Source organism: Halomonas sp. hl-4, from assembly GCF_900215475.1.
In the GTDB taxonomy this organism is placed as follows: Bacteria; Pseudomonadota; Gammaproteobacteria; order Pseudomonadales; family Halomonadaceae; genus Vreelandella.
In genome coordinates, this window is record NZ_LT907845.1 from 2,753,011 (window position 1) to 2,866,790 (window position 113,780).

115 protein-coding genes and 4 tRNA genes (2 of these 119 only partly in view) are annotated in these 113,780 nt (G+C 56.1%); 80 read left to right on the forward strand and 39 right to left on the reverse strand.

The features are described from left to right. The 4 genes from CPH17_RS13005 to flgA all read right to left on the reverse strand — a co-directional run. Window positions 1–266: the 5' portion of an SDR family NAD(P)-dependent oxidoreductase gene (locus tag CPH17_RS13005; protein WP_074398005.1), read on the reverse strand. The gene continues 475 nt to the left of window position 1, outside the view; the window shows 266 of its 741 coding nt (coding positions 1–266); it begins with the start codon at window positions 264–266; the stop codon falls past the left edge of the window. 91 nt (window positions 267–357) lie between these two features. Beyond that, window positions 358–807, reverse strand: a complete 450-nt coding sequence (locus CPH17_RS13010; protein WP_074398004.1) for a flagella synthesis protein FlgN — start codon at window positions 805–807, stop codon at window positions 358–360. 3 nt (window positions 808–810) lie between these two features. After that, window positions 811–1,086 (reverse strand): flagellar biosynthesis anti-sigma factor FlgM, encoded by a 276-nt coding sequence (gene flgM / locus CPH17_RS13015; protein WP_074398003.1) that lies wholly within the window; start codon window positions 1,084–1,086, stop codon window positions 811–813. An 87-nt stretch (window positions 1,087–1,173) separates the two neighbouring features. Beyond that, window positions 1,174–1,764, reverse strand: coding sequence for a flagellar basal body P-ring formation chaperone FlgA (gene flgA, locus CPH17_RS13020; protein WP_269449418.1), 591 nt, complete (start codon window positions 1,762–1,764; stop codon window positions 1,174–1,176). A gap of 326 nt (window positions 1,765–2,090) precedes the next feature. Between flgA and flgB the strand changes: the two genes are divergently transcribed. The 11 genes from flgB (at window position 2,091) to flgL (ending at window position 12,734) form a co-directional block, all read left to right on the forward strand. Further along, window positions 2,091–2,525, forward strand: coding sequence for a flagellar basal body rod protein FlgB (gene flgB, locus CPH17_RS13025; RefSeq protein ID WP_074397999.1), 435 nt, complete (start codon window positions 2,091–2,093; stop codon window positions 2,523–2,525). A gap of 30 nt (window positions 2,526–2,555) precedes the next feature. Next, window positions 2,556–2,966 (forward strand): flagellar basal body rod protein FlgC, encoded by a 411-nt coding sequence (gene flgC, locus CPH17_RS13030; RefSeq protein ID WP_074397997.1) that lies wholly within the window; start codon window positions 2,556–2,558, stop codon window positions 2,964–2,966. A gap of 3 nt (window positions 2,967–2,969) precedes the next feature. Then, window positions 2,970–3,659, forward strand: a complete 690-nt coding sequence (locus CPH17_RS13035; protein ID WP_074397996.1) for a flagellar hook assembly protein FlgD — start codon at window positions 2,970–2,972, stop codon at window positions 3,657–3,659. A 32-nt stretch (window positions 3,660–3,691) separates the two neighbouring features. After that, a complete protein-coding gene (flgE, locus tag CPH17_RS13040; RefSeq protein WP_074397994.1) occupies window positions 3,692–4,996 on the forward strand; it encodes a flagellar hook protein FlgE in 1,305 nt (434 codons plus the stop codon). 29 nt (window positions 4,997–5,025) lie between these two features. Beyond that, the gene (gene flgF / locus CPH17_RS13045) at window positions 5,026–5,784 is read left to right on the forward strand and encodes a flagellar basal-body rod protein FlgF (protein ID WP_096299803.1); all 759 of its coding nucleotides are present in this window, start codon (window positions 5,026–5,028) and stop codon (window positions 5,782–5,784) included. 30 nt (window positions 5,785–5,814) lie between these two features. Beyond that, window positions 5,815–6,597 carry a flagellar basal-body rod protein FlgG gene (flgG, locus tag CPH17_RS13050; protein WP_074397991.1) on the forward strand — a complete coding sequence of 261 codons (783 nt, stop codon included), beginning with the start codon at window positions 5,815–5,817 and terminating at the stop codon, window positions 6,595–6,597. Window positions 6,598–6,621: 24 nt separating this feature from the next. Continuing rightward, a complete protein-coding gene (locus CPH17_RS13055; RefSeq protein WP_074397989.1) occupies window positions 6,622–7,311 on the forward strand; it encodes a flagellar basal body L-ring protein FlgH in 690 nt (229 codons plus the stop codon). A gap of 35 nt (window positions 7,312–7,346) precedes the next feature. After that, window positions 7,347–8,468, forward strand: a complete 1,122-nt coding sequence (locus tag CPH17_RS13060; RefSeq protein ID WP_269449439.1) for a flagellar basal body P-ring protein FlgI — start codon at window positions 7,347–7,349, stop codon at window positions 8,466–8,468. After that, on the forward strand, window positions 8,468–9,499 hold the full coding sequence (gene flgJ / locus CPH17_RS13065) for a flagellar assembly peptidoglycan hydrolase FlgJ (RefSeq protein ID WP_096299805.1): 1,032 nt from the start codon (window positions 8,468–8,470) through the stop codon (window positions 9,497–9,499). Before CPH17_RS13060 ends, flgJ begins: the two co-directional genes overlap by 1 nt. Window positions 9,500–9,561: 62 nt before the next feature. Then, on the forward strand, window positions 9,562–11,460 hold the full coding sequence (gene flgK / locus CPH17_RS13070) for a flagellar hook-associated protein FlgK (protein ID WP_096299807.1): 1,899 nt from the start codon (window positions 9,562–9,564) through the stop codon (window positions 11,458–11,460). A 17-nt stretch (window positions 11,461–11,477) separates the two neighbouring features. Continuing rightward, on the forward strand, window positions 11,478–12,734 hold the full coding sequence (flgL, locus tag CPH17_RS13075) for a flagellar hook-associated protein FlgL (RefSeq protein ID WP_096299809.1): 1,257 nt from the start codon (window positions 11,478–11,480) through the stop codon (window positions 12,732–12,734). A 70-nt stretch (window positions 12,735–12,804) separates the two neighbouring features. On the opposite strand, the gene fliR is transcribed toward flgL, so the two are convergent. From fliR to fliF, 13 genes are all read right to left on the reverse strand, one after another. Further along, window positions 12,805–13,596 carry a flagellar biosynthetic protein FliR gene (fliR, locus tag CPH17_RS13080; protein ID WP_074397981.1) on the reverse strand — a complete coding sequence of 264 codons (792 nt, stop codon included), beginning with the start codon at window positions 13,594–13,596 and terminating at the stop codon, window positions 12,805–12,807. A gap of 4 nt (window positions 13,597–13,600) precedes the next feature. Then, window positions 13,601–13,870: a flagellar biosynthesis protein FliQ gene (gene fliQ / locus CPH17_RS13085; RefSeq protein ID WP_074397979.1), complete on the reverse strand. Its 270-nt coding sequence runs from the start codon at window positions 13,868–13,870 to the stop codon at window positions 13,601–13,603. A gap of 27 nt (window positions 13,871–13,897) precedes the next feature. Beyond that, window positions 13,898–14,674, reverse strand: coding sequence for a flagellar type III secretion system pore protein FliP (gene fliP / locus CPH17_RS13090; RefSeq protein WP_096299811.1), 777 nt, complete (start codon window positions 14,672–14,674; stop codon window positions 13,898–13,900). Next, complete coding sequence (fliO, locus tag CPH17_RS13095; RefSeq protein ID WP_096299813.1) at window positions 14,671–15,126, reverse strand: flagellar biosynthetic protein FliO; 456 nt, start codon at window positions 15,124–15,126, stop codon at window positions 14,671–14,673. Before fliO ends, fliP begins: the two co-directional genes overlap by 4 nt. After that, window positions 15,123–15,662, reverse strand: a complete 540-nt coding sequence (gene fliN, locus CPH17_RS13100; RefSeq protein WP_074397975.1) for a flagellar motor switch protein FliN — start codon at window positions 15,660–15,662, stop codon at window positions 15,123–15,125. The genes fliO and fliN overlap by 4 nt, the downstream gene beginning before the upstream one ends. Then, the gene (gene fliM, locus CPH17_RS13105; RefSeq protein ID WP_074397973.1) at window positions 15,659–16,714 is read right to left on the reverse strand and encodes a flagellar motor switch protein FliM; all 1,056 of its coding nucleotides are present in this window, start codon (window positions 16,712–16,714) and stop codon (window positions 15,659–15,661) included. The genes fliN and fliM overlap by 4 nt, the downstream gene beginning before the upstream one ends. 21 nt (window positions 16,715–16,735) lie before the next feature. Continuing rightward, a complete protein-coding gene (gene fliL / locus CPH17_RS13110) occupies window positions 16,736–17,209 on the reverse strand; it encodes a flagellar basal body-associated protein FliL (protein WP_096299815.1) in 474 nt (157 codons plus the stop codon). A 172-nt stretch (window positions 17,210–17,381) separates the two neighbouring features. Next, window positions 17,382–18,761, reverse strand: a complete 1,380-nt coding sequence (locus CPH17_RS13115; RefSeq protein ID WP_157742961.1) for a flagellar hook-length control protein FliK — start codon at window positions 18,759–18,761, stop codon at window positions 17,382–17,384. Between the two features lie 19 nt (window positions 18,762–18,780). Then, window positions 18,781–19,233: a flagellar export protein FliJ gene (gene fliJ / locus CPH17_RS13120; RefSeq protein WP_096299819.1), complete on the reverse strand. Its 453-nt coding sequence runs from the start codon at window positions 19,231–19,233 to the stop codon at window positions 18,781–18,783. Beyond that, window positions 19,230–20,621, reverse strand: coding sequence for a flagellar protein export ATPase FliI (gene fliI / locus CPH17_RS13125; RefSeq protein WP_096299821.1), 1,392 nt, complete (start codon window positions 20,619–20,621; stop codon window positions 19,230–19,232). The genes fliJ and fliI overlap by 4 nt, the downstream gene beginning before the upstream one ends. Window positions 20,622–20,629: 8 nt before the next feature. After that, window positions 20,630–21,397 carry a flagellar assembly protein FliH gene (locus CPH17_RS13130; protein WP_074397964.1) on the reverse strand — a complete coding sequence of 256 codons (768 nt, stop codon included), beginning with the start codon at window positions 21,395–21,397 and terminating at the stop codon, window positions 20,630–20,632. Next, entirely contained in the window at window positions 21,390–22,397 is a 1,008-nt protein-coding gene (fliG, locus tag CPH17_RS13135; RefSeq protein ID WP_074397963.1) for a flagellar motor switch protein FliG, read from the reverse strand. The genes CPH17_RS13130 and fliG overlap by 8 nt, the downstream gene beginning before the upstream one ends. Continuing rightward, the gene (gene fliF, locus CPH17_RS13140; RefSeq protein ID WP_074397961.1) at window positions 22,390–24,141 is read right to left on the reverse strand and encodes a flagellar basal-body MS-ring/collar protein FliF; all 1,752 of its coding nucleotides are present in this window, start codon (window positions 24,139–24,141) and stop codon (window positions 22,390–22,392) included. The genes fliG and fliF overlap by 8 nt, the downstream gene beginning before the upstream one ends. 254 nt (window positions 24,142–24,395) lie before the next feature. Between fliF and fliE the strand changes: the two genes are divergently transcribed. Next, window positions 24,396–24,725, forward strand: coding sequence for a flagellar hook-basal body complex protein FliE (gene fliE, locus CPH17_RS13145; protein WP_074397960.1), 330 nt, complete (start codon window positions 24,396–24,398; stop codon window positions 24,723–24,725). Window positions 24,726–24,782: 57 nt separating this feature from the next. On the opposite strand, the gene CPH17_RS13150 is transcribed toward fliE, so the two are convergent. Then, the gene (locus CPH17_RS13150) at window positions 24,783–25,145 is read right to left on the reverse strand and encodes a flagellar protein FlaG (RefSeq protein WP_074397958.1); all 363 of its coding nucleotides are present in this window, start codon (window positions 25,143–25,145) and stop codon (window positions 24,783–24,785) included. Between the two features lie 324 nt (window positions 25,146–25,469). On the opposite strand from CPH17_RS13150, the gene CPH17_RS13155 reads away from it, so the two are divergent. The 25 genes from CPH17_RS13155 to CPH17_RS13275 all read left to right on the forward strand — a co-directional run bounded on the left by CPH17_RS13155 (window position 25,470) and on the right by CPH17_RS13275 (window position 50,698). Then, entirely contained in the window at window positions 25,470–27,161 is a 1,692-nt protein-coding gene (locus CPH17_RS13155) for an HD domain-containing phosphohydrolase (RefSeq protein WP_096299823.1), read from the forward strand. Window positions 27,162–27,343: 182 nt separating this feature from the next. Further along, on the forward strand, window positions 27,344–27,760 hold the full coding sequence (fliS, locus tag CPH17_RS13160; protein ID WP_096299825.1) for a flagellar export chaperone FliS: 417 nt from the start codon (window positions 27,344–27,346) through the stop codon (window positions 27,758–27,760). Between the two features lie 7 nt (window positions 27,761–27,767). Further along, the gene (fliT, locus tag CPH17_RS13165; RefSeq protein ID WP_096299827.1) at window positions 27,768–28,172 is read left to right on the forward strand and encodes a flagellar protein FliT; all 405 of its coding nucleotides are present in this window, start codon (window positions 27,768–27,770) and stop codon (window positions 28,170–28,172) included. Beyond that, window positions 28,169–29,476, forward strand: a complete 1,308-nt coding sequence (fliK, locus tag CPH17_RS13170; RefSeq protein ID WP_096299829.1) for a flagellar hook-length control protein FliK — start codon at window positions 28,169–28,171, stop codon at window positions 29,474–29,476. The genes fliT and fliK overlap by 4 nt, the downstream gene beginning before the upstream one ends. Further along, window positions 29,463–29,753: an EscU/YscU/HrcU family type III secretion system export apparatus switch protein gene (locus tag CPH17_RS13175; protein WP_074397950.1), complete on the forward strand. Its 291-nt coding sequence runs from the start codon at window positions 29,463–29,465 to the stop codon at window positions 29,751–29,753. The genes fliK and CPH17_RS13175 overlap by 14 nt, the downstream gene beginning before the upstream one ends. A 104-nt stretch (window positions 29,754–29,857) precedes the next feature. Continuing rightward, window positions 29,858–30,190: a flagellar transcriptional regulator FlhD gene (gene flhD / locus CPH17_RS13180; RefSeq protein WP_074397948.1), complete on the forward strand. Its 333-nt coding sequence runs from the start codon at window positions 29,858–29,860 to the stop codon at window positions 30,188–30,190. Beyond that, window positions 30,187–30,729, forward strand: coding sequence for a flagellar transcriptional regulator FlhC (gene flhC, locus CPH17_RS13185; protein WP_074397946.1), 543 nt, complete (start codon window positions 30,187–30,189; stop codon window positions 30,727–30,729). Before flhD ends, flhC begins: the two co-directional genes overlap by 4 nt. Before the next feature lie 66 nt (window positions 30,730–30,795). Then, window positions 30,796–31,665 carry a flagellar motor stator protein MotA gene (gene motA, locus CPH17_RS13190; RefSeq protein ID WP_074397944.1) on the forward strand — a complete coding sequence of 290 codons (870 nt, stop codon included), beginning with the start codon at window positions 30,796–30,798 and terminating at the stop codon, window positions 31,663–31,665. Next, complete coding sequence (motB, locus tag CPH17_RS13195; RefSeq protein WP_096299832.1) at window positions 31,662–32,660, forward strand: flagellar motor protein MotB; 999 nt, start codon at window positions 31,662–31,664, stop codon at window positions 32,658–32,660. The genes motA and motB overlap by 4 nt, the downstream gene beginning before the upstream one ends. A 46-nt stretch (window positions 32,661–32,706) precedes the next feature. Beyond that, the gene (gene cheA, locus CPH17_RS13200; RefSeq protein WP_096299834.1) at window positions 32,707–34,800 is read left to right on the forward strand and encodes a chemotaxis protein CheA; all 2,094 of its coding nucleotides are present in this window, start codon (window positions 32,707–32,709) and stop codon (window positions 34,798–34,800) included. After that, the gene (gene cheW / locus CPH17_RS13205; protein ID WP_074397941.1) at window positions 34,797–35,294 is read left to right on the forward strand and encodes a chemotaxis protein CheW; all 498 of its coding nucleotides are present in this window, start codon (window positions 34,797–34,799) and stop codon (window positions 35,292–35,294) included. Before cheA ends, cheW begins: the two co-directional genes overlap by 4 nt. 124 nt (window positions 35,295–35,418) lie before the next feature. Then, window positions 35,419–36,687 (forward strand): methyl-accepting chemotaxis protein, encoded by a 1,269-nt coding sequence (locus CPH17_RS13210; RefSeq protein ID WP_074397939.1) that lies wholly within the window; start codon window positions 35,419–35,421, stop codon window positions 36,685–36,687. Between the two features lie 221 nt (window positions 36,688–36,908). Beyond that, on the forward strand, window positions 36,909–37,778 hold the full coding sequence (locus CPH17_RS13215; RefSeq protein WP_074397938.1) for a CheR family methyltransferase: 870 nt from the start codon (window positions 36,909–36,911) through the stop codon (window positions 37,776–37,778). Window positions 37,779–37,831: 53 nt separating this feature from the next. Then, complete coding sequence (locus CPH17_RS13220) at window positions 37,832–38,893, forward strand: protein-glutamate methylesterase/protein-glutamine glutaminase (protein ID WP_074397936.1); 1,062 nt, start codon at window positions 37,832–37,834, stop codon at window positions 38,891–38,893. Window positions 38,894–38,932: 39 nt separating this feature from the next. Then, window positions 38,933–40,630, forward strand: coding sequence for a methyl-accepting chemotaxis protein (locus CPH17_RS13225; RefSeq protein ID WP_096299836.1), 1,698 nt, complete (start codon window positions 38,933–38,935; stop codon window positions 40,628–40,630). A gap of 28 nt (window positions 40,631–40,658) precedes the next feature. Further along, window positions 40,659–41,048 carry a chemotaxis response regulator CheY gene (gene cheY, locus CPH17_RS13230; RefSeq protein WP_074397932.1) on the forward strand — a complete coding sequence of 130 codons (390 nt, stop codon included), beginning with the start codon at window positions 40,659–40,661 and terminating at the stop codon, window positions 41,046–41,048. A gap of 42 nt (window positions 41,049–41,090) precedes the next feature. Next, entirely contained in the window at window positions 41,091–41,786 is a 696-nt protein-coding gene (gene cheZ / locus CPH17_RS13235; protein ID WP_074397930.1) for a protein phosphatase CheZ, read from the forward strand. Window positions 41,787–41,891: 105 nt separating this feature from the next. Beyond that, window positions 41,892–43,058, forward strand: coding sequence for a flagellar biosynthesis protein FlhB (flhB, locus tag CPH17_RS13240; RefSeq protein ID WP_074397929.1), 1,167 nt, complete (start codon window positions 41,892–41,894; stop codon window positions 43,056–43,058). Then, the gene (gene flhA, locus CPH17_RS13245) at window positions 43,055–45,136 is read left to right on the forward strand and encodes a flagellar biosynthesis protein FlhA (RefSeq protein WP_074397927.1); all 2,082 of its coding nucleotides are present in this window, start codon (window positions 43,055–43,057) and stop codon (window positions 45,134–45,136) included. The genes flhB and flhA overlap by 4 nt, the downstream gene beginning before the upstream one ends. Window positions 45,137–45,177: 41 nt before the next feature. Further along, window positions 45,178–47,346 (forward strand): flagellar biosynthesis protein FlhF, encoded by a 2,169-nt coding sequence (gene flhF, locus CPH17_RS13250; protein WP_074397926.1) that lies wholly within the window; start codon window positions 45,178–45,180, stop codon window positions 47,344–47,346. After that, window positions 47,343–47,900 (forward strand): hypothetical protein, encoded by a 558-nt coding sequence (locus CPH17_RS13255; protein WP_074397924.1) that lies wholly within the window; start codon window positions 47,343–47,345, stop codon window positions 47,898–47,900. Before flhF ends, CPH17_RS13255 begins: the two co-directional genes overlap by 4 nt. Window positions 47,901–47,965: 65 nt before the next feature. Next, the gene (locus CPH17_RS13260) at window positions 47,966–48,373 is read left to right on the forward strand and encodes a flagellar protein FlhE (RefSeq protein ID WP_074397923.1); all 408 of its coding nucleotides are present in this window, start codon (window positions 47,966–47,968) and stop codon (window positions 48,371–48,373) included. A 30-nt stretch (window positions 48,374–48,403) separates the two neighbouring features. Beyond that, on the forward strand, window positions 48,404–49,105 hold the full coding sequence (locus CPH17_RS13265) for an RNA polymerase sigma factor FliA (RefSeq protein ID WP_074397921.1): 702 nt from the start codon (window positions 48,404–48,406) through the stop codon (window positions 49,103–49,105). A gap of 88 nt (window positions 49,106–49,193) precedes the next feature. After that, window positions 49,194–50,012, forward strand: coding sequence for a motility protein A (locus tag CPH17_RS13270; RefSeq protein WP_074397920.1), 819 nt, complete (start codon window positions 49,194–49,196; stop codon window positions 50,010–50,012). A gap of 5 nt (window positions 50,013–50,017) precedes the next feature. Next, window positions 50,018–50,698 carry an OmpA/MotB family protein gene (locus CPH17_RS13275; RefSeq protein WP_074397918.1) on the forward strand — a complete coding sequence of 227 codons (681 nt, stop codon included), beginning with the start codon at window positions 50,018–50,020 and terminating at the stop codon, window positions 50,696–50,698. A gap of 17 nt (window positions 50,699–50,715) precedes the next feature. On the opposite strand, the gene CPH17_RS13280 is transcribed toward CPH17_RS13275, so the two are convergent. After that, the gene (locus CPH17_RS13280; protein WP_096300952.1) at window positions 50,716–51,279 is read right to left on the reverse strand and encodes a hypothetical protein; all 564 of its coding nucleotides are present in this window, start codon (window positions 51,277–51,279) and stop codon (window positions 50,716–50,718) included. 207 nt (window positions 51,280–51,486) lie between these two features. Between CPH17_RS13280 and CPH17_RS13285 the strand changes: the two genes are divergently transcribed. Further along, a complete protein-coding gene (locus tag CPH17_RS13285; RefSeq protein ID WP_074397917.1) occupies window positions 51,487–53,598 on the forward strand; it encodes an adenosylcobalamin-dependent ribonucleoside-diphosphate reductase in 2,112 nt (703 codons plus the stop codon). A 59-nt stretch (window positions 53,599–53,657) separates the two neighbouring features. Then, window positions 53,658–54,440, forward strand: a complete 783-nt coding sequence (locus CPH17_RS13290) for a ribonucleoside-diphosphate reductase (protein ID WP_074397915.1) — start codon at window positions 53,658–53,660, stop codon at window positions 54,438–54,440. 76 nt (window positions 54,441–54,516) lie between these two features. On the opposite strand, the gene CPH17_RS13295 is transcribed toward CPH17_RS13290, so the two are convergent. Both CPH17_RS13295 and uvrA read right to left on the reverse strand, forming a co-directional pair. Beyond that, window positions 54,517–55,260 carry a Crp/Fnr family transcriptional regulator gene (locus tag CPH17_RS13295; RefSeq protein WP_074397913.1) on the reverse strand — a complete coding sequence of 248 codons (744 nt, stop codon included), beginning with the start codon at window positions 55,258–55,260 and terminating at the stop codon, window positions 54,517–54,519. 172 nt (window positions 55,261–55,432) lie between these two features. Next, complete coding sequence (gene uvrA, locus CPH17_RS13300; RefSeq protein WP_074397911.1) at window positions 55,433–58,276, reverse strand: excinuclease ABC subunit UvrA; 2,844 nt, start codon at window positions 58,274–58,276, stop codon at window positions 55,433–55,435. Window positions 58,277–58,469: 193 nt separating this feature from the next. On the opposite strand from uvrA, the gene CPH17_RS13305 reads away from it, so the two are divergent. From CPH17_RS13305 to CPH17_RS13320, 4 genes are all read left to right on the forward strand, one after another. After that, window positions 58,470–59,849, forward strand: a complete 1,380-nt coding sequence (locus CPH17_RS13305; protein WP_074398586.1) for an MFS transporter — start codon at window positions 58,470–58,472, stop codon at window positions 59,847–59,849. A 71-nt stretch (window positions 59,850–59,920) separates the two neighbouring features. Next, the gene (gene ssb / locus CPH17_RS13310; RefSeq protein ID WP_074397910.1) at window positions 59,921–60,502 is read left to right on the forward strand and encodes a single-stranded DNA-binding protein; all 582 of its coding nucleotides are present in this window, start codon (window positions 59,921–59,923) and stop codon (window positions 60,500–60,502) included. Window positions 60,503–60,546: 44 nt separating this feature from the next. Next, complete coding sequence (locus CPH17_RS13315; protein ID WP_074397908.1) at window positions 60,547–61,437, forward strand: sugar nucleotide-binding protein; 891 nt, start codon at window positions 60,547–60,549, stop codon at window positions 61,435–61,437. Continuing rightward, a complete protein-coding gene (locus tag CPH17_RS13320; RefSeq protein ID WP_096299838.1) occupies window positions 61,434–62,162 on the forward strand; it encodes a lysophospholipid acyltransferase family protein in 729 nt (242 codons plus the stop codon). The genes CPH17_RS13315 and CPH17_RS13320 overlap by 4 nt, the downstream gene beginning before the upstream one ends. Before the next feature lie 97 nt (window positions 62,163–62,259). Here CPH17_RS13320 and fabB read toward each other — a convergent pair whose 3' ends face one another. Beyond that, complete coding sequence (gene fabB, locus CPH17_RS13325) at window positions 62,260–63,477, reverse strand: beta-ketoacyl-ACP synthase I (protein ID WP_074397904.1); 1,218 nt, start codon at window positions 63,475–63,477, stop codon at window positions 62,260–62,262. Window positions 63,478–63,489: 12 nt separating this feature from the next. Continuing rightward, window positions 63,490–64,005 carry a 3-hydroxyacyl-[acyl-carrier-protein] dehydratase FabA gene (gene fabA / locus CPH17_RS13330; RefSeq protein ID WP_074397902.1) on the reverse strand — a complete coding sequence of 172 codons (516 nt, stop codon included), beginning with the start codon at window positions 64,003–64,005 and terminating at the stop codon, window positions 63,490–63,492. A gap of 358 nt (window positions 64,006–64,363) precedes the next feature. On the opposite strand from fabA, the gene CPH17_RS13335 reads away from it, so the two are divergent. Continuing rightward, entirely contained in the window at window positions 64,364–66,220 is a 1,857-nt protein-coding gene (locus CPH17_RS13335) for a putative bifunctional diguanylate cyclase/phosphodiesterase (protein ID WP_096299840.1), read from the forward strand. On the opposite strand, the gene CPH17_RS13340 is transcribed toward CPH17_RS13335, so the two are convergent. From CPH17_RS13340 to CPH17_RS13380, 9 genes are all read right to left on the reverse strand, one after another. Further along, window positions 66,204–66,746, reverse strand: coding sequence for a DUF2878 family protein (locus CPH17_RS13340; protein ID WP_074397900.1), 543 nt, complete (start codon window positions 66,744–66,746; stop codon window positions 66,204–66,206). The two genes, CPH17_RS13335 and CPH17_RS13340, sit on opposite strands and share 17 nt — an antisense overlap. Beyond that, entirely contained in the window at window positions 66,746–68,014 is a 1,269-nt protein-coding gene (locus CPH17_RS13345) for an SAM-dependent methyltransferase (RefSeq protein WP_096299842.1), read from the reverse strand. The genes CPH17_RS13340 and CPH17_RS13345 overlap by 1 nt, the downstream gene beginning before the upstream one ends. Beyond that, on the reverse strand, window positions 68,011–68,775 hold the full coding sequence (locus CPH17_RS13350; protein ID WP_096299844.1) for a DUF1365 domain-containing protein: 765 nt from the start codon (window positions 68,773–68,775) through the stop codon (window positions 68,011–68,013). Before CPH17_RS13350 ends, CPH17_RS13345 begins: the two co-directional genes overlap by 4 nt. Beyond that, entirely contained in the window at window positions 68,772–70,121 is a 1,350-nt protein-coding gene (locus CPH17_RS13355; RefSeq protein ID WP_096299846.1) for an NAD(P)/FAD-dependent oxidoreductase, read from the reverse strand. The genes CPH17_RS13350 and CPH17_RS13355 overlap by 4 nt, the downstream gene beginning before the upstream one ends. Continuing rightward, a complete protein-coding gene (locus tag CPH17_RS13360) occupies window positions 70,121–70,903 on the reverse strand; it encodes an SDR family NAD(P)-dependent oxidoreductase (protein ID WP_074397893.1) in 783 nt (260 codons plus the stop codon). The genes CPH17_RS13355 and CPH17_RS13360 overlap by 1 nt, the downstream gene beginning before the upstream one ends. A 59-nt stretch (window positions 70,904–70,962) precedes the next feature. Further along, complete coding sequence (locus tag CPH17_RS13365; protein WP_074397891.1) at window positions 70,963–71,394, reverse strand: nuclear transport factor 2 family protein; 432 nt, start codon at window positions 71,392–71,394, stop codon at window positions 70,963–70,965. 45 nt (window positions 71,395–71,439) lie between these two features. Continuing rightward, window positions 71,440–72,852, reverse strand: coding sequence for a deoxyribodipyrimidine photo-lyase (gene phrB, locus CPH17_RS13370; RefSeq protein ID WP_096299848.1), 1,413 nt, complete (start codon window positions 72,850–72,852; stop codon window positions 71,440–71,442). Window positions 72,853–72,920: 68 nt separating this feature from the next. Continuing rightward, on the reverse strand, window positions 72,921–73,841 hold the full coding sequence (locus CPH17_RS13375) for a MerR family transcriptional regulator (RefSeq protein WP_172898699.1): 921 nt from the start codon (window positions 73,839–73,841) through the stop codon (window positions 72,921–72,923). A 215-nt stretch (window positions 73,842–74,056) separates the two neighbouring features. Then, window positions 74,057–75,118, reverse strand: a complete 1,062-nt coding sequence (locus tag CPH17_RS13380; RefSeq protein ID WP_096299853.1) for an NAD(P)/FAD-dependent oxidoreductase — start codon at window positions 75,116–75,118, stop codon at window positions 74,057–74,059. 142 nt (window positions 75,119–75,260) lie between these two features. Here CPH17_RS13380 and CPH17_RS13385 point away from each other — a divergent pair, with 142 nt between their 5' ends. Next, window positions 75,261–76,181: a TIGR01777 family oxidoreductase gene (locus CPH17_RS13385; protein ID WP_096299855.1), complete on the forward strand. Its 921-nt coding sequence runs from the start codon at window positions 75,261–75,263 to the stop codon at window positions 76,179–76,181. Here CPH17_RS13385 and rapA read toward each other — a convergent pair. Both rapA and CPH17_RS13395 read right to left on the reverse strand, forming a co-directional pair. Then, on the reverse strand, window positions 76,178–79,123 hold the full coding sequence (gene rapA / locus CPH17_RS13390) for an RNA polymerase-associated protein RapA (RefSeq protein WP_096299857.1): 2,946 nt from the start codon (window positions 79,121–79,123) through the stop codon (window positions 76,178–76,180). The two genes, CPH17_RS13385 and rapA, sit on opposite strands and share 4 nt — an antisense overlap. 113 nt (window positions 79,124–79,236) lie before the next feature. Continuing rightward, window positions 79,237–80,040, reverse strand: coding sequence for a redoxin family protein (locus CPH17_RS13395; RefSeq protein ID WP_096300953.1), 804 nt, complete (start codon window positions 80,038–80,040; stop codon window positions 79,237–79,239). Between the two features lie 65 nt (window positions 80,041–80,105). Here CPH17_RS13395 and CPH17_RS13400 point away from each other — a divergent pair, with 65 nt between their 5' ends. Next, complete coding sequence (locus CPH17_RS13400; protein ID WP_096299859.1) at window positions 80,106–80,342, forward strand: hypothetical protein; 237 nt, start codon at window positions 80,106–80,108, stop codon at window positions 80,340–80,342. A 105-nt stretch (window positions 80,343–80,447) separates the two neighbouring features. Next, window positions 80,448–81,665: an ABC transporter substrate-binding protein gene (locus CPH17_RS13405; protein WP_074397880.1), complete on the forward strand. Its 1,218-nt coding sequence runs from the start codon at window positions 80,448–80,450 to the stop codon at window positions 81,663–81,665. Window positions 81,666–81,720: 55 nt separating this feature from the next. On the opposite strand, the gene CPH17_RS13410 is transcribed toward CPH17_RS13405, so the two are convergent. From CPH17_RS13410 to typA, 5 genes are all read right to left on the reverse strand, one after another. Next, complete coding sequence (locus tag CPH17_RS13410) at window positions 81,721–83,031, reverse strand: branched-chain amino acid ABC transporter permease (RefSeq protein WP_096299861.1); 1,311 nt, start codon at window positions 83,029–83,031, stop codon at window positions 81,721–81,723. Then, a complete protein-coding gene (locus CPH17_RS13415) occupies window positions 83,031–84,032 on the reverse strand; it encodes a branched-chain amino acid ABC transporter permease (RefSeq protein ID WP_096299863.1) in 1,002 nt (333 codons plus the stop codon). The genes CPH17_RS13410 and CPH17_RS13415 overlap by 1 nt, the downstream gene beginning before the upstream one ends. Before the next feature lie 16 nt (window positions 84,033–84,048). After that, window positions 84,049–84,753 carry an ABC transporter ATP-binding protein gene (locus CPH17_RS13420; protein ID WP_096299865.1) on the reverse strand — a complete coding sequence of 235 codons (705 nt, stop codon included), beginning with the start codon at window positions 84,751–84,753 and terminating at the stop codon, window positions 84,049–84,051. A gap of 71 nt (window positions 84,754–84,824) precedes the next feature. Beyond that, window positions 84,825–85,595, reverse strand: a complete 771-nt coding sequence (locus CPH17_RS13425) for an ABC transporter ATP-binding protein (RefSeq protein WP_096299868.1) — start codon at window positions 85,593–85,595, stop codon at window positions 84,825–84,827. 305 nt (window positions 85,596–85,900) lie between these two features. Continuing rightward, window positions 85,901–87,727 (reverse strand): translational GTPase TypA, encoded by a 1,827-nt coding sequence (gene typA / locus CPH17_RS13430; RefSeq protein ID WP_074397871.1) that lies wholly within the window; start codon window positions 87,725–87,727, stop codon window positions 85,901–85,903. A gap of 162 nt (window positions 87,728–87,889) precedes the next feature. Between typA and CPH17_RS13435 the strand changes: the two genes are divergently transcribed. From CPH17_RS13435 to rpsN, 33 genes are all read left to right on the forward strand, one after another. Then, window positions 87,890–88,876 (forward strand): biotin--[acetyl-CoA-carboxylase] ligase, encoded by a 987-nt coding sequence (locus CPH17_RS13435; RefSeq protein WP_074397869.1) that lies wholly within the window; start codon window positions 87,890–87,892, stop codon window positions 88,874–88,876. Further along, window positions 88,873–89,712, forward strand: a complete 840-nt coding sequence (locus tag CPH17_RS13440) for a type III pantothenate kinase (RefSeq protein WP_074397867.1) — start codon at window positions 88,873–88,875, stop codon at window positions 89,710–89,712. The genes CPH17_RS13435 and CPH17_RS13440 overlap by 4 nt, the downstream gene beginning before the upstream one ends. Window positions 89,713–89,859: 147 nt before the next feature. After that, window positions 89,860–89,943: transfer RNA gene (locus CPH17_RS13445), tRNA-Tyr, on the forward strand. 104 nt (window positions 89,944–90,047) lie between these two features. Then, window positions 90,048–90,121: transfer RNA gene (locus CPH17_RS13450), tRNA-Gly, on the forward strand. 12 nt (window positions 90,122–90,133) lie between these two features. Next, window positions 90,134–90,208 (forward strand) — tRNA-Thr (locus CPH17_RS13455). Window positions 90,209–90,371: 163 nt separating this feature from the next. Continuing rightward, a tRNA-Trp gene (locus tag CPH17_RS13460) sits at window positions 90,372–90,447 on the forward strand. Window positions 90,448–90,518: 71 nt separating this feature from the next. Beyond that, window positions 90,519–90,902 (forward strand): preprotein translocase subunit SecE, encoded by a 384-nt coding sequence (gene secE, locus CPH17_RS13465; RefSeq protein WP_074397866.1) that lies wholly within the window; start codon window positions 90,519–90,521, stop codon window positions 90,900–90,902. 8 nt (window positions 90,903–90,910) lie between these two features. Then, the gene (nusG, locus tag CPH17_RS13470) at window positions 90,911–91,444 is read left to right on the forward strand and encodes a transcription termination/antitermination protein NusG (RefSeq protein ID WP_074397865.1); all 534 of its coding nucleotides are present in this window, start codon (window positions 90,911–90,913) and stop codon (window positions 91,442–91,444) included. Window positions 91,445–91,563: 119 nt separating this feature from the next. Then, window positions 91,564–91,995 carry a 50S ribosomal protein L11 gene (rplK, locus tag CPH17_RS13475; protein ID WP_074397864.1) on the forward strand — a complete coding sequence of 144 codons (432 nt, stop codon included), beginning with the start codon at window positions 91,564–91,566 and terminating at the stop codon, window positions 91,993–91,995. A gap of 2 nt (window positions 91,996–91,997) precedes the next feature. Beyond that, window positions 91,998–92,690, forward strand: coding sequence for a 50S ribosomal protein L1 (gene rplA, locus CPH17_RS13480; RefSeq protein ID WP_074397863.1), 693 nt, complete (start codon window positions 91,998–92,000; stop codon window positions 92,688–92,690). A 279-nt stretch (window positions 92,691–92,969) separates the two neighbouring features. Further along, on the forward strand, window positions 92,970–93,467 hold the full coding sequence (gene rplJ, locus CPH17_RS13485; protein ID WP_074397861.1) for a 50S ribosomal protein L10: 498 nt from the start codon (window positions 92,970–92,972) through the stop codon (window positions 93,465–93,467). A 94-nt stretch (window positions 93,468–93,561) separates the two neighbouring features. Continuing rightward, window positions 93,562–93,933: a 50S ribosomal protein L7/L12 gene (gene rplL, locus CPH17_RS13490; RefSeq protein WP_074397859.1), complete on the forward strand. Its 372-nt coding sequence runs from the start codon at window positions 93,562–93,564 to the stop codon at window positions 93,931–93,933. A 252-nt stretch (window positions 93,934–94,185) separates the two neighbouring features. Beyond that, window positions 94,186–98,262 (forward strand): DNA-directed RNA polymerase subunit beta, encoded by a 4,077-nt coding sequence (gene rpoB, locus CPH17_RS13495; protein ID WP_074397857.1) that lies wholly within the window; start codon window positions 94,186–94,188, stop codon window positions 98,260–98,262. Window positions 98,263–98,272: 10 nt separating this feature from the next. Continuing rightward, on the forward strand, window positions 98,273–102,487 hold the full coding sequence (gene rpoC / locus CPH17_RS13500) for a DNA-directed RNA polymerase subunit beta' (protein ID WP_074397855.1): 4,215 nt from the start codon (window positions 98,273–98,275) through the stop codon (window positions 102,485–102,487). Window positions 102,488–102,650: 163 nt separating this feature from the next. Continuing rightward, a complete protein-coding gene (gene rpsL / locus CPH17_RS13505) occupies window positions 102,651–103,025 on the forward strand; it encodes a 30S ribosomal protein S12 (protein WP_009098973.1) in 375 nt (124 codons plus the stop codon). A gap of 154 nt (window positions 103,026–103,179) precedes the next feature. Beyond that, the gene (rpsG, locus tag CPH17_RS13510) at window positions 103,180–103,650 is read left to right on the forward strand and encodes a 30S ribosomal protein S7 (RefSeq protein WP_074397853.1); all 471 of its coding nucleotides are present in this window, start codon (window positions 103,180–103,182) and stop codon (window positions 103,648–103,650) included. A gap of 178 nt (window positions 103,651–103,828) precedes the next feature. Further along, window positions 103,829–105,952 (forward strand): elongation factor G, encoded by a 2,124-nt coding sequence (gene fusA, locus CPH17_RS13515; protein ID WP_074397852.1) that lies wholly within the window; start codon window positions 103,829–103,831, stop codon window positions 105,950–105,952. 29 nt (window positions 105,953–105,981) lie between these two features. Next, entirely contained in the window at window positions 105,982–107,175 is a 1,194-nt protein-coding gene (gene tuf, locus CPH17_RS13520) for an elongation factor Tu (protein ID WP_074397850.1), read from the forward strand. 159 nt (window positions 107,176–107,334) lie between these two features. After that, entirely contained in the window at window positions 107,335–107,646 is a 312-nt protein-coding gene (rpsJ, locus tag CPH17_RS13525; RefSeq protein WP_009098983.1) for a 30S ribosomal protein S10, read from the forward strand. Between the two features lie 151 nt (window positions 107,647–107,797). After that, a complete protein-coding gene (gene rplC / locus CPH17_RS13530; RefSeq protein ID WP_074397848.1) occupies window positions 107,798–108,436 on the forward strand; it encodes a 50S ribosomal protein L3 in 639 nt (212 codons plus the stop codon). A 15-nt stretch (window positions 108,437–108,451) separates the two neighbouring features. After that, complete coding sequence (gene rplD / locus CPH17_RS13535) at window positions 108,452–109,057, forward strand: 50S ribosomal protein L4 (RefSeq protein WP_074397847.1); 606 nt, start codon at window positions 108,452–108,454, stop codon at window positions 109,055–109,057. Continuing rightward, complete coding sequence (rplW, locus tag CPH17_RS13540) at window positions 109,054–109,350, forward strand: 50S ribosomal protein L23 (RefSeq protein ID WP_066318574.1); 297 nt, start codon at window positions 109,054–109,056, stop codon at window positions 109,348–109,350. The genes rplD and rplW overlap by 4 nt, the downstream gene beginning before the upstream one ends. A gap of 17 nt (window positions 109,351–109,367) precedes the next feature. Continuing rightward, window positions 109,368–110,198 (forward strand): 50S ribosomal protein L2, encoded by an 831-nt coding sequence (rplB, locus tag CPH17_RS13545; RefSeq protein WP_074397845.1) that lies wholly within the window; start codon window positions 109,368–109,370, stop codon window positions 110,196–110,198. Window positions 110,199–110,231: 33 nt separating this feature from the next. Next, window positions 110,232–110,507, forward strand: coding sequence for a 30S ribosomal protein S19 (rpsS, locus tag CPH17_RS13550; RefSeq protein WP_027337511.1), 276 nt, complete (start codon window positions 110,232–110,234; stop codon window positions 110,505–110,507). An 18-nt stretch (window positions 110,508–110,525) separates the two neighbouring features. Further along, window positions 110,526–110,858, forward strand: a complete 333-nt coding sequence (gene rplV, locus CPH17_RS13555; RefSeq protein WP_009098995.1) for a 50S ribosomal protein L22 — start codon at window positions 110,526–110,528, stop codon at window positions 110,856–110,858. Between the two features lie 10 nt (window positions 110,859–110,868). After that, window positions 110,869–111,573, forward strand: coding sequence for a 30S ribosomal protein S3 (gene rpsC / locus CPH17_RS13560; RefSeq protein ID WP_074397843.1), 705 nt, complete (start codon window positions 110,869–110,871; stop codon window positions 111,571–111,573). 15 nt (window positions 111,574–111,588) lie between these two features. Next, window positions 111,589–112,002: a 50S ribosomal protein L16 gene (rplP, locus tag CPH17_RS13565; RefSeq protein WP_027337513.1), complete on the forward strand. Its 414-nt coding sequence runs from the start codon at window positions 111,589–111,591 to the stop codon at window positions 112,000–112,002. Beyond that, window positions 112,002–112,193, forward strand: coding sequence for a 50S ribosomal protein L29 (rpmC, locus tag CPH17_RS13570; RefSeq protein ID WP_066318563.1), 192 nt, complete (start codon window positions 112,002–112,004; stop codon window positions 112,191–112,193). Before rplP ends, rpmC begins: the two co-directional genes overlap by 1 nt. 1 nt (window position 112,194) lies before the next feature. Next, window positions 112,195–112,455, forward strand: coding sequence for a 30S ribosomal protein S17 (gene rpsQ / locus CPH17_RS13575; protein WP_027337515.1), 261 nt, complete (start codon window positions 112,195–112,197; stop codon window positions 112,453–112,455). Between the two features lie 50 nt (window positions 112,456–112,505). Then, window positions 112,506–112,877, forward strand: a complete 372-nt coding sequence (rplN, locus tag CPH17_RS13580) for a 50S ribosomal protein L14 (RefSeq protein WP_009723896.1) — start codon at window positions 112,506–112,508, stop codon at window positions 112,875–112,877. A 14-nt stretch (window positions 112,878–112,891) separates the two neighbouring features. Continuing rightward, complete coding sequence (gene rplX / locus CPH17_RS13585; protein ID WP_007111996.1) at window positions 112,892–113,206, forward strand: 50S ribosomal protein L24; 315 nt, start codon at window positions 112,892–112,894, stop codon at window positions 113,204–113,206. A gap of 18 nt (window positions 113,207–113,224) precedes the next feature. After that, a complete protein-coding gene (gene rplE, locus CPH17_RS13590) occupies window positions 113,225–113,764 on the forward strand; it encodes a 50S ribosomal protein L5 (protein WP_074397842.1) in 540 nt (179 codons plus the stop codon). A gap of 10 nt (window positions 113,765–113,774) precedes the next feature. After that, window positions 113,775–113,780, forward strand: partial view of a 30S ribosomal protein S14 gene (rpsN, locus tag CPH17_RS13595; protein ID WP_074397840.1) — the beginning only. Its footprint extends 300 nt past the window's final position; the window shows 6 of its 306 coding nt (coding positions 1–6); its start codon is at window positions 113,775–113,777; its stop codon lies off the right edge, out of view.

The window sequence follows — 113,780 nt, forward strand, 5'->3', positions numbered from 1 at the left end:
TCGTGAAGTATCCCGGTCGCATTAAACAGAAGGTGAACGGGGCGGCCATCCAGATGTTGAGATAGCACTTCTCGTCCAAGGGATATCGAGACATCGGCAATCACGGATTCCACATTAGGACGATTTAGCCGGACAGGAGAGCGGCTAACTGCTACGATCCTGCCTACCTGGCTATTGGTGAGGAGTGCGTCAACCATAGCATTGCCAATACCGCCGTTGGCGCCGATGACGACGGCAGTAAAATTTTCGGGCAGGAATGAAAGCATGCAACTACTCCATAAGGGAACGATATGTTGCCCATTGAAGTTTTTTGCAGAGGAGTTGTCTAGCTTTTAGGTGGTTATATATAGGATTTGTTCAAGCGGAGGCGTTAATACGTCCCGGCTGGGCTGAGTTGCGCCCATTAGGGTTATAAAGCGTCTTTTCAGCTATCTGTCGAATGTAATCGAGCATTTGCTGATTATGCTGCATGCGTAAAGAAAGCATTTCACCTGTTAATGCGTTCATTCGGGCGGCGCGTTCACTTTTTTCTAGTAAGTGCTGCCAAGCATCGGTGCAGCCAGCATCTTGTGCGGCAGCCTTGGCACCTAGCGCGCCACTTTCATATCCAAGACGCCTTTGCACATTGCGCCGAAGAACCTCAATCCGTTCAAGTTCAGTTAGCAAGTGCTGCTTTTGGCTTGCCACGTCAGCGAGCGCATCGCCATCGATATTACCCTGGGTCAATAGGGATTGCTCGTTGCCTAGCAGGGTTATCAACGCATCAATGCGCTGTTGCTGGTCAGTCAACAAGCTGGCGAGGCTCATAGGTTACTCCTGTGACTCTCGAAGATTGGCGATTAAGCCATCCGCGATACGGTCAGCTCGAATTTCTAAACGACCATCGCGAATGGCGTCACGAATTTCTTCGACTTTAGTGCTGTCGATATCATGAGTGTCATCGGCACTTAGCGTGCTGAGTTGAGTTGAGTCTTTAGCCTCAGCATCTGCCGCAGCAGATGGCGAATTTTCAGCTTTCTGAGTTTCATCACGCTGCTGGGCATGATTGGAGCGAAGCAGCGGATTATTGACGTTATCAATTTTCACGTTGTATGCCTCATCGTCAACGTTTGGAGCGCGATGCGCGAGTTACGTGAATTATCGGCGCCGCTGAGTAAAACTTTAGCCATTCAATTAAAAATCGACCATGAGGGTGCCGCGTTCCACTACGCGAGCAGATAGCACTTCGCGAGAATCAAAACGCACCCTAACTTTATCGTCCATTGCACCATTTTCAAGAGCTTCTCCTTCGCGGGATACGCGAAAAGATGACCCTTCAGCTATGACCTTAACGCGCTGGCCACGTTCAACTAGGTGAGGCGCCTGGATGAAATGAGTCTGCATGGTCGTGCCGCTGGCGATGGGTCTGCGTGCTATTTTGCCAATAATGTCATCGGGTTCCGTTATGGCTCGCGAGGAAAGATCACCTAGATTGCCACCTTCTTCACGCAGCATGTCAGGCGTTATTTGACTGCCGCGCTCGATATCCTCGGCGGCGACCATGTAGCTGCCGATAACATCTACTTCTGCCTGTAAATAGCGAACTTGACGGCTATCAGTACCGCAGCGAACGCCTACGGAGACACGGCCAAGAGGGGCGTCATTTTGGTTGGTCAAAAATGGTTCGGGGTCGGCGCAGGCAGGCAGGTGAGGGGAGGGTGCACGTAAGTTAATCACCACATCATTGCCGAGTGCCTGTGTCTCTTCATAGAGAAATTGATGCACGCTCTCCAGGAGGGCGTCATGCTTCGTTTCTGACGCGTGCGCGAGAGGTGCAGCGGCACCTATTGCTATGCTGGTCAGCAATAGGTTTCGGACCCACCGCAGCAGCATGCCTGACCTATACGTAAGCGGCGATCGGTGCATGGAAGAGGATGCTCAATGATGGAAGCGGGAATTTATCACCGTTTATTTTAACGAAAATGTCTGAGTATTATCACAAGAAATACTGGGGGAAACGCGGGTTGTTCCATGCTTTAGGCTGACAGGCGTCGGCGTATTCTTCATCATCAATAAATTCTGTTTTTGCCTCTCAGTAAGCGAGGGTTGGCATGATCGACCAATTAGAGTCTTCTTTGAATTACCACCAGCAGGCGCTGGGGTTGCGTCAGGCGCGGCACGAAGTGCTTTCTGCCAATATTGCTAATGCCGATACCCCGAATTACAAAGCCAGGGACATCGACTTTGCAAGCGAATTGAAGAAAGCCGTTGACGGTGGTCAGCGTGCACAGGGAAGCGATGGTGGGGGGTTGGCGTTGTCACGTACCTCTGGGCGCCACTTGGCAGGTGAGGGGCCTGCGCGAGCGGTAGGCAATAACGCTGATCTGCTTTACCGGACCCCTAGTCAGCCCAGCTTAGATGGTAATACTGTCGAAATGGATCGTGAGCGGTCACAGTTCACAGACAACGCGGTTCGATATCAGGCGGGTCTTACGATAATGAATAGCCGGATTCAAGGGCTAAAAACTGCCATGCAGCCAGAATAAGCTGGCTTATATCGGTTAGGAGACACCAATATGTCAATGTTTTCTGCGTTTGATATCGCAGGTTCCGCCATGAGTGCTCAGTCGCAGCGTATGAATGTGACTGCCAGCAACATGGCCAATGCCGATAGCGTGGCGGGTCCTGACGGCGAAACGTATCGTGCAAAGCAGGTCATGTTTGAATCACAAGCTAATAATTCACGCTATGGCGTCGGTGGGGTTCAAGTAAATGAAGTGGTTGAAGATGATTCGCCACTTCGTCTGGAGTATATGCCCAATCACCCCGCAGCGGATGAAGACGGCTATGTGGCAAAGCCTAACGTTGAGCCGGTCCACGAGATGGTCAACATGATTTCAGCGTCGCGCTCTTATCAAGCGAACGTTGAGGTCTTTAACACCAGTAAACAGATGCTGATGCAAACACTCTCGCTGGGTGAAGGGTAAGCTATGAATATCGACACAAGTGTACTAAGCAATGTCAATGGCGGCGGGTCGAATGGGATGCCGGCTCGTCAGTCTGAAGAACTGCGTGAAAGTTTTATGACCTTGCTGATCACCCAGTTGGAAAATCAAGATCCGATGAATCCCATGGAAAATGCGGAGATGACCTCCCAACTGGCGCAGATTAATACGGTCAGTGGTATTGAGGAATTGAATGATACGATCAGCGGCATTACGAAGCAGATGGATGCTTCTCAAATGCTGCAAGCGTCGGGTCTTATTGGTAACTCCGTTCTGGTGCCGGGTGACCAAGTCAAAGTAAGCGTTGACGAAGACGGCAATAGCTACGCCACGCCTTTCGGTATTGAGTTAGAAGAACCCGCCGAAAAGCTTGAAATCAGCGTAACCAATCAGGCGGGCGAAGTCGTTTATAGCAACGAAGTTGAGGGAGTTGACGCAGGCGTTGAGTCGTTTAGCTGGAACGGTTTAAACAATGACGAAGTAGCGGTTCCAGAAGGTTCTTACAACGTCAGCTATAAAGCGACCGACGCTGAAGGCGAGAAACTGGATTCAGAAACGTTGAATTATGCCCAGGTCCAAGGGGTGACGCCCGCCGAATCGGGTGAGGAAGTCCGTCTTGACCTGGGTGCCATCTACGGTCAGGTCTCTTTGGACCAAATTAAACAAATACTCTGAACCTTAATTAATCGATTTAGCAGGGGACTACTATGAGTTTTTCACAAGCGTTAAGTGGCCTGAATGCCCAGCAAGACAAGCTAGGAGCCGTAGGCAACAATATTTCAAACTCGCAAACCGTGGGTTTTAAAAGCTCGAACGTACAGTTCGCCGATGTGTACGCTGAGTCACGAATCGGGCTAGGTACGCGCACATCCGCCACGTTACAGAACTTCAACCAGGGGAATATCGAGTCATCGAACCGTAATATGGACCTGGCAATTGCTGGCGAGGGCTTCTTCCGCTTCCAGCAGCCCAATGGTGAAATTGGCTACTCGCGTAATGGTCAACTGACCATGGACGCGAACGGCGATCTAGTGAACGCCCAGGGCGCGCAAATTATGGGCTATCCGGCGGATGAAGAAGGTAATGTCCAGGGTGGTGGTGACGTAGAAGCCTTGAGCGTTGATGCAGGAGATCTAGCGGCCAGTGCCACGGAAAACCTCGATATGTCGCTTAATCTGGATTCAGAAGAAGCGGCGCTGGTTGATGGGCAGAACGGCTACACCACCCCCACAGCTGAAGAAGTGGCCAACGGTCTAGACTCCAGTCAGTACTCATACTCCACCAACGGTACTATTTACGATTCCCAAGGTAATGCACGCAACCTAACCACATACTTTACCAAGACGGCGGCTAATGAATGGCGGGTTGATGCGCGTATGTCGGGAGGCCCAGAAGGCGCGCCTAATTATGGGTTCACTAATATTGCAGAAGATGAAAACTTTGACTTCACGTCGGATGGCCGCTTAAGCAATGATTTTACGGCTTTTGATCTCGATTTAGATAATCCCGATGATATTCGTGATGCGGATGGTAATGACATTGCGGATAGTGAATTTGGTGCTGATTTAACCTCTCAGCAAATCCAGGTCGATTTTTCTGGCTCCACTCAGTTCGCCGATAGCTCAACGGTGAATGACCTTGAACAGGACGGCTACACGTCTGGCTCACTGGTAGGCGTGACCATCGAAGATGATGGCTCTGTGATGCGCAATTACTCCAATGAAGAATCGCGTGCTGCTGGCCAGGTTGCCCTGGTAAGTTTCCGCAACCCTGAAGGGTTAAGCCCGAACGGTGACAATCTATGGACCGCCACTGGTTCATCGGGGCAGGAACTAGTAGGGGCGCCTGGTACTGGCCAGCGCGGTTTGATTGAGCCAGGTGCCGTGGAGACCTCCAACGTGGATATGGCGGGTGAACTGGTCGATATGATCGTCGCCCAACGCGCCTACCAGGCCAACTCGCAAACCATCAGTACCCAGGATGAGTTGCTGCAGACCATCATCAATCTCTAACGGCTGAAGGTACTTAGGGGAGCAAGGTCGTGGATAGAATGCTGTATACCGCTATGAGCGGCGCAAAGCATACGATGGATCAACAGTCGGTAGTAAGTAACAACCTGGCGAACGTTTCAACATCGGGCTTTCGCGCCCAGCTACAGGCGGCACGCTCTGTGCCTGTGGAAGGTGACGCCTTGCTGTCTACTCGTGCTTCTGCCGTTACGACCACGCCGGGCACCGATTATTCTCAAGGTCCAATCGAACGTACGGGCCGTACGCTTGATGTTGCCATGCAAGACGATGCCTGGATGGCGGTACAGGATGGAGAGGGCGTTGAAACCTACACTCGGCGTGGCGATTTACAGGTCGATAGCGACGGCGTATTGACGAGTGTAGGTCGCCCGGTAATGGGTGATGGCGGACCCGTTGTGGTCCCCCAGGGGTCCCAGGTATCGATTGGTGCCGACGGCACGGTCAGCGCGATTCCTCAGGGCGAAGGTCCGGAAGCGCTGGTAGATGTAGGCCGCATTAAGCTGGTCACACCCGAAGAGGGTGAGCTTACCCGCGGTGAAGATGGACTCTTCCGCGCACCGCCCAATGAAGAAGGCGAGCCAGGGGCGCTAGTGGCAGATGAAGACGCCAAGCTAGTGAGCGGTGCGCTGGAAGGCAGTAATGTCAGTGCGGTCGACACCATGGTGACAATGATTGATGCGGCGCGCCGCTACGATATGCAAATGAAAATGTTGAGTTCGGCGGACGAAAACGCGCAGCGCGCCAACAGCATGTTAACGATTCAGGGCTGATAAACACTTATCAGCCAAGGGGACTCTTTTATGATTTCATCATTGTGGACGGCCAAAACCGGCTTGGAATCCCAGCAAACCAAGCTGGACGTCATTTCCAATAACCTGGCTAACGTCAGTACTAATGGCTTTAAACGCTCACGCCCGGTGTTTGAAGACTTGCTATATCAAAATATGCGTCAGCCCGGCGCACAAAATAATATTCAGGATCGGCTGCCGTCCGGCATGCAGGTGGGTACCGGTGTGCGCGCAGTCGCCACAGAGCGCTTGCACACCCAGGGGGGGCTCGAGCAGACAGAAAACTCACGAGATCTTGCGATCAATGGCGAGGGCTTCTTTCAAGTGCTGCTGCCCGATGGCAACACTGCCTATACACGGGATGGCAGCTTTCAACTGAATGAAAATGGCCAGATGGTAACGGCGAATGGCTACCCGATAGAGCCGGCGATTTTTGTTCCCGAAAATGCCGTGTCTGTCAGTATCGGGGAAGATGGTACGGTGAGTGCGCGAGAGCCCGGCGACAATCAGGAAAACGAGATTGGCCAGATTAACGTTGCCACTTTCATCAATCCCGCTGGTCTGCAAAGCATGGGCGGCAATCTCTATCAGGAAACGGGCTCTTCAGGCGTGCCTAATCAAAATATGCCGGGTATGAATGGCGCTGGGCGTCTTTCCCAGGGCTACGTAGAGACGTCGAACGTCAATGTGGTCGAAGAAATGGTCAACATGATTCAGACCCAACGGGCTTACGAAATCAATAGTCAGGCCGTTTCGACTAGCGATGAAATGTTGGCGCGTTTAGGTCAGCTGTAACGACGTTTACTGACAGGTTGGGTCATGTTGGAACGACATTGTATTTCGCGACGTATTGCGCTGGCTGGGCTAGTTTTTTTTCTGTTGGTGGTTGCTGGCTGTGCCCAAATACCCAGAGCCTCGGTGGTCGGTGAGCAAGAGCAGATTAATATCGTTGACCGCCCGCCGCCGGAACCCAATGGGTCTATTTATCAGGCGCGTCGAGGCTATCAGCCGCTTTTTGAAGACCGGCGGCCAAGATCAGTTGGCGATATATTGACGATTGTGTTGGATGAAGAGGTCAGTGCTAGTAAAAATTCTGAATCCAATGCTGATCGCGACGGCAGCGCTGGCCTGGAGTTTGGCGCACTGCCGGATGCTCTTGAAACGCTGGCTGAATATGGTTTTGAGGTTGAAGGGCAAAGTGACTTTTCTGGCGGCGGTGGTTCGCAAGCCAATAACTCCTTTACCGGTACAATCACTGTTTCGGTTTTGGAGGTGACGAATAACGGTAACCTACGTGTGCGCGGTGAAAAACAAATTGCCATAAACCAGGGCACAGAATTTATCAGATTTTCAGGCGTCGTGAATCCGCGTGCCATTACCTCGCAAAATACCGTGCCCTCCACCCAGGTGGCAGACGCACGAATTGAATATGTAGGGGATGGGTATATAAATGAAGCGCAGCATATGGGCTGGCTACAGCGCTTCTTCCTAAACGTGTCGCCTTTCTAGTCGCACCTGACTCAATGGTCACTGACATGCAACGTATGAAGACTCACGCGATGGCAAAACGGCTTTGGCAGCTTAGTATTATCGGCTTGGCTTGCCTGCTGGCAATGCCTGTTCAGGCAGAGCGTATACGCGAGTTAGCCAGTTTTTCCGGCGTGCGGGACAATCAACTGGTGGGTTATGGGCTAGTGGTCGGGCTGGATAACAGCGGCGACCAGACGACCCAGGCACCGTTTACCAGTCAAAGTTTGACCAACATGCTATCGCAATTGGGCGTGACGGTACCCTCCGGAACAAATTTACAGCTGCGTAACGTCGCGGCGGTGATGGTAACCGCCGACTTGCCGCCGTTTTCTCGGCCTGGGCAGCGGCTTGACGTCGTCGTTTCATCGATTGCCAATGCCCGGAGCCTGCGTGGCGGCACCTTGTTAATGACGCCGATGAAAGGAGCTGATGGCGATACCTATGCCATTGCCCAAGGCAATATGCTGGTGGGCGGCGCGGGGGCAGAAGCGGGTGGTAGCAGTGTACAAGTCAACCAGCAGGCCACGGGCAGAATCCCCAATGGTGGTTTAGTAGAGGAAGAAGTGCCGCTTAACTTAGGGGGTGAAGGTGGCACGTTAGAGCTACAGCTGGATGACGCGGACTTCGGTACAGTGCAGCGCATGGTAACCGCTATTAACAATGAATTCGGCCAATCTGTCGCTTATGCACGTAATGGTCGTGTGATAGCGCTTGATGGGCCAGTGGATGATAATGAGCGCGTTAACTTTATGGCGCGGGTTGAGAATGTTGACGTTACGCCGATGGATGCACCAGCGCGAGTAGTGCTTAATGCGCGCACCGGCTCTGTGGTCATGAACAGTGCGGTTAGTTTACGTGAAGCGGCAGTCGCCCACGGTAACCTGTCGATTACGATTGATACCCAATTTGGTGTTAGCCAGCCATCACCCTTTGGTGAAGGCGAAACGGCGGTGGTACCTGATAGCGATATCGACATAGAAGAGCAAGAAGCTTATCTACAGGTAGTTGAAGGCGCCGACCTCAACGAAGTTGTTAACGCACTAAATGCCCTCGGCGCCACCCCGCAGGATTTGATGTCGATTCTTGAAGCGTTAAGGGCGTCGGGCTCGCTACGCGCAGAGCTGGAGATCATTTGATGAATGCCACTGATATGAGTAATCAGTTTGCGCTAGATATGCAAGGCTTTCAAAGGATGCAGCACACGGCAAAAACAGACCCAGACGCTGGCGCGGAGTCGGCGGCTCAACAGTTTGAAGCACTATTCGTGCAAATGATGATGAAAAGCATGCGCGATGCGATTCCTGAGTCTGGCTTGATGAACAGCAGTGCTACGGATAGCTATCAAAAAATGCTGGACCAGCAGTGGTCTCAGGTGATTGCGTCCAAAGGGGTGGGGTTAGCGGATGTACTGGTTGAACAGCTTGAGCGGGAAGGCGCGATTTCCGGTGAGAAAGAAGGGGCTTCCAGCGCTGATCAACAAATGCAGGAGTTAATCGCTGGTATTCCGCGTGGAACGCCGCGGGTATTAGATAGCCCCCTGAATCCTGGTGACGAACAGGTCCCCGAAGCACCTACCGAGAGCCGCTTCTTGGCGGAACTAGATGCTGTACGGCAAGGAAAGGTGGCAGAAACAGAGTCTACTCAGTCTGATGCTCCGCGCCAAGCAGGAGGTCAACTGCCTCATGTGGATCAGTTTATGGAAACGCTGGCACCTTCAGCCCAGGCTGCAAGCCGTACCACCGGGGTGCCCGCTGAATTGATACTGGCCCAAGCTGCATTAGAAACGGGCTGGGGGAAACATGAGATTGCCACGCAAAACGGTAAGAACAGTCACAATGTGTTTGGCATCAAAGCCGGAGAGCATTGGGAGGGTGATAGCACTGAGGTGGTGACTCACGAATACATAGACGGGCGTCGCGAGAAAGTGGTTGATAGCTTCCGCGTTTACGATTCATATGAACATGCCTTTACCGACTATGCCAATCTAATTGGTAATAACCCTCGCTACGCGGGTGTGACGCAGGCACCTTCAGCGGAGCAAGCGGCACGTGAGTTGCAACGTGGTGGCTATGCTACTGATCCGCGCTATGCCGATAAGCTGGTAGGCGTGATGGACACTTTGGGCCCGATGCCGGACGCCAGTAATTTCTTGGCCGATTCGCGTTAGTCGTCATTCAAGTTTTGTACCGCGCTGCCGATTATAGAAATATCGGCTAAAGGAATTGAACCATGAGCATGTTTTCTATTGGGCTAAGCGGCTTAAACGCGGCGCAAAACTCGCTGAATACGGCTAGCAACAATATCAGCAACGTGAACACACCCGGCTACAATCGCGAAATCACCAAACTTGGTGAGGGCAGCGCAGGAACGTCAGGTGTTCAGGTCAATGATATTGAACGCCAGTTTAATCAATACGTGGCGGATCAGCTCAATAGCGCTAAAACGCAGTCGAGCGCGTTAGAAACCTATTCCGAGCAAGTGACCCAAATTGATAATTTGCTGGCCGACCGCGATGCGGGTCTTTCACCGCTGATGCAAAACTTCTTTTCCTCGCTGGAAGATTTAGCCAGTTCGCCATCCGACCCCGCTGCTCGCCAGGGCGTGCTGGGTAATGCCGAAACGCTTAGCGCGCAGTTCCGCTCGTTCGACAGCTACCTGCAGGATATGCAAAGCAATATTAACAACCAGCTAGACGATGAAGTTACCCAGATTAACAACACCACCGAGCAAGTCGCCGGGCTCAATAAAGAGATTGCCCTCGCCCGCGCTCGTAACGGCGAAGCCCCCAATAGCCTGCTCAACCAGCGTGATAAACTCGTCTCTGACCTAAACGAGCGCATGGATCTGCGACTTAATGTCCAAGACGGCAAAACATATAACATCAGCCTGCCCAACGGCCAGCCGCTGGTGACCGGTACAGACTCGTTCGAGTTAGAGACCATGGAGGCGGAGAACGACCCGCAGCGCAAGGTAATCGGCTATCGGGATGGCGGTGGTAACCTTTCCCAGCTAGAAGAAGATGTGGTGACGGGCGGCTCGCTTGGTGGGTTAATGACCTTCCGCCAAGAGGCGCTTGATAAAACCCAAAACCAGATCGGACAGCTAGCGGTGTCGCTTTCGTCAGCAATGAATGAACAGCACAAACAAGGCGTTGATCTAAATGGTGATCAAGGCGAAGACCTGTTCAATATTCGCGCGCCGCAGACCTACGGGCATGATGACAATAGCGATGCGACAATTGAAAGCGCCGAATTTGACCCCAGCCGGATCGACGAACTGCGCGCCACCGATTACAGCGTAAGTTTTGATGACAATGACGACCCTGTTATCACTCGGAAAGATAATGGCCAAGTCGTGGAATACGATCAGGATGCCTGGGCTGAAGATGACCAGTTAAAGTTCGGTGGTGTTACGCTTGAGTTCAGTCAGCCTCCTATAGCCGGTGATGAATACGAAATCCAACCCGTTCGCCGTGCCGGAGCCGGGATGGATACCAATATTACCGACCTGGATAAGATTGCCGCAGGTAGTTTGGCTGACATGGAAGGCGATCTGGCTATTGGCGACGTTAGCATGGCCGAGGGTGCCTTGAGTGCGCTACCGGAAGATGGTGAGTATTCGCTGAGCGTGGCAGAGGACGGTACCGTCAGTGAGTTAGAAGGGGCTATGACCGTAAATGGTGAAGCCTTAGCCGATGGAGATACGCTAGAAGCTGGGGACCGCATCGCTATTGACGGCGTCGAGTTTACGCTTGACGAGTTGCCTGACGCTGATGGGGCAACATTTTCTATCAGTCTTAGCGATGCCAATAGCGGCGACAACAGTAATGCGCTGGCCATGCAAGACCTGCAAAGCGAGGATATTGTTGGCGGCAGCGCCACGGTGAGCGGCGCCTACGGCTCGATGGTTAGCGACGTGGGTAACCGGACCAACATTACCCAGGTAAATCTGGAGGCACGTCAAGGCCTCACCGACCAGCTTACCGAGGTGCAGCAGTCCGAATCCGGGGTCAATCTTGATGAAGAGGCGGCCAACCTGATTCGCTACCAGCAGTATTACCAGGCCAACGCCCGTGTGATTGATACGGCCGGCACCCTGATGGACACCATTTTGAATTTGCGCGGTTAATTCGAGGATAGATAGCCATGCGTATTAGCAGCGTTACCATGTTTGACCAAAGCACGGCGTCAATGAACCGCCAGCAGAGCGACTTTTTAAAAGTCAGCCAGCAAATTGCCAGTGGCCGCCGCGTTGTTAACCCCTCGGATGATCCCCAAGCCGCCTCGCGTGCCGTAGGTGTTGACCAAGCAAAAGCGATCACCGAGCAATACGGTGATGCCCGCACCTCAGCGCGCAATTCGCTCGCGCAAACGGAAAGTATCCTCAATAGTACGAGTGATGCGATCACCAGCGCCAAAACGCTGTTGGTCCAGGCTTCAAGCGATACGCTTAGCGATGTCGACCGCGAGTCGATAGCCAGTGAGCTGAAAGGCGTCTACGAGACCATGCTAGGCCAGGCGAATGCGACGGACGGTAACGGCCGTTATTTGTTCGGCGGTTATAACGATGGCAATCCGCCCTTCGTCAAACAGGGAGAGGCGGTAGAGTATCAGGGCGACCAAAATACTCGTGAACAGCGGGTTGACTCATCACGCTTAATGCCGGTGACCGAAAATGGCGCTTCAATCTTCCAAAGCGTGCCCAACAGTGCGGGCTATGTGGCAGAAGCCAATAGTGATAATGCTGGCAACGTGACGTTTGGGGGGCCGCACGTTGCAGATGTAAACAATGACGGCTATGGCGATAGCTATCGTATTCAGTTTGATGAGGATGGTGCTGGTGATCCCACCTACAGCATCGAGACCTTTGACGAGGACAGTGATAGCTGGGTTGCCTACGATCCGGATAATGACGGTGCTTTTACCGATGCAGCCTATACCTCTGGCGAAAGTGTTTCCTTTGGTGGCATTAATGTTGACTTAAAAGGCGAGCCTGAAGTTGGAGATCAGATTCAGGTAGCCAAATCAGGTAGTGCTCAGCGCGAACCTAATTTATTCCGCACCATGGAAGAAGCCATTCGTGTTTTAGAGAAACCCGCTGAAACCGAGTCAGACAAAGCGGATTTAAGTAATACGCTCAAGACCTCCATGCGCGATTTGGACAATAGCCTGGATAACGTCCTTACGGTACGTGCATCCGCTGGGGCGCGTCTCAATGAGCTGGATGTCATCGACGCAGTGGGCGATAACCGTAGTCTTAACTACGAGCAAACGCTGTCTGACCTGGTCGATCTTGACTACAACGAGGCGATTTCCGAATATAGCCTGCGCCAAATCGGCTTACAGGCCTCACAAAAAGCCTTTGTTGATGTGAAGGGTATGTCGCTGTTCGACTACCTGTAACCTCAACTGAACAAGCCTGCTTCGATAAAAAGCCCTTTGCCATCGGCAAAGGGCTTTTTAATTATTGATACTAAGATAGCGGGGCCAGGGTTTCGATTAGGCTTTGCATAAACTCAAGCCCTTGGCTGAACAGTCGTTGTAAAAACCGTTCGATATCGGTCATTAGCACCATCAATAATAACAGTCCCACCGTTAGCGAGGTCGGGAAGCCGATGTTAAACACCGTTAATTGTGGTGCCGAGCGGTTCAGAATACCCAGCGCTAAATTGATGATCAATAGCGACCCTACCAGCGGTAGGGCAAGTAGCATGCCAGAGGAAAATATAGTTCCGGCATAGCGCGCTAGTAGTTCAAAACCGTTCGGATTAAGAGTGCCGACACCAACTGGTAAGGTTTGGAAGCCCATTACCAGCGTTTCTAACACCATCAGGTGGCCGTTCAGGGCGAGAAACATTAGCAGCGAGATCATATATAAAATCCGCGACAAGACCATGATATTGGTGCCGCTGGACATATCGAAAAAGCTAGCAAACGCCAAGCCCATCTGTAGGCCGATAAATTCCCCGGCTGCCTGCACGGCGGCAAAGACAATATGCATGACCGAGCCAATCGCCAGGCCAATTAACACCTGCTCCACCATGATGCCAGCGCCCGCCCAGGACATCAGCGGTACATCTGGCATAGGGGGAAGAATAGGCGCGATCACCACGGCAATAACGGCGGCCAAGCTGATCTTTGCCTGATTAGGAACGCTCGAGTGCCCCCAAATGGGCGATGCCGCCATGAAAGCGGTGATGCGGGCAAACGGCCAGATAAATGCCACCAGCCATGCGTGTAGCTGGGCAAAGGTGACTTCAACCATTGGCTTACATCACCATGCTGGGGATATTGGTGAATAAGCGATGGGTAAAATCGGTGATCAAGCCAAGCAACCATGGACCTGCCAAAACCAGGACGGCAAAGACCGCCAGAATTTTGGGGATAAAGGTGAGGGTCATTTCGTTGATTTGCGTGGCCGCTTGAAACAGGCTGATAATCAAGCCGGTAAACAAAGCGGCGAGCAGCATTGGGCCAGCGAGCAATAGCGTTACTCGCATGCCTTGATATGCAATCGTCATGACCATTTCAGGGGTCATTCTGGATCTCCAACGCCGTAATGACGGCTATATCATGTAGAAGCTTTCTGCTAACGAACCAACAATCAACTGCCACCCGTCAACCAGGACAAACAGCATTAGCTTAAACGGCAAAGAAATGGTGATTGGAGGGACCATCATCATACCCAGAGCCATCAGTGTACTGGCTACAACCAAGTCAATAATCAAAAAAGGAATAAAAATCGTAAAGCCAATTTGAAAGGCTGTTTTCAGCTCGCTAGTGACGTAAGCAGGCAGCAAAACCCGCATAGGCAGTTCGTCAGGACCTTGCATCGGGCCGATATCAGCAAGGCGTACAAAGAGCGCTAAGTCGGGCTCTCGCGTTTGTGCGAGCATAAATTCACGAAATGGCACCTGCGCTAAACGCAAAAATTCTTCGAAATTAATTGTTTCTTCGCTCAACGGTACCCAGGCGGTGTCATAGACCTCGGCTAGCACGGGCGACATAATAAAAAACGTCAGAAATAATGCGATGCCTAGCAGCACCTGGTTGGGGGGTGTTGCCTGGGTACCCATGGCAGTGCGCAATAGGCTCAGCACAATGATGATGCGCGTGAAGCTCGTCATCATCAGCAGCATGGAGGGTAGAAACGCCAGTGAGCTTAGGAATAACAGCGTCTGTAGCGACACTGACCACTGTTGACCGCCGTCTTCCATCGGCTGAGAGGTAATCCCAGGGAGTTCTTGTGCGTTGCCTATGAGTGGAAAAAGACACAATAGGCCTAGAACAATTAGCCATGGCCACCGCGAGATAAGCGGCCGATACAAGGATGAAGTCCTCATGGGGTACGGTCTATATCAGAAGAAGGTGAAGGAGCACCGCTGCGTTGCTGCTTCTTGCTGGACAGATTATTGGTCAGTGCTTGGGAAAATCGCTTGGCAAAGCCAGATGGGGTCTGGGTCATGTCGGGGGGAGGCGTGGCGGGTGCCGGTCGCTCATGCAGCTTAGTAATGCGCCCATTGCCAACACCTAATACCAACCAGGTTTCCTCCACTTGCACGATCACAACGCGCTCACGGTTACCCACGGCGGTACTGCTGATCACCTGAAGCTGACCGCCAGCACGTTTGGCGTGCCCGAGGCGTTTTAGAAGCGCCGTGCACAGCAAAATAATGGCGATGACTAATGCCAACGCCGCTGCGGTTTTGCCGAGCACGGCCATGCCGATCAGTGAGTCGCTGCCGCTGCTTAGCGCGTCGAGCGAGCTACTTTGCGTTGAGGCGGAATCGCTCATCGGTTCAGTTTGTGAATGCGCTCAGAAGGCGTAATGATTTCGGTGATGCGGATACCATACTTATCTTCGATGACCACGACTTCACCTTGTGCAATCAAGTAGCCATTGATCAAGATATCCATGGGCTCGCCTGCTAGCCCCTCAAGCTCAATCACCGAGCCTTGGGCCAGTTCAAGTAGCTGTTTGATCGTCAGCTTTGTGCGGCCTAGCTCAACGGTAAGCTTGACCGGAATGTCCATGATCATTTCTAGATCGCGGGACTGCGTGTCGCCTGTTTCCTGAGTCAGTGGACGGAACACATCGTCACTGGCCGCTTTGGCTTCGCTGGCGGGCGCTTCCTCAGCTTCGCTGGCATCTTCTGCTGGCGCTTCTTCCTCGGCGGATTGCTGTTCTGCCATCGCTGCGGCCCAGGGATCTTCATCCTCGCCGTCGGCGGCCTCGGATGAGGCGGCTGTTTCTTCTTGCTCCTGTTCCGACATGGCAGACGCCCAGTCGTCGTCAGAGATGTTCTGATCGGGTTTATTAGGATCCGTCATGCTTTAGATTCCTTGGCTTTCTGTCGCGTAGACCCTTTAACGAAGTCGTTGGACGGTACATTGTTCATCGCGGCGTGATCAATCATACGCTTCACCCGCAGGGCGCGCTGCTGTCGTTGGCTACCGTATTCACACTCCATAACCGGTACGCCATCAACGTTGGCGGTAACGGTCGAGGGAATTTCCAACGGTAGTACGTCGCCTTTTTTAAGCCCCATTACGTGGGCGATACGGCTAGGTATCTGAGCAAATTCGGCTACCAGTTCGACTTCCGACTGACGCAATTCGCTGGCCATGCGTCGAGACCAAGTGCCGTCTTGGTCATGGTTACTGTCATTAATCGGGTTTGCCAGAAGGTCGCGCAGCGGCTCAATCATGGCGTAAGGCATGCAGACCTGGAAGTTGCTCGACAGGTTACCTACCTCAATATTGAACTTGGTATTCACCACGATTTCGTTAGGCGAATTGGTGATGTTGGCGAACTTGGACTGTACTTCCGAGCGTAAGAAGCTGACTTCCAGTGGATATACTACTTTCCAGGCTTCTTGATAAGCATCAATTGCCAAGCTTAACAAACGGTGGATGATGCGCTGCTCGGTGTTGGTAAATTCGCGGCCATCCGATTTCGTTACAAAGCGTCCGTCGCCACCAAACAGGTTGTCTACCACCATGAACACCAAGTTGGGCGGAAAGACGATCAAGCTAGAGCCACGCAACGGGCGCATTGAAACAATATTCAGATTGGTCGGCACGGGCACATTGCGTGAAAAATCGCTAAAGCTCTGGTAGCGAACCGACTCAACGGTGATATCGGCGCTGCGTCGTATCAAATTAAACAAGCTCGTGCGGAAGTACCGCGCGAAGCGCTCATTAATAAAGTCTAAGGCGTGCAACCGCTCGCGAATGACACGATGCTGGGTAGATGGATCGTAGGGCTTTACCCGGGATTCATCCTGCGACTGGTCCGATGATGTCGACGACTCATCATCACCACTGACGCCTTTTAGTAGGGCATCAATTTCTTCTTGGGACAGTAGATCGTCCTGCGACATGAACGGCTCCAGTTCCCGAGATTATTGCACAATGAATTCAGTAAACAGTACTTCGCGCAACTCAAGCGGTGGCTGGTTCTCATCGAAGGGCTCGCTCAGCCTCTCGTTGATAGCCGTGGCTAGTTGTTGCTTGCCTTCTGATGACGTTAGCTCACCTGCTTCCTGACCTGATAGCACTGACAGCAATCGGCTGCGAACTTGTGGCATGTGTTCTTCCAATAATTCGCGCGTCTCTTCATCCTCTACGCGAAGGGTGATGCCGGTATATAGCAAGCGGGTACCATGACGATCATCGGCCAAATTGACGGTGAAGGGCTCGATGGTCAGAAACACCGGCGGCTGTGGTTCAGCGGTCTCTTCGGTGGTTTCTTCCGGATTATCCTCACGATCATCCAACACCATATAAATGGCGGCTGCCGCACCGGCAGAGGAGAGCAGCACTAAAATGATCATTATCCAGAGCAGTTTTTTTGGTCCGCCGCTTGATTCAGCCATTGGTCGTTCCCGTTATCTCCATGCGTGGCGTTAACGTGGCATTATGCCTAAAGCGCATGCTGGTGATGAAATGAACAGGCTCGCTTGGCGAGCCTATCTTTTGGCTTAGCTTCCAATGGCCACGCGATTTGTCATAGTCATGGAAGAAAGTGTTGCCCTTATGGGTTACCGGTTAAGCGTACAGATCAACCCTGCCATCAAGCGCAATAGGCTTACTGGGCGTGTTGGAGGCTAAGTCGCCGCCTTCCTCACTAGCGTCGACATTAGGTTGGCCATTTGGCCCCGCCTGCTGTTGCGCAACGCCTTGATCGCTAGATTCGTTCTGTTCGCCAACGGATGTTTCGCCGAGTGAAATACCTTGCTCTGCCAGCGCTTCACGCAACTGCGGGATGGCTTGTTCGATCACCTGGCGAACCTGGGCGTGGCCGGATAAAAAGTGCGCTTGAGCACCCTGTTCGCCAACTTTTAACGAGATAGATAGCGGGCCAAGCTCGGCAGGATGTAATTGCATTTGCACAAGCTGGTCTCCCCCTCGCTGAGCGAACTGGACAAGTTGCTGACCCAATTGTTGAGGCCATGCTGGACTGGTCACCGGCGTGTTAACCGCAGCGGGTGTGGGGTTAGCGGCGCTACCTAAGCTCGAAGTAGGTGCTGACTGACTAATATTAGCAGACGCGAGGGCTTGGTTATTAGACTGACTGGCGTTATTCGAAGACAGCGTGTTTAGCAGCGTTTCCGAGGCGGAGCTGGGTAGCACCACGTTGGCTTTAGGCGATCCTTCTGCTGCTCGCCCTGATATATCGAGGGCATTAACCCAGGTATCCGGGCTACCGCGAGAGGATGATCGCGCATCGATCTGACTGAGCAGGCTTTCCGACCGCGAAGCTTTGCTCGTGTCGCCAGATTGAGACGCCGCGCCTAATGCTTGGGCAATATCTCCCAGGGTTCGCGAAGATCCAGAAAGCTTGGTATCACCACCGTTACTCTGGTTTTGAGTGTCGACGAAGGCGCTAAGTAGGCTTACCAGTTGCTCAGCTTCGCCTTCCTCAATGCCTAGCTGCTCGGCAAGCTCGGCCGCAGTTGGTGCAGCGTCATCACCATCGCCAGTAAGGCGGGCGGTTGACTCGCTTGAGGGGTCGCTATAGCTGGCCATCAACGACAGACGCTGGGCGATTTCATCGAGTGTGGCATTCTTTAGGTTGCCAGAGGCCTCAAGAATACTCATATCTTCGGGCATTGAGCCGCTATCGGCAGATGAAAAACGCGCCACCAATGCTTCCAGTGCCTCGGGGCTGATATCTAAGCCTAACGATTCTATCCACGCCGAAAGCGATGTGGCTTCAGGCGTTGGGCTATTCGCCGTTTGGTTGCTTCCCGTCTGGTTTGAAGGAGAAGTGACCGCTGCGCTGGCAAGGCGCTGATGGGGCGAAGCAGAGGCCTGGGAAAGCGCCTGCTGGAAGAACCCACGCGCGCCGTCAGCCGATGCGGCATTGCCCGGCTGGCTGCTGGTCGTTTGACCTTGCGTCGTTGAAAGCAACTGGTGAATATTCATACTCAGTTCCCTGGCACCGCTACTGCGGCGTCTCATTACGTTGGCGAGCCAAACGGCTAGTCACCAAATCGTCGTTGGTTTTCTGTTCATGACGCTCAAGGCGCCGATGCTCTTCCACTAACCGCCTTGAGGTCAGTGTATCGTAGGAAGACAGCTTACGCTGCTCTTGTTGCCAATGTTGTTGACGTTTTTGCACTCGCTTTTGCTGTGATGCCAGCGTATGGCGGGCGCGTTCCAGCGCGGCATCCAGTGAGGCAAGAAATTGCTGATAGTTGTACATCGTAGCGGGGTCAATGCCGTCACGCATCGCCAGCTGTAAACGCTCGGCGTATTCGGCGCGGTAGCGATTGAGCGAGTGCAATTGCGCGGTAGTCTGTTGCTCGCTTTGTCGCTCTTGGGCAAGGGCAATACCCGCTTGGTCCCGGGCCTCACGGGCTAAATCGGCAAGCATTTCTAACTGCGTCCGGCTCATGCTGACTCTCCAACCAAGGCGTTAAGGGCTTGTCGGGAAGCGTCGATGGTGGCGCTTTCGTTAATGTTTTGCTGTAAAAAATGCTCAAGCTCTGGAAACCTTCGCACGGCTTCATCAAGTTGTGGGTCATGGCCCGGTGTGTAAGCACCTACGCTAATCAGGTCGCGGTTGCGCTGATAGCGAGAGAAATACTGCTTGAATACGCGTGACTGACGCTGCTGAGCCTCGTCGGTGATAGCCGTCATTGCGCGGCTGATCGACGCTTCGATGTCGATAGCCGGGTAGTGCCCCGCTTCGGCTAGCGTTCTTGATAGGACGATATGGCCATCAAGAATCGCCCGGGCAGAATCCGCAATTGGATCCTGCTGATCGTCACCCTCGGTTAACACGGTATAAAAAGCGGTGATTGAACCGCCGCCGCGCTCTGCGTTACCCGCTCGCTCAACCAGGCCGGGTAGTTTGGCAAACACTGACGGCGGGTAGCCTTTGGTGGCAGGGGGCTCGCCGATCGCCAGGGCAATTTCACGCTGCGCCATGGCAAAGCGGGTTAACGAGTCCATGATCAGCAGCACGTTACGGCCTTCGTCGCGAAACCCCTCGGCCAGGCGCGTTGCGTACGCAGCCCCCTGAAGGCGCTGAAGAGGGGAAGTATCAGCAGGCGCTGCGACCACCACGGCGCGCCGCCGACCTTCGGGGCCAAGAATATTATCAATAAAATCCTGTACTTCTCGCCCCCGCTCGCCGATAAGGCCGACCACGATGACGTCCGCCTTGGTATAACGTGCCATCATGCCCAAGAGCACCGATTTACCCACCCCTGACCCGGCGAACAGGCCCATGCGCTGGCCTCGACCGACGCTTAGTAGCGCGTTTATCGAGCGGATCCCTACATCTATTTGGGTGTCAATCGGTGCGCGGGACAGCGGGTTTAACGGTGGTGTAGTGAGCGTGGCGCGCGGGGTGTCTTCAAGGTATTCGCGATCATCAAGCGGGTTGCCGTTGCCGTCGAGTACTCGGCCTAACAGTTCCTCCCCGATGGGGAAGCGGCGAGCGCTGTGGCCGCCTCCGTCGCTAAGTGGTGATACGCGGGCGCCAGGCATCAGCCCTGAGATCTGCTCAAGCGGCATTAGGAATAGCTTGTCGCCGGAGAAGCCGACGACTTCTGCTTCGGCGTAAGGGGCGTGTTGAGCCACCTGTGCATCACTTTTAGGCAGCTCGATTTTACAGGCACTACCGACGGCAACCCGCAGCCCGACGACTTCAACCACCATGCCGGTCGCGCGCACAACGCGGCCACTGGTGCCCACCCGTGAAAGGGTGCTGACCCGCTGTGTGGTGCGGCGGATCGCTTTTTGCCAGTGGTGTTGATGGGGGCAGGTGGTCGTCATCGTAGCACCTAAGAAGCCGACGGCTTGGATGAGCTGGATTGGCGCTTACGCGCTTGGGCTTGCACCGCTTGCCAGCGGCTTTCGAACGTCGCATCTAGTTCGCCTTGGGCGCTGGTGACTCGGCATCCACCGCGGGCCAACTGGTCATCGGGTTGCAGCTTCCAGTTGGCGGCTTCCAGTTCGGCGCCAAGGTGCTCTGCGACAAGCGCATGGTCGTCGGGGTTTAGCCATAGCCGCTGCTGGCCGACCAGCGGCGGTTCGGTATGCAGAAGCTCGCGTACCAGGGTCAGGATACGCTCTGGCGTTTCGTGTAAAGCCTCGGCGGCAAGCTGCTTGCCTGTCTCCGTCGCCAGCTCTACCAAATCATGGGCGATGGTGTCGTCAATTTGCGTGAGCGCTTCGGAAAACTGTTTGGCCAGCATGCCAAGCGGGGTCAGGGTATCTTTTGTTTGCTGGACCAGTTCCTGCTGGGCCTGCTGACGCCCTTCTTCGAGTCCCTTAGCCAAGCCTTCTTCATGGCCACGGGCAAGACCCGCCTGATAACCTTCTTCTTCGGCTTGCTGACGAAGCTTGTCGTACTCGGCTTGACGTGCCTCCGCTTCGCGTTGTTGTGCCTGCTTGGCAGCTTTTTGGGCCGCGTCAATTTTGCGCTGGTACGTCGACGTACTAGTTGGCGCCTGATTGTCGCCGGGGCCGGCCGGGCGAATGAGTTCGTCCATCTGCCAGCGCCGCCATTGGTGGTGACGATCAAATTGCGGTGATTGAGACTCAGACATACTCATCATCTCCACCCGCCAGGACGACTTCACCCGAGTCAGCTAAGCGCCGCACCACTTGCAGAATCGCCTTTTGTTCCGTTTCGACCTGAGACACGCGAATCGGCCCTCGTGCTTCCATATCTTCGCGGACCAGGTCGGCTGCACGCTGCGACATATTGCGCAGGAACTTGTCCACCAGGGCATCTTGTGCACCTTTGAGGGCCACCACCAACGAGTTGGTTTCGACTTCCTGCAGGACCATCTGAATAGCGCGGTTGTCCAGGTCGAGCAGGTTCTCGAACAAGAACATTTCGTCGATAATTTTTTGTGCCAAATCTTCGCTATGCGAACGTACAGTTTCGATGGCGGTTTCTTCTTGAGACGAATTCATCAAGTTGAGAATTTCTGCTGCTGTTCTTACACCACCCATTTTGCTGCGTTTGAGGTTTTGCCCATCCAGCATGCTGGATAGCACCTCGGTCAATTCCTGCAGGGCGGCGGGTTGAACGCCGCTGAAGGTCGCGATACGCAAGACGACGTCGTTGCGCTGTTTTTCCTCAAAGAGCTCAAGCACATCGGCCGCTTGATGGCGATCCAAATGGACCAAAATGGTGGCAATGATCTGTGGGTGCTCATCGCGAATGAGTTCGGCCACCATCGAAGCTTCCATGAGATTCAGCGTATCAATACCCGTGGATTCCCCGGTGGTTTCCAGGATATCTTCAATTAGGCTGGACGCACGTTCGCTGCCTAACGCTTTGGTGAGCACCGAGCGAATATGGTCGCTTGAGTTCAGGTTAAGGGCGACAAACTCTTCGGTTTCTTTATGGAACGCTTCGAGGACTGCCTTCATGTCTTCATGGGAGACTTGTTGAAGGCGTGTCATTTCCATGCTGATTGCTTGGACTTCCGAGGCGTTCATGTATTTAAACACTTCAGCGGCGCTATCTTCGTCCAGCGCGAGTAACAGGATGGCGCTCTTGCGAGCCCCTCCCATATTGGCCATTGCACTACTCATTGTTATTCATCCAGCTGCGCACAATCATCGCCACCATGCGGGGGTCCTCTTGGGCCATTTCACGCAGGTCGTTGAGGTTGTGCTCGTACAGTGATGTCTTGCGTCGACGTTTTGGCTTTTGATACGTCTCGTCATTGGCTGTGCTGTCGTCGTCTTCAGCTATGTCGTCATCATCATCACCGACCCGTGCCTGAAGCGCTGTGCCAGACGCGGCGGTCGCCATGACAGGTGATTCGGTGTAGCGCTTGATGAGCGGCCGTAGAATCAGCAGGTAAAGCAGCAGAGCGGCAAGCGCTACGAGTAGGTAGCGGCCGAGCTGTCCGGCGAGCTCCAGGGTGCCTTGGCGCTGCCACCACTCAGGCGCATCGCTCGTATCTTCTTCGATATCGGCAAATGGCGTATTCACTACATCGATTGCATCGCCACGCCCATCTGAGAAGCCCATCGACTGGCGCACCAAACGCTCAATCTGCTGAACTTCCTCATTCGAAAGAGGAACCTGTTCTGTCTCACCTTCGTCATTTGTGGTTTCACGGTAGTTCACTACCACCGCCGCTGTCAGGCGCTCGACGCGACCGAGGCGGTGCTGGATATGTTCAATGCTTCGATCAACCTCGTAGTTGACGACATCGTCTTGCTGAAGATTGCGGAGTGCCTCGTCAGGAGTCTCTTCGCCGTCTGCATCCTCGCCCTCTTCGTCGGGCTGATTGATGGGCGACGGCGCGACCCCCGGGGGAGTGTTACTAAGTGCGCCGGGGATGCCGGTGCCTAGCGGATCCTCCCCATCAAGAGAAAGGCTTAATTGACGGCTGCGCACGGCCGCTTCGTTGGGCGGTTGATTAGGCCCATAGCGTTCTGAGGTTTCTTCCCGCTGGGAGAAGTCCACCTGCGCGGCTACCTGGGCACGCACGTTTTCCTCGCCCAGGATCGGCGCCAGGATATGCTCAATGCGCCGTTGATAAGAACTTTCAACTTCGGCCAAGTATTCCAGTTGGCTACCGTCAAGATCGTTATTGCCTCCGCTGTCTGCCGACAGTAAGCGGCCATTCTGGTCGACCACCGACACGTCTTCGGGAGACAGTTCAGGAACACTGCTCGATACCATGTGAACAATGGCACTAACCTGGCCATCGCCAAGTACGCGGCCCGGTAGCAATGTCAGCACCACCGAGGCTTTAGCGGGCTCCCGGTCACGGATAAAAACCGATGGTTTGGCCATCGATAAGTGAACGCGCACGCCCTCGACAGGTCCCAATGATTCAATCGAGCGGCTAAGCTCACCCTCTAAGCCGCGTTGATAATTGACTTGTTCGGCAAATTGGCTAACCCCGAAGGCTTGGTTGTCCATGAGCTCAAGGCCCACGTTGCCGCCTTGCGGTAGCCCTTGTTCGGCAAGATAGAGGCGCAGGGGATGCACTTGGTCGCTCGGCACCATTAAGGCTTGGCCGTTTTCACTGAAACGGTAGGGCACGCCTCGGCCGTCGAGTTCCGTGATGATACGGCCGCCATCGGCCTCATCAAGGTTGTTATACAGGACGCGATAATCAGGGCTGCTGGCCCACATCATCAGGGCAGCCACCACCGCAATCGATGCAGCCCCGGCAATCAATAACGCGACAATAGGGTTGCCGCGCAACTGCGAAAGCACGCGTTCAGCAAATGGAGTTTTCGTATTATCACCGCCTGCGCTGCCACGCGTGGAGGTGTTCGTCTGACGGCCTGCCGTTGCACCCGCTTCGCTCATGAATCCCTCCATTGGGACAAGCAAAACAAGTTCCGGCCCAGGCGCATCACCAAAGAAGGCATAGGCTATATCCGTCGATCGCGGTTATCCGCCGAAAAGATGAGGCGAAATTATGATGAACGCTATTATCCGGTGGCTGGGCAAGCCTAAAGGAACGAAAAGCTTGGCTTTTTGTGCGTAATTGTCCGTATGAGCTTTGTCATACTAGTGCTAGGCTTCACCCATTCAGCCATTTTACTGATTGAGGCGTACACATGAGCACTCCTGCAATACAGGCAACGCTGCAGCAAATGCAGGGGTTAGCCAGCCAAGCGGCAAACCAGCCAATGCAAAGTGGCGCACTTACTCAGTCGGCAGGCCATGGCAGTTTTGGTGGTGAGTTGCAGGCGTCCATTCAGCGAATCAATCAGCTAAAGCTGGATGCAAATAACAAAGCGATGGCCTTTCAGGCGGGAGACCCTGATGTCGAATTAGGCGACGTCATGGTCGATATGCAGAAGGCGAGCGTTGCTTCTCAAATGGGGTTACAGGTGCGCAATCGGCTAGTGTCCGCTTACCGTGATGTTATGAATATGCAGGTGTAACCCTATAACGCAATCTTTGCGCAACGCCCTTTGTTTCCTGGATTCTGTGTCAGTGGTTCAAACCTCTAGAGAGACAAACTTGCCGCGCATATCCTGTAGCTGTTCGGCAATGCGGATGACTTCCTCTGCGGGAATCTGGCGAATAACATCACCTGAGTTGCGGTCAACGACACGAGTAATGACCCTTGATGAGTTCTCGCTGATTTCAAACTCTATCCCACGCTCTCGCATAACCTCGTTGATGCGTTGGACCGGTTCTACGAGCTCCCCCGCGGTGGGTGTACTCTGTTGAGCCTCACTGAGTTGGCTTCCGGGCGCGGGCAGATTCTCTAGTACTTCGTCAAGACGCTGGCGCGGCGACAGCGTGTTTAGCTGAGCTGTTTGGACGCGGTTAATGGCATCAATGTTAGATGAGTTCATCGTGCGTATTCCCCTATTTTTAATGTTTGCCTTTGACTGCTAGCGCCCCGCAAGTGAGTGCCGCTGGCAGTTGGCTTTTTTGGAACTACGTTTTTAGTGCGATTTACAGGTATCTACGCTAAAGATATCGGCGCAGAGATCGATAACTTTAGGATATTGATCGTTATGCTGTTGGGTAAGTTAACTTTGCCGCCCTGCTTAGCATAGACGATATACGCAACGTCGCACGAAAGCGTGGTGAAGCATCCTAGTTGCTCTCGGCTTCTGGTATTCTGCATCGCTTTGCGCATAACACGCTGATGCAATGGGGAAGGTGAGGAGAGCATGGTGGCCCACGAAGAAGAATACGAACGAGTCGCGAACCCTGTCGCGGTAGCATCGTTGCTGGATACGTTGGTGGAAGGCGGCGGTACGTCGCTATGCTTGGAGGGCGGTGAAGGGCGACCAGAGCCCATTGTGCTGATGGAGCAGCACCCTGACCAGGCGCTAGTGCTGGATCTTTCCTCGGTGGACTATCTGCTTGGTCAGCTTCAGGGCGGCGCGTCTTTTTACCTGACTGGCGAGGCGCAGGGTAAAATGTTGCGCACGCCGATGCTCTCGCTAACCGAAACCCGCCGCTCTGGCGGGCGTTTTTTATGCTGCAGTGGCTACCCGGCGTATCTGGATGTGCTCCAGCGACGTGAGGTCTTTCGTGCCGAGTTGCGCATAGGCATGCCGGTGGTCGCTATGGTCAGTGTGCCTGGCCAAGACGCTATCCAAGGTGAGCTGCGAGACTTGTCTCAGCGTGGCTGCCAGCTTGAGTTGCCGATGACTGCCAGTGGGGTTTTGGCCACAACGGAAGTGCCTTTGACGCTCTCCTTTGAATTTCCCGATGGCACACACTTTGAAATCCAAGCCTCTGCACGCCACCGGCGTCCCGACCCTGAGCGCAACCTGCTGCGGGTGGGCTTTCATTTTGGTGCGTGTAGCCCCGAGCAGGAGCGTCAGATCTGGTACTTCGTGTGTGAAATCGAGCGTGAGTCGTCGCGCTATGCAAAAGAGCATCAGGATGAGCGCCAGCCCTCACCGCTGTTTACCTCCCCCGCGGGTCGAGCGAATGCCAGTGAGCATATCGGGCGACGCGACCTGAAGCGCTACGCCACTCCAACGGCGCGGCGACTGGTTAAAATTGCTGCGTTTTTGGATGGACAGATGCTGGCGCTGCAACAAGGCAGCGACATTGATTCGCGCCAACTCTCCCTTTACGCCGACCGATTGATGGATCTACATGAGGAGGACCGTGAAGCGCTGCTTTTTGCTTCTCGATGCTTGTCGCCTGAGCCGTTACTGGTTCGTCACGGCATATCAGTGGCGGCCCATCTGCTGGATTTAGTGGGCGCCAGTATGCCGCGTGATCTTCGTAAGGCGGTGGTTGCCAGTGGCTTAGTACACGATTTAGGCAAAGCGTTGGTGCCGCAGGTGTTATTTAAAGCCGCGAATTTCGAGGCAACGCATCGGCAAGCGTTAAGCGAGCACGTTCCGCTTTTATTGGAGCGACTGGAGAGCTGTCAATGGCTATCTTCCAGCATCGCATCTGCCGTAGTGGGTGGCATCAATGAGCGCATGGACGGCAGCGGCTATCCAAATGGTGTTACTGGCGAATCGTTAAATGAGCTGGCCAAAGCCAGCGCGATTGTAGATGTCGTGGAAGCCTTGCGGCGTGACCGCAGCGACCGCCCCGCTAAAACCGCACAGCAAATTTATCGCCACTTGTTAAGCCATCCCCATCAGTTCGATCCGCGCTGGATCAAACGCTATATCGAGCACTTTAAAGCCTTGCCGGTGGGCGCCTTGGTGCGCTTCTCCAATGAGCAGTTGGCGTGGGTGTTGCGCGTTGATGAGCGGGGCAGCCCAACTGAGGTTTGTATGGCGATGTCAGCGAGTGCGCCAATGCGGGATAATTTAGGCAAGACAATACGCGGCAATGTCGTTGAGAAGCTGGGTCGGCCGGTGAGTGAAGTTGCGGTGTCGACCTAGTGGTCATCTCGGCTGAAAGGCTCACATAACGCGCACTTGGCGAAGAAAACGCGCTAAAGCATTAAAGTCGTTAAGGCGCTCGCCGATAACTATTACAGGCAGGCAATCGCAGTGATTTGTCTGCTGGTAACTTGCTTTGTGGCTAACCGCATTGGCTAGCCACGCGATTAGGAGTATCACGTATGACGTACTCGCGCGGTGCTGCCGCCTATGGCCGGGGAGCCAACGCTTACGCAAGGGTTGGCGTTGAAAGCGGCGTGATGTCAGCTGATCCGCATCAGCTCATCGTTATGCTATTTGATGGGGCGCAAGCGGCTATTCGAGCGGCACGTATCCATATGCAATCGGCTAATACAGCTGAAAAAGGGCGCTCTATTTCAAAAGCGCTCGATATTGTTAATAACGGTTTGGCCGCTGCTCTTGATAGAGAGCAAGGCGGTGATATTGCTGAACAGCTGTCCTCTTTATACAGCTACATCGCACGCCTGTTATTGAAAGCTAATTTGCGCAATGACGAGGCGAGTTTGGACGAAGCCGAGCGTCTGCTTGAGGATATTGCCTCTGCGTGGCGTGAAATTGGCCAACGGCAATCTGCATGAGGCACTAATGGCGGCTTCAACCACGGCACACGATAACGCTCAACAGACGCTCCTTGATACCTATGCGGCGCTGCTTGATAGCGTCATGCATATGCATCAGCTGGCTGATAAAGACCAGTGGGCAGAGCTGATTGATCAGCGCACCCACTACGTCCTTCTGGTCGAAAAGCTGCGTGAGCTGGACGCATCGGTGACGCTCGACGCTGCCGCACAACAACACAAAGCGGAGCTACTGGAAGCGATTCTGGAGCAGGACGTTGAAATCCGCCGACAGTTGATTGCACGCCGTGACGAATTAGGGCGACTAATCAATGTGTCTCAACGGCAGCGTAGCTTGCACCGCGCCTACGCCCCTCAGCAGGGCAGGGGCAGTGTGCCTGGCGATGATGACCAGATGTCGAGGTCGTCGTGAGCACCATTAATCCGTTGATCGATACCCTGCTCCATCAAGTGTTGGGGCGGCGGGGCGATGTGTCGAATCAACGGTTAATGGATCAGCCGATAAAGCCCATTGCGCCAGGAGAAGGCCCTCGTGCCTTGATGGGGGATGCACGGCTAGACGGTCGAGACCCTGCCTCTGCGGCGCTACGTGATACGGCGCTGCGTGATCTGAGGGGCCTGCCACCCCAGCTAGACGGTGGACGATTACCCCAGCGAGGCGACGCCCAAGCATTGCCTCCCGGCTCGACCCAGACGCATTTTAGCCCAGCGGCACGCAGTATTGCCGATGTATTGCTGCGCTTTCCTGCTCCTCCCACCGTCATGCGCGCAGAGGCGCCATTGATGAATGCCGCCGAGCCGGCGTCGTCAGCACAGCTGGCGAGTCGGCTTGAGGCCAGCGTGCGCGACAGCGGACTATTTTATGAGGCGCACCTCAAACGTTGGTTTCAAGGGGATACCAGTCGTCAGCAACTGCTTAGAGAGCCGCAGATGCAATCTGGTCCGCGGGCCTCGGTTCCCACGCCTTTGGTCTCCACAGCGTTGGGCATGGGCGTTACGCCTCAAGGGCCGGGCAGCGGGCTGGGAGGGCAAGGCGTAGTGCCCAGCGGTACCGCGCCACTGCTGGTGGCATCGCCGAGCAGTGCGACCATTTTACCTAATACCCCTTTAATACCCGCCGCAAGTGAGTCTGCGGCGGCGCGAGTGCCAGCGGCCAATGCGCAACCTGCGACCCCGCCACCCTCAGCAGGACCCGCGTTACTTAACGCCGCCGAGGTCGCCACGAATGCCAAAGAAGCACAGCAAGCGAGCATTGATGCGCGTCTAGCTCGCGACACGCTTGATATCATGCCCAACCGGCAGCCTCGCGAGGTGGTCCATGAAAGCTTACAAAGCCTGGTGCGTCAGCAGCTGGAAATGCTGGTAACGCCGACGATTCGTTGGGAAGGCGACGTATGGACGGGTATTTTTATGGCGCTGGTGATTAATCTGCCAGCCCGCGGGCAATCCCAGGAAGGCGAGGAAGAGCAGGAGGCCGCTGAAGATAGCTGGCAGTCCGATATGCAGCTTGATGTGCCCGGTTTCGGCGCCTTCAGCGTATCGCTACGGCTTTATCGGGGCGCATTGAGCATTGACCTAACCGCCACTGAAGCGCAGGTGCATCAGCGTTTGGAGGCGGGTTTGCCCTCACTGGAAGCGCGCTTGGAGGCGTTAGATCTCCGTAAGGTGCAGGTGCGTGCGCGTTACGTCGAGGAGGTGTCGGATGTCATCGGATGAATCTCGACGCCAGGCGGTGGCCTTGGCCTATCAAGACCATGATCGTGCGCCCCGGGTAGTTGCCAAAGGCTATGGTGAGTTGGCCGAACGGATTATGGCTGAGGCGCAGCGGCAGGGTATTTATGTGCATGATGCGCCTGAACTTGTGGGGCTGTTGATGCAGTTGGATTTAGATGCGGAAATTCCCGCTAATCTTTATCAAGTTATTGCCGAACTATTGGTATGGGTATTTGAGTTATCGGAGGCTGGGCTTACTAAGCGTGAAAGCGCTGAGTAGCCAATACAAACGTTGTATGCAACCATGACTTTGGGGTAGTACAAAGTCATCCAGGGCGCTCGTACAACAGTAATGAAAGCGCCTGTGTCGTTCGATAGGCCACTATGAGTCAAACCAGCTTTCTCGATGAAATACAGGAAATAAATTTAGCGTATTTGCTGCTTGCACAACGCTTGTTAACTGAAGACCGTGAAGCCGCTATGTTCCGCCTCAAAGTCGACGGCGAAGTGGCGGACCTGATCGTATCGCTCAATGCACGGCAGCTGACGAAGCTGGCGCGGACCAACCAGTTGATCTGCCGGTTCGGTCAGGCCAGCGTCGAGCGACTGCAACAGGTGACAGACAACCCGCGTGATCAAGGTCTCGCAAGTCTGCACACATCGCTGCTACTGGCTGGAGAGGGGTATGAGTCGATGCCGCCGGAGGACAGCACGTGAGTCAAAAAAGCTTAGTAGACGAAATGCACCAGGTGCAGCTCGCTATTGAGCTGATTGAACTGGGGGCAAGGCTGCAGGTGCTGGAGACTGAAACGGAGCTCAGTCGCACTCGCCTGATCAAACTGTACAAAGAAGTAAGAGGGATGTCGCCACCAAAAGGCATGCTGCCGTTTTCGACCGATTGGTTTATTACGTGGCTGCCTAACATTCACTCTTCGTTGTTTTACAACATGTACTTAAGCCTCGTGAAAGTGGCTGGCTGCGAGCGAATTGACGCCTTTGTGAAGGCTTATAGGTTGTACGGCGAGCAGATTGATGTTGATGGCGTCGAGCCGGTTTTAGGTTTGACCCGCGCGTGGACACTGGTGCGGTTTTTTGAGAGCGACCTGCTTCAACTGACGCCCTGTACCCGCTGCGGCGGGCATTTTGTCGCCCACGCCCACAGCCCGTTACACGATTATGTGTGCGGTATTTGCCAGCCACCTTCCCGGGCAGGCAAAACGCGGCAAATGTGTAAGCCAGCGTCGAAAGCGACGTGATTTTTTGACGCAACGGTGCGTGGTTGGTTCCGTTACAGACCATTGAAATAGTGAAGGACACTGCTTGTGCTGATCCTCTTAGGTTACATCGTTGTATTGCTTTCGGTATTCGGTGGCTATGTGCTGGCGGGCGGCAGTATGGGGCCGCTGTTTCAGCCGCTGGAGCTGTTGATGATTGGTGGTGCCGGCATAGGGGCATTTCTTGCTGCTAACAACGGTAAAGCGATCAAGGCCACCTTCAAAATCATGCCGAAGCTGAAGCGCACCAAAAAGTACAACAAAAACATGTATATGGAGTTGATGGCGCTGCAGTACAAGCTACTTTCCAAAATTCGTCGTGAGGGCATGCTGGGGATCGAACGGGATATTGATAACCCGCAGGAAAGCCCGCTATTTCAAGAGCACCCCACGGTGTTGGCTGACCCACATATCATGGACTTTTTAACCGACTACCTGCGCCTAATGGTCAGCGGTGGCATGGAGCCCATGGAAATTGACGAGTTGATGCTCCACGAAATTGAGGCGTTTGAGCAGGAAGCCCATATCCCTATTGATGCCATCGCCAAAGTCGGCGATGCGATGCCCGCCTTTGGTATCGTGGCGGCGGTGATGGGAGTGGTGAAAGCATTGACCTACGCTGATGCTGGCCCAGAGCAAATGGGGGAAATGATTGCCCACGCGCTGGTGGGGACATTTTTAGGCATTTTATTGGGTTACGGCTTTATCAACCCCGTAGCCAGCACTATTGATCGGCAGGCGAAAGAAGCTGAAAAAATGCTCCAGTGTATTCGTGTCACGCTGTTGGCAAGCCTCCACGGCTATGCACCCCAACTGGCCGTGGAGTTTGGCCGGAAGGCGCTTCATAGCACGGAGCGGCCCACCTTTAACGAGTTAGAAGACTACGTACGCGACGCGAAAAAGGCTGGTAGTGCATGAGTGCGGCGGGAGATAAGCGCCCGATAATTATTCGGCGCAAAAAAGTCGTGCATGCCCATCACGGTGGCGCATGGAAAATTGCCCTTGCCGACTTTATGACCGCGCTCATGGCGTTGTTTCTGGTGCTGTGGATACTCAGTGTTTCCAGCGACGAAGAGCGCCAGGGTGTCGCTGAGTACTTCAGTACGCCGCTGACGACCGCGATTACCGGCGGAGATCGCTCGGGCAGCACGAGTGCTATTCCTGGTGGCGGGCCTGACCCGACGCATAGCGATGGTGAGCGCGCACGTATTGATTTAATGCAGGCGACGCGCCCGAGTCAGCAAGAGCGGCGTTTTTTCATGGAGGTACAGGAACGCATTGAGCGCGCCATTGAACTCGACCCTGAGCTACGTCAGTTGCGTTCACAGCTGCGTTTCGACCTGACGCGCGAGGGTCTGCGTATCCAGGTTCTGGATACCGAACAGCGTCCAATGTTCGAGTTGGGCAGTGACCAAGTGGCCCCCTACATGCGCAACCTTTTACGGACCATTGCGCCGCTGCTCAATGAGTTGCCCAACGACCTGAGTATCGGTGGTCACACGGATAACGTGCCTTATGCCGGGGGCTATCGTGGGTATAGCAACTGGGAGCTGTCGAACGACCGAGCCAACGCCTCCCGCCGCGAGTTGGTCGCGGGAGGGCTTGATCCAGATCAACTGTTGCGCGTTTCCGGCTATGCCGATCGGGTACTGCTGCCCGACACTGAGCCCGACGATCCGATTAACCGTCGCATTGAGCTGATCGTGTTATTACCCGAAATTGCCGAGGCCATCCGTAATCCGGTGGTAATGGAGACCGATGTTTCCACGGTGCTATCAGAAACTGCGGAAGACGGCGGCGGCATACCCGATGATGCTCCACCCGCAGAAAATCCGGAACAAGTGATAGACCCGGAACAAGCGCTAGACATAGAACAACCAGACTTAGAACAAGAGGCAACGAGTGCCGAATGACGCTGCGCTCGTGCTAATACTTTGACGTGAAGGTAGGGGATGGTGCATGGATATAGCTGATTTTTTTGACACCTTTTTTGAAGAAGCTGAAGAGCTGCTGGCGGACATGGAGCAGCATCTGCTGGAGCTGGATGTTGATAATCCGGATAGCGAGCAGCTCAACGCCATTTTCCGTGCCGCACATTCGATCAAAGGGGGCGCAGGCACCTTCGGGTTCAGCGTGCTTCAGAAGACAACGCATATCCTCGAAAACCTCCTGGATTACGCGCGTAAAGGGGAGCTAGCGCTGCGGGCTGACCTCGTTGATACATTTTTAGAGGCCAAAGATATCATGCACGAGCAACTCAATGCCTACCGCAACGAGGAAGAGCCTGATCAAGAGACGTACGAGCGGATTTGTCAGACGCTTCAGCAAATCGCCCTGGAAGAGATTGGCCAGCAGTTGGATGCGCCTGCCGAAACAGCGCCGCTGACGAGCACGCCCGCGCCTGCTGAGACGGCCTCCGTCGAGGAAGAAGCGGCAGGCACTTCCTCCGAAGGCCAACTGAAGGTTGCGCTGATTAACGTCGACGAAAAAGACCGGGTTCTGCTCGTCGAAGAGCTCGAGCAGCTGGGCGATATCCAATCCCAGTCGGGAGACGACAAACGCTACGAGGTCATTCTCAACGGGAGCGTGAGCGCTGACGATATTGAAGCGGTGATGTGCTTTATTATCGAGCCCAACCAGATCGACATTCAGCCGATTACCGCCAGCGCGGCAAGCCCACAAGCGCCCGCAGCGTCAGCAACCCCGCTGGCTGAACAGAAAACCCCAGCTGCACCCGCAGAAACCAAGACACCGGCGCCTGCCAAAGCGGCTGGGGGCGATGAACCGGCTAAGGGCAAAGCCAAGAAAGCCGCTGCAGAGACGTCGTCCATTCGTGTATCGGTGGATAAGGTCGACCAGATTATCAACTTAGTCGGCGAGTTGATCATTACCCAGTCGATGCTTGACCAAACGGTGAGCGATTTGGATGACCAGTCGGTCGGCAATAGCTCGCTGCAAAACGGCATGAGCCTGCTACAGCGCAATGCCCGTGACCTGCAGGAATCGGTCATGTCGATCCGCATGATCCCCATGGAATTTGTATTTAGCCGTTTCCCCCGCGTCGTGCGGGATACTGCTGGCAAGCTGGGCAAAGAAATTGAGCTTATCACTGAAGGCAAATCCACTGAGCTGGATAAAAGCTTGGTAGAGCGGATTACCGACCCGCTAACACACTTAGTGCGCAACAGCCTCGACCACGGCATTGAAATGCCTGATGTGCGTGAGTCGATCGGCAAGCCGCGCACCGGCAAATTGACCCTGTCCGCCCGCCATCAGGGCGGCAATATCCTGATTGAAGTGCGTGATGACGGAGCAGGGTTAGACCGTGATCGCTTGCTCGCCAAGGCTAAAGAAAATGGTCTGAACGTCTCCGATACGATGTCGGACGAAGAGGTCTTTCAGCTAATCTTCGCGCCAGGTTTCTCCACCGCCAAAGAAGTCACCGACGTGTCGGGACGCGGCGTGGGCATGGACGTGGTCAAGCGTAACATCCAGGGTATGGGCGGGCGCGTTGAGATCCAGTCCAAAAAAGGTGAAGGCACCATTACCAGCATCGTGCTGCCGCTGACACTGGCGATTCTGGACGGCATGTCGATCAAGGTGGGCAGCGAAACCTTCATACTGCCGCTTTCCACCGTGCTGGAATCGCTGCAGCCCAGCAAGGATGACATGTATGCCATGGCGGGCGACGATGTGGTCCTCAAGGTGCGCGACGAGTACCTGCCGGTGATCGCGATTCACGAAGTGCTGGACGTTGAAAACGCCATTACCGATCCAACCAAAAGTATTGCGGTGATTGTGCAGGGCGAAGGTCGCCGCTACGCCATGTTGGTGGACGAACTGATTGGCCAGCAGCAGGTAGTGGTCAAAAATCTTGAAGACAACTACCGCAAGGTGCCCGGTATCTCGGCGGCGACAATTCTCGGCGACGGCAGCGTGGCACTTATTTTGGATATTTCCGGCCTGCATCGGCTAAGTCGGGCAAAAAAAGAGGCTGGCAAACCAGCCAATACTCAAACAATGTCTTTTTACAAGGAGTCTGAACCGTCATGAGCCAAGCAAACAACGGGGCAGTCCACGCGACTGAAGCAGATAATCGTGAATTTTTGGTGTTCTCGTTAGGCGACGAAGAGTACGCCATCGATATCTTGAAAGTTCAGGAAATTCGCGGCTACGAAAACGTAACACGCATCGCCAACGCGCCGGACTTTATCAAAGGGGTCACCAACTTACGTGGCGTGATTGTGCCGATCGTCGATCTGCGCATCAAATTCCACCTCGATAATGTTGAGTACGGTGGTCAAACCGTGGTGATCGTTGTCAATGTCGCGGATCGCGTCGTGGGTATCGTGGTGGACGGCGTGTCTGACGTGATGACGCTAACGCCCGATCAAATCAAACCTGCGCCTGAATTTGGTGTCACGCTATCTTCTGACTTCCTGAGCGGACTCGGCAGCCTGGAAGATCGCATGTTGGTGATCGTCGATATCGACAAGCTGCTGACGAGCGAAGAGATGGCTCTGGTAGACGGCGCGAGCCACCAGTAAGACTAACGGTTGGCGGCACAGGGAGACGTGCTTGATTATTCGGTCGGCCACTCAGCCGTAAAGGAAACAGGTGAGTAGCTGATAGCGAGGAGATCGGTGAGTGGCTCAGGTAATACGTCAAGTAATGAATAACATGACTGTCCGGCTGAGTTGGGGGCTGGTACTGGTAACATTGACAGCGATGGTGTTGTTGGCCTGCGGGATTGGCCTCTACGCCCTGCACCATGGTGCCGACATCGTCCAAAGCAACGATGCAGCCTCGCAGCAGCAGGCATTTAATGCATTTGCCGCACAGATCCGCTGGGTCTTATTGGGTGTTGTGATGGTGACCATCGCAACGGTGATCATCGTGGTATGGGGGGTGGCGACCAATGTGCTGCGCCCATTAGATAACTTAGTGGGTTATTTCGAGCGTATGGCCAAGGGAGACCTCAGCCAGCAAATTACCGCGCCGGGTAATAACGAAATTGGCCGCCTTTACGTTGCCATGGCGCACATGCAGTCGTCGCTATCGCACACGGTGGGCGTGGTGCGCACTAGCGGTACCTCAATCTTTGAGCGCTCGCAGCAGATTGCCAGTGGCAACAATGATCTGTCATCGCGTACCGAGCAACAGGCGTCCTCATTAGAGGAAACCGCTTCAAGCATGGAGCAGCTCGCCTCAACGGTAGGCCACAATGCCGATAACGCTCGACAAGCCAGCCAACTGGCGGGAGATGCTACCCATACCGCGCGGCGCTCCGGCGATGAGGTAGGCGAGATCGTTGATACCATGCGTGAGATCAGCGCCAGTTCGCATCAGGTCGCCGATATCATTACCCTGATCGACAATATCGCCTTCCAGACCAATATTCTGGCGCTCAACGCGTCGGTGGAAGCAGCACGCGCTGGTGAGCATGGCAAAGGCTTCGCTGTGGTCGCCCAAGAAGTGCGTAGTCTTGCCAGTCGAAGTGCCAGTGCGGCAAAGGATATTCGGACCCTGATCGACACCTCGCTGAACAAGGTCGATGTCGGTACCGAGCGCGTCAACCAGGCCGGTCAGACGATGCAAGACCTGGTTGCCGCCGTGCAGCGGGTCAGTGACATCATGGATGAAATCGCCGCAGCCTCCGAAGAGCAAAGTAACGGCATTGGGCAGGTTAACCAAGCCGTGGCGCAAATGGATCAAGTGGTTCAGCAAAACGCTGAGTTAGTTCAACAAGCGGCGAGCAGTGCAAATGAGCTAGAAAGTGAAGCCGGGCGACTGCGTGAAGCCGTGGAGCGCTTTCGCGTCGCTGACTCGCTAACGGCGCCAACCACCACCCCCCGCCAGGCCACCCCGTTAGCCACTCCGCCATCCCGTTCTGCTGTGCCAGCTACCGCCGAAACAGCAACTGAATGGGAAGCGTTTTAAACGTTAACGCTGTGATGCAAAAGTGCTCAAGTAAGCGGGTTTCAGGCCGATAAGTTAATAGCTGGGGTAGAGAACATCTCCGCAAAAAAGCGCGTCGTTAAATCAAGGCGGCGTGCCTTTCGTGCCAGCAATCGGTTGTTTCTCAGACTCACCGTGTCGTGCAACCACCCCCGTGGCTAAGCAGCAAGCGGGTTAGGCTTTGTAGAGGAGTGGGAAATATTTTGACCGAGCAACGTGAAAGAGTCGACATCGGCCAGTGGGCGTCAGGCAGCCAAATTGAGCGCGACCTGGAGCTGACGGATGCTGACTTTACCCGTGTCCGCGAGCTGATTTATCAGCGTGCCGGCATTGTGCTGGCCGAACACAAGCGCGAAATGGTCTACAGCCGTTTGGCGAAGCGGCTACGCCATCACGGCATGACTCGGTTTAGCGACTACCTCGCCCGCCTTGATCGTCAGCCTGATGCTAAAGAGTGGGAGGCGTTTACTAATGCGCTAACGACGAACCTTACGGCGTTTTTTCGTGAGTCCCACCACTTTCCGTTATTAGCTGAGCATATAAAGCATAAGCAAGAACCTGTCTCGGTGTGGTGCTCCGCCGCGTCGACCGGTGAAGAACCTTACTCGATTGCGATGACGCTGCTCGAAACGCTCGGCGGGCGTGCATCTCAGTCCAGCGTTATAGCGACGGATATTGACACCGATGCGTTGGATAAAGCGCGCAAAGGGATCTACCCCCAGGAGCAGGTGCGCAAGCTAGACGAAGTACGTGTGAAGCGTTTTTTTCAGAAAGGCGCTGGTAATCACACTGGCTTAGCCCGTGTAAGGCCCGAAGTGACGTCGCTGGTCGAGTTTATGCCCATGAACCTGCTAGCTCCCCAGTGGCCGGTTAAAGGCCCCTTTGACGTGATTTTTTGCCGAAATATCATGATTTATTTTGATAAAGAGACTCAGGCGAAAATCCTCAAACGCTTCGCTCCCCTGCTCAAGCCCGACGGACTGCTGTTTGCCGGTCATTCGGAGAATTTTTCCTACATCAGCGATGCATTCAAGCTGCGTGGGCAAACGGTTTATACCCTGGCAAACAGATAAATCATCAACGTGCCTTGGCGCGGCAGACGGCTTGACGGATAAGGAGGCGTGCTTTGAGTGCAGCCAAAATAAAAGTGTTATGTGTAGACGATTCAGCGCTAATCCGCGATTTATTGACGGAAATTATTAACTCTCAGCCCGATATGGAAGTGGTCGCGGTAGCGCCCGATCCAATCGCCGCACGTGACCTGATAAAACAGCATAACCCGGATGTACTGACGCTTGATGTGGAAATGCCGCGCATGGACGGGCTGGATTTCCTCGAGCGTTTAATGCGCCTGCGCCCAATGCCGGTACTGATGGTCTCCTCGCTGACCCAAAGTGGCTCAGAAATTACCCTGCGGGCCCTGGAGCTTGGGGCGTTGGATTTTGTCGCCAAGCCCAGCCTGGGCATCCGCAGCGGGATGATGGACTACGCCAATGAGATTGCTGAAAAGCTTCGGGCTGCTGCGCGTTCGCGGCCACGCCAGGCGCGGCATAAAAATACGCCGCCCCCCGTCCAGCTAAAAGCCCCCATGGTCTCGAGTGAAAAGCTGATTATTATTGGCGCCTCGACCGGTGGCACCGAGGCGATCCGTGCCGTGCTTGAGCCGCTGCCGGCTAATGCACCGGCCATTTTGATTACTCAGCATATGCCAGGAGGTTTCACCCGTTCGTTTGCCGAGCGGCTTGACCGGCTGTGCCGCATCACCGTCAAAGAAGCTGCCGATGGCGAACGGGTGCTGCCTGGCCATGCCTACATTGCGCCGGGAGATCAGCACCTTAAACTGGCGCGTAGTGGGGCCAACTATGTCGCCCGGTTAGACGATGGGCCTCCGGTCAATCGCCATCGCCCCTCGGTGGACGTGCTATTTCACTCCGCCGCCGAACAAGCCGGTAAAAACGCCATTGGCGTGATTCTCACCGGGATGGGTAAAGACGGTGCAGCCGGGCTGCTTGAGATGCGTCAGGCTGGGGCCGCAACCATCGCCCAAAATGAAGAAAGTTGCGTGGTCTTTGGTATGCCACGCGAGGCGATTGCTATGGGGGGAGCCGCCGATGTCACTGCGTTGGGCGAAATCCCTGCGCGGTTAATGTCGCTGATTGACTCGTCGGGACGAGCACAGCGCGTATAACGACAACAACGTGTCAGCTTTGGGCTGTAAGGGAATGGTATGAATCGAATGTTTCGCAACCTGAGTATTAATGTTGCCGTGATTGCAGTGTTAATTGTGTTTCTACTGGCCGTTGGGGCCAACATGCTGATCTTCGCGCTTTCCGACAAGGCGACTCAGCGCATGGTAGAGACGATTGACCAGATTAATGTGCAGCAGCTTAACGAAATTAACCGTGCCGATGCGCTTTGGAGTGGCGCGCTGGTCGACCTGGAAATCGCCTCCAATGAATTTATGCTGGGGCGTAGCCGTCAAGCGACGGCGCGTTTTGAATCTGCCCAAGACCAGCTAGGTCGTGCAGAAGACCGCTTTAATCGCTTTGCGTCGGTACCGCGTAGCGACGGTGGTGAAGCGTTAGGGCAAGAGGTTGAAGCATCCTTTGAAGCTGTTTTTGCGCTAACCCATCAGCAGGTAGAAGCGCTTGACCAAATGGATACCACGGGATTCAACAGAATTCGCGAGGAAATGGTCGCCCCTGGTAAAGAGCAAGATGCCGCCCTCACGGAGTTCGTTCAGTACGCTGGTCAGCGTGGCGTCCAAGCGCAGCAAGAGCTTGATGACACTAATAATTTTTACACTATGCTCGAATGGGTAGTGCTCGCGGTCATTCTATTTTTAGCGGTATTGATTTATTTAGGCCTGCGCAAAATCGTCATTAGGCCACTTAACCAAGCGGTCATTCAGCTCAACACCATTGCCGACGCGGATCTCACCACGCCGATTCCGACCGGCGGTAAAAACGAAGTGGGTCAGCTGTACACCGCCATGAAGCGCATGCAGAACAGCCTCAATGATATCGTGACGCGAGTACGCGAAGGCAGCCGTGAGATTCACCACGGCACGCGGGAAATCGCTAGCGGTAACGCCGACCTGTCATCGCGCACCGAGCAGCAGGCCGCCTCAATTGAAGAGACTGCCTCAAGCATGGAGGAAATGACCGCGACGGTGAAACAAAATGCCGATAACGCGCGCCAAGCCAGCACGCTCGCCGTGGATGCGTCATCCACGGCAGAGCGCGGCGGAGACGTGGTGCAGCAGGTAGTGGAAACGATGCACGGCATTTCCAGCAGTTCGCAAAAAGTGTCGGATATTACTACCGTGATCGACTCGATCGCTTTCCAAACCAATATCTTGGCACTTAATGCGTCTGTTGAAGCGGCTCGTGCGGGTGAGCAAGGCCGTGGTTTTGCGGTTGTGGCCGGGGAAGTACGCAACTTGGCGAGCCGCAGTGCCGATGCTGCCAAAGAAATTAAAAGCTTGATTGATGACTCGGTCACCCAGATTCAACAAGGCTCTTCACTGGTCGAGCAGGCCGGGACAACGATGTCGGACGTTGTCACCGCTGTGCGCCGTGTCACCGATATTATGGATGAAATTTCTGCGGCCTCTCAGGAACAGAGCGACGGCATTGAGCAAGTCAGCCAAGCGGTCGGCCAGATGGATCAGGTTACCCAGCAGAATGCCTCGTTGGTGCAGCAGGCCACTGCCGCGGCGTCTTCGTTGGAAGAGCAGGCCAACCGGCTTGAAGAAGCGGTTGCAGTATTTAAGCTGGTAGGGTTGCAAGTGGCCCATCAGCAGACCAGTGCGCCTAACTCAGCCCCTAAAGCAGTGGCCGCAACGGCCACAAAAACATCATCTACTACGCCCACTCGTACGGTGTCTTCGCCTAGCGAACACGACGATTGGGAAGAGTTTTAACCAGCCCCGACTGATGAGAGGATGACCCATGGCAGATAAGAACATGAGCTTTTTGGTGGTGGATGACTTCCCCACGATGCGCCGGATTGTGCGCAGCTTGTTGAAAGAACTTGGTTTTACCAATGTTGACGAAGCAGAAGACGGGCAAGACGCGCTCAATAAGCTACGCGCTGGCAACTTCGAGTTTGTGGTCTCCGATTGGAACATGCCCAACCTGGACGGCCTGGAGATGCTCAAGGAAATCCGTCAAGATGACGCTCTCAAAGAGTTACCGGTACTAATGGTGACGGCGGAAGCCAAGAAAGAAAACATCATCGCGGCGGCCCAGGCGGGGGCTAACGGGTACGTTGTGAAGCCGTTTACCGCCGCTACCCTGGAAGAAAAACTCAATAAAATTTTTGAGAAAATGGGTAAGTAACGCGGCAAGGCCTGCGGGCCGGGATTACGAGGAGAGAACACCATGAGCCAAAATGAGCCGTCCAGTTCGACCCAGCTGTCCGATGAGGCCGCCGAAGACCTTATTCATCGCGTCGGCAAGCTGACCCGCATGTTGAGGGAAAATATGCGCGAGCTGGGGCTGGATAAGGAAATCGAGAAAGCAGCAGAAGCCATTCCAGACGCGCGAGACCGTCTGCACTATGTGGCTACCATGACCGAGCAAGCGGCTGACCGCTCGCTGAATGCGATTGATCGTGCGCAACCGCTGCAAGACCAACTCAGTGATCAAGCAGAATCGCTGGATAAGCGCTGGGCAGAGTGGTTCGAAGCGCCCCAAGAATTGGATGATGCCAAGGCACTCGTCAAAGAGACCCGTGGCTACTTGGGGAGCGTGCCGGGTATAACGGCAGCGACCAACAAAGAGTTGATGGAAATCATGATGGCACAAGATTTCCAAGACCTAACCGGCCAGGTCATCAAAAAGATGATGGACGTCATCCGCGAGATCGAACATCAGCTGGTTCAGGTGCTAATTGACAACGTTCCGGGTGCCCAGGCACGAGAAACGATGCAACGCAAGGCCGAAGATCAGTGGAAAAACGAGAATGCACGGCGTAACGAAGACCTTTTGAATGGGCCTCAAGTGAAGGACAATGCACCTGATATCGTGACCGGGCAAGATCAGGTCGACGATCTCTTGGACGAATTGGGCTTCTAACGCACTGTGTGAACGTTTGCTCGGGCTATACGAAGTTTCGCTCAGCCGTCCTTAGGGGCGGCTTTTCGTGTTTAGCCGCGATAAATTACCTGGCCGGATGACCTTATGGCAGAAAACGACAGCGACCAGGAAAAGACCGAAGAGGCCACGCCCAGACGAAAGGAAAAGGCGCGCGAAGAAGGTCAGGTGGCCCGGTCGCGGGAGTTGACTACTTTTCTCGTACTACTGGGCGGGGTGATCGGTCTATGGACTATGGGGCGGATGCTTTACAACCAGCTTGGCATGGTGATGGAGCAGGCGTTTTTGTTTGAGCGTCGTCAAGCCATGGAAAGTATGCCAATGCTGACTAATGCGCTAGACCTTGGTCAACGTACGCTGTTTGCAATGATGCCGTTGTTTTTACTGCTGACGATAATTGCTTTGGTGTCGCCGACGTTGCTAGGCGGTTTTCTGATTTCAGGAAAATCGCTGCAGCCCAAATTTTCAAAGTTAAATCCGATCGCTGGGCTGAAGCGTATGTTTGCCATGCAGGCACTTATTGAACTGTCCAAAGCGATTGCCAAATCACTTCTCGTCGGCGGGGTTGGGGCAGCGTTTTTATATCTGAATATGGGCAAGTTCATGTCGCTCATGGACCAGCCTATTCAGCAGGCGTTGGCCAGCGCGTTGACCATGTCGGCCCAAGCAGCGGGGTTAATGGTCTTGGCCCTGATTGTGGTGATTTTAATCGACGTGCCTTTCCAGCTTTGGAGCAATGCCAAAAAGCTGCGTATGAGCCAGGAAGAGGTTAAGCGCGAGCACAAGGACTCAGAAGGCGACCCGCAGGTTAAGGGACGTATTCGTCAGCAGCAGCAGGCGATGGCGCGGGGTCGGATGATGAGTAAAGTGCCCGAAGCCGATGTTATCATCACCAACCCGACCCACTATGCTGTTGCGCTGTCGTATCAAGAGGGTCAGATGGGCGCGCCAAGGTTAGTGGCCAAAGGTACCGATGCGGTGGCTGCGCGCATCCGTGAAATTGCCAATGAGGCCGGAGTGCCACGATTAGAAGCAGCACCATTGGCACGGGCGCTGTATCATCACGTCGACCTTGACGCCGAAATTCCGGCGAATCTATACACCGCCGTGGCTGAGGTCATGGCCTGGGCATATCGTTTGAAAACTATAGCGCAACAAGGAGGCGAGGTGCCCCCTACCCCCGATAACCTGCCGGTGCCCCCGGAAATGGAAACCCCCGGGCGTGGTACCGGTGGCAATGAGGCACAAACATGAAAGGCTTTAGCCAACTGATCAGCCAGCGAAACTGGATGAGCGACATGAAGGTACAGTTGCTCGCGGGACCGCTGCTGATCTTAATGATTTTGGGCATGATGATCGTGCCCCTGCCACCGTTTGCGCTGGATTTGCTGTTTACCTTCAATATTGCCCTGGCCATTATGGTGCTGATGGTCAGCATGTTTGCGCAAAAGCCCCTCGACTTTGCTGCCTTTCCCGCCGTGCTGCTGTTTACCACGCTGTTACGGCTCTCGCTGAACGTAGCGTCCACCCGCGTGGTGTTGATGGAAGGGCACCAAGGCGGTGCATCCGCAGGTAAAGTCATCGAGGCGTTCGGGGCGTTTCTGGTAGGCGGTAATTTTGCGGTGGGCCTGGTGGTCTTTTTGATTCTGGTGATCATCAACTTTATGGTCATCACCAAAGGTGCCGGCCGGATTGCTGAGGTCGGCGCGCGCTTCACACTGGATGCCATGCCCGGCAAGCAGATGGCGATTGATGCCGACTTAAATGCTGGGCTGATCGGCGAGGAAGACGCCAAAAAGCGGCGTGCTGAAATCGCCCAGGAAGCCGATTTTTACGGGTCAATGGATGGCGCCAGCAAGTTCGTGCGCGGCGACGCCGTGGCGGGTCTGGTGATCATGGTGGTCAACATCATTGGCGGCCTGATGATTGGCATGCTGCAACACGATATGAGCTTCGCCGACGCTGGCCGCACCTATATGCTGCTGGCGATTGGCGATGGCTTGGTCGCGCAAATACCGGCGTTGGTGATTTCTACTGCCGCCGGTGTGACGGTATCACGGGTAAATACTGACCAGGATGTCGGCCAGCAGATGATCAGTCAGCTGTTCGTCAACCCCCAGGTAATGATCCTGGCGGCGCTGGTCATGGGCCTGTTAGGTATCGTGCCGGGCATGCCCAATATGGTCTTCTTGCTGTTTACCCTGATGCTTGCTGGGCTGGCTTGGTTCATCATGCGTCGACAAGAGCAGGCACTGGTGAAGGAGGAAATTTCCGCCGCGCCGCCACCTACTCAGGAATCGCCAGAGGCCAGTTGGGAAGATGTTCAACTGGTCGATACGCTTGGGCTGGAAGTGGGGCATCGCCTGATTCCGCTGGTCGATTCACGCCAGAAAGGCGAGCTGTTGGCTCGGATTAAAAGCGTACGTAAGAAATTTGCTCAGGAAGTCGGCTTTTTGCCGCCGGTTGTACATATTCGCGATAACCTCGAGCTGTCACCTAACGCTTACGTGCTATCGATGAAAGGCGCCGAAATTGGTCGTGCCGATGCCTATCCAGGCAAGTGGCTGGCCATTAACCCAGGCCAAGTATCAGGCGAGTTGCAAGGTACGCCGACTCACGACCCGGCCTTTGGTTTGCCTGCGGTATGGATTGATACCGGCCAGCGGGAGCATGCTCAGGTGTACGGCTATACGGTTGTCGACGCCAGCACGGTGATTGCTACGCATCTTAACCACTTATTGCACCGTCATTCGCCAGAGATGTTGGGGCGTCAGGAAGTACAAAAACTGCTGGATAAGCTGGGCGGTGAACAGAAAGCGCTGGTCGAAGAAGTAGTGCCCAAAGCGATTTCGCTGACCGTGCTGCAGCGTATCCTGCAGAACCTGTTGGACGAAGACGTCTCAATTCGCGATATGCGGACCATCCTCGATACGCTGGCGGAGTTCGCAGGCCAGCAGCAGGATGCTAATGAACTAACGGCGCTGGTCCGGGTGGCCCTGGGCCGCTCGATCACCCAGCAATGGTTTGCCGGTCAGGATACCTTGAACGTGATGGGCTTGGATGCACAGCTAGAGCAAGTGCTGGTGCAGGCCATGAACGGCAACGGGGCCATGGAGCCAGGGCTTGCCGAAACGTTGATGACCCAGGCCCAGCAGGCGTTGGAGCGCCACGAAAGCAGCGGCGAGCCGCCGGTACTGGTGGTTCAGCATTCCCTGCGCGCGGTGCTATCGCGGTTTTTGCGCCGTCGCTTGCGCCATATGGCGGTCCTATCACAAGCTGAAATACCTGACGATCGCACCCTGCGGGTGACCACTGTGGTAGGGGGGCGCTAATGCCCGCGCTGCTATTTTTCCTCACGGCTCAGGGGTAATACATGAGTGTTAGACGTTTCGTGGGCGCTAATAGTCGCGATGTAATGCGCCAAGTGCGAGAAGCACTGGGTGACGACGCGCTGATTGTCGCTAACCGCCGCACTGAAGGCGGCGTCGAAATTCTCGCCATGGCGGATGAAGCCGTTGATCATTTCGAACCCTCACCGCCACCGCCTAGCGAGCCGACAGCCACGCCCAAGGACCCGCTCGAAGCGATGAGCGAGCGCTTACTACGCGAGATGCAGGATATGCGCTCGCTGCTCGCCTCCCAGCAAACCGACCACCGCGCGTCGCCCGCCTCAACCGCCAGCGGGGCCGAGCGCTGGCGCCAGCTACTTTGTGGCGTAGGATTTAGTACCGAGTTAGCTGACGACCTTTTGGTAGATTTGCCTACCAGCTTGGCGACGCCAACCGCCGATAGCGAGCAGGGGTTGGCATGGCTTCGCGAGCGACTCATGGCGCGCCTAACCGTTCTCCAGGATGAGCCTGAATTCTTTGATCAAACAGGCATTGTGGCGCTGGTGGGTCCCACCGGGGTGGGTAAGACGACCACCACCGCCAAGCTGGCGGCCCGATTTGTGATGCGCCACGGTACTCGCCCGGTCGCCTTGGTAACCACCGACAGCTTCCGTATCGGCGCCCATGAGCAACTGCGCATCTACGCGCGCTTGCTTGATATCCCCATGTACGCGCTGGATGCGGAACAACCCATCGACGACCTGTTGGGTCGCCTGCAGGGAAAGCAGTGGGTGATTATCGATACCGTGGGAATGAGCCAGCGCGACCAGCGGGTGATCGAACAGATCGCCCACCTGCAGGGCGGTCGTTCCAACGTCAGGTTGGTGCTACTGCTTAATGCCGCCAGTCAGCCGGAAACCCTCGAAGAGGTGGTGCTGCGCTATCGTCAAGCCGCCCGAGCGGCGGGTGCTGAGCTGGATGATTGCATCATCACCAAGCAGGATGAAGCGGGGCGGTTGGCGCCCATCCTGGATATTGTCATGCGCCATGGCATGCGTGTGCTGTTTGGCTCCTATGGCCAGCAGGTACCCGAAGATATGGCGGTGGCTGATCCTGCTGCACTAGTCGACCAGGCGTTGAACACAGCCGCCGCGCAGGTAGGCAGCGCTCCCATGACTACCTCGCCGATTAGCATGCCGCGCTGGTCGCGGGATGTGCTGGGCCAGGGCCGCCGTCTGTCGTCACTGTTTGCCCAGTTGCGCGAGCGGCTGGCGGGCTTTGACCGGCTGGAAGGCGTCTGGGACATCGCCAACTTGCCCAGCGTGTTGCAGGATCAGCGACTGGACGAGCTTCTGGAGGGGTACCCGCCGCCCCAGCGCATGCTGGGCATGACGTGGTCGCCACGCCGCAATGAACGTGGCTGTGATTGGGCAATGCCCGATATAGGGCTCGATGCAGATGGCGCCTGGATGGCGCTGCCCTGGCTACAGCACCGTCAGCCAGCCGGTTGGCAGCCGCGCATGGCAAACTTTAGTGAGCGCGATGGTGTCGCGGTCCATTTATTACCTGCCTTACCCGACAGCGAGGCATTGTCCTGGCTGGAGCGCCAATACTTGACCTGGGTCAGCTTGGCCCCGCCAGCCCTCAGGGTACACTTGCACGGCGAACGCTATGCGCTACGCCAATTGTTTGTGGAAAGCACGCTCAACCACCGCGTTAACGTGCGTTTCCGTGGCCAGCCGATGGCCCTGTGGACGGCCTATGCCGAAGTCAGCGATCAAGACGGACGGGAGTTGCTGGCGTGGTACGGCGAAGTGCGCGATCCGGAAAGTGCTAAGGTAGTCACGCGGCGTTATTGGCTTACACCTGCGCGGTTGGGCAATGAGGTGCTGAGCCTGTTGGTGACCCAACTGCAAAGCGAAGGGCTTTCAGCAATGACCCGTCGTGCCTGGCAACAGTTAAAAGATGCCGACAGTGGTGAGGTAAGCCCAGAGGTGCGATTGCTGATGGCCAGTGGTATCGCCGCCGTGGCGGGGCATCTCGACTGCGCTGACGATGAGGCCGCCAGTGCATTGCATAGTGACGTGTTGAACTTGTTGGGCAGCCGTCGGCGGCGGCGCGATACAGCGCTGCTCGATGCTCTGGTGTATGCCTTTATGGCCCGTGATGCGATCCGCCAGCTGGGTGGCGTTCACCGTGAGGGCTTGGTATGAGCGCTCATGACCAAGCCGCCGGGCTACGCAAGTGGGCCGACCTGCAGCGTCAGCAGCGGGGCGATGAAGCGCCCCCTGAGGCAACGGAATCGCCCCGGCCGATGGCCTACCGGTCGCCTGTTGTACCCAGCGCAGCGGCCATGATGCCGCCCGTCGGGCCACCTGTACCGAAAACGCCGTTAATGGTGATTGGGTTGCCCAACGCTGGGCCGGTTCAAGTACGTAAGGTTAGCGCGCGGCTAGGCCAGTGGGCTGCATTGGGACGCGCCTGGGCCAAGGACCCAGCCGACTGGGATATTCGTATTGTGATGCCGGATGCGCCCGAACTGGCACGACTTAGCCAGGATCATCGTCGCTGGGCACTATGGATACACAGCGATGCCGATGCGTTTGGGCGCATGTACCATGTATTGAAACAGCTAAGCCAGCATAACGGCCCGCAGCGTCTACTGGCGTTGCACGAGCCTAATTTGCCCAGGCAAGGTCTGTTGGAAAACCTACAGCAGGCGGCCAAGAACTATTTAGGCATCGAGCTGCTATTGTTGGCCCGCTGAGCGCGGCGAACGCCTGTAAAGCGCCTAATAAACGGGGCTAATTCGCTCATGAAAAGGAACCAAGCATGCTAGGCTATTGGCGTTATGTAATTAGCATTTTGGTACTAGCAGTGGGGACTGGCTCGTTAGCTCAGGCGGCGTCCAGCAGTTGGGTCACGCAAGTGCCGGGGCTTACGGTGGCCATGAGCGACCGCGCCAGCCGCAGTGATACGGCGCGTCCCCCAGCGGGTGTCGCCGCACCGACGGCGGTCATTGAGCGCGTCCAATGGCAATACCAGCATCCCCCCGGGGCAGCGCTTCAGTCCTGGCTATGTCATCCTGAGCGTTGTGTTCCTTTATCAGGGATGCGTGGGGAGACCCGTGCTTTATCAGGGCTAGGTGCGACAACGCCGCTGCATTTTCAGTTTGCGCTACGGCCAGGGCAGCGGCCCGTCAGCATTAAAGGGTTGCAGATGATTATAAATTATCAGTGAGTCAAGGTGGTTTAGCCGCGAGGCAAGAGGATGTATACAGCACAAGGCAGGATCGAACAAAGTGAGCTGATGACGGAGTACATGCCACTGGTAAGACGTCAGGCCTTGACGCTTCAAGTCAGGTTGCCAGCCAGCATTGAGCTGGACGACTTAATCCAGGCGGGCATGATGGGTCTATTAGAGGCCCTAGGACGCTTCGATGCCACTCAGGGCGCTACCTTTGCGACGTTTGCTAGTCAGCGCATTCGCGGCGCCATGGTGGACGAGTTGCGCACCCGCGATTGGTTGCCCCGCAGCGTCCGGCGCTCTGCCCGGGCCGTGGATGAGGCTGTCAGGCGATTGGAGCAATCGCTGGGGCGCGCCCCTGAAGAAGCAGAAATTGCGGCCTCGTTGGATATGCCGCTCGGCGATTATCAGCAACTGCTGCATGACACTAATAGTGGGCAGTTGCTGCCCTTCGAAGAGTTGGTGGCCGATGGCAGTGAGCCGTATAGCCGTGAGGCGAGTAGTTCGCCGTTCGATCATTTGCTAGATGGCCAACAGCGGGAAACGCTAGTGGCCGCCATTGAGGCATTGCCCGAGCGTGAAAAGCTGCTTATGGCGCTGTATTACCAAGAAGAATTGAATTTAAAAGAAGTAGGTGCTGTGTTGGGCGTTACTGAATCACGCGTTTCCCAACTGCATAGCCAAGCGGTGAGTCGCCTGCGCGCAAAGTTAAACGATTCGGCGTAGTCGTGACGGCAAAAACGGCGGGGAACGCGCTGCTGTTTCAACACCCCGCGCTAACGCGTCCCGTATTTAATGCTTTAAGGAGCACGACATGAATCCATCGACGCTGATCGGTATATGTGCCAGCATCCTGCTGTTGGTAAGCGTCTTGTTTTTTACTGCTGAATCGCCGGAAAGCTTCTTCAATTTACCGGGGCTCGCTATCGTGGTCACCGGTACGCTTGCCGCCACCTTTATCAGCTATCCACTTAAAGAAGTGCTCCGTGTGGTGCGTTTGGTCGGGCTTGTCTTTCGCCGCGAAAATACCTATGTGCGTGACGATATCAACGAACTGGTTTCCATGTCGCGGCTATGGTTTAAGGGCGATGTTCGCGCCGTTGAGAGAGAGCTTGAACATACCCGCAACCCGTTTTTACGTACCGGTATCCAACTGGTTATCGCCAACACCAAAGAAGACGAAATCTTCGATATGCTGCGCTGGCGTATTGCGCGGCTAAAAGCGCGCGAGCATGCGGAAGCGCAAATTTTCCGAACCATGGCCACTTATGCACCGGCGTTTGGCATGATTGGCACGCTGGTAGGCCTGGTCAATATGCTGGAAGTCATGGATTCCGGCAATCTTGACGTCATTGGCCCGCGTATGGCGGTGGCATTGCTGACGACCTTCTATGGTATTTTGCTGGCCAATCTGGTGTTCAAGCCTGTCGCGGTAAAGTTGGAGCGGCGCACCGAAGAACGGCTGATTACCATGAATATGGTATTGGAAGGGATTTCACTGATTACCAAGCGCCGGTTGCCTTCCTTTATCGAAGAAACGCTCAATTCGTTCATCGCTAATTACCATGACGAAATCCGTGAACCTGACGTTAAGAAGCCGCGCACCCGCACAAGTGCTGCTGCCAAAGGGTAGCGGCCATGTTAGACAGGGATACGCGACAGACCTTAGAGGCGCCGCTGCTAACGGGTGGAGAGGATGATGGTTGGCTAACCAGCTACCTGGACGTGCTGACGTTATTGCTTACCCTGTTCGTATTGCTGCTTTCTTTGGCCCCGCCCGGCGGTAACGACGAGGGTGCCGCCGGCAGTGTCGCCGAGGTGTCTCCCGGCGCTATCGAAGACCTGCCCCTGGCCACCTTGGCCGCCGGTATCCAGCCGCGGCATAGTGGCGTGCAACCTCGCTTCGACGGCATTCGTATCCCCGGGGTGGACGTATCCCAAGGCCAGGAAGGCGTGACGCTGCGCATCAACGATAGGCTGTTATTCGATAGCGGGCGGGCGCAGCTTACCGGTCAGGGCCGCGATCTCATTGCCAGCCTAGTGGATGTATTGAATGCCTTTGAAGGGCAGGTATCCGTCGAAGGACATACCGACAATGTGCCCATTGCGACCTCGCGCTTCCCATCCAATTGGGAGCTCTCATCAGCTCGTTCCATCGCGGTGGTTCGCCATTTAGAAAGCCAAGGGCTCAATGTTGATCGCATGCGCGCCGTTGGCTATGCCGATACCCAGCCGATAGAAAACAACGCCACGTCGCAGGGACGAGCCGCTAATCGACGGGTTGAACTTGTGCTTAGGCAACCGTCAGCGCGCGAGTAAATAACCTCTTACAACCCTTACGAAGCCTGCTGACACAGGGCCTGCATGCGCGCCAGCGCTTTCCCTGCGCCCTCCAGGCTAAACGTCATATACCAAGGCTCTTCATCGCCTTGATCAAAGCCCAGGAATATCCGCTCACCGTCGCTCATGTCGGCGATTAAAGCGTCGATATCGTTTAAATAAAAGTGGGCATAAAAGCCGTTATCGGCGCGCTCGGTAATAAATTCGGCAACGCTGTTGAGTCGTTCGCGCTCATCGACGCGTAATCGCGCGGGTACCAGATCGACCGCCCGGCTTTCTCCTTGGGCGGCGTCCAGCTCAACGCGCATTTCCAGCCACGGCAAATCGCATACGCCTTGGGTGGCGTTGACGCTCAAGGTGGCATCCGAGTAGCTATGGGTCTCCACCGCACGAAAATGCCGCTCTTCACCGAGGGTCAATGACATTGACTGCCAGTGACCGTGGGCTTGATCGTCTTCGACGTTAAACGATACGGCATAAGCCGATGGCAGCGATAAGACCAACGCCGCGCCAAGCGCGGGGTAAGCAAGTGCTGAATAAAAGCGGGACATTAACGGCATGAACAGGCCCATCATCTGGAAAACCCTTAGCCTATCGTCTGATGGCCAAGGGCAAAAGACTAACGCGCTGATTTTTCTATATATGGTAGAAAAAGTGTGAAAAAACGGCCGATGTAGTGCAAAGTCAAGGCTATACTTCATTTGATTGCCCCGTATAATCGTGCTGATTAACGCGCCATTTCCACCGCCGTGAAGGAGTTTTGCGACATGAGTACTGCTACCCAGGCTATGAACACTTCGAACGATGTCCCACTGCAGGAGCCGTCGCGAGAAATTTGGGACGCTAAATATCGTCTCAAAGATCGTCATAGTCAGCCGGTGGATCAGGACCTGGGCGCAACCTTCGAGCGGGTGGCGAAAGCCCTGGCGGAGGTGGAAGGCGATAAAGCCGATGAGTGGCTGCCCAAATTTCGCTGGGCGTTGGAACACGGCGCGATTCCCGCCGGGCGAATCCTCTCAAATGCCGGCGCTGAAGCCTATAAGCCAGCGGTGAGCCTGATTAACTGCACGGTGTCGCGCACCATTCGCGATTCAATGCGCGATATTCTGGATTCCGTAGTGGACGCGGGCATGACGCTCAAGTCTGGCGCGGGCATCGGCTACGACTTCTCGACGCTGCGGCACAAAGGGGCGTTTGTGTTTGGCGCTGGCGCGGGCACCAACGGCCCGCTGGCGTTTATGGATATCTACGACAAGATGTGTTTCACCGTGGCCTCCGCCGGCGGCCGTCGCGGTGCGCAGATGGGCACCTTCGATGTCGGCCACCCCGACGTGCGTGAATTTATCCAGGCCAAGCGCGAGGCCGGGCGCCTGCGTCAGTTCAACCTCAGTCTGTTGATCACCGATGAGTTCATGGAGGCCGTGAAGCGCAACGCCGACTGGCCGCTCGCCTTCCCGCTGCACCCCGGTGAAAAAGACGACGTCAGCGCCGAGGACATCATCTACCGTGACTGGCCAGTGGTCGAGGAAGGCTACACGGTTGACGATGAAGGCCGCGTGGCCTGCCGAATTGTCGAAGTGATCAAGGCGCGGGAGCTGTGGGACACCATCATGTCCTCGACCTACGACTACGCCGAGCCAGGGTTCATCCTGATCGACCAAGTAAACCGCATGAACAACAACTGGTTCTGCGAAGATATCCGTGCCACCAACCCTTGCGGGGAGCAGCCGCTGCCGCCGGAAGGCGCGTGTTTGCTGGGCTCGGTCAATCTGACCAAGTTCGTCATTGAGCCGTTCAGTGACAAGCCCCGGTTTGACTGGGACCGCTACCGCCAGGTGGTGGCCATTTTCACCCGCATGCTCGACAACGTGGTCGAAATTGCTGGTTTGCCGCTGCCCCAGCAGCAGCGTGAAATTGAGGCCAAACGCCGCCATGGCATGGGATTTTTGGGCCTGGGCTCGACGCTAACCATGCTCAAGATCCCCTACGGTTCGCAAGCATCGCTGGCGTTTACCGAAGAAGTCAGCCGCCATTTGGCGCTTGAGGGCTGGAAGCAAGCGCTGGAACTTTCCCAAGAGAAAGGTATGGCCCCGGTGCTTGCTGAAGAGCACGTTATCACGCCGAAGATGATGCGCGAGCGGCCGCAGCTTGCCAAAGACGGCTACGAAGTGGGCGACAAGGTGCCGGGGCGTATTCTCCACGCCCGCTATAGCCAGTACATGGCCAAAGTGGCCGAGCTGGAGCCCGAACTGGTAGCCCAGCTTGCCGAGCACGGCGCACGCTTTACCCACCATAGCTCGATCGCGCCGACCGGTACGATTTCGCTGTCGATGGGCAATAACGCGTCTAACGGCATCGAGCCGTCGTTCTCGCACCGCTATTTCCGCAATATTATCCAGTCGGGCAAGAAAACCAAAGAGCAGGTCGAGGTAGTTTCTTTCGAGTTAGCGGCTTATCGTCACTTTATTGCCGCCGATGCAGTTGACAGTGACCTGCCCGATTACTTCATCACCGCCGACGCGGTGAGCCCTGAACAGCACGTCGCGGTACAGGCGGCGGCACAGCAATGGATTGATTCGGCGATCTCCAAAACGGTCAATGTGCCCACCGAATTTCCGTTTGAAAACTTCCAGGACTTGTATCTGCAAGCTTATGAAAGCCGTCTGAAAGGCTGCACCACCTTCCGCTTTAATCCAGAAGCCTTCCAGGGCGTACTGGTGCGCGAGGATGACCTGAAAAATACCACCTATGTGTTTGAGCTTGAGAACGGCGAAACCCTCGAGTTGACCGGCGATGAGAAAGTGGTATACGACGGCGAGGAGCATAACGCCGCCAACCTGTTTGATGGCTTAAAAGAAGGCACCTACGGCAAATGGTGATGCAGGACCAAGCCTCATCACGCACAACGCCCGCACACCTTTGCTAATTGGAGACCGTTATGACTGTTGAAATTACCTCAAAAATCGTCGGGTACCGCATCAAACAGCAAGAGCAGGCGGTGCCTGTCCGCGAACTGCCTGAAGAAGACCCGCTGACGGTGCGTATTCCATCGCGTCCGGAAGGCACGCTGGAAGCCGTCTCAGAAAAGATTTCCTACGTGGGCGCGGAAGGCCGCAAAAAAGTCTATTTGCTGGTGTCTTTCATGCCGGTGGAAGGCGTGGTCGGCGGCAAACGCGTGGTCATTGAGCGCCCGGTAGAGTTTTTCTTCCCTTCCGGCCAGCTCTCAAGCGAGCACCAGTGGATCACGGCCACCATGCGAAGCCTGTCGCTGGCGGCGCGCGGTGGCTATGTCACCCAGGCAGTGGCGGACTTGCGCAAGGTGGCCTGGGATAAGGGCTTGGTGCGTTGCGGCATGAACCGCTGGAACAAACCCATGTTCCATGATTCTGAAGTGGCCGCGATTGCCTGGTCGATTCAGCAAATTCTGTATCGCCGTGGCTTTTTGGACCAGGACGGCAACCAGGTGCCGGTGGAAAATTTAGTGGAACGTTACGCCCACCGCATGCAGCACGGGCACGCTTGGCAGCCGCCTGTCGATGAGGCCCCTGAAGAGGCCGCAAGCAGCGCCGTAGAACCTATCGGCAAAGGTAACGCTTCGACCAACACCAAAGGCAGCGGACCGGCCACCGTGGGCCACTGCCCGGAGTGCCGTGGCGAGTTGATCATGATGGATGGCTGCCCCACCTGCTACGCCGGGTGTGGCTGGTCGAAGTGCGGCTGAGCCGCTGAGATGATCGCCAAGTGACAACTAAAACGCCGCGAGTTAAATAAGCTCGCGGCGTTGTTATGCGTGGCGACTACGCCGTAGCGTCAAACAGAGGGCGGACGTTATCGGTCAGGTAGGCATCGTCAAACTCGCCTTCTACTGAGAGTGCATCCAGGTCGGGGATGGTGACGTTGTGGCGGTCACGGAACACCAAGCCGTCCTCGCTGAGAGCGCTGAATGTCCGACTGACATGCACCGGGCTTAAGCCCAAAATATCAGCCAGTTGCTCCTGGGAAAGCGGTAAACGAAAGTGGCCGCTGATATCGTCGTTGGTTTGGCGCAACCGTAAATACATTTCATGAAGGAAGTGAGCCATTTTTTGGCGTGCGCTGCGCCGGGCAATGTTGACTAGTCGTTCGGTCAATAGGGCTTGTTGACGGCTGCCAATGGCGAACATCACCGAGGTGAGTGGTAGCGACTGGCGGAATAGCTCCAGCATGCGGCGGTGGGGAAAGTGGCAGATAACCCCATCGTTGATCATGCGCACGTTCTCAAGGCGCTGGGCAAAGGCAAACTCGCGTAGGCCAATGATGTCCCCCGGCAAAAACACTTCCAAAATCTGTCGATCACCATTTTCCAGGTGACGATACGAATAGGCCCAGCCGCTTTTCAGCGTGCAGAACTCATTTGCCGCGTCGCCCATCTCCCAGAGTAGTGTGCCTGCTTTAATATCAGTGGGGCTCTCCTCCAGTGAAGTAAGGAGCTGTTTTTCTTCTTCAGTAAGCGAGCAGTAGTGGCTGAAATGCTTAATAATGCAGCTTTTTTCTTGGCCCACGGCTGATGACCTCTAAAAATTATTGGCGCTTAAAATCGATTATTCAGTCGACCACTACTATAAACGAAGCAGATGAAGAATGCGTCGCGTATGTGGTCTTAGCCTCGCCACAGGGGAGCGCATCAGCGCTCCTGTTATTGCCAACAAACGCCTGTCTGCGGCGATAGCAGCGTTAAGCGGACGCGCGCTGGTGTCGCGCCAGCAGCGGGGCCAAAAAGCGCCCGGTATGCGAGACTTTCTGCTTGGCAATCTGCTCGGGTGTGCCTTCGGCGATGATTCGACCACCCCCGGAACCACCTTCTGGGCCGAGATCGACAATCCAATCGGCGGTTTTGATCACATCCAGGTTGTGCTCAATCACAACGATAGTGTTGCCGTGATCGCGCAGGCGGTGCAGCACCGTTAGCAACTGGCGGATGTCCTCAAAGTGCAGGCCGGTGGTTGGTTCATCCAGGATATACAGTGTTTTACCGGTATCGCGCTTGGCCAGTTCGCGGGCCAGCTTGACCCGCTGGGCTTCGCCACCGGATAGTGTGGTGGCACTTTGCCCAAGGCGAATGTAGGACAGCCCCACATCGAGCAGCGTCTGCAGGCGGCGGGCAATAGCGGGTACCGGACTGAAGAATTCCAGCGCGTCTTCCACCGTCATGGCCAACACTTCGTCGATGGTTTTGCCCTTGTAATGGATATCCAAGGTTTCGCGGTTGTAGCGCTTACCCTTACACACATCGCAGGGCACATAGATATCCGGCAGGAAGTGCATCTCGACCTTGATCATGCCCTCGCCCTGGCAGGCTTCGCAGCGCCCGCCCTTGACGTTAAAGCTGAAGCGGCCAGGCTTGTAGCCCCGTGAGCGGGCTTCCTGGGTGCCGGCAAATAGCTCGCGGATGGGCGTGAAAATACCCGTGTAGGTCGCCGGGTTGGAGCGCGGCGTACGGCCAATCGGGCTTTGGTCGATATCGATCACTTTATCCAACTGATCGAGCCCTTCGATGGTTTGGTAGGGCGCGGGGGTGAGTGTGGTGGCGCGGTTCAGTTCACGCGCGGCGATGGGCATCAAAGTGCCGTTGATCAATGTCGATTTACCCGACCCGGAGACGCCGGTAATAGCGATAAACAGCCCCAGCGGAAGAGAAAGCGTCACATCCTGCAGGTTATTGCCAGTCGCGCCGCGCACCACCAACTGTTTTTCCGGGTTGCCGGGAATGCGGTAGGGCGGCACGGCAATTTCCCGGGTGCCGGAAAGGTATTGGCCGGTCAGTGAGTTGGGATTATCCATGACGTCCTGGGGCGTGCCCTGGGCGACAATCTCGCCGCCATGAACGCCTGCACCAGGGCCGATATCCAGCACGTGGTCGGCCGCGCGGATGGCTTCTTCGTCGTGTTCAACCACAATCACGGTATTGCCCAGGTCGCGCAGCCGCTCAAGGGTTTTCAGCAAGCGGTCGTTGTCGCGCTGGTGCAGGCCAATTGACGGTTCGTCGAGGATGTACATCACGCCGACCAAACCCGCGCCGATCTGGCTGGCCAGGCGGATACGCTGGGCCTCGCCGCCCGATAGGGTGTCGGCGCTGCGCTCCAGGTTGAGGTAGTCCAGCCCGACGTTGACCAGAAACTCCAGGCGAGCGTGGATTTCATTGACGATCTTATCGGCAATCTCGCCTTTGCGGCCTGGTAGGCTAAGGTCGGCAAAGTAGTGCCATGCGTCGCCAATCGGCAACTGCACCATATCGGCAATGTTACGGTCGTCGACGTAAACGTGGCGCGATTCTTTGCGCAACCGCGAGCCACTGCAGGTGGCGCAGGACTGCACGGCAATGTATTTGGCCAGGTCGTCGCGGACCATGTTGGATTCGGTTTCCCGATAGCGGCGTTGCATATTGGGCAGCACGCCTTCAAAGGCATGCTCACGGGTCACCTTACGACCGCGGTCACCGACGTAGACAAATGGGATGGTCTCGTCGCCGCTGCCGTTGAGAATAATCTCCTGCTCGTGACGGGCAAGCTCATTCCAGGGCGTTTCCAGCTCAAAACGATAGTGTTTGGCAAGCGCCTGAAGCTGGGTGAAATAGTAAATATTGCGCCGGTCCCAGCCTTTAATAACGCCTTCGGCAAGCGATAGCTCCGGATGGCTGATCAGCTTGGCAGGGTCGAAGTACTGCTGTACGCCCAGACCATCGCAGGTGGGGCAGGCTCCCGCCGGGTTATTGAACGAGAACATACGAGGCTCAAGCTCAGCCAGCGAGTAACCGCACACCGGACAGGCAAAGCGTGACGAAAAAGCCAAGTCCTCCTGTTCGCCGTCCATGAAGTGGATCATGGCGGTGCCGTCAGTTAGGTTGAGCGCCGTTTCGAATGACTCGGCCAGCCGCTGGGCGAGGTCGTCGCGGACCTTGAAACGGTCAACTACCACGCTAATGTCGTGCTTTTTGCGCTTGTCCAGCGGGGCGATATCGTCCAGCTCAAGCACCTGACCGTCGATCAAAGCGCGCACGAACCCTTGAGAACGCAGTTCCGCCAATAACTGTAGGTGCTCGCCTTTGCGGCCTTTGACCACCGGGGCCAACAGCATCAGTTTGGTGCCTTCGGTCAGGTTCATCACCTGATCAACCATCTGCGAGATGGTTTGGGCTTCGAGGTCTTCGCCGTGTTCGGGGCAGCGCGGCGTGCCCGCACGGGCAAACAGCAGGCGTAGGTAATCGTAAATTTCGGTAATCGTGCCGACCGTCGAGCGCGGGTTATGCGAGGTGGATTTCTGCTCAATGGAAATCGCCGGTGACAGCCCCTCAATGTGATCCACATCGGGCTTCTCCATCATCGACAGGAACTGGCGTGCATAGGTAGAGAGCGACTCCACATAGCGGCGCTGTCCTTCGGCATACAGGGTGTCAAACGCCAACGATGATTTACCTGACCCCGAAAGCCCGGTAATCACAATCAGCTTATCGCGGGGCAGTTCCACATCGATCTGCTTGAGGTTGTGGGTGCGTGCACCCCTGACCAGAATGCTGTCCATCAACACCTCGAATCGCGCGGCAAAAGCGTGATTATACGTTTCTCGGCCCCCTCCCGGCAAAGCGGTTTCGCGAGTCTAGGGTGTGTGGACGTTTCGCCTGATCTCCCAACACGCTAGAATGAACGGCTATCTTAGCCCCCTGCGGGCATTTACCACTGACGGTGATTATCCTAAGGACTACCCCAAGGGCTTTATGCGCAAGGTTTCCGCACTGTTGTTGGCCTCTGAGCGCCGTGCCATCAGCGGCCTGGCGGGGCTCTATGCGTCCCGTATGCTCGGCCTTTTCATGGTGCTGCCGGTGTTGGCGCTGTATGCCGACACGCTGGCAGGCTCGACGCCGCTGCTGATTGGCGTGGCCCTCGGGGTTTACGGGTTGACCCAAGCGATCCTGCAAATTCCTTTTGGGTTATGGTCCGACCGGATTGGTCGCAAGCGTGTCATCGCCTTCGGCCTGGTGCTGTTTGCGTTGGGCAGCGTGGTGGCGGCGCTCGCCGATTCCATCGGCGCAATGATTGCAGGCCGAGCCTTGCAGGGTAGCGGCGCGGTGGCCGCCGCAATTATGGCGCTGCTGGCGGATCAGACCCGCGAGCAGGTGCGTACCGCGGCGATGGCCACCATCGGGTTGTCGATTGGCGTGGCGTTCGCCCTGGCCATGGTGATCGGGCCTTGGTTGGCGGCGTGGGCTGGGCTAGCCGGTGTGTTCTGGCTGACGGTGTTGCTGACGCTGCTGGGTTTAGTCGTGCTGTGGCGCTGGGTGCCACCCGCGCCGCGCCGTGTGCGTCACCGCGATGTGGGCATGGACCGCCAGCAGCTGAGAAGCGTTCTGGGGCGCCCGGATCTATGGCGTCTCGATGTATCGATTTTTGCCCTGCACTTTGTGCTGATGGCCATTTTTGTGGCCGTGCCTTTTCGCTTGCTTGAGACGGGCATCAGCGCCGCGCATCATGGCTTAGCCTACTTGGTCATCATGGCGCTTTCATTTGTGGCCATGCTGCCGTTGATGATCGTGGCCGAGAAGCGTCAGCGCATGACGCGTATTTGTGTGCTGGCGATTGGCGCGATTGCGGTTAGTCTGGCGGGTTTGGGGCTGCCGGTATCGCAAGGCTATTGGCTGTTTCCCTGGCTGTTTGTTTTCTTTACCGGCTTTAATCTGTTAGAAGCAACGTTGCCGTCGATGCTCAGCAAGTTGGCACCGGCCGGGGCAAAAGGCACGGCCATGGGCGTCTACTCTACCAGCCAATTCTTGGGGGCGTTTTTAGGCGGTACCCTGGGCGGTGTGCTGGCCAACTACGGAGGTCTGGACGCGGTATTTCTCGGCTGTGCACTGCTGGCACTATTATGGTGGGGCGCGATGTTGAATATGCCCTCTCCGCCGCCGCTCACCAGTGAAGTGGTGGCATTGCACGACACTGAGGCCGATACTATGCATGTGTTGCTTGAGCACTTGGCGGATGTGGCAGGCGTTGAAGATGTCATGGTCGTGCCCGAAGAGCGTCTAGCGTATTTGAAGGTCAATCGACAGCAGCTTGATCAAGCGGCGCTTGCTAAGCTGGTAACGCCCCCCAAATCGTAAACGGGGTGAGGTAGTGGCGCGTCGCTGGGACGCTGTCGACGTTTATCGATATCAATTGAAAGGAGCGCCTTATGGCTCGTGGCATTAACAAGGTCATTTTAATCGGCAACCTCGGGCAGGATCCTGAGGTACGGTTTACCCCCTCCGGCACTGCGGTCGCTAATCTCAACCTAGCAACCAGCGATACCTGGACGGACCGTCAAAGCGGTCAGCGCCAGGAGCGTACCGAGTGGCACCGGGTGGTGATGTTTAATAAAACTGCCGAGATTGCCCAGCAATATCTGAAAAAAGGCTCCAAGGTTTACATTGAGGGCCGCCTGCAAACGCGCAAATGGCAAGACCAAAACGGCCAGGACCGCTATAGCACGGAAATCGTCGCTAACGACATGCAAATGCTGGATTCCCGTGGCGGTGATTTCCAAGGCGGCGGCGCGGCGCAAAATAATTATGCGCAAGGTAGTCAAGGTGCCCCTCAGCAGGGTGGCCAACCTCAACCGCCCCAGGGAGATCAATACGCCGGGCAAGGGGCGCCTCAGCCACAGCGAGCGCCACAGCAAAGCCAGCCAACACCGCCGCAAGGCCAACAAAACAATCAATATGGCGCGCCTGATCCTGGTAATTTTGATGATTTCGACGATGAGATTCCGTTTTAAGTGACGGTCAATGACGCGAGTGAAGGTAAGGGAGACCGGCCGTCTTGAAGCTTTTGATACTCGATGCGGGGCACTGCTTAAGTTTAGCGCTGGCGCGTGAAGCAAGCCGTCGCTCTGATACTGAGCTGGTAATTGAACAAGCGACGCAGGTGAGCGCGGAGCGCCTGCGGTCAGTGTCGCCGGATGCGGTGATCGTTCCGCCCTTGGCCCATCCTTTAAACATGGCTCCGGCCGACGTTAAAGCGCATGCCGATGCCGTGGAGGTGTGCCTGGAGGCTTGCCTGGCAGAAGGCGTTGCGCTCGTCTGGTGCGTATCTGATCAGCTGTATGAAGACGGTTTCGACGTGCCCATTGACGAGCATGTCGTGCCGGCACCCAGGGATGAGTGTCTGCGTCGTTTGGTGCAAACCGGCAATCGCATTCGAGCAGATTACGACCGTCATTTAATTGTTCGCCTGGGGCCGTTGTTTGCGCTTGAGGGCAGTCATGCGTGGCTAAATGAGTTGCTGGACAGCCTGGTAATGGGCGACAGCGTGCGGGCGGCAGAAGACGTTATTTTTTGCCCCACCTCGGCGGATGCCGTAGCGCTTGCCCTGATCGGCATGCTGCAGCAGCAGTCCTGCGGTGCGGACGCGTGGGGCGCCTATCACCTAGCCGGCACCGAGCCTGTCAGCGCCTTTACGTTTACCTCCATGGTGAGAACCCAGCTGTCGACCCACCTGGAAGGGCGTGGCGAGCAAGTGACGCTAGGCGACGTCCAAGCGCTAAAGCATCACCACGATGCCAAACTACGGCGGGTGCTAAATTGCCGCCGGGTACTGGATGTCTTTGGTGTGCATCAAAAGCCGTGGCGTTTGGAAGTTGGGCGGATGCTCGATGCATGGTGTTTAACCCGGGACCATCAGGGTGTCGACGACACAGGAGCGTCGTCTTGATGCAAGTGGTTCGTAGTGTGATTTTTTACGTAGGTTATTTTGCCGCCTTATTAGTGATTGGCGCGCTGTTCTTGCCGATTGCGCCCTTTTTGCCCCTGGCAGGGCGCTATCGCCTGCTGAATTTATATAATTATTTTCTGATGTTTTGGTTCCGCGTCGCCTGCGGTGTGCGTTATGACATCCAAGGAAAGCACCACTTGCCTGCTGGGCCCTGTGTGATTCAGGCGAACCACCAGAGTGAATGGGAAACGGTTTTTTTGCAGGTGATGAAGCCACCGGTATGTACCGTGTTGAAACGTGAATTACTGCGTCTACCCATCTTTGGCTGGGGGTTACGTTTACTACATCCGATCAGCCTGGACCGCTCCAAGCCAGCGCGAGCCATTAAGCAAGTGCTGAGTCAGGGCGTCGCGCGGCTGAACACAGGCCTTTCAGTACTGATTTTCCCTGAAGGTACCCGGGTCGAGCCTGGCGAGCGCAAGCGCTACAACAAAAGCGGTAGCGTTGTCGCCTGCCGGGCGGGTGTGCCGGTATTGCCCGTGGCCCATAATGCAGGAGAGCGTTGGCCGGGTCGCCACTGGGTCAAACGCCCCGGGGTGTTGCGCGTACGCATTGGCGAGCCGATCGAAACCGCTGGACGAACCTCAGACGAAGTGCTGGCCGATGTGGAGGCCTGGATAGAAGCCCAATTGGTAGATATTTCGGATGTGCCCAGGCCACAGTAACGGCTTACGGGGTTGTTAACACAATAAAAAACGCCGCCCTATGAATGAGTAGGGCGGCGTTTTTTTGGGCCTATCGAGTGGTTACTCGATCGATCTATTACTCGGCATAGCGCTGGAACACCAAGCAGGCATTGGTACCACCAAAGCCAAAGCTATTGGATAGTACGCGGTCAATCGTCACGCCGTCGCGGCGCTCGGTGACGATATCGAAGCCGTCAGCCTGCTCATCAAGTTGCTCTACGTTGGCTGAAGCAGCCACAAAGCCGTGTTGCATCATGAGTAGCGAGTAAACAGCCTCCTGCACGCCCGTGGCGCCCAGCGAGTGGCCGGTGAGTGATTTGGTCGAACTCATGGCCGGTGTTGAGTTGCCGAATACCTCGCGAACTGCTTTGAGCTCGGCGACGTCGCCTACCGGTGTCGAGGTGCCATGGGTATTAATGTAGTCAATATCGCCCTCTACGGTGGCCATGGCTTGACGCATACAGCGTGTTGCCCCCTCGCCAGAAGGCGCGACCATGTCGTGGCCGTCGGAGGTGGCGCCGTAGCCCACCAGCTCACCGTAAATCTTGGCACCGCGTGCCTTGGCATGCTCAAGCTCTTCCATCACCAACATGCCGCCGCCACCTGCAATAACAAAGCCATCGCGGGCTTGGTCATAGGGGCGTGACGCTTTGTCAGGTGCATCGTTGTAGTGAGTTGATAAGGCACCCATGGCGTCAAACAGGCAAGAAAGCGTCCAGTGTTCTTCTTCGCCGCCGCCGGCAAACACCACGTCTTGCTTGCCAAGCTGAATCTGCTCCATCGCACTGCCAATGCAGTGAGCTGATGTGGCGCAGGCTGACGAAATGGAGTAGTTCACGCCTTTGATTTTAAATGGCGTCGCCAAGCAAGCCGACACGGTGCTGCCCATGGTGCGGGTAACGCGGTAAGGGCCGACCCGGCGCAAGCCTTTTTCGCGCATGACATCGGCCGCTTCTACCTGGTTGGCACTGGACGCGCCGCCGGAGCCCGCGATCAGACCGGTTCGCTCGTTGGATACCTGGTCCGCGGACAGACCTGCATCTTCAATGGCCTGGGCCATGGAAATATAAGCATAGGCAGCCGCGTCACCCATGAAGCGCAATAACTTGCGGTCGATGAGCGATTCAAGATCAATATTGACGCTGCCTGCTACTTGGCTGCGAAAGCCGCGTTCAGCGTATTCCTCTTTGAAGCGAATGCCGCTGCGGCCACTTTTAAGTGCTTCCAAGACCTGTCGTTGGTCGTTGCCCAAGCAAGACACAATGCCAAGGCCGGTGACTACCACTCGACGCATGGGAGCCTCCTGTTAAAAATTCGCAGTGGAGGTAAATAGGCCAACGCGCAAATCATTAGCCTGATAGATATCGCGTCCGTCTACTGAGACGGTGCCGTCGGCCATGCCCAGAATCAGCCGACGAGTAATAATACGTTTCATGTTAATACGATAAGTTACTTTTTGCGCGTCTGGAAGTATCTGACCGCTGAATTTCACTTCGCCACAGCCAAGCGCTCGTCCTCGGCCAGGGTGACCCAGCCAACCCAGGTAGAAGCCGACCAGTTGCCACATAGCATCAAGGCCCAGGCAGCCTGGCATTACCGGGTCGCCGGGAAAGTGGCAATCAAAAAACCACAGATCGGGCGTGATATCCAGTTCGGCAATCAACTCGCCTTTGTTGTGCTCGCCGCCTGCTTCATGAATGTGTGTGATGCGGTCAAGCATCAGCATGTTGGGAGCTGGCAGTTGGGCATTGCCCGGGCCAAAAAGTTCGCCGCGCGAGCAGGCCAGCAGTTCTTCGCGATCAAAGGAATGTTGCTTGGTCACTGAGTCGTTCCGATTATCAAGATGGTTGTTGGCCGCGTGCGGCACCTAAAGCCGAGGCATCGCGCCGTACTGGAGTGAAGCACTGAGGCACGGCCCGCAAAGCCTTGCCTAGTCTACTTCCCGAAACCGCTGAATGCACGTAACGCGCTATTATCGGTTGTCGTTACAGATTTTTTATTAGCAGCCGACAGTATAATGAGGCGAATAGTGTAGGGTCGAATGATTGGTTTTGCACACTAAACGACGTATTGGCGTAAGATTGTCTAATCAGACTGTGTACTAGCGGCATAATGAGATGGATCTACTAATTTGTTGGGAGCAGCTTTTAGCTCGTTTTTATAGGATATCGTGAACTCGCATGTGGCTATCCGTTTCGCTTAATCGCCCATTGATTTGGGCGGCGTTGATCGCACTGCCCGCTTGCATCTGGATTCCTGATGCCGCCTTGCGCATGGTCGCGGCGTCAATGGTGACGTTCGGGCTGTGGGATGCGTGGCGTCAGGTTCGTCAGCAACGCCTCCGGCTTCGGTTGTCACAGGATGCGATGGGTCTCGCCAATGATGCAATAGTCATCAGCGACGTTGAGAACCGTGTCATTGCTGTGAACCCTGCGTTCACCGAAATTACCGGCTATGAAAGTCATGAAATGGTGGGACGTAAGCTCGAAACGCTTGCCGCGCCGAGACACGACAAAACGTTTTACCAGCACTACTGGAGCACCCTGAAAAGCACCGGGCGCTGGGAAGGCGAGATGTGGAACCGGCGAAAGCACGGCGATGAGTATCCTGAATGGCTTAAGGTCCGCGCCGTCACCGACAAGCGTGGCAAAATAACCCACTTTATTAGTTTATTTACCGATATATCGGCACAGAAAGCCCGTGAACGTGACCTGCGGCGTATTGGTTATGAAGACCCGCTGACCGGCTTGCCGAACCGGCGCCGGTTGCACGACCTGATGGAGTCGCGCCTGCGTCAACTGCGCGCGGGGGAAAGCCTGGATATCGCCTTGGTGGATATCGACGGGCTTAAGTCGGTGAATGACAGCATGGGCGTTGAGCAGGGCGATCGCCTGCTGGCGCGTTTTGCTCAACGGCTGACCAGCCACATGGCGGGCAGCGTTGTGGGCCGCTTGGGCGGCGATGAATTCATGGTCATTCGCACCACCACCTATGATGATCACGACAAGTGGATCGTCAATCTGCGCGATCACATGAGCAGCCCGTTTGAGATAAACGAGCAGTCGCTGCGGTTGGGCTTGACGATCGGCAGTTGCCGGGCACCAGAAGATGGCCGCGACTCGGGCGTGCTGTTTCAGCGCCTGGAGTCGGCGCTGTATAACGCCAAACGATTAGGGCGAAATCACAGCCTGCGCTTTCGGCCCGCGTTGGATAAACAGGATAATCCCCAACTGGCGTTGGTCAGCGATTTACGCGCCGCACTGGTCTCGGGCGACCAGCTTGAGCTGTATTTCCAGACCCAGCATCACCCCGGCACCGGTGAACTCTTGGGTATGGAAGCCTTGCTGCGCTGGCAGCATCCTCGTGATGGCATGATATCCCCCGGTGAGTTCATTCCTCTGGCGGAGCGCCATGGCTTGATGGCGGAGCTGGGCAGTTGGGTGATTGAAAAAGCCTGTGCGCAGCAGGCGCATTGGGCCAACAGCGAAATGCCAACGTTAACGATGTGGGTGAATATCTCGGCGCTTCAGCTGTTTCAGGGCGATCTTGAAACCTTGCTGGCTACCTGCCTGAAACGCTACCGCTTGACGCCTGCGCACATCGGCTTGGAACTGACCGAATCGGTCTTATTAGATGAGCGTGCAGGGGATATGGGGCCACGCTTAAAAGCGTTGCGCGCCCAAGGTTACGCTATCGCAATTGATGATTTTGGCACAGGTTACTCGTCGCTTGGCTACTTAAAGCGCTTGCCGGTGGACAAGATAAAGCTTGATCGTGCTTTCATTCGTGAACTGCCGGGCGACCAAGCCGATGCCGCCATTGTGAGGGCGGTGCTATCAATGGCCAAAGGACTGTCACTTGGGGTTGTGGCAGAGGGCGTCGAAACCAAGGAGCAGTGCGAGTTCTTGGTCAATGCCGGCTGCAATATGGTACAGGGCTTCTATTTTGCCCGCCCGGTGCCCGCCCACGAACTCGAGCAGCGTCTGCTGCCTAAGGCCCAGTCAAAGGCGCCTGCCATGGCTAAAGCTGGGCCCTAGGCGCGCTGGCGTCAGCATAGCGTTGTTGCCAGCGACGATAATAGGGGCACACAGCGAGGCAAAGGGTTGCCCATATCAGCGCCTGAGCGGGTAGCAGCCAAGGCGCTAAAGAGACATCGGTGAGAGCAGCACCGGCAAAATACGAAAGCGGCCCGCCCAGCGCACCAAGTGCCGCCGCCAGCCAGGGCCATCGCCATAGCCACGCAAGTGAATGATGCACCAGAGTGGCGAATAGCGGCCACAGCATCCACAGCCATAGCGGCAACAGACCGGCGATCAGCGTTCGATCACCAAACATCAGTCCGCCCGTCAGTTTCAGGCCGCCGTCGATTATCAGTCCCAGTAGGGCAAAGGCCGCTACCAAACGCCATTCTCCGGGTTTACCCAAGTACTTCAAATGCAACGCGATCCAGGCGCTGCCGGCAATAGCCGCCACCCAGGAACCGCCTAGTACGCACAGCGTCCAGATCACCTCAAAGCCCAAAGCATTGACGAGCACCGCTATTACCCGCCGCCGTGCGAGCATTACAGCGCTCCGGTCAGGGGCACCGGCTTGGCGGCGGGCTTGGCCAACAGCAAGTGGCAGGTGCCGATTGAGCGCTCAAGGAAGCCACCCTCGCAATAGCAGAGGTAGTAGCGCCACATGCGAATAAAGCGCTCGTCATAGCCCAGCGTATGAATATGCTCTAAGTGGGCCTCGAAGCGGTGTCGCCATTCGCGCAGAGTGCGGGCGTAATGCTGACCGATTTCATCTAGCGACACCATATTTAGCGAGGTCTTGCGCATCAAACTGCTGGCAATGGCGTGGTGGGACGGTAAAAAACCACCAGGGAAAATATAACGTTTGATGAAATCCATATCGCGTTTGGCTTCTTCAAAGCGCTGGTCGCGAATGGTGATTGCCTGGAGCATGGCCTGGCCGTCATGGGTCAGCAGGCTGTCAACTTTGTGCAGGTAGGTATCGAGGTATTGATGGCCAACGGCTTCAATCATTTCAATGGAGATTAACCGGTCAAAACGGCCGGTTAGCTCGCGGTAGTCTTGCTTCAGCAGCGTAATTTGCGCTTCCAGTCCTTCTTCCTGAATACGATTAGCGGTGTAGGCATATTGTTCTTCGGAAATCGTGGTAGTCGTCACCCGACAGCCTCGGGTTTTGGCCGCATGGATGGCAAGCCCGCCCCAGCCTGTGCCAATTTCGAGCAAATGATGCTCGGATTGCACGTCGAGTTTATCGAGCATGATGTCGAGTTTATACGTTGAGGCCTCTTCCAGGCTGGCGTCCGGATAGGGGAAAACGGCGCTGGAGTACATCCAGTGGTGCTGGTCGAGAAAGGTGGCAAACAGGTCGTTGCCAATATCGTAGTGAGCGGCGATATTGCGTTTGGAGCCGGTCAGGCTGTTGCGCTGAAAGCGGTAGGCCCAGCCCATCAACCAGCGCGTCGCGCGCGCACTGCCATTCTCCAGATTGCCATTGACCTGGTCTAAATTAACCGCAAATAGCCGTACCAGGGCGACGAGATCATCGGCATCCCAGTCGTTGTCCATATACGACTCGGCGGCGCCCACGGTGCCGCCAAAGGCCAGTCGCTTCCAGGCCCGCGCATGGCGGATGACCACCGTCACATGCAGATCACCGCCTTGACCCAGGTGATGGCACTGGTTGCCTTCGATCAAGGTGATGTTGCCGCCGGTAAATGCATCCAGTTGAGCAATCAAGCGCTTTTTCAGCCAACGAGTAAGACGGCCCTGGGGTGCGGGTTGAATATTAGGCGGCGTGGAACGCAGGGTCGTCATTTCGAGGTCTCCTTGCGCTTGGGGTGGTTATAAACGGGCACGCGCTTCAGCCATAGCCGCAATGCCTCAAAATGAATGCCGGCAACCGTTTTCAGGCTTATCCATGGCTGGCGCATGAGCGCCGTTAACAGCACCTTGGGGGTGGCGGGAGCTGCTTCCAGAGTTAAAGTGGCGTCGAAATGGCGTTGGCCGTGTTGCCAGTTTTCCATGTGCAGTAACAGCTGGTCGCTCGGCGTGTTAAATCGCCAGCGATAGGTCATGTCCATGGGGTTGAACGGCGAGACGTGCATGGCTTTGTCGAAAGTTGCGTGGTGGCTATGGCGCTTCGCATCGACACGGCAGGCGTAACAGGTGCGCTCTCGCCAGGGCATGTTGGTGACTTCGCCGAGTACCGCCGCTAGCTGGCCTTCGCGGTCGTAGGCGTAGTACATCGACAGTGGGTTGAACATGGCGCCCAGCGTACGCAACTGTGTGAGTACGCAGATGCGACCCTCGGGGGCGCTGCCCAATTGACGTGTCAGCTCCTCGCGTACGGCGGTGGCCAGCGGGCGATCAGTGGGGCCGAGGTAGTCTTCGCGGCGAAAGCGAGCCAGGGCCGGGCCGCGCGCGCTAAACCCTGGCACACGGTCAAATAGCCCCGGCAGTTCGTCCAGATCCAACCAGGCCATCCACAACTGGTAATTAAACGCATGCGCGCGCGGTGTGAAACGACGGTGGCGCAGCGTGCCGCGATAGATACGCGAATGGGGCCTTGTGGTCATCCCGCGTCACTCCCTTGATAGGCATCAAACAGGTCCGTGGTGGGAAGGGCCGTGGGCGCGCTGGGGGGGCTTTGTGCTTCATCGCAACCCAGTGAACGGGCAACGCGCAGCGCGCTCCACACCCCGTCTTCATGAAAACCGTTGCGCCAGTAAGCCCCGCAAAAGTGCGTGCGTCGGGTGGGTGATGAAATCTCGGCGTGGCGCTGTTGTGCGGCCTGCCCGGCCAGGGTGAACTGCGGGTGGGCGTAGGTGTAGCGACCCAGGATCTTGGCCGGATCGATGTTCTGTGAGTCGTTTAGCGTGACACAGAACGTGGTGTCGCTTTCCAGCCGCTGGAGAATATTCATGTTGTAGGTGACCGACACCCGCTCATTGGCGCCGCGGCCATCAAGACGGTAGTTCCAACTGGCCCAGGCGCGTCGGCGACGCGGCAGCAACGAGGTGTCAGTGTGTAATACCACCTCGTTATCCTGATAAGGCATCGCGCCGAGAATCTCGGTTTCCGTCGGCGTGGCGTCGCCGAGCATGGCCAGCGCCTGGTCAGCATGGCAGGCCAGTACTACGTGATCAAAACGCTGGGAGCCTTCAGGTGTCGTGAGCATCACCCCAGTGGCGTGGCGCTCTATCCGGGTAACCGGCGTATTGAGATGAATGCGATCGGCATAAGGCGCGGTGAGTGCTGGGATATAGCGGCGCGAGCCACCCACCAGGGTGTACCACTGCGGCCGATGGTTAACCGATAGCAGGCCATGATTGCGGAAAAAGCGTACAAAAAAGGTCAGCGGAAAGGCGCGCAAGTCACCGATGCTTGCCGACCAGATGGCGGCTCCCATGGGCAGCAGGTAGCGTCGCTGGAAGGCCTGGCCATAGCCGTTCTGGTCCAGGTAGTCACCCAGGGTCATGCCCGGCGCCAGGCGGTCGTTTTCCAGATCACGCGTCGCTTGCTTGTTGAAGCGCATGATATCGGCAAGCAGGCGGTAAAAGGCAGGGTTGAGCACGTTGCGCCGCTGGGCGAACAGCGACGCCAGGGTATGCCCGTTGTATTCGAAATCCACGCTGGTTTCATGCACCGAAAAGCTCATTTCGGTGGCTTGACTGGGCACGCCGAGCGACTCCAGCAGGCTCTGAAAGTGTGGATAGGTCCAATCGTTGAAAACGATAAAGCCGGTGTCGATGGCGTAAGCGTTACCGGCAACCTCGATATCCATGGTCGCGGTGTGTCCGCCCAGCCGTGCGTTGGCTTCGAACAGCGTGACCTCGTGCTGGGCAGAGAGATACCACCCGGCCGCCATGCCGCTGATGCCGCTGCCGATAATGGCGATGCGCTGAGACGCCGCGTTACTCATCAAGAAGCCTCTTGCTTGCGTGTCATGCGCAGACCAATTCGGCGGCGCAGGGCGGGCGGTAAAATGCCCAAAAACTTGACGATGTAGGTAAATCGTCGCGGAAAGTGAATATCTAACCGGCCCTTTACCAAACCTTCGATAATAGCGTCGGCGGCGGCGTCAGCGCTGACCTGCATGGGCATGGGAAAGTCGTTGCGTTCAGTTAAGGGGGTTTTGACGAACCCAGGGTGGATTAGGCTGACATCAATGCCCTCCTGGTCGAGGTCAAGGCGCAGCGATTCCAGGAAGTAGCTGACGGCGGCTTTAGAGGCTCCATAGGCTTCGGCGCGTGGCAGTGGCAGGTAGGCCGAAGCGCTTGAGGTGGCGGCAAGCCGGGCGGGTTTGCCTTCCCGGCGCGCCGATCGCAGTAAAGGTAGCGCGGCTTCCACCCCATACAGGGTGCCGAACAGGTTGGGCGTCAACACCCGCTCGATCAGGTCCATATCAAACTGTTGTGCATTCAGGTATTCGCAAGTGCCAGCGTTAAACAGGGCAAGGTCAAGCGCGCCCAACTGCTCACCAATCTGCTCCCCCGCAGCCAGTACGGCCTGGCGGTCGCTCACATCAAGCGGCAGTGGATAGGCATTAGGGTGGCCGTTGCAAAGGGTGTCCAGTGCCTGCTGGTTGCGAGCACTAAGCACCACCTGGTGGCCCTGGGCAATGAGTTTTTTGGCCAGTGCTTCTCCGATGCCAGAGGTCGCCCCTGTCAGCCAGATGCGCTGGGGCGTCGTCCATGTGCTCATCGTGCTTCTCCTGTGGCGCCCTGCAGGCACGACATCAGGCGTGCGAAGCAAGGGGATCGTTAATCTAGGCGCTGCTTTAACCAACGAATGACGCGGCCCATCAGCGGCAGGTGCTCATACAGCATGGCGCCGGCATCGAAGTAGTCGCGATGCAGTGAAACACGACCATCGTCGGCAAACGTTAGGGCACTGCAGCCATCAACCTCGATAGGACGGCCGCCTGCCAAGCGTGAATGTGCAAAGGTCATTGTCCAGGTAACAAACGCTTGGCTGCCTTGGCGCTGGCGCGTGTGATAAACAAATTGGCAGTGCTCGACGTTTTCGTACATCGCCGCAAAATAGCGCTGAAGCGCACGCTGCCCCTCAATGCGATGCAAGGGGTCACTGAAAACAATGTCCTCAGTATATACCTCGTATAGCTTTTCTGTACAGGTATTGTCTAGTTTATTAAAAAAGGCGCAAAAATTTTCTAGTGCCTTGTCCTGTGACATGACGACTCCCGAGAACGATTAGGCAGGTAAGTGGTTAACGCAGCGTCAGTTTGACAGCGCCTTAAAAGCATCCAGCGCCCGCTGACGCGCCGCTTTGTGATCAACTATCGGGGCAGGATAGTCCAGTTGGGTAAGTAAATCGCGAGGGGGTGCATGGCGAGCCTTGGCTGGCAAGGTGGCAAGTTCGGGTAACCAGTGAGCAATAAACTCGCCGTCCGGGTCGAAACGCGAGGATTGGGTGGTGGGGTTGAAAATGCGAAAATACGGCGCCGCGTCGGTGCCAGTGGAGGCGGCCCATTGCCAGCCGCCGTTGTTGGCGCAAAACTCGCCGTCTACCAGGTGGCGCAGGAAAAACGTTTCACCGCGGCGCCAGTCGATCAGCAAGTGCTTGCTTAAAAACATCGCTGTCACCATACGCAGGCGATTGTGCATCCAGCCGGTAGTGACCAACTGGCGCATGGCAGCGTCGACCAGTGGATAGCCGGTGCGCCCTTCGCACCAGGCTTGAAAGCCTTCTTCGTCATCGCGCCAGACGAGCTGTTGTGTATATGATTGAAACGGCTGGTAGCGGCAAACCTGTGGAAAGCCTACCGCAACGTGCTGATAAAACTCCCGCCAGATAAGTTCACTCACCCAGGTAGTTAACCCCTTATCGCCATCGGCTAAGTGCCCGCCATTCTCACTCATAACGGCTTGCATACATTGGCGGTAGGACATCACCCCCAGCGCCAAGTAAGGTGAAAGCTCGCTGGTGCCACGCACCTTGGGGACATCCCGCTGATCGTTGTAGTGGCGTCCGCGGAAGCGTAAAAACCGTTCCAGACGGTCACTGGCAGCCTGCTCGCCCGCGGGCCATTGATGACCGTCAATGGCAGATTCGCCGAACTCAGGCAGTGCGGGCAGCGGGTCGCTTGGTATATCCAGTGGCGATTGGGCCTCTGGTGTGTCGCGTATCGCCAATTGCTCTTGGGTGATCTGCTTGTGCCAAGCCTTGGCAAACGGTGTGAACACGCCGTAATAATCGCCCTTGCCGGTCAGTAGCGTTCCCGGCGCAAAGGCGACTGCATCATGGTAGCCGTGTGCGGCCATCCCTGCTTGCTTACATGCGTCAAGTACCGCTGCGTCGCGCCGCTGTTCATTAAGCGGATACTCATGATTGAAGTGCAACTGCTCAATTTGATGCTCGCGGGCAACGTCCAGCAAGGCGGCGGGGGCGTCGTCAAAAGAATCGATATCGCGGTGCAGCAGCGGAATATTGAGGCCATCAAGCGCCTCTTTCAGGGCAGTGACGCTACGCATCCAAAAGTCGATCTTATTGATGCCGTGGCCATGTGCCTGCCATTGGGCAACCGAGCGAAGAAATACGGCGACGACCGGTCCTTTCGCCGCGGCGGCAGCCAGCGCGGTGTTATCGTAGATACGCAGGTCGCTGCGCAGCCAAACCAACTGTCGTGACATGGGCACTCCTGCGGGGCGATTAACAAGCGGATGGCCACCGCCGCAGCGGTGGTGTCAGGGTGGTTTTATCAAAGCACGCCTGATTCGCGTAATAACGGCCGCAAGCGGGCGATCGCTTGGGGCAAATCATCGCCCAGCATGTGCACCGGGGTGCCGCGCAGGTCGGCGTCGCGTAGCCTTGCGACCTCGCCGCACACCCCAATGGGCACGTTCAGCGCTGCTGCGGCATCGGGCAGTGCCTGGCGGATATAGTGATCATCTTCCCGCTGGCCGCTGGATAGTAAAACCATTGACGAGTGAAGCCGCGCAACGGCCTGGGGAAGATCTTCAAGCGGTAGAGAATGATCCAGAAGCTGCACTCGGTAGCCTTGCTCGCTGGCCATGAGCGCCGCCATCAACACCCAAAGCGGCCCTGGGTCGTCTGGCATGACATTGAGCAGAATTAATGGGCCGCGGGTGGCTTGGTTCGCATAATGCAGGCGGATGCCGACCTGGCTGCGCAGAAACGCTTCAAAGGTGCGACGCACGAGGGCATCGGGCTCTGCCGCCCATTTGGCTTCTAGCGTTAGCACGACCGGCTGCCAAAGTTCGTTAATGGCCGTGCTCAATGGGTAAAGCGCCAGGCTTTGGTGATAGAACGCTTCAAGCTTGGGCAAGTCGAGCGCTTCGATTATCACCTGCAATTGTTGGCGCTGGCTGACCCAATCGCCGGCGTCCGGAACGGGGGTATCCACGGTGTCGGGCTGATCAAGCAGGTCGGCCACTTGGCTGACCGGCACGCCGCGGTTAAGCCACTGCAAAATACGCTCAATGCGTGTGATGTCATCCTGTGCGTATAGCCGGTGCCCTTTAGGTGTGCGTTGGGGACGAATTAACCCATAACGTCGCTCCCAAGCGCGCAAGGTAACTGAGTTGACACCCGTCAGGCGGGAAACTTCCCGAATCGGATAAAGGGGCGTATCGGGTGGGTGGGTCGCCTTATTGCTCATGGGCGCCAGTGCCTCTTAGTTGTATGCGGAGCCAAGCCGCATGGGCCTATCGTGGTTTGCTGCGGCGGGCGATGTGGTTTGCTATCCATAGCAATTACCTAATATCTAATTAACCGATCAACAATCTTGAATAACTAACGTTCCTTTGTACAACTTGTTGCCCCAAGGTACAACCTTTGCATCCAGCGCATTCGTCATGCTGATGTGCGACCCGTTCAGACCGACCGATCTACTAGCGCTTGAGCTAGATACGTGCCTGAGCGCCACGCCGACTCCACGCGGCTGTGGGTAAAGCTATCGCCGCACAGCGCCAAGCCGCTGTTGCTGTATAGGTATAGCTGGTCATCGGCAGTGCTTGGCTGGGCATATCGCCAACGATGAGCACCACTGGCAATGCGTTTGGGGAGTGTGGCGTCGGCAGGAAAAAGTGATCTAAAGGCGGCCCACAATGCGTCGGCAATTGATTGTGGGTCGTCTTCCAGGTGGCTGTCGCTCCAGTCTAGATGCGCCATCAAACTGAGACTTTCGGGTTGATGTTCGCGCCCCGGTTTTGTCTGGTTGCGTGAGACCAGGCGCAGCGCAGGATGATCGACGTGGGCCATTTGCCAGCCGTGTTCACCACCGGGTGGCAACGGCAGTGGCCCGTCCAGTATCGCCCAGGCTGCCCAGCAGCTGCGTTGCGGACGCGCGTGGCAGGCTTCGGTTAGCGCGCCATCCCAGGGAGTCACCAGCGGCAATGTCTGCGGCGGTGGGGTGGTCAATACAACATGCTGATATGGCCCAGACCAACGTCGCTGCGTATCGACGAGCTGCCAGCCGTTGCGCAAACGTTTTAATTGCTCAATGCGGATCGCAAGGTGCAACGTGCTGCGAGGATGCGTCTGAAAAGTATTCGCTAGGTGGCGAGTGAGGGTGCTCATCTTGGGCGCGCCGGTATAACGAGGCTGGGGATCATGATGCAGCTGCCAGCCGTTTGGACTAGCCTGATAGCTGACGTTCGGCCAGCGGGAGGCGTGTCCCAAAGCGATCCAGGAGGCCAGCGCTTTTTGGAAGGTCGGGTCGCGTGCGGTGAACGCCTGGGCGCCTAAATCTATATCGGCCTGTTCAAGACGCTTGGTGGACATCCGCCCGCCGGGGCCTCGTGCTTTATCAAACAGCGTCACCGCCACGCCCCGCTCTGCCAGCGCATTGGCACAGGCCAGCCCTGCGATGCCGGCGCCTACAATAGCGACGTTAAAAGGCGTGGCAACGGTGCTGCTGTCATGATCGCGTCTCAAGGCTGTTTTCCCAATGTGGCGTACAGGACTGACGCATATTGATGTACAATAAGCTCGGTTTGTAATAGTTTTGTATAAATAATCAGATTTGTAAACCTTATTCGGGCGTATCTAGCCCGCCGATACCAGAGGGAGGAACACCATGCGTGTACTAGTGACCGGCGGTAGCGGTTTTGTCGGCCAGCGACTCTGCCCGGCCTTGATCGCGCAGGGGCATGAGGTGCAGGTGGTTTCCCGTACTCCCCATAAAGTGCGTGATCGCCTACCTGGCAAATGCGATATTCGTGATAGTGTTCAGGCGTTTATCGACTCTCCGCCCGGCGCATTGATTAACTTAGCGGGTGAGTCCATTGCCGCCAAGCGCTGGAGTGAGCATCAGAAAACAGCGCTCATTCGCTCGCGGGTCGAGATAACCGAGCAATTGGTGTCGCTGTGCGAGCAGCTAGGTGAGAACGGCCAGCCGCTGCCCAAAGTCCTCGTTAGTGGTTCCGCGATGGGCTACTACGGTGATCAAGGCGACAAGCGGGTGAATGAAGACACCCCGCCCCATGACGAATTTGCTCACCGACTGTGTGCCCAGTGGGAAGCGGCGGCCAAGCCCATAGAGGCGTTGGGCGTGCGCCTGGCAATTATCCGCACTGGTCTGGTGCTCGGGGCGGATGGTGGCACGCTGCAAAAGATGCTGCCACCGTTCAAACTGGGTTTGGGTGGTCGTTTTGGCGATGGCAAACAGTTTATGCCCTGGATCCATCGCGACGACTTGGTGGCGGCGATTATCTTCTTGCTCAATGACTCACCTTTGTCAGGAGCCTTTAACGGCAGTGCGCCGCATCCCGTTACGAATGCTGAGTTCACCCAAACGCTGGCCAAGCAGCTGCACCGCCCGGCGGTATTGCCTGTGCCCGCCTGTGTATTGAAAGCGGGTTTGGGCGAGATGTCTCAACTGCTGCTGACGGGTGCGGATATGCGCCCTGAGCGCCTTATGGAGGCCGGGTTTATCTTTCAGTATCCGACGCTCGATAAGGCGCTTGCCGCGATCCTTGCGCCTAAGCGAAGCGCTTAAGCGTTTGGGTCAACGGTGATAATCACCCGGACGGCATCAAGCCGCAATCGGGTGTTTTCAATCGCATCGCTGAGTGCCTGGCGTTCCTTTTTCAGGGCGTCAAGCTCTTCGTTGCGCACCGATGGGTTGTGTTCTGCCAGGGCGGCTAAGCGGGCAAGTTCGGCGTCAAGCTGCGCGCGCATTCGCGCCTCAGCGGTTTCTACAATACTCGGTAGTTCGCGTTCGGCTTCGCCTTCGCCTTGAGTGAGTAGCCCGCGAAGCGCGTCGTGGCGACTCTTGATCAAATCCCGCGCCAGGGATTTATTGACCTTTTGCAGGTTTTTACCCAGCCCCGTGAAGGAAATTTTGTCGGTCAGGTTGGCGCCTGACTCATCCAGCAGGACGCGCACCGCCGTTGGCGGCAAAAAGCGATTAAGGTGTAGCGATTTGGGTGCTGGACAATGGGTGCGGAATATCAGCTCGGTCAGTAGTCGCCCGCTGGATATTGCCGGGTGGCCGAGTAACGCAAGCGCGGTGTTGCCCATGGTGCCGTCCAGAATGCGGCCCATCATTTCGCGCAGCAGCGGGTGCTCCCAGGAAAGCCGTTGAACGTCATCCCGGGCGAGTGCCTGATGGCGGTCGAACGTTGCCGAAAACCCTTCCTCGCCTCTCACCAGCCCCGGCAGGCCATCCAGCATATGCTGACCGGGCTGTAGGTAAAGCAGTCCATTGCCAATCTCTTGACTATCCACACCAAAAACATCCAGCGCGCGCTCCACGTAGCGCGGTAGCGCGGCGTCGTCGTCCAGCTCGCGCACCGCGTCAATCACCTGCTGGGCACGCTCAGGGCGGCAGGCATTAAGCTCGAGAAGACGATTACGGCCCGCGTCGCGCTCGGCAAGCTTGGCGATAAACATCTCGCGGGTCTCGGTGATGATTTCAGCGAGCATGTCTTCGTCGAGCAGCGCCTCGGCCAGCGCATCGCCAAAGGCGTCGAATAGGTCGCTACCAATACCGTGGGGCGCGCTGAAGGCATCCATGCCTTCGTGATACCAGCGAAGAAGGCGTTCGCCGGGGCTACCAGCGAACGTCGGGACGTGCATTTCAATGGCGTGGCGCTGGCCGATCCGGTCAAGACGGCCAATGCGCTGTTCCAGTTGGTCGGGATGCTGGGGCATATCCAACATGACGAGGTGACGGCAGAACTGAAAATTGCGCCCTTCGGAGCCAATTTCCGAGCACACCAGCACCTGGCAGCCGTCTTCTTCGTCAGCGAAGGCGGCCGCTGCGCGATCACGTTCGATGAGCGATAAGCCCTCGTGGAATACCGGGGCATGGTAGCCGCCCAGTTCGCGTAGCCCCTCGGCCAAGCCTTCGGCGGTGTCGCGATGGTGGGCAATCACCAACACCTTGTCGTTGGCGAAGCCCGCGTCGCTGTCGTCGCTAAGCTTTTCGAGCAGCCAGTTAACCCGCGGGTCGATATGCCACCAGGGCTCACTGTTAAGCGGGTCGTCGCTGAGTGCCCGGTACGCGGCGTCCGGGTAAATCAGCACGTCTGGATGATCCATGCCGGTTTCTATCAACAGCTCGTCAAGGTAGTCGTCGTCGCGCTCCAGGCGGCGTAGCACACGGCGATAGGCCGACGGCAGATCGAGTGAAGTGAGGTGCAGGCGGCGCTGGGGGAAGCCGCCTACGTGGCGTCGGCTGTTGCGGAACATCACCCGCCCGGTACCGTGGCGGTCGAGCAGTGCCTCGCGTAGCTGGGCGCGGGCGGCGTCTTGCTGATCGGCGCTGGCCTCAAGGTTACACAGCGTGGCCAGTAGCGCTTGGCTGTCGCGGTCATCGGCAACGGCTTCAACGTGGACACGGGCTTCAGGCGCTTTGGGAAGTTCTTCAAGCGCCTCAATGGCACTGGCCACCGCGCCGTAGTGGCGCTCTTCATCCTTGAAACGCGCCAGGTCGTGGTAGCGCTCTGGGTCGAGCAGGCGCAGGCGGGCAAAGTGGCTTTCGATACCCATCTGTTCGGGGGTAGCCGTCAGTAGCAGCAGGCCGGGAATATCGGCCGCCAACTGTTCAACGCACTGATAGCCTGGCCCGCTGCCTTCTCGGTTCCAGTCGAGATGGTGGGCTTCATCGACGATCAGAAGGTCGAAGTGGCTGGCAAGCGCCTGTTCCTGGCGGTGGTTATTGGCAAACAGCCAGCCTTGGCTGGCGAGCACCAACTGGGCATTTTCAAATGGGTTTTCGCTGCCATAGGCTTGGCTTTGTTGCTCATCGAGCAAGCTTACGTTGAGCGAAAAGCGGCGCAGTAGTTCGACCAGCCACTGGTGGGTCAGGCTATCGGGTACCAGGATCAGTGCCCGCTCTGCGCGTCCCGTCAGCAGCAGACGGTGCAGTATCAGCCCGGCTTCGATGGTTTTGCCTAGCCCTACTTCGTCGGCAAGCAGCACGCGTGGTGCATGGCGACGGGCGACTTCATCGGCGATATACAACTGGTGAGGAACGAGATCAATGCGTGGCCCGGCAAAGCCCAGCGCACTGTGCTGTTCAATACGCTGGTGATGATGCAGGGTGCGAAAGCGTAGGTCGAACCAGTCATTGCGATCGACTTGACCGGTGAGCAATCGGTCGCGTGCCTGATCGAACTGCATGGTGTCGGCGAGTTTAGCTTCCGGTAGTTCACGCCGCAGGCCTTGGCTATCATTGCCAACGTAAGTAATCAGGCCGTTGGATGTGTGACTGTCATCGACGATTAATTGCCAGCCGTCGGCCGACACAACGCGGTCGCCAGAGCCGAACATGACGCGGGTCAACGGGGCTTGGCGAGTGTTATAGGTGCGGGTTTCCTGGCTGGCACTGAACAAAATGGTAACGCTACGGGCGTCGCAGTTAAGCACGGTACCGAGCCCAAGCTCGGCTTCGCCGTCGCTAATCCAGCGTTGGCCGGGGGAAAAATCGCTCATGATGCCTCAAGGAAGTCTGCAAAACAGGACGTACGCTGCCGGTCGTGGCGACCAGCAGCAACAGGGCGGGCGATTCTAACGCAAAGGCGCTGGCGGATTAAGGTGTATCGTCGTCAATCCTCCAACCAGCGGTCCAGTTGCGCCTGGGTGAGCTCGCCGACGTGGACGTCAAGGGCGTTGCCGTCGCCGTCGAACAGCACGGTAGTGGGAAGGCCGGGGGCCTCGACGATCGACATCAGCATTTGGCTGGGGTCGCGCAGCGCGTAGCGAAAGCTCAGCTCTTGTTCGTCCAGATAGCGCACAATGGGCAGCAGGTCTTCGCCCTGGTTGGCGACCACGACGCCGACACCTTCGCGTTGGTCAGCGTTGGCAAGCAGCGGCATTTCGCGCAGGCAAGGCGGGCACCAAGTCGCCCACAGATTGACGATAATGCGGTCATGGTCATCCGCCAGTGATGGCATATGCACCGAATTACCGTCGATATCTTCAAGGGTAATGTCGGGCAGGGTTTGCACGCTCAGGTCGCTACCCAGCGGGGAGAGCGTTACCAGTACCAGCCATAGACTTGAGGCCCCGACCAGCAGGGCCATCGCACCGCCCATGGCAATAAGCCGTGAGCGCAGCGTCCAGGCCGTCCATACCAGGCCTGCGGCCAGGCCCCAAAGCCCTTGATAGCCCGGCTGCCAGAGTTTTAGTGCCGTCAGGGGCGCGACGCTGAAGCTTTCGATATGTAGCGCAACGTGGCCAAAGCGGGCGGCGATCAGCCAGACCACCACCAGGCCCAAAAACCAGCGCTGGTGGCGCCGTTGGGGTAGGCCCAGTAAATAGCGCGTGCTGACCAGTAGTGCCAGCGCGCAGGCAATCGCGTAAAGACGAGGCAGTGAAATCAACAGCGGACCAAGGGTAATGGCGTTCATGGTTTTCCCGTTGAGCAGGTACACTGGCGCACCATACCATGGAGCCGGTTATAACGGAGACATCTATGCCTCAAACGACGTTTGATAAACTTCGCACCCTCGCCATTGGTTCGCAGGCGGTGGGTTTAGTGGCCATCATCACCTTGGAAACATGGCTGAATGATGCAGCACGTCCCTGGCAGGGGGGCGTGCTGGCGGCCATGTTGGTAACGGCTCTGAGCATTGCATTGGTGCGGCTTTATCGGCGTAACTTAGCTCGCAAGCGCTGGGCGGAGCGCGTTGAGGACGACCGCGATGCCTAGCGTTGGAAAACGTTGCTTGTATTTTTAGCGTTCCAGTTCCAGATTAAGAGCAGACCCCAGCGTGTATCGATGGGGCGCTAAATCCTACAGGGAGCGATCAATAACATGATGAATAAGCGCATAATAGCCACGGCAGTGGCCGTCTCTTCATTGGCATTGGCCGGTGCGGCTCAGGCTGAGGTCAAAGTGGGCTTTTTAGGGGGCTTTACGGGGGGGATCGAAAGCTTAACACCGCCCATTTTTGATGGCGCTCAGCTAGCGGTAAAACAGATTAATGAGCAGGGCGGCATTCTTGATGGCCAGACGCTGGAAATGCCGTCGGGTGACACCACTTGCTCTGACGCATCGGCGGCTTCGAATGCGGCGGACCGCATGGTGAATTCTGAGGACGTCACCGCCATTGTCGGCGCGCTATGTACCGGTGCCACCATTTCCGCGGCCAACAACGCGGCGATCCCCGGCGATGTCGTCATGGTATCGCCAGCCTCCACCGCGCCTGCGGTCACCGAGCTTGATGACGACGACCTGGTTTTCCGTACCGTGCCTTCCGACGCCTTCCAAGGCGAAATGCTGGCCAAGCTATTAATTGAGAAAGGCATTAACGAAGTCGCCGTGACCTTTGTTAATAACGATTACGGTCAAGGGTTATCCGAGGCGTTCGCCACTACCTTCGAATCAGAAGGTGGTAGCGTGGTGGAAAGCCTTGCCCACGAAGATAACCGTTCCGACTACCGTTCTGAACTGGGTACACTCTCTTCGGCAGGGGTAGAAACCCTGGTGGTGTTGGCGTATGCCGATACTTCCGGTCAAACCGTGCTGCGTCAAGCCGCGGAAAGTGGTGTCTTCACCCAGTACGTCGGGGCCGATGGCATGGTGGGTAACAGCCTTGTCGAAGCCGTGGGTGCTGATGTGCTGGACGGTATGATTGCCACTCGCCCTGGCAGCCCGGACTTACCCGGCACAGATATTTTCATTGAAGCGGCCGAAGCCGAAGACATTGACCCCGAAGCGGTATTTGCCGCTCAGGCCTACGACGCGGCTTTCCTGCTGGCGCTGGCTATTGAGCAAAATGGTAGCGCCGAGCGTGAAGGATTATCCGAGGCTTTACGCGACGTCGCCATGGCGCCGGGCGAAACTATTCTGCCCGGCGAGTGGGAAAAGGCCCTTGAGTTAATTGCAGAGGGTGAAGAGATTAACTACGAAGGCGCGTCAGGTAGCCACGAGTTTGACGACAACGGCGACGTGCCCGGCATCGTAGTGGAAATGACCGTTGAGGATGGCGAGTTTAAACGGGTAGGCGAGCTGGAAGAAGACGAGTTGTAACGCCTTGCTTTGACGCCTACACCGCCCCTGCCATGTGCAGGGGCGGTTTTTTTGCTTAATCGTGGTGCTTAATACGTTCCGGCAGTAAGCCTTTGGGAGCGAAACGTAATACCAGTGTGATCAGCAAACCAATCACCAGGACCCGTGCCTGAAGGGCGCGGCTGTCGATATTGCCGGGGGCTTGCCAATCGAAGGCAAACTCACCGAAGGCCACGGCCAGTTCCATCAAATACAGTGCCAGTGGTTCCGACATGATCCAGATAATATACACCGCGATGGCGCCGAAGATGGTGCCAAGGTTGTTGCCCGGCCCCCCCAAAATCACCATGACCAAAACCAGGAACGTATGGTTGAGCGGTAGGTAACCGTTAGGGTCGAACAGGCTGTTGAAGCTGGCCATCATCCCGCCGCCGACACCCATCAAGATGCAGCCCAGGACAAAAATCTCCAAACGCCGCTTATTGATACTTTTGCCCATGGCGGCCGATGATATTTCATTGTCGCGGATGGCCCGGATCATACGGCCCCAGGGGGCATGGTAAGCGCGGTGAAGCAGAAAGAAGATGGCGGCAATAATCACCGCTGTTAGCGAAAGGTATACCGCTCGTGACAGGGTGAAGCCTAAATCCGCCGGTCCCGGCGTTGGCCAAGGGAGTGGCGAGACGGTAGCGGTCCCGCGGGTTAGCCAGTCTGAATTTTTCAAAAACGCCTTAATGATCTCGGCGATGCCAAGCGTAGCAATGGCGAGATAGTCGCTGCGCAAGCCCAGGCAAACATGACCGATAAAGTAGCCAACGCCACCGGCTAACGCGCCGCCCATGATCCAGCCTGACCAGGCCGGTAAGCCCAGCCCGCCGATGAAGCCTGCCTGGGATTCAATATCGGCGGTAACGTCGCGCAACAGGCTGATGACGACCAAGTACAGTACAACCGCGAGCAGCACCACGAATACCGTGCGAACCCGCTTGGGAACGCCTAGCCGAGTTAACTTGGTCGCCGCCACTACCAGCAGGGTCGCACCTAACGCATAGAGCAGTACTTTGCCTAGCTCTGCGGGTAGCTCGGTTTCCCAAAACGCGTCATTGACCGGCACGCTAAACAGCATGGCGCTGACGCCGCCCAGGGCAACAAACCCCATCACGCCGGCATTGAACTGCCCCGCATAGCCCCACTGAATCGTCAGCCCCAACGCCAGGACGGCGTAACATGCGGCCTCCACCAGCATGCGCGTGCTATAGGCGGGGCCCATGACGGCATAAACGCCGACAATAGTGATCAGTAGAACGCCAAACAGACAAAGCTCGCGCAGCGGCAGGCGCGATGTCTTGGGCGTCGCATCCTGCGGGGTGTAGTTGTTATCAGCCATCAGATCACCTTGCCTTTGAAGATGCCGGTAGGACGCCAAACTAGAATGGCGACCAGTATGAAGAACGGCACCACGATTTTATATTCGCTCCCCACGAAGGCTAAATTGGACGGTAAGTCGAGCCAGGTGGGCAAGCTGTCGCGGAAGGGGCGCAGCAAGACGGCCCAGTTAAAGATTGCCAGCGTTTCGGCAAAGCCCACTACGAAGCCGCCCGCAACGGCACCGTATGGATGGCCTACACCCCCGACAATGGCGGCCGCGAAAATCGGCAGCAGCAGGAAGAAGCTGAGGTCGGGTTTGAACGTTACATCCAGCGACAGCAGAGTGCCCGCAATGGCGGCAAGCCCGCCGGCAATCACCCAGGTTACAGCGACAATCGTATTGGTGTTGATGCCCGAGGCCTGGGCCAACTCTGGGTTATCTGACATTGCCCGCATGGCTTTGCCAAGCCGCGAACGGCTTAAAAATAGATGCAAGGCGATGACGGCGACCAGAGTGATTACGAACAGGTAAATCTGCGGTTCGGTAATCACAATCGGCACACTTACCTCTTCAAACGGCAGCAGCCGAAAGATCGACTTGCGATCGTCAACGTACAAGCCTTGGCCGCTCGTGCCGGCAAACAGGCGAATCAGCCCCTGGAGTATCAGCGTGACCCCAAGCGAAGCGATGACCATGACGATGGGCTTAACGCCATGGGCGCGCAACGGCTTGTAGAACGCTTTATCAATACCCACCGCAAGGCAGGCAGTCAGCAGCATGGCAATAGGTAACATGACGATCGCCGTGGGTACGCCGAGGCTCATGCCGACACATGGAAAGGCCGTGGTGAGTATCAGTACCATAAACGCACCGAAGGTCATCATGTCGGCGTGGGCAAAGTGGGCAAAGCGCATGATGCTGAAAACCAGCGTGACGCCGATCGCCCCGATGGCATAGATGGCACCGGTCACACTGCCGGCAATCACCACATTGTTAATAAAGAAAACCAGTTCATTCACGTTATTGTCCCCTGGGCTAGCCGCCCAAAAAGCTTTTAGCCACGTCTGGATCGGCAAGTAGCGCCGCGCCGGTGTCGGTAAAGCGGTTCTGGCCCGCTGCCAATACAAAACCTTTATCGGCAATGGCAAGTGCTTGCTTGGCGTTTTGTTCGACCATCAGGATGCCGACCCCGGCCGCGTTGATGTGCTTAACGCGGTCAAAAATCTCATTCATGTAGAGCGGTGAAAGTCCGGCGGTGGGTTCGTCCAGCAGTAGTATGCTGGGCTCGGCCATAAGTGCCCGGCCCATGGCGACCATTTGCCGCTGGCCGCCGGACAGTTCGCCTGCCGGCTGCCGACGCTTTTCATGCAGGGGCGGAAAGAACTCGTAGACTTGGCCCAGCATGCGCTTAACATTCTGCGGCTTGAGAAAGGCCCCCATCTCCAGATTTTCCTGCACGGTGAGGCTGGGGAAAACATTTTTTTCCTGGGGCACAAAACCCATGCCGCGTTCGACGAGCTGGTTGGGCGCCAGGTTTTGTATGGGAGCCCCGTGGAGCAAAATGTCGCCCTGATTAACGTGCAGGAGCCCGAAGATGGCTTTCAGCAGAGTGGATTTGCCCGCCCCGTTCGGACCTACAATCACCCCGACTTCGTTGGCCTCCAGCGACATGTTTACGCCGTTGAGGATGTTCATGCTGCCATAGCCGCCATAGACGTCGCGTGCTTCGATTAAAGGCATGGTGAAAAAATCTCTATTGTGTTGCCACCTGGGTGGTCGTGGCGTTTATATAAGCATGCTAACGTCATCCGTCACGCTGCCCCGGCGCCGAAATAGGCTTCAATAACCTCGGGGTTGTTTTGGATATCCTGGATATGGCCTTCTACCATGACCTGACCCTGGGCAAGCACGATGACCGGGTCGCAGAGGCGGGCGATCATGTCCATGTCATGCTCAATGACCAGGAAGGTGTAGCCCATTTCGCGATTGAGGCGCTCAATGTTACCGATTAGGTCGCCGAGCAAGGTGCGGTTGACCCCGGCGGCAATTTCATCGAGCAGCACGACCTTGGCGTTGGTCATCATCGTGCGGCCCAGTTCCAGCAGTTTCTTCTGCCCACCGGATAGATTGCCCGCTAGCTCGTTGCGCACGTGGTGGAGGCCTACAAAGTCGATCACCTCCAGCGCCCGGCGGCGGACCTCGGCTTCTTCGCGTCGCACCAAGCCTGGTTTGAACCAGGTGGTGAACAGGTTTTCACCCGCTTGGTTTGGCGGCACCATCATCAAATTTTCCAGAGCACTCATTTGGCTGAATTCATGAGCTATCTGAAAAGTCCGCAACAGCCCTTTGTGGAAACGCTGGTCGGCGCTGAGGGCGGTAATGTCTTCGCCTTCTAGTAAGATACGTCCGCTATCGGGCTGTAATGCGCCCGCCATTAAGTTGAATAGCGTCGACTTGCCCGCGCCGTTAGGGCCGATCATACCGGTGATCGAGCCTTTCTCAACGCGGATAGAGCAGTTATCAATGACTTGTAGGCCACCAAAGGCTTTGTTGACCTGCTGAACCTCAATAAGCGGGGTCATGGGCTTCCTCATCTGCTAGGCAAGGCGGTGACCGCCTAGTTGTCAGTCGCGGAGACGCTATGGGTAAGGCGCTTCCGTCGGGCAGGCGTGAAGAGTCGATCACGATCCAAACGCTTGTGTGAATCCGATAATAGAATAACCCCCTGTGCTAGGGATAGCGCTACTTTGCGCTACCCCTAGCCTGCTTTCCAGAGAGAGACCGTTAAGGTTGCGTTGGGGGGAGATGCTTGGCAAACGCACGGGGATCACATGGCGGGCTGGCGCCTAGCCATAAAAAAGCCCGCATTTCAGCGGGCGTCGGATGCTTAATTCTTGTTGGAGCGTTTGCGCTCGTTTTCCTTGAGCAGCTTCTTGCGTAGACGAATATGGCTTGGCGTCACTTCCACCAGCTCATCAGAGTCCAGGAACTCGATAGCCTGCTCCAGGGTGAAGTTGATCGGCGGCGTCAGCACGATGTTTTCATCGTTACCCGTTGAGCGCATGTTATCCAGTTTTTTGCCCTTGGTCGGGTTAACCACCATGTCGTTGGCACGGTTGTTAATGCCGATCAGCATGCCCTCGTAGACTTCAGTGGCGTGATCGATGATCAACTTGCCGCGCTCCTGAAGAGTGTAAAGCGCGTAGGCGAGTGCCTTGCCATCAACCATTGACACCATTACGCCGTTACGCCGCTCGATGGAGGCATCGGGCTTCAGTGGGCCGTAGTGGTCAAAGCGACTGGTCAGAATGCCGGTACCGGAAGTCAGGGTTAGGAACTGACCACGGAAGCCGATCAGCCCGCGGGCAGGAATAATGAAATCCAAGCGAACGCGGCCTTTGCCATCCGGGTTCATGTTGGTCAACTCGCCCTTGCGATAGCCGAGCTCTTCCATGATGGCGCCCTGGTGCTGCTCTTCACAATCGATGATGACCTCTTCGTAGGGCTCCTGCTTCTCACCGTCGATTTCCTTGATGATCACTTCAGGACGGCCAACGGCCAGCTCGAAACCTTCGCGGCGCATGGTCTCGATGAGTACCGAAAGGTGTAGCTCGCCACGCCCGGAGACTTTGAATTTTTCCGGCGTTTCGCCCTGTTCAACCCGCAGCGCGACGTTGTGAATCAGCTCTTGTTCCAGGCGATCTTTGATATTACGGCTGGTGACGAACTTGCCGTCTCTACCGGCGAATGGCGAATCGTTGACCTGGAAGGTCATGGACACGGTGGGTTCGTCAACGGTCAGTGGCGGCAGCGCTTCGACGTTGTTGACGTCGCACAGGGTATCGGAGATCGCCAGGTTTTCGATGCCAGTGATGCAGATGATATCGCCAGCGGTGGCTTCGTCGGTTTGTACCCGCTCAAGGCCCATGTGGGTCATGACCTGGCCAATCTTGCCTTTGCGTGACTGACCTTCTTTGGTCACGACGGTAATTTGCTGGTTGGGCTTGACGCTGCCGCGGGAAATACGGCCTAGCCCGATAACGCCTACATAGCTATTGTAATCCAGCGCTGAAATTTGCATCTGGAATGTGCCGTCGATCTCGACCTTGGGCGCATCGACGATATCGACGATGGACTGGAACATGGGGGTCATGTCGTCAGCCAGCTCTTCAGGGTCGGGGCCTGCAATACCGTTGAGCGCCGAACAGTAGATAATCGGGAAGTCGAGCTGCTCGTCGGAAGCGCCCAGGTTATCGAACAGGTCGAAAATCTGGTCGATCACCCAGTCGGGCCGTGCGCCCGGGCGGTCAATTTTGTTAACCACCACAATAGGCTTCAGGCCGCGGTCAAAGGCTTTTTGAGTAACAAAGCGGGTTTGCGGCATCGGGCCGTCAACGGCGTCAACGAGAAGCAACACTGAATCCACCATCGACATCACGCGCTCAACTTCACCACCGAAGTCGGCGTGCCCAGGCGTGTCCACGATATTGATGTGGTAGTCAGTGCCGTTGCCATCTTGCCATTTAATTGCCGTATTTTTGGCCAGGATAGTAATGCCACGTTCCTTCTCCTGGTCATTAGAGTCCATAATCCGCTCTTGACCTTCGGCTTTACGGTCGAGCGTTCCGGACTGGCTTAGCAATTTGTCGACCAAGGTAGTTTTACCGTGGTCAACGTGGGCGATAATGGCAATGTTGCGAAGATTCTCGATCACGACGCGATCCTGCTAGAAAAATAGGGCGGCATTATAGGGTCTGGGTGCGGTCGACTACCAGCATTGTATTGTGCAAAGCGTCAAGGCATTAACCTTTGGCAGTAGTTTTCGTGCTGATGGCGCATCCGTTAAGATAGGCGTTTTCCCAGATGGGGCAAGGACATGAGCATCGGCCACCTGATGCGGTTACTAAGCGACGGCGAGGTTCATTCTGGTGAACAACTGGGTGATGCCTTGGGCGTTTCACGCGCTGCGGTGTGGAAACAGCTAAAAAAATTAGACGCACTGGGTGTAGAACTGGTGGCGGTGAAAGGGCGGGGCTATCGGCTTGCCCAGCCACTGGAGCCTCTTGTCGGCGCAAAGGTAGTCGAGCGCCTGCCCGCCTCAGCGCGTCATCACCTGGCCCGCCTATTTGTCGAGGACCAACTGCCATCGAGCAATGCCTACCTGCGTGACCGGTTTGAACAAGGGGCGGGCCACGCAGAGGTGTGCCTGGTTGAGTTGCAAACGGCGGGACGCGGGCGGCGTGGGCGAGTATGGACCACCCCCTGGGGGCAAAGCCTGATGCTGTCAGTTGGCTGGCGTTTTGAGGCGGGGGTCGCCGCTCTTGAGGGCTTGAGTCTGGCCGTCGGCGTCGTGGTTGCCCAGGTGCTGGAGCAGCACGGTGTGGCGCCCCGGCTTAAATGGCCCAACGATATTTTGTTGGCGCAGGGTGACAGCGCTGAGTTGGGTAAGCTGGCCGGCATATTAGTAGAAGTGACTGGCGATGCGGCAGGCCCTTGCGAAGTGGTTATCGGCATGGGCATGAATCTTCAGTTGCCCGAGTCGATGCGCCAGGCTATTGAACAGCCGGTAGCGGCGTTGTTTGATGACTTGCCGTCACTTTCGCGTAACCAACTGGCGGCGGACGTGGTGGCTGGGCTGCTTGCCATGCTGGCGGGCTTTGAGGAGCAAGGTTTTGCACCCTGGCGTGCTGCCTGGAACCAGCGACACGCCTACACTGACCAGCCGATTCAGGTGATTCAGGGTAACCAGGTTCATGAAGCAGTCGCTGGCGAGGTCGACGATAGCGGCAGTTTGTGGGTAACGGAAGCGGGGCACTCAAAGCGCTTGTCTGGCGGTGAAATCAGCGTACGTAGGCGCTTATGATTCTTGATTTAGACATTGGTAATACCTTGTCCAAGTGGCGCCTAAAAGACGCTGATAGTAGCGAAATACGCTCGCGGGGGGCTGTGTGGACCCGCGAAGAGTGGCGTCCAGGTGCTGATATTCCGGATCTTGACGTTGTCGAGGCCGTGCGCATCTCAAGCGTGGCCCGTGCGGCAGTACTCGATGAGACCGTGGGGCTGCTGCGTCGTCGCGTCCGCCACGTGCATGTGGCCCGCTCGACCGCTGAGGCGCTTGGCGTGGTCAACGGCTATGAAGAGCCGGGGCGCCTGGGCGTTGACCGTTGGCTGGGGGCGCTGGCGGGGTATCAGTTGGCAGGCGGCTGCTGTACGGTCGACTGCGGCAGTGCGATCACCATCGACTTCGTATTGCCCGGCGGGCAGCATCTGGGGGGCTTTATCGTGCCGGGGTTGAGGCTGATGAAAGAAAGCCTGAAGCTGGGTACGCGCAACGTCGCTATCGACCCCGAAAGCGAGGCGGAAGAACTGCTCGAACCGGGGCGTCGCACGGTGGATGCCGTCAACCATGGTATCTACATGGCGGCCGTGAGTGCTATCAACCGTATCTACAGCGAAGTATGCGACCAGGAGGGCGTGGCGCTACCGATGCTGCTGACCGGGGGGGATGCGCGGGTCATTTCGCGCGGCGTTCAGGTGCCCCATGCCGTGTGGCCAGACATGGTCTACGGCGGGCTGGAAGCGCGCTTCCCGCTGACCTTTGCTGAACGTGCTGGCAAAATGGCTGGGGCGCCTCGCGTTCCTGAGCCGGTGTCATTGGAAAAAATCCGCGCAGGCCTTGCATTTTCCATGCTGCTTTGACAGAATTCAGCGCGTTCCAGGGCAGGTGGTTAACACGTATTAGGCACTAAGCAGTTTATGTTGTTGAAGCTAATACATTGTTAGGCCAAAGCGCTATAAACGAGCTTGACACTGCTTTGGAGCTTGGCATAATGTGCCGCCACAGTTGGAGAGGTTCCCGAGTGGCCAAAGGGAGCAGACTGTAAATCTGCCGCGAAAGCTTCGAAGGTTCGAATCCTTCCCTCTCCACCAGTTTCAAGCGTCAGCGACGTATGTCGGTGTCGTAGAATGAAAAGCCGGAAGCGGGCGTAACAATGAATGAGCACGCAGCGGATGATCATTCTGAAGCAAGTTAGGCGGGCGTAGTTCAATGGTAGAACCTCAGCCTTCCAAGCTGATGGTGCGGGTTCGATTCCCGCCGCCCGCTCCAGTTAGGCGTTTGGCTCATGTAGCTCAGGGGTAGAGCACACCCTTGGTAAGGGTGAGGTCGACGGTTCAAATCCGTCCATGAGCTCCATATTATAAAAAGCGAGCGATGCTCGCTTTTTTTGTCGCTACCGCCGGCCGCAGTAGTGGGTTGTTGGTTAGTGAGGAAAGGGGTTGTCAGGTGGTTGTTTGTCAGCTACCATGACGCCCGCTGTTGCGTAGGCTAATGGATTTGTCTGTGCAGATGTTGATACAGGCCAGTAGCTCAATTGGCAGAGCAGCGGTCTCCAAAACCGCAGGTTGGGGGTTCGATTCCCTCCTGGCCTGCCAGTCTTCCCCAGGCTGGTATGTCTTTAAAGAATTCCTTTGTCGCTCGCTGCACCCTGAGGAGTCTCGTTTTTATGAAGCCGAGTTCTGTAAAACATGGCGCTGAGGAGCAACAGACGCGCCATGACGGGCTCAAGTGGGCAGCGGTCGTTGCGTTGCTTGTGGTTGCCGTTGTAGGTAATACCTATTTTGCTGATATTGGCCTGATCTACCGCGTGTTGGGTGTCGTGGTGCTATGCGTGGCGGCTGCCTTGCTAGCGCTGATGACCACCAAGGGGCGCGATCTAGTAGAGCTGGCAAGAAGCGCTAAGAAAGAGATTCAGCGCGTTGTATGGCCAACTCGGCCCGAAACCATTCAGACCACGGCCATTGTCCTCGTCGCCGTGCTGGTGGTTGGGTTGATGCTATGGTTGATTGACACTCTTCTTGGCTGGGCGATGTCCGGCGTTATTGGTTAGGAGTTTTCATGTCCAAACGTTGGTACGTCGTTCACGCCTATTCCGGCTTCGAAAAGCATGTGATGCGTTCCTTGATCGAGCGCGTCAAAATGTATGGCGTAGAAGATCGCTTTGGCGAGATTCTTGTGCCGACCGAAGAAGTCGTTGAAATGCGTGACGGCAAGCGCCGCAAGAGCGAGCGCAAGTTCTATCCCGGCTATGTATTGGTCGAGATGGAGATGGCCGACGATACGTGGCATTTGGTAAATGAGACCCCCCGCGTGATGGGGTTCATTGGCGGAACTAAAGAAAAGCCCGCACCCATTACATCGCGCGAAGCTGATGCCATCTTGATGCGCGTTAAAGACGGTACCGATAAGCCGCGGCCTAAAACCATGTTTGAGCCGGGACAGTCGGTTCGCGTTGTAGATGGCCCCTTTGCTGATTTTAACGGCGTCGTGGAAGAAGTGAGTTACGAGAAAAGCCGTCTGCAGGTCAGTGTGTTGATCTTCGGGCGTGCAACACCTGTCGAGCTTGAATTCGCGCAGGTTGAGAAGGAATAGTCAGGCTTACATCGCCTAAGTATGTAGCGTTGTGAGTTGATTCGTGCCAGGTGGCGGTATTGTCATCTGGCGGTGACCGGGGAGCCGTAAGGCGTTATCACCCAACTGGAGTAAAAACGATGGCCAAGAAAGTACAGGCTTACATCAAGCTGCAGGTTGCTGCAGGTAAAGCCAATCCAAGTCCGCCCGTCGGCCCTGCGCTGGGTCAGCACGGCGTAAACATCATGGAATTCTGTAAGGCGTTCAACGCTGAGACTCAAGACATTGAGCCCGGCCTGCCGACGCCTGTTGTGATTACGGTCTACTCTGACCGTAGCTTCACGTTCGTTACCAAGACGCCACCCGCGGCGGTGCTGCTCAAGAAAGCAGCCGGCATCAAGTCGGGTTCAGGCGAGCCGAACAAGAAGAAGGTCGGCACGGTAACGCGCGAACAGCTCGAAGAAATCGCCAAGACCAAAGAGCCTGACCTGACGGCGGCTGATATTGACGCAGCGGTTCGCACCATCGCGGGCAGCGCCCGTAGTATGGGCCTCAACGTGGAGGGTCTTTAATCATGGCGAAACTGACGAAGCGTGCGAAGCTGATTCGCGAAAAAGTCGACACCAATAAGGCCTACTCAATTGAAGAAGCGGTTGCTCTGCTCGCTGAGCTGTCGACTGTTAAATTCAAAGAGTCGGTGGATGTCGCGATTAACCTAGGCGTTGACCCGCGTAAATCTGACCAAGTGGTGCGTGGCGCAACCGTTATGCCTAACGGTACCGGTAAAGACGTGCGCGTTGCGGTCTTTACTCAGGGTGCCAATGCCGACGCCGCTAAAGAAGCTGGCGCCGACATCGTCGGTATGGACGATCTGGCCGAGCAGGTCAAAAAAGGCGTCATGGATTTTGACGTCGTTATTGCATCGCCGGACGCCATGCGTGTCGTTGGTCAACTGGGTCAGATTCTGGGTCCCCGCGGCCTGATGCCGAACCCGAAAGTGGGCACCGTGACGCCTGACGTTGCGACCGCTGTGAAAAACGCCAAAGCCGGCCAGGTGCGCTTCCGTACCGACAAGAACGGCATCATCCATACTACATTGGGTAAGGCGGATTTTGACGCGGCAGCGATCAACGGCAACCTGGAAGCCCTGGTCGCCGACCTGAAGCGGCTCAAGCCGAGCACTTCAAAAGGCATCTACTTTAAGAAAGTCACCCTGTCTACTACTATGGGCCCGGGTTTGACTATCGACCACTCCGCGTTTGCTTAAGCGGGTGATCGTCAGGTTTTAGCAACAACCGAGCAATAACTTTGCGGTCCCTCGGTCATGCCGAGGCGCCGTCAAAGACCGCAGGTGCCGCGCTTTTTTGAAAGTGCGGCTTAATTGCCCTCAAAAGCGCCTGCGCAGATGGTGTGGCCGCCAGTTGGTTAGCAACGCTTTCTTTTCTGGTGAGCACCATCCTCTAAGGCTTTCTGCTAGTCGTATGGGCAGGAAGAGATGGTAACCACCGGAACCTTTAATGGGTTCCGGAACGAAGGAGTGATCACTGTGCCACTAGCACTTGAAGGCAAAAAAGCGATTGTTGCCGAGGTCAGTGAAGCGGCCAAGAGCGCACTCTCCGTCGTAGTTGCCGATTCTCGCGGTGTAGCGGTCAGCAAAATGACCGATCTGCGTAAGCAGGCACGTGAGAATGGCGTCCAGGTACGTGTTGTTCGCAACACGCTGGCACGTCGCGCCCTCGAAGGCACCCAATGGGAATGCCTAACCGAGAGCTTCGTTGGTCCGACTCTGTTGGCCTTCTCCACGGATCATCCGGGCGCTGCCGCTCGTTTGTTCAAAGAGTTTGCCAAAGATGATAAAGACTTCGAAGTCAAAGCGCTGGCCTACGAAGGTGAGCTGATTCCGGCTGCTGACATCGATCGTCTGGCAACCCTGCCGACTCACGACGAGGCAATTGCCAAGTTGATGTCGGTAATGAAAGAAGCTTCCGCTGGCAAGCTGGTTCGTACCCTGGCCGCCCTGCGCGACCAAAAAGAAGCGGCTTAACTGCTTCTCTTGTACAGCCTGACGCTGCTTGAACCGAGCAATGAATCCCGAGTCGTCGGTAAACCGAGACTCCCGCAAAGTTAGGAATGAAACAATGGCACTGACCAAAGACGATATCATCAATGCTGTAGCCGACATGTCCGTCATGGAAGTTGTCGAGCTGATCGAAGCAATGGAAGAGAAATTCGGCGTTTCTGCTGCGGCGGCCGTAGTGGCTGGCCCAGGTGGTGGCGAAGCCGCTGCTGAAGAAGAACAGACCGAATTTGACTTGGTGTTGACGGCTGCTGGTGACAAGAAAGTTAACGTCATCAAAGCAGTACGTGAAATCACCGGTCTTGGCCTTAAGGAAGCTAAGGGTGCCGTTGACGGCGCACCGGCGACCATCAAGGAAGGCATGTCCAAGGAAGACGCTGAAACAGCTAAGACGAAGCTGGAAGAAGCGGGCGCAAGCGTCGAGCTCAAGTAATTCTTGTGCTGGCGGCTTTACGCGTTGCGTAAGCTTCCACGGCTGGCGGCGGGAGATCCCGCTGCCGGCCTTTTTCTGTTGTAACTGAACGGTGAAGCAGAATCGTTGTAGTACGGTTATCGCAAGACTGTTATCGATCAAGATTTTCGACGGCGAGCTACCGGACCTGGAGCTTGCTGTTCGCGTCTGACACGCCCGCAGGGCAGATGACCACGCATCGGTCACCCATGGTGAACAAGCTGGGGAATACAGATGGCTTACTCATATACTGAGAAAAAACGCATCCGCAAGGATTTCGGCAAACTGCCACAAGTGATGGATGTGCCTTATTTGTTGGCCATCCAGCTTGATTCCTATTACGACTTTCTCCAGCAAGATCGTTCGCCCGACGAGCGGCACGAGGTCGGCTTGCACGCGGCATTTAAGTCCGTGTTCCCGATTGAGAGCTTCTCCGGTAATGCGGCGCTTGAGTATGTCAGCTACCGGTTCGGCACGCCGGCGTTCGATGTTAAGGAGTGCCAGCTGCGCGGAGTAACCTATTCCGCCCCGCTGCGCGTCAAGGTTCGCTTGATCATTTATGATCGCGATTCCTCGAACAAAGCAATCAAAGATATTAAAGAGCAAGAAGTCTACATGGGGGAAATCCCCCTGATGACGGAGAACGGTACCTTTGTGATCAACGGTACCGAGCGGGTTATTGTTTCCCAGCTCCACCGTTCACCCGGTGTTTTCTTCGATCACGATAAAGGCAAAAGCCACTCATCCGGTAAGCTGCTCTATTCAGCGCGGGTTATCCCTTACCGTGGTTCTTGGTTAGACTTCGAATTCGATCCTAAAGACAATGTCTTCGTGCGTATCGACCGTCGGCGTAAGCTGCCGGCCTCGGTGCTCATGCGTGCGCTGGGAATGAGCGCGGAAGAGATTCTCGACGAGTTCTTCGAAACCAGCGTTTTCCATGTTGAAAAGTCAGGCTTTTCCGTGGAGCTTGTGCCGTCACGGCTGCGTGGCGAAACCGCCACCTTCAATATCAAGGATGGCAAAGGCGAGACGATTGTTGAAGAAGGACGTCGGATTACCCAGAAGCACATCCGTCAGCTTGAAAAAGCGGGCCTTGAGCGCCTGGACGTGCCAATGGAGTATCTATTCGGAAAAACCTTGGCCAAAGACCAGATCGACACTAAAACCGGCGAGCTGATCTGTCCGTGCAACACCGAAATTACCCCGGACGTTCTAGAGGCCATGGCGAATGGCGGTATTACACGTATTGAGACGCTGTATACCAACGACCTGGATTGCGGTTCGTTTATTTCCGACACGCTGAAGCTCGACACAACCGGGTCGCAGCTGGAAGCGCTGGTGGAAATTTACCGTATGATGCGCCCCGGTGAGCCGCCCACTAAAGAAGCGGCCGAGACGTTATTCCACAACCTGTTCTTCACTGAGGACCGCTACGACCTGTCGGGCGTGGGCCGCATGAAGTTCAACCGTCGTTTACGTCGCGAGGGCGATACTGGCTCTGGTGTACTGGATCGCAAAGACATCCTCGACGTGCTGCGCGAGCTGATCAACATCCGCAACGGCTTTGGTGACGTTGATGATATCGATCACTTGGGTAACCGCCGGATTCGCTGCGTTGGCGAAATGGCCGAAAACCAGTTCCGCGTTGGCCTGGTGCGCGTTGAGCGTGCCGTGAAAGAACGTCTTTCCATGGCCGAAAGCGAAGGCTTGATGCCCCAGGATCTGATCAACGCCAAGCCGGTCGCGGCGGCGGTGAAAGAGTTCTTTGGCTCCAGCCAGCTCTCGCAGTTTATGGACCAGAACAACCCGCTTTCCGAGGTAACCCACAAGCGCCGTGTTTCAGCACTCGGCCCAGGTGGTCTTACCCGCGAGCGCGCTGGCTTCGAAGTACGTGACGTACACGCCACGCACTACGGGCGTCTATGCCCGATCGAAACGCCAGAAGGCCCGAACATCGGCCTGATCAACTCGCTGGCAACCTACAGCCACACTAACAGCTACGGCTTCCTTGAGACGCCGTATCGTAAGGTGGTAGATCGTCAGTTGACCGATGACATCGTTCACCTGTCGGCGATTGAAGAAGGCGACTTCGTTATCGCCCAGGCGTCAGCCGCAGTGGACGAATCCGGTAAGCTGAGCGATGACCTGGTCCAGGCGCGACATCGGGGTGAAACCACCTTTATGCGCCCTGAGCAAGTCACGCTGATGGACGTGTCACCGCGCCAGGTCGTGTCAGTGGCCGCGGCCCTGATTCCGTTCCTTGAGCACGATGACGCTAACCGGGCCTTGATGGGTTCCAACATGCAGCGTCAGGCGGTCCCCACGCTGCGCGCCGAGAAGCCGCTAGTGGGCACCGGGATGGAGCGTTTCGTTGCACGCGACTCCGGCGTTTGTGCCGTGGCGCGTCGCGGCGGGGTCATCGACTCCGTGGATGCGCGTCGGGTAGTGGTCCGGGTTAATGAAGATGAGATTATCGGCGGTGAAGCCGGGGTTGATATCTACAACCTGACCAAGTACACCCGCTCGAACCAAAACACCTGCATGAACCAGCGCCCGATCGTACGCCCAGGCGATAATGTCGCCCGTGGTGATATCCTCGCCGACGGCCCGTCCGTCGATATGGGTGATCTGGCACTTGGCCAGAACATGCGCATCGCGTTTATGCCCTGGAACGGCTACAACTTCGAGGATTCCATCCTGCTCTCCGAGCGGGCGGTACAAGAAGACCGTTTCACCACGATCCATATTCAGGAACTGACCAGCGTGTCCCGTGACACCAAGCTGGGGCCTGAAGAAATTACCTCTGATATTCCCAACGTCGGCGAATCGGCGCTAGGCAAGTTGGATGAAGCGGGCGTTGTCTACATCGGTGCCGAGGTAGGGCCGGGCGATATTCTGGTGGGTAAGGTCACGCCGAAAGGTGAAACCCAGCTGACGCCGGAAGAAAAGCTGCTACGTGCCATCTTCGGCGAGAAAGCGTCGGACGTTAAAGATACCTCGCTGCGTGCCCCAACGGGTATGAAAGGCACGGTGATTGACGTACAGGTGTTTACTCGCGACGGCGTTGAGAAAGACTCGCGCGCCCTGGCCATCGAGCAAATGCAGCTGGATGAAGTACGTAAGGATCTGCAGGAAACCTATCGTATCGCCGAGGACGCCACGTTCGAACGCCTCAAGCGTACCCTTGATGGTCAGGTGGTTAACGGCGGCCCGAACCTCAAGAAAGGCGATACCCTTGACGAGGCCTACCTCGATGAGCTGCCTCGCCAGCAGTGGTTCAAGCTGCGCATGCAGGATGAGTCGTATAACGAGTTGCTGGCCCAGGCCGACGAGCAGCTGGAAAACCGTCGTAAAGAAATGGACGAGCGCTTTGAAGACAAGAAGCGCAAGCTGACCCAGGGCGATGACCTTGCCCCCGGCGTGCTGAAAATCGTCAAGGTCTATATGGCCGTTAAGCGTCGCATTCAGCCGGGCGATAAGATGGCCGGTCGTCACGGTAACAAAGGTGTTATCTCAGCGATCATGCCGATCGAAGACATGCCGTTTGACGAGAAGGGCGAGCCGGTTGACGTGGTGCTAAACCCGCTGGGCGTACCATCGCGGATGAACGTAGGCCAAATCCTCGAAACCCACTTGGGTATGGCCGCACGTGGTTTAGGGGTCAAGATCGACGCCATGCTACGCGACGCCCGCGAACAGCAAGTGGCTGAAATCCGTGACTTCCTGGGTCAGGTGTATAATACCCCGGGCACCCGCGTGGAAGACATTGATTCGCTAAGCGATGAAGAAGTCATTGCGCTGGCGAAAAACCTTAAAGCGGGTGTGCCCATGGCGACGCCGGTGTTTGACGGTGCCAAAGAGCACGAAATCAAACACCTGCTGAAGCTCGCGGGTATTCCCGAGTCAGGTCAGATGACATTGTACGACGGCCGTACCGGCGATGCTTTTGACCGTCCGGTCACCGTTGGCTACATGTACATGCTGAAGCTTAACCACTTGGTCGACGACAAGATGCACGCGCGCTCTACCGGCTCTTACTCGCTCGTCACCCAGCAGCCGCTGGGCGGTAAGGCGCAGTTCGGTGGTCAGCGCTTTGGTGAGATGGAAGTGTGGGCGCTGGAAGCTTATGGCGCGGCCTACACGCTGCAAGAGATGCTCACCGTCAAATCGGACGACGTCGAAGGCCGCACCAAGATGTACAAAAACATCGTGGATGGCGACCACACCATGCAGGCAGGCATGCCGGAATCCTTTAACGTACTCGTGAAGGAAATCCGCTCGCTGGGCATCGATATCGAGTTAGAGAGCTAGGAGCCGTCCCATGAAAGATTTGGTGAAAGTACTCAAATCGCAATCTCAGTCCGAAGAGTTTGACGCGATCAAGATTACCCTGGCGTCGCCGGACATGATTCGCTCCTGGTCGTTTGGCGAGGTGAAGAAGCCCGAGACCATCAACTACCGTACCTTTAAGCCGGAACGCGACGGTCTGTTCTGCGCCAAGATTTTTGGCCCGGTGAAGGACTACGAGTGCCTGTGCGGCAAGTACAAGCGCATGAAGCACCGTGGCATCATCTGCGAGAAGTGTGGTGTGGAAGTAACCAAAGCCGCCGTGCGCCGTGAGCGCATGGGGCATATTGAGCTAGCCTCTCCGGTAGCCCATATTTGGTTCCTGAAGTCACTGCCGTCGCGTATCGGCATGTTCCTCGATATGACCCTGCGTGATATCGAGCGCGTGCTGTACTTTGAAAGCTTTGTGGTGATCGACCCAGGCATGACCACCCTTGAGCGTGGTCAGCTGTTGAACGACGAGCAGTACTTCGAAGCGCTGGAAGAGTTCGGCGACGACTTCGACGCCCGTATGGGTGCCGAAGCCGTTCAGGAACTGCTCAAAGACATCGATCTGGAAGAAGAGATTAACCACCTGCGCGAAGAAATTCCGCAGACCAACTCGGAAACCAAGATCAAGAAGCTCTCCAAGCGCCTGAAGCTGCTGGAAGCCTTCTACCACTCGGGCAATGCGCCGGCGTGGATGGTCATGGAAGTGCTACCCGTGCTGCCGCCGGACCTGCGTCCGCTGGTACCGCTTGACGGTGGCCGCTTCGCGACCTCGGATCTCAACGACCTTTACCGTCGTGTGATCAACCGTAACAACCGTCTGAAGCGTCTGCTTGACCTCAATGCGCCGGATATTATCGTGCGCAACGAGAAGCGCATGCTTCAGGAAGCCGTCGATGCACTGCTCGACAACGGCCGTCGTGGTCGTGCGATCACGGGCTCTAACAAGCGCCCGCTGAAATCGCTTGCCGACATGATCAAAGGTAAGCAGGGTCGTTTCCGTCAGAACCTGTTGGGTAAGCGCGTCGATTACTCGGGCCGTTCGGTGATTACCGTGGGTCCGACGCTGCGCCTGCACCAGTGTGGTCTGCCGAAGAAAATGGCGCTTGAGCTGTTCAAGCCGTTCATCTACTCCAAGCTGCAGTCGCTGGGCTATGCCTCGACGATTAAAGCGGCCAAGAAGATGGTCGAGCGTGAGCTGCCGGAAGTGTGGGACATCCTTGCCGATGTTATCCGCGAGCACCCGGTACTGCTTAACCGTGCACCGACGCTGCACCGTTTGGGCATCCAGGCGTTTGAGCCGCTGCTGATTGAAGGTAAAGCGATCCAGCTGCACCCGCTGGTATGTGCCGCCTACAACGCCGACTTCGATGGTGACCAGATGGCGGTACACGTACCGCTGACCCTGGAAGCCCAGCTTGAAGCCCGTGCGCTGATGATGGCCACTAACAATGTGCTGTCGCCGGCTAACGGCGAGCCGATCATCGTACCCTCGCAAGACGTTGTTCTGGGTCTGTACTACATGACCCGTGAGAAGATCAACGCCAAAGGCGAAGGCATGGTGTTTTCTGGTCTCAATGAAGTAGAGCGCGCCTTTGGTACCCAATCGGTATCGTTGCACGCTCGCGTCAAGGTTCGCCTGGACGAAGTGGATGTTGACGAAGAAACCGGCGAACGTTCCGCACACCGCCGTATTTACGACACCACGGTAGGTCGTGCATTGCTGTTCCGTATCCTGCCGGAAGGCGTGCCGTTCGATCTGATCGATCAGCCGATGAAAAAGAAAGCCATCTCTAGCTTGATCAACGAGGTTTACCGTCGTGCTGGTTTGAAGCCGACCGTTATCTTCGCTGACCAACTAATGTACACCGGCTTCCGTCTGGCTACCTGGTCCGGCGCTTCCATCGGTGTTAACGACTTCGTTATTCCCGATGCGAAAACCGAAATCGTCGATGCAGCCGAAGCCGAAGTCAAAGAGATTGAAGACCAGTTCTCCTCCGGCCTTGTCACGGCGGGCGAGAAGTACAACAAGGTGATCGACATCTGGTCCAAGGCCAACGATAAAGTGGCCAAGGCGATGATGGCGGGTATCTCGAAAGAAACGGTAATCGACCGCGAAGGCAATGAAGTCGAGCAAGACTCGTTCAACAGCGTCTTCATTATGGCCGACTCCGGTGCGCGTGGTTCTGCCGCTCAGATTCGCCAGCTGGCGGGTATGCGTGGCCTGATGGCCAAGCCGGACGGCTCAATCATCGAAACGCCGATCGTCGCCAACTTCCGTGAAGGCTTGAACGTACTGCAGTACTTCATCTCGACTCACGGTGCACGTAAAGGTCTGGCGGATACGGCACTGAAAACGGCTAACTCCGGTTACTTGACCCGCCGGTTGGTCGATGTTGCCCAGGACTTGGTGATTACCGAGACCGACTGTGGCACCGAAAACGGCCTCACGCTGCACCCGATCATCGAAGGCGGCGATATTATCGTACCGCTGTCCCAGCGCGTGCTGGGCCGTGTGGTAGCTATCGATGTGGTCGACCCCAGCACTGATGAAGTGCTTATCGCCAAGGGCACTTTGCTTGACGAAAAATGGTGTGCCGAGCTTGATACCATGGGTGTCGATGAGATCATCGTGCGCTCCACCATTACCTGTGACACACCGCACGGCGTGTGCTCTGCTTGTTACGGTCGTGATCTGGCGCGTGGTCATCAGGTTAATATCGGTGAATCCGTTGGCGTTATTGCCGCACAGTCAATCGGTGAGCCGGGTACCCAGCTGACCATGCGCACGTTCCACATCGGTGGTGCGGCATCGCGCTCCTCTGCGGTTGATAGCGTCCAAGTGAAGCATGGCGGCAAAGTGCGGTTGCACAACATCAAGAATGTTGAGCGCGCCGACGGCAAATTGGTGGTCGTATCTCGTTCGAGTGCGCTTGCCGTTGCCGACGACCATGGCCGTGAGCGTGAGTACTACAAGCTGCCTTACGGCGCTGAGCTTTCCGTGCGCGATGGCGATGTCGTCGATGCTGGCACGATTGTGGCTAAGTGGGACCCGCACACCCACCCAATCGTTGCCGAAGTCGAAGGTAAGGCCCAGTTCATCGATCTCGACGAGGGTGTCACCATGCACCGCACTGTCGATGAGATGACTGGCCTGTCGTCTATTGAGGTTATCGAGTCGGCAGCACGCCCGATGGCGGGTCGCGACAAGCGTCCTATGGTCATGCTGAAAGATGCTTCGGGTGAATACGTGTCGGTCTCCGGTTCGAACACGCCGGTACAGTATCTGCTACCGGGTAAATCGATCATCTCCGTTGATGACGGTGCGACGATCGGCGTGGGTGAAGTAGTGGCCCGTATTCCGGTTGAAGCGTCGGGCAACAAAGATATCACCGGTGGTCTGCCACGTGTTGCTGACTTGTTCGAAGCACGTAAGCCGAAAGAGTCGGCGATACTGGCGGAGATCAGCGGCGTTATCAGCTTCGGTAAAGAAACCAAAGGTAAGCGTCGTCTGACGATTACGCCTGAATCTGGTGATCCATTTGAAACGCTGATCCCTAAATGGCGTCAAATTGCCGTCTTCGAGGGTGAAACCGTCGAAAAGGGTGAGGTGATTTCCGATGGCCCAAGTAATCCGCACGATATTCTGCGGCTACTGGGCGTGGCGGAACTGGCCAAGTACATTACTGCTGAAGTTCAGGATGTGTACCGTTTGCAGGGTGTCGGCATTAACGATAAGCACATCGAAGTTATCGTGCGTCAGATGCTGCGCAAGGTAGAAATTACCGACTCGGGTGACTCTGACTTTATCACTGGTGATCAGGCAGAACTGGTGCGCGTACTAGAGCAGAACGTGCGGCTTGAGAAGGAAGATAAATTCCCGGCCAAGTACCAGCGCTTGCTGCTGGGTATCACCAAGGCCAGCCTGGCCACCGAGTCGTTCATTTCGGCAGCGTCGTTCCAAGAAACGACCCGCGTTCTGACCGAGGCAGCGGTGACCGGCAAGCGCGATTACCTGCGCGGCCTGAAAGAAAACGTGGTAGTGGGTCGCCTGATTCCTGCAGGTACCGGTTTGACTCACCACGCGGAGCGTCGTCGCAAGCGCGAAGACGTAGAGCGCCTGCTCACCCCCTCGGCGACCGAGGTAGAGCAGGAGCTGGGAGCTCAGTTGACCGCATTGGATTCCGACGACGAGCTCTAACATTACTATCTGACCTTATGCCGCCTTCGTCTTGCTGGTTAAACGACCGGCAAGACTTGACGGAGGCTAGGGTCAGCCTTTAGAATGCGCAGCCTTTAACAGTGGGGTGGGTGCGCCCGCAGCCGCTGAAAGGCCAGGCAACCATTGGAGTCAGCTAAACACCATGGCAACGATTAATCAGCTAGTGCGCAAGCCGCGCAAGCGCCCCGTCACCAAAAGTGACGTGCCCGCGCTTCAGGCTTGTCCGCAAAAGCGCGGCGTATGTACGCGCGTTTACACTACCACCCCTAAGAAGCCTAACTCGGCGTTGCGTAAGGTATGCCGTGTGCGCCTGACCAACGGTTTTGAGGTGTCTTCTTATATCGGTGGTGAAGGTCACAACCTCCAAGAGCACTCTGTAGTGCTGATTCGCGGCGGTCGTGTAAAGGATTTGCCCGGTGTGCGTTATCACACCGTGCGTGGCGCCCTTGACACCTCTGGCGTACAGAATCGTAAGCAGGGCCGTTCTAAGTACGGTACCAAGCGTCCGAAGTCTTAATTCGACGCTATGCGGTGCTGCGTAAGCAGCCGCCGTACGAGATGTTTATCATGTATATGATGGTCTGATAAGAGTAAGGTCGGGCGGCGCTGAGCGCCAACGCCAAGCGTGAGTTCCGAGTTTACCTGAAGGATCCTTAAATTGAGGGCTTATCATGCCTAGAAGAAGAGTTGTAGCTAAGCGCGAAATCCTGCCGGATCCCAAGTTCGGAAGTGAGCGCCTAGCCAAGTTTATGAATCACCTGATGTTCAGCGGTAAAAAGTCCGTAGCTGAGCGCATCGTATATGGTGCGTTGGACAAGGTTGCCGAGCGTAGTAAAGAAGAGCCGCTGGAAATCTTCGACAAAGCGCTGGAAACCATCCAGCCGATGGTCGAAGTGAAGTCGCGCCGCGTGGGTGGTGCGACCTATCAGGTGCCGGTTGAAGTTCGTCCGTCACGCCGCCAGGCGCTCGCCATGCGCTGGTTGGTTGACGCGGCGCGTCGTCGCGGTGAAAAAACGATGGTTCTGCGTCTTGCAGGCGAAATGCTGGATGCCGCTGAAGGCAAAGGCTCTGCCGTTAAGAAGCGCGAAGACGTGCATCGTATGGCAGAAGCTAACAAGGCCTTCTCGCACTACCGTTTTTAAGATCAGCGTTTTTAAATTCGGCGTTTCTGGGTTTGCGTTTTGCTGGGTTGCGCTTTGTCAACGTCATACGTCGCTTGATCGCAACGCACCGCCGTTACCATGCATGGTGACGGCGGCGGCATAAGCAGAAAACGCATCGCTAGAATCACGAGCATCGCCAACAAACGGGAGTTTCACCGTGGCTCGCAAGACACCACTTAATCGCTATCGCAATATCGGTATCGTTGCTCACGTTGACGCGGGTAAAACCACGACAACCGAGCGGGTACTGTTCTACACCGGTCTTTCCCATAAAGTGGGTGAAGTGCATGACGGTGCAGCGACCATGGACTGGATGGAGCAGGAGCAGGAGCGTGGTATCACTATCACCTCGGCTGCAACGACCTGTTTCTGGCAGGGCATGAGTAAGCAGTTTCCTGAGCACCGCATTAATATCATCGACACGCCTGGGCACGTTGACTTCACTATCGAAGTTGAGCGTTCCTTGCGCGTACTCGATGCCGCGGTGGTTGTGCTGTGCGGCTCTTCCGGCGTTCAGCCGCAGACCGAAACCGTATGGCGCCAGGCCAACAAGTACGAAGTCCCGCGTATGGTCTTCGTCAACAAGATGGACCGTACTGGCGCTGATTTCTTCATGGTCGTTGACCAGTTGAAAGAGCGTCTGGGCGCTAATGCCGTACCGATCCAGATTAACTGGGGTACGGAAGAAGACTTCAAGGGCGTTATCGACCTTATCCAGATGAAGGCCATCCTGTGGGATGAAGCCAGCCTGGGTATGAATTATGAATTGGTTGATATTCCTGCAGAGCTTCAAGAAACCGCAGAAACCTACCGCGAGCAGATGATCGAAGCGGCAGCGGAAGGCTCTGATGACTTGATGGAGAAGTACCTCGAAGGTGAGGAGCTGACCATCGAAGAGATCAAAGCCGGTCTGCGTGCGCGTACCCTGGCTAATGAAATCGTTCTTATCACCTGTGGGTCTGCCTTTAAGAACAAAGGTGTTCAGGCGGTACTTGATTGCGTTATCGAATACATGCCGTCACCCACCGAAGTTAAGGCGATTGAAGGTGAGCTTGACGACAAGGACGGCACCGTCGATACCCGTGAAGCGGACGATGATCAGCCGTTTGCCGCCTTGGCGTTCAAGATTGCTACCGACCCGTTCGTCGGTACCCTGACGTTCATCCGCGTCTATTCGGGCGTGTTGAACTCGGGCGACGGGGTATATAACTCGGTCAAAAGTAAGAAAGAGCGCGTGGGTCGTATCGTTCAGATGCACTCCAACTCGCGTGAAGAAATCAAAGAAGTGCGCGCTGGCGATATCGCTGCGTGTATCGGTCTAAAAGACGTCACCACGGGCGATACCCTGTGTGATATCAATCACAAGATCGTACTCGAGCGTATGGAATTCCCGGATCCGGTGATCTCGGTGGCTGTTGAGCCGAAGTCCAAAGCCGATCAAGAGAAGATGGGTGTCGCACTGGGCAAGTTGGCCCAGGAAGATCCTTCCTTCCAGGTGAAGACCGACGAAGAGACCGGTCAGACGATCATCTCGGGTATGGGTGAGCTTCACCTCGACATTCTTGTCGACCGTATGCGTCGCGAATTTAAGGTTGAGGCTAACATCGGTAAGCCGCAGGTGGCCTATCGCGAAACCATTCGTGGCAGCGTCGAGCAGGAAGGCAAGTTTGTACGTCAGTCCGGTGGTCGTGGTCAGTACGGTCACGTTGTAATGCGCATCGAGCCGCTGACGTATGAAGAGAAAGGCGAGGGAGATGATGAAATCTTCTTCAAGTTTGTCTCCGAAATTGTCGGTGGTGTGGTTCCTAAGGAATACATTCCGGCGGTAGAGAAAGGGGCTTATGAGCAGCTGAAAAACGGCGTCATTGCGGGTTACCCGATGATTGACGTTAAAGTGACGCTGTTTGATGGTTCCTACCATGACGTGGACTCCAATGAGACTGCGTTCAAGATTGCTTCTTCTATGGCAGTGAAAGAAGGTGCCAGGAAGGCCAAGGCCGTGCTGCTGGAGCCGGTGATGAAGGTCGAAGTCGTGACCCCCGAAGAGTTTATGGGTGACGTCATGGGCGACCTGAACCGTCGTCGCGGCTTGGTGCAGGGCATGGATGATTCCTCTTCTGGTAAAGTCATCCGTGCAACGGTGCCGCTGGGTGAGATGTTCGGTTACGCAACCGATCTGCGCTCACAAACCCAGGGCCGTGCGAGCTACTCTATGGAGTTCGCGAAGTACGAGGAGGCGCCCTCCAGCGTCGTTGAAGCCGTCATCAACCAAAACGGTTAACCGTTAGCTAACGTAAAGAGGTTATAGCAGTGGCTAAGGAAAAATTTGAACGTTCCAAACCGCATATCAACGTCGGCACCATCGGTCACGTCGACCACGGTAAAACGACTCTGACTGCGGCCCTGACCCGCGTGTCTGCTGAGGTTTTCGGCGGCGACTGGCGTGAGTTTGATACCATCGATAACGCTCCTGAAGAGCGCGAGCGCGGTATCACCATCGCTACGTCACACGTGGAATATCAGTCAGAACAGCGCCACTACGCGCACGTTGACTGCCCAGGACACGCTGACTACGTCAAGAACATGATCACCGGTGCTGCGCAGATGGACGGCGCGATCCTGGTATGTTCGGCCGCTGACGGTCCGATGCCGCAAACCCGCGAGCACATCCTGCTGTCGCGCCAGGTTGGCGTTCCGTTCATCGTTGTGTTCCTGAACAAAGCGGACATGGTCGATGACGAAGAGCTGCTCGAGCTGGTCGAAATGGAAGTTCGCGAACTCCTCGACGAGTACGACTTCCCGGGTGACGACACGCCGATCATTACTGGTTCTGCGCTAATGGCGTTGAACGGTGAAGATGAGAACGGCATGGGTACAACGGCCGTCGCTAATCTGATCAAGGCGCTGGATGAGTACATCCCTGAGCCTGAGCGTGCCATCGATCAGCCGTTCCTGATGCCGATCGAAGACGTATTCTCTATCTCTGGTCGCGGTACGGTTGTGACCGGTCGTGTAGAGCGCGGTATCGTCAAAGCGGGCGAAGAAGTGGAAATCGTAGGTATCCGCGACACCACTAAAACCACCGTTACCGGCGTTGAAATGTTCCGTAAGCTGCTCGACGAAGGTCGTGCAGGTGAGAACGTGGGTGCGCTGCTGCGTGGTACCAAGCGTGATGACGTAGAGCGTGGACAGGTTCTGGCGAAGACCGGCACCATCAACCCGCACACTACCTTCGAAGCAGAAGTTTACGTACTGTCCAAAGAAGAAGGTGGTCGTCACACGCCTTTCTTCAAGGGCTACCGTCCGCAGTTCTACTTCCGTACCACCGACGTCACCGGTACCTGTGAACTGCCGGAAGGCGTTGAGATGGTCATGCCGGGCGACAACGTGAAAATGGTTGTTACCCTGATCGCTCCGATCGCCATGGACGACGGCCTGCGCTTCGCGATTCGTGAAGGCGGTCGTACCGTCGGCGCTGGTGTTGTGGCCAAAATCATTCAGTAAGTTGTCTGTCTGAATGTGAAAGGGGGCTCGTTAGAGCCCCCTTTTCTGCGCACCCTTAGCAAATGTTTGACATGGGCTTTTGGCGTGCCTATAATGCGCATCCTTTGAATGCGTGGGTAGACGGCTCGCGCCGTCGACATCCATTGGAGTTTAGGGCAAATGCAGAACCAAAAGATTCGCATTCGGTTGAAAGCGTTCGACCATCGCCTGATCGATCAGTCCACAGCGGAGATCGTTGAAACCGCTAAGCGTACTGGTGCTCAGGTTCGTGGACCGATTCCGCTGCCGACCAACCGCGAGCGCTACACCATTCTGATCTCGCCGCACGTCAACAAAGATGCGCGTGACCAGTATGAGATTCGTACGCACAAGCGTGTGCTCGACATCGTTGAGCCGACCGAGAAAACCGTTGATGCGCTGATGAAGCTCGACCTCGCCGCTGGCGTAGACGTGCAAATCAAGCTCGACTAATTACACTAGACACTTGCGGCCCAGCGCTCATTACGAAAATCATTGAGCAGCAGCCGCCGCGCCGTGAGGCGCTACACAACGTGCTAGTGGAATGCTCTGGAAAGGGCAGCCATAGCGGGTGATAGCCCCGTACACTATAGGAGAACTGAGAATGACTATCGGTTTAGTCGGTAAAAAGGCCGGGATGACTCGTGTCTTTACCGAAGACGGCGCATCCGTGCCCGTAACCGTTATTGAAGTTGATCCTAACCGTGTTACACGCGTTAAGTCTGTCGAGTCTGACGGCTACGCAGCGGTTCAGGTAACAACTGGCTCTCGTAAGGCCAAGCACCTCAGCAAAGCCCAGGCGGGTCAATTTGCTAAAGCAGGTGTTGAGGCTGGTCGTTCACTGATGGAGTTTCGCCTTGAAGATGGCGAGGAGGCTCCTGAAGTTGGCGGCGAACTCACCGTATCCCTCTTCGAAGCTGGTCAGATGATCGACGTGACCGGTACCTCTAAGGGTAAAGGCTTCCAGGGTGCTGTTAAGCGCTGGAATTTCCGTACCCAAGACATGACTCACGGTAACTCTCTGTCGCATCGTGCGCCGGGTTCTATCGGTATGTGTCAGACCCCGGGTCGCGTTTTCAAAGGCAAAAAGATGGCCGGTCAAATGGGTAACGCCCGTTGCACCGTGCAGAGCCTAGAGATCGTCCGTGTCGACGCCGAGCGTAACCTGCTGCTGATTAAAGGCGCCGTACCGGGTGCAACCGGTAGTGACGTTATCGTTCGCAGCGCCGTGAAAGCTGGCTGAAGGGGATAATTACCAATGAATCTGAATCTTGCTGCAGGCGCGGGTACCGTTGAAGTAGCCGACGCCACCTTTGGCAAAGAATTCAACGAAGCGCTGGTTCACCAGGTCGTCACTGCCTATTTGGCTGGTGGTCGTCAGGGCACCCGCGCTCAAAAGAACCGTTCCGACGTTCGTGGTGGTGGTAAAAAGCCATGGCGTCAGAAAGGTACTGGCCGTGCTCGTGCTGGTACTATCCGCTCTCCGCTATGGCGTAGCGGCGGCGTCACCTTCGCGGCGCGTCCGCAAGACTATACCCAGAAGGTGAACCGCAAGATGTATCGCGCTGCCATGCGTTCCATCTTGTCAGAGCTGGTACGTCAAGAGCGCCTGGTCGCGGTTGAAGAGTTCAACGTCGAAGCGCCGAAAACCAAGCAGGTCGCTGCCAAGCTGAAAGAGCTCAACCTTGAAAAAGTGTTGATCGTCACTGAAGAAGTTGATGAAAAGCTCTATTTAGCCGCGCGCAACCTTCCCCATGTTGATGTGGTGGACGTTGCGGCTGCTGACCCGGTGAGCCTGGTTGCCTTTGATAAGGTCCTGGTCACCGTCTCCGCCCTGCGTAAATTCGAGGAGAAGCTGGCATGAACCAGGAACGCGTATTCAAGGTTCTGCTTGGACCGCACGTGACCGAGAAGGCCGCGATGGCTGCCGAGCGCAACCAGTACGTTTTCAAGGTGGCAACCGATGCTACCAAACCCGAGATCAAGAAGGCCGTTGAAGTACTGTTCGGCAAGAAGGTCGGCAGCGTTCAGGTACTGAACGTCAAGGGTAAAACCAAGCGTACTGCAAACGGCGTTGGCTTGCGTAAGGGTTACCGTAAAGCGTATGTGACCCTCGCCGCGGGTGAAACGCTCGAAGACTTCTCTGGCGCCGAATAAGGGCAGGAGTACGGATAATGGCAATCGTCAAGACCAAACCCACATCCGCCGGTCGTCGCCACGTCGTCAAGATCGTTGGCGAGGAACTGTACAAGGGCCGTGCTTATGCACCGCTTTTGGAAAAACAGTCCAAGTCCGGTGGCCGTAATAACTACGGTCGCATCACCACCCGCCACGTGGGCGGTGGTCACCGTCACCACTATCGGTTGATCGACTTCAAACGCACCAAGGATGGCGTTCCTGCCACCGTTGAGCGTCTGGAGCACGACCCGAACCGCAGTGCGCACATTGCACTGCTGAAATACGCCGATGGCGAGCGTCGTTACATCATTGCGCCGAAAGGTGTCAGCGCGGGTGACGTGCTGGAATCTGGTGTTAACGCGCCCATCAAGAAAGGCAATGCCTTGCCGCTGCGTAACATCCCGCTCGGTTCTACCGTTCACGGTATTGAACTGAAGCCGGGTAAAGGCGCGCAGATTGCTCGCAGTGCCGGTACTAGCGCTCAGTTGGTCGCTCGTGAAGGTAACTATGCCACCCTGCGTCTTCGCTCTGGCGAAATGCGTAAGGTATTGGCCGAGTGCCGTGCGACCTTGGGTGAAGTGAGCAACTCCGAGCACAGCCTACGTCAACTTGGCAAGGCCGGTGCGAAGCGCTGGAGAGGTGTGCGTCCGACGGTTCGCGGTGTCGCGATGAACCCTGTCGATCACCCGCACGGTGGCGGTGAAGGCCGTACTAGTGGTGGTCGTAACCCGGTTACCCCATGGGGTGTGCCGACCAAGGGTTACAAGACGCGTAAGAACAAGCGCACCGACAAGCTGATCGTACGTCGCCGTAAGGCTCGTAACTGATTGAAATTGCCAAGACATTAAGGGGTAACGGCTGTGCCACGTTCACTAAAGAAAGGTCCGTTTATTGACCTTCATCTTTTGAAGAAGGTAGAGGCTGCAGTGGAAAAGAACGATCGCAAACCGATCAAGACCTGGTCGCGTCGTTCAATGATCCTGCCAAACATGGTGGGTTTGACCATCGCAGTCCATAACGGTCGCCAACACGTCCCGGTGCACGTCTCCGAGGAAATGGTTGGTCACAAGCTAGGCGAATTCGCTGCCACTCGCACTTATCGCGGGCACGTAGCGGACAAGAAAGCCAAACGGTAAGCCAAAGAGGATTGAGAGATGGAAGTCACAGCTAAGCTGCGTGGCGCTCGTTTATCCGCCCAGAAGGCCCGTTTGGTGGCTGACCAGGTGCGCGGTAAACCTGTCGCCGAAGCACTCGACCTGCTGACCTTCTCACCGAAGAAGGCTGCCCAATTGGTCAAAAAAGTGCTTCAGTCCGCTATTGCAAACGCGGAAGAAAATAACGGCATGGATATTGACGAGCTGCGTGTCTCGACCATCTGCGTCGATGAGGGCATGACGCTCAAGCGTATCAAGCCGCGCGCCAAGGGGCGGGCGGATCGTATCTTGAAGCGCACCTGCCACATCACCGTCAAGGTAGCCGAGAAGTAGGAGTCGACCGATGGGTCAGAAAGTCAATCCAACAGGCATTCGACTGGGCATCGTCAAAGACCATGCTTCTGTCTGGTATGCCGAGCGCGGCGCCTATGCCGATAAGCTCAATAACGATCTCGAAGTGCGTAGCTTCCTGGAACAGCGTCTTAAAAACGCCTCCGTTAGCCGTATTCACATCGAGCGTCCGGCGAACAACGCCCGCATCACCATTCACACTGCCCGTCCGGGTATCGTGATTGGCAAAAAAGGTGAAGATGTCGACCGTCTGCGTCGTGATCTCACTGAAATGATGGGTGTTCCTGTTCACGTGAACATTGAAGAAGTTCGCAAGCCGGAACTAGACGCCAAGCTCGTCGCTGCTAACGTAGCGGGCCAACTTGAGCGTCGCGTGATGTTCCGTCGCGCCATGAAGCGTGCGGTACAAAACGCAATGCGTCTTGGCGCTGGCGGCATCAAGATTCAGCTGTCAGGTCGTCTGGGTGGTGCTGAAATCGCACGTACCGAATGGTACCGCGAAGGTCGCGTTCCGCTGCACACGTTGCGTGCGGACATCGACTACGCCACTTACGAAGCTCACACCACCTACGGCGTTATCGGCGTCAAAGTGTGGATCTTCAAGGGTGAAATCCTCGGCGGTATCGAGGAAGTACGTGCCAAGGCTAAGCAACAGCAGCCTGCCGGCAACGCGCCCAAGAAAAAAGGTTCCAGGTAAGGGGAGAGCGAGTCGATGTTACAGCCCAAGCGTATGAAATTCCGCAAGATGCAGAAAGGCCGCAACCGTGGCTTGGCGCATCGCGGAAGCAAGATCAGCTTCGGGGAATACGGTCTGAAAGCTACCGGTCGCGGCCGCATTACTGCGCGCCAGATCGAAGCCGGCCGTCGTGCGATCACACGTCACGTTAAGCGTGGCGGTAAGATTTGGATCCGCGTCTTCCCTGACAAGCCGATCTCCAAGAAGCCGCTCGAAGTTCGTATGGGTAAAGGTAAAGGCTCCGTCGAATACTGGGTAGCCCAGATCCAGCCGGGTCGGGTCCTGTACGAGATCGAGGGTGTGCCTGAAGAGCTTGCACGTGAAGCGTTTGAGCTCGCGGCACAGAAAATGCCCATATCCACCACCTTTGCGAAACGGACGGTGATGTGATGAAAGCCCAGGAAATTCGTGAAAAGTCCGCAGGAGAGCTCCATGAGCAGCTCCTCGAGCTACTCCGAGAGCAGTTCAACCTGCGCATGCAGAAGGCCACTGGCCAACTGAGCCAGACTCATCTGCTCAAGCAGGTCCGTCGGGATATTGCCCGTGTGAAGACTGTGCTCAACGAGAAGGCAGGTGATTGAGATGGCCGAAGAGAAAAAAGCACGTACGCTCACCGGCAAGGTGGTGAGCGACAAGATGGAAAAATCCATCGTCGTAATGATCGAGCGTCGTGAGCGTCACCCGATCTACGGAAAATACGTTAAGCGCTCCACCAAGCTGCACGCCCATGATGAGGCGAACCAGGCTAAGGCAGGCGATACGGTTTCCATTCAGGAGTGCCGTCCGCTTTCCAAAAAGAAAGCCTGGACGCTGGTCGAGGTGGTCGAGCAGGCCAAGGGTTAATCCATGTGCCTGTTTAACCAGTGCAGTCAGATTAGGTTTGGAGAAAACCGATGATTCAGACTCAGACAATGCTGGATGTCGCCGACAACAGCGGAGCGCGCCGGGTGCAATGCATCAAGGTGTTAGGCGGTTCACACCGTCGCTACGCTCGCGTTGGTGACGTCATCAAGGTTACGGTGAAAGAAGCCATTCCGCGTGGCAAGGTCAAAAAAGGCCAGGTACTAAAAGCGGTGGTGGTTCGCACCCGTAGTGGCGTCCGTCGTAGCGACGGTTCGCTGATCCGTTTCGATGGAAATGCGGCGGTTTTGTTGAACAACACCAACGAACAGCCAATCGGTACGCGTATTTTCGGGCCGGTTACTCGTGAGCTTCGTAACGAAAAGTTCATGAAGATCATTTCCTTAGCGCCTGAAGTGCTGTAAGGAGCGAGGCGGATATGCAAAAAATCAAACGTGACGATGAAGTCATCGTCATCGCCGGAAAGGATAAAGGCAAGCGTGGCACTGTTAAGCGGGTACTTGAAAACCGTTTCTTGGTGTCCGGTGTGAACATGATTAAACGTCACACCAAGCCGAATCCCATGGCGGGAAATCAGGGCGGTATCGTCGAGCGTGAGGCTCCGATTCACGCGTCCAACGTAGCCATCTTCAATTCGGAGACCGGTAAGGCGGATCGCGTCGGCTTCCAAGTGAAGGAAGACGGTACCAAGGTACGTATCTACAAGTCGACGCAGACGCAGATCGACGCCTAACGCGAGTCGGGTAGCAAAATGGCGAACTTGAAAGAACGTTATCAAAACGAGGTAGTAGCTCAGCTCAAAGAGCAGTTTAGCTATGCCAACGTAATGCAGGTGCCGCGCATCACGAAAGTGACGCTTAATATGGGCATCGGCGACGCGGTCAGCGATAAAAAGCTGATCGATAATGCCATCGGTGATCTGGAGATGTTGTCCGGTCAAAAGCCGTTGGTGACCAAGGCACGTAAGTCCATCGCGGGCTTTAAGGTACGTGAAGGTTGGCCAATTGGTATCAAGGTGACCCTGCGCGCTGAGCGTATGTGGGACTTCTTGGACCGTTTGGTTTACATCGCGATTCCTCGCGTGCGTGACTTCCGTGGTCTTAACCCGAAGTCCTTCGACGGTCGTGGCAACTACTCCATGGGTGTGCGTGAGCAAATCATCTTCCCGGAGATCGAGTATGATAAAATCGATCGTATCCGGGGGTTGGATGTCACCATCACTACTACCGCCAACACCGACGAGGAAGGTCGCGCGCTTCTAACCGCGCTGAACTTCCCGTTTAAGAAATAAGGGTTGGATCATGGCA

Excerpts from the sequence above, each read along its gene's own strand:
- CPH17_RS13010 (WP_074398004.1), bottom strand. The coding sequence starts at position 807 with ATGAGCCTCGCCAGCTTGTTGACTGACCAGCAACAGCGCATTGATGCG.
- flgB (WP_074397999.1), top strand. The coding sequence starts at position 2,091 with ATGATCGACCAATTAGAGTCTTCTTTGAATTACCACCAGCAGGCGCTG.
- flgC (WP_074397997.1), top strand. The coding sequence starts at position 2,556 with ATGTCAATGTTTTCTGCGTTTGATATCGCAGGTTCCGCCATGAGTGCT.
- CPH17_RS13035 (WP_074397996.1), top strand. The coding sequence starts at position 2,970 with ATGAATATCGACACAAGTGTACTAAGCAATGTCAATGGCGGCGGGTCG.
- flgE (WP_074397994.1), top strand. The coding sequence starts at position 3,692 with ATGAGTTTTTCACAAGCGTTAAGTGGCCTGAATGCCCAGCAAGACAAG.
- flgG (WP_074397991.1), top strand. The coding sequence starts at position 5,815 with ATGATTTCATCATTGTGGACGGCCAAAACCGGCTTGGAATCCCAGCAA.
- CPH17_RS13055 (WP_074397989.1), top strand. The coding sequence starts at position 6,622 with ATGTTGGAACGACATTGTATTTCGCGACGTATTGCGCTGGCTGGGCTA.
- CPH17_RS13060 (WP_269449439.1), top strand. The coding sequence starts at position 7,347 with ATGAAGACTCACGCGATGGCAAAACGGCTTTGGCAGCTTAGTATTATC.
- flgJ (WP_096299805.1), top strand. The coding sequence starts at position 8,468 with ATGAATGCCACTGATATGAGTAATCAGTTTGCGCTAGATATGCAAGGC.
- flgK (WP_096299807.1), top strand. The coding sequence starts at position 9,562 with ATGAGCATGTTTTCTATTGGGCTAAGCGGCTTAAACGCGGCGCAAAAC.
- flgL (WP_096299809.1), top strand. The coding sequence starts at position 11,478 with ATGCGTATTAGCAGCGTTACCATGTTTGACCAAAGCACGGCGTCAATG.
- fliR (WP_074397981.1), bottom strand. The coding sequence starts at position 13,596 with ATGGTTGAAGTCACCTTTGCCCAGCTACACGCATGGCTGGTGGCATTT.
- fliQ (WP_074397979.1), bottom strand. The coding sequence starts at position 13,870 with ATGACCCCTGAAATGGTCATGACGATTGCATATCAAGGCATGCGAGTA.
- fliP (WP_096299811.1), bottom strand. The coding sequence starts at position 14,674 with ATGAGGACTTCATCCTTGTATCGGCCGCTTATCTCGCGGTGGCCATGG.
- fliO (WP_096299813.1), bottom strand. The coding sequence starts at position 15,126 with ATGAGCGATTCCGCCTCAACGCAAAGTAGCTCGCTCGACGCGCTAAGC.
- fliN (WP_074397975.1), bottom strand. The coding sequence starts at position 15,662 with ATGACGGATCCTAATAAACCCGATCAGAACATCTCTGACGACGACTGG.
- fliM (WP_074397973.1), bottom strand. The coding sequence starts at position 16,714 with ATGTCGCAGGACGATCTACTGTCCCAAGAAGAAATTGATGCCCTACTA.
- fliL (WP_096299815.1), bottom strand. The coding sequence starts at position 17,209 with ATGGCTGAATCAAGCGGCGGACCAAAAAAACTGCTCTGGATAATGATC.
- CPH17_RS13115 (WP_157742961.1), bottom strand. The coding sequence starts at position 18,761 with ATGAATATTCACCAGTTGCTTTCAACGACGCAAGGTCAAACGACCAGC.
- fliJ (WP_096299819.1), bottom strand. The coding sequence starts at position 19,233 with ATGAGCCGGACGCAGTTAGAAATGCTTGCCGATTTAGCCCGTGAGGCC.
- fliI (WP_096299821.1), bottom strand. The coding sequence starts at position 20,621 with ATGACGACCACCTGCCCCCATCAACACCACTGGCAAAAAGCGATCCGC.
- CPH17_RS13130 (WP_074397964.1), bottom strand. The coding sequence starts at position 21,397 with ATGTCTGAGTCTCAATCACCGCAATTTGATCGTCACCACCAATGGCGG.
- fliG (WP_074397963.1), bottom strand. The coding sequence starts at position 22,397 with ATGAGTAGTGCAATGGCCAATATGGGAGGGGCTCGCAAGAGCGCCATC.
- fliF (WP_074397961.1), bottom strand. The coding sequence starts at position 24,141 with ATGAGCGAAGCGGGTGCAACGGCAGGCCGTCAGACGAACACCTCCACG.
- fliE (WP_074397960.1), top strand. The coding sequence starts at position 24,396 with ATGAGCACTCCTGCAATACAGGCAACGCTGCAGCAAATGCAGGGGTTA.
- CPH17_RS13150 (WP_074397958.1), bottom strand. The coding sequence starts at position 25,145 with ATGAACTCATCTAACATTGATGCCATTAACCGCGTCCAAACAGCTCAG.
- CPH17_RS13155 (WP_096299823.1), top strand. The coding sequence starts at position 25,470 with ATGGTGGCCCACGAAGAAGAATACGAACGAGTCGCGAACCCTGTCGCG.
- fliS (WP_096299825.1), top strand. The coding sequence starts at position 27,344 with ATGACGTACTCGCGCGGTGCTGCCGCCTATGGCCGGGGAGCCAACGCT.
- fliT (WP_096299827.1), top strand. The coding sequence starts at position 27,768 with ATGGCGGCTTCAACCACGGCACACGATAACGCTCAACAGACGCTCCTT.
- CPH17_RS13175 (WP_074397950.1), top strand. The coding sequence starts at position 29,463 with ATGTCATCGGATGAATCTCGACGCCAGGCGGTGGCCTTGGCCTATCAA.
- flhD (WP_074397948.1), top strand. The coding sequence starts at position 29,858 with ATGAGTCAAACCAGCTTTCTCGATGAAATACAGGAAATAAATTTAGCG.
- motB (WP_096299832.1), top strand. The coding sequence starts at position 31,662 with ATGAGTGCGGCGGGAGATAAGCGCCCGATAATTATTCGGCGCAAAAAA.
- cheA (WP_096299834.1), top strand. The coding sequence starts at position 32,707 with ATGGATATAGCTGATTTTTTTGACACCTTTTTTGAAGAAGCTGAAGAG.
- cheW (WP_074397941.1), top strand. The coding sequence starts at position 34,797 with ATGAGCCAAGCAAACAACGGGGCAGTCCACGCGACTGAAGCAGATAAT.
- CPH17_RS13210 (WP_074397939.1), top strand. The coding sequence starts at position 35,419 with ATGAATAACATGACTGTCCGGCTGAGTTGGGGGCTGGTACTGGTAACA.
- CPH17_RS13225 (WP_096299836.1), top strand. The coding sequence starts at position 38,933 with ATGAATCGAATGTTTCGCAACCTGAGTATTAATGTTGCCGTGATTGCA.
- cheY (WP_074397932.1), top strand. The coding sequence starts at position 40,659 with ATGGCAGATAAGAACATGAGCTTTTTGGTGGTGGATGACTTCCCCACG.
- cheZ (WP_074397930.1), top strand. The coding sequence starts at position 41,091 with ATGAGCCAAAATGAGCCGTCCAGTTCGACCCAGCTGTCCGATGAGGCC.
- flhB (WP_074397929.1), top strand. The coding sequence starts at position 41,892 with ATGGCAGAAAACGACAGCGACCAGGAAAAGACCGAAGAGGCCACGCCC.
- flhA (WP_074397927.1), top strand. The coding sequence starts at position 43,055 with ATGAAAGGCTTTAGCCAACTGATCAGCCAGCGAAACTGGATGAGCGAC.
- flhF (WP_074397926.1), top strand. The coding sequence starts at position 45,178 with ATGAGTGTTAGACGTTTCGTGGGCGCTAATAGTCGCGATGTAATGCGC.
- CPH17_RS13255 (WP_074397924.1), top strand. The coding sequence starts at position 47,343 with ATGAGCGCTCATGACCAAGCCGCCGGGCTACGCAAGTGGGCCGACCTG.
- CPH17_RS13260 (WP_074397923.1), top strand. The coding sequence starts at position 47,966 with ATGCTAGGCTATTGGCGTTATGTAATTAGCATTTTGGTACTAGCAGTG.
- CPH17_RS13265 (WP_074397921.1), top strand. The coding sequence starts at position 48,404 with ATGTATACAGCACAAGGCAGGATCGAACAAAGTGAGCTGATGACGGAG.
- CPH17_RS13270 (WP_074397920.1), top strand. The coding sequence starts at position 49,194 with ATGAATCCATCGACGCTGATCGGTATATGTGCCAGCATCCTGCTGTTG.
- CPH17_RS13275 (WP_074397918.1), top strand. The coding sequence starts at position 50,018 with ATGTTAGACAGGGATACGCGACAGACCTTAGAGGCGCCGCTGCTAACG.
- CPH17_RS13280 (WP_096300952.1), bottom strand. The coding sequence starts at position 51,279 with ATGCCGTTAATGTCCCGCTTTTATTCAGCACTTGCTTACCCCGCGCTT.
- CPH17_RS13285 (WP_074397917.1), top strand. The coding sequence starts at position 51,487 with ATGAGTACTGCTACCCAGGCTATGAACACTTCGAACGATGTCCCACTG.
- CPH17_RS13290 (WP_074397915.1), top strand. The coding sequence starts at position 53,658 with ATGACTGTTGAAATTACCTCAAAAATCGTCGGGTACCGCATCAAACAG.
- uvrA (WP_074397911.1), bottom strand. The coding sequence starts at position 58,276 with ATGGACAGCATTCTGGTCAGGGGTGCACGCACCCACAACCTCAAGCAG.
- CPH17_RS13305 (WP_074398586.1), top strand. The coding sequence starts at position 58,470 with ATGCGCAAGGTTTCCGCACTGTTGTTGGCCTCTGAGCGCCGTGCCATC.
- ssb (WP_074397910.1), top strand. The coding sequence starts at position 59,921 with ATGGCTCGTGGCATTAACAAGGTCATTTTAATCGGCAACCTCGGGCAG.
- fabB (WP_074397904.1), bottom strand. The coding sequence starts at position 63,477 with ATGCGTCGAGTGGTAGTCACCGGCCTTGGCATTGTGTCTTGCTTGGGC.
- CPH17_RS13335 (WP_096299840.1), top strand. The coding sequence starts at position 64,364 with ATGTGGCTATCCGTTTCGCTTAATCGCCCATTGATTTGGGCGGCGTTG.
- CPH17_RS13340 (WP_074397900.1), bottom strand. The coding sequence starts at position 66,746 with ATGCTCGCACGGCGGCGGGTAATAGCGGTGCTCGTCAATGCTTTGGGC.
- CPH17_RS13345 (WP_096299842.1), bottom strand. The coding sequence starts at position 68,014 with ATGACGACCCTGCGTTCCACGCCGCCTAATATTCAACCCGCACCCCAG.
- CPH17_RS13350 (WP_096299844.1), bottom strand. The coding sequence starts at position 68,775 with ATGACCACAAGGCCCCATTCGCGTATCTATCGCGGCACGCTGCGCCAC.
- CPH17_RS13355 (WP_096299846.1), bottom strand. The coding sequence starts at position 70,121 with ATGAGTAACGCGGCGTCTCAGCGCATCGCCATTATCGGCAGCGGCATC.
- CPH17_RS13360 (WP_074397893.1), bottom strand. The coding sequence starts at position 70,903 with ATGAGCACATGGACGACGCCCCAGCGCATCTGGCTGACAGGGGCGACC.
- CPH17_RS13365 (WP_074397891.1), bottom strand. The coding sequence starts at position 71,394 with ATGTCACAGGACAAGGCACTAGAAAATTTTTGCGCCTTTTTTAATAAA.
- phrB (WP_096299848.1), bottom strand. The coding sequence starts at position 72,852 with ATGTCACGACAGTTGGTTTGGCTGCGCAGCGACCTGCGTATCTACGAT.
- CPH17_RS13375 (WP_172898699.1), bottom strand. The coding sequence starts at position 73,841 with ATGAGCAATAAGGCGACCCACCCACCCGATACGCCCCTTTATCCGATT.
- CPH17_RS13385 (WP_096299855.1), top strand. The coding sequence starts at position 75,261 with ATGCGTGTACTAGTGACCGGCGGTAGCGGTTTTGTCGGCCAGCGACTC.
- rapA (WP_096299857.1), bottom strand. The coding sequence starts at position 79,123 with ATGAGCGATTTTTCCCCCGGCCAACGCTGGATTAGCGACGGCGAAGCC.
- CPH17_RS13395 (WP_096300953.1), bottom strand. The coding sequence starts at position 80,040 with ATGAACGCCATTACCCTTGGTCCGCTGTTGATTTCACTGCCTCGTCTT.
- CPH17_RS13400 (WP_096299859.1), top strand. The coding sequence starts at position 80,106 with ATGCCTCAAACGACGTTTGATAAACTTCGCACCCTCGCCATTGGTTCG.
- CPH17_RS13405 (WP_074397880.1), top strand. The coding sequence starts at position 80,448 with ATGATGAATAAGCGCATAATAGCCACGGCAGTGGCCGTCTCTTCATTG.
- CPH17_RS13410 (WP_096299861.1), bottom strand. The coding sequence starts at position 83,031 with ATGGCTGATAACAACTACACCCCGCAGGATGCGACGCCCAAGACATCG.
- CPH17_RS13420 (WP_096299865.1), bottom strand. The coding sequence starts at position 84,753 with ATGCCTTTAATCGAAGCACGCGACGTCTATGGCGGCTATGGCAGCATG.
- CPH17_RS13425 (WP_096299868.1), bottom strand. The coding sequence starts at position 85,595 with ATGACCCCGCTTATTGAGGTTCAGCAGGTCAACAAAGCCTTTGGTGGC.
- CPH17_RS13435 (WP_074397869.1), top strand. The coding sequence starts at position 87,890 with ATGAGCATCGGCCACCTGATGCGGTTACTAAGCGACGGCGAGGTTCAT.
- CPH17_RS13440 (WP_074397867.1), top strand. The coding sequence starts at position 88,873 with ATGATTCTTGATTTAGACATTGGTAATACCTTGTCCAAGTGGCGCCTA.
- secE (WP_074397866.1), top strand. The coding sequence starts at position 90,519 with ATGAAGCCGAGTTCTGTAAAACATGGCGCTGAGGAGCAACAGACGCGC.
- nusG (WP_074397865.1), top strand. The coding sequence starts at position 90,911 with ATGTCCAAACGTTGGTACGTCGTTCACGCCTATTCCGGCTTCGAAAAG.
- rplK (WP_074397864.1), top strand. The coding sequence starts at position 91,564 with ATGGCCAAGAAAGTACAGGCTTACATCAAGCTGCAGGTTGCTGCAGGT.
- rplA (WP_074397863.1), top strand. The coding sequence starts at position 91,998 with ATGGCGAAACTGACGAAGCGTGCGAAGCTGATTCGCGAAAAAGTCGAC.
- rplL (WP_074397859.1), top strand. The coding sequence starts at position 93,562 with ATGGCACTGACCAAAGACGATATCATCAATGCTGTAGCCGACATGTCC.
- rpoB (WP_074397857.1), top strand. The coding sequence starts at position 94,186 with ATGGCTTACTCATATACTGAGAAAAAACGCATCCGCAAGGATTTCGGC.
- rpoC (WP_074397855.1), top strand. The coding sequence starts at position 98,273 with ATGAAAGATTTGGTGAAAGTACTCAAATCGCAATCTCAGTCCGAAGAG.
- rpsL (WP_009098973.1), top strand. The coding sequence starts at position 102,651 with ATGGCAACGATTAATCAGCTAGTGCGCAAGCCGCGCAAGCGCCCCGTC.
- rpsG (WP_074397853.1), top strand. The coding sequence starts at position 103,180 with ATGCCTAGAAGAAGAGTTGTAGCTAAGCGCGAAATCCTGCCGGATCCC.
- rpsJ (WP_009098983.1), top strand. The coding sequence starts at position 107,335 with ATGCAGAACCAAAAGATTCGCATTCGGTTGAAAGCGTTCGACCATCGC.
- rplC (WP_074397848.1), top strand. The coding sequence starts at position 107,798 with ATGACTATCGGTTTAGTCGGTAAAAAGGCCGGGATGACTCGTGTCTTT.
- rplD (WP_074397847.1), top strand. The coding sequence starts at position 108,452 with ATGAATCTGAATCTTGCTGCAGGCGCGGGTACCGTTGAAGTAGCCGAC.
- rplW (WP_066318574.1), top strand. The coding sequence starts at position 109,054 with ATGAACCAGGAACGCGTATTCAAGGTTCTGCTTGGACCGCACGTGACC.
- rplB (WP_074397845.1), top strand. The coding sequence starts at position 109,368 with ATGGCAATCGTCAAGACCAAACCCACATCCGCCGGTCGTCGCCACGTC.
- rplV (WP_009098995.1), top strand. The coding sequence starts at position 110,526 with ATGGAAGTCACAGCTAAGCTGCGTGGCGCTCGTTTATCCGCCCAGAAG.
- rpsC (WP_074397843.1), top strand. The coding sequence starts at position 110,869 with ATGGGTCAGAAAGTCAATCCAACAGGCATTCGACTGGGCATCGTCAAA.
- rplP (WP_027337513.1), top strand. The coding sequence starts at position 111,589 with ATGTTACAGCCCAAGCGTATGAAATTCCGCAAGATGCAGAAAGGCCGC.
- rpmC (WP_066318563.1), top strand. The coding sequence starts at position 112,002 with ATGAAAGCCCAGGAAATTCGTGAAAAGTCCGCAGGAGAGCTCCATGAG.
- rpsQ (WP_027337515.1), top strand. The coding sequence starts at position 112,195 with ATGGCCGAAGAGAAAAAAGCACGTACGCTCACCGGCAAGGTGGTGAGC.
- rplN (WP_009723896.1), top strand. The coding sequence starts at position 112,506 with ATGATTCAGACTCAGACAATGCTGGATGTCGCCGACAACAGCGGAGCG.
- rplX (WP_007111996.1), top strand. The coding sequence starts at position 112,892 with ATGCAAAAAATCAAACGTGACGATGAAGTCATCGTCATCGCCGGAAAG.
- rplE (WP_074397842.1), top strand. The coding sequence starts at position 113,225 with ATGGCGAACTTGAAAGAACGTTATCAAAACGAGGTAGTAGCTCAGCTC.